Here is an 82,275-nt window from a genome sequence, read left to right as displayed (position 1 = left end):
CGGGTTGGTGGCCGGGGGTTGGGGGCGGCGTGGAGCCCGGGTGGGTTGAGGTGGGCGGTGGAGGGGCCGCCGGGGTGGGCGGTAGTGCCGGGTGGGTGGGGGCAGGTGCCGTAGGGGCTGCGGGCACTGGGTGAGCCGCCGGGGCGGGCGCCGGGGCTGTGCCGGGTGCCGGGTGGGCTGAAGGTGCCGAGTGGGCCGGGGGCGCTGAGTGAGCCGCCGGGGCGGGCGCCGGTGGTGTGCCGGGAGCCGGGTGGACTGAGGGTGCCGGGTGAGCCGTGGGCGCTGGGTGAGCCGCCGGGTCGGGCGCCGATGCCGAGCCAGGTGCCGAGTGGACTGAGGGTGCCGGGCTGGACCCTGATGCTGAGCTGGGTGCCGGGTGGGCGGTGAGCGGCGGAGTGCCTTGCACCGGGCTGCCGACCGGGCCCGGCCCTGCGGCAGTGCCGGGTGCTGGCTGGGAACTTGCCGGGCTAGCGCCCTGCGCCGGGCCGGAAGCGGGAGCAGGGCCGGGTGCCGCGGGGGAACCAAGCGAGCGGGAGCTGGGTGCCACCGGGGAACCGGCTGGGCCTTGCGCCGAGCTACCGGCCGGGCCGACCACTGCGGCAGGGCCCGGTGCCGTCTGGGCACCTGCCGGGCCTGTGCCCTGCCCCGGGCTGGAAGCCGGAGCAGGGGCGGCTGCCGCGGGAGAGCCGAGTGGACCGGAGCCGGGTGCCATCGGGGAACCGGCCGGGCCTTGCGTCGAGCTGGGCGCTGGTGCGGGGGTGGGGCTGAGGCCGTGCGCAGGAGCCGGGGGTGTGCCCTGCCCGGGTGCGGCACCCGGCACCGGACCGGTTCCGTGTGCCGGTGCGGGGGCCGGATCGATGCCGGGAGCTGCCAAACCGGCAGGCCCCCAGGGCGGCTGGGGCAGGTGGGAGCCGATCATCGGAGGCTGCCCCTCAGGTGAGACGGGCTGAGCTGCGTCACTCGAGTCACCGATCTGCCGAGCATCGGCGGCCTGCGGCCCAGCGGCCGACTGCACACCCGAGGCCGCCGGCGAATCGGCGGGCGGCTGCACGCCACCTGCGGCTGCCGTCGGCTGCTGGACATCGGGTGCCAACTTCGATTCGGCGGCCGACGGCTGCGAAGCCGCCTCGGCTACCTCCGGCTCGGCGGGCAGCTGCCTTCCCGGGGCCCCCGGCTGCGAAACGGCGGTACCGGATGCCTGCGATTCGGCGGCCACGTGCGCTCCCGAGGCCACGGCCGTCGCCGAAGCCGCATCGGGAACCGCCGGCGATTCGGCGGACGGCTGCACGCCAACTGCGGCTGCCGTCGGCTGTGGGAGGTCGGGAGCTTTTTGCGACTCGGCCGGCGGCTGCTCGATGCCCGGTGCGGACAGCGGCGCAGGCTCTGGCGGCGAAGCCGAATCTGAACCCGCCGCCGTTTCCGCGGACGGCTGCACGCCATCCGCGGCTGCGGCCGGCTGCGAGAGGTCGGAGCCTTTTTGCGACTCGACCGAGGGCTGTTCAGCACCCGGTGCGGATAGCGGCGCAGGCTCTGGCGGCAAAGCCGCATCGGGAGCCACCGGCGAATCGGCGGACGGCTGCACGCCACCCGCGGCTGCCGTCGGCCGCGGAAGGTCGGAGCCTTTTTGCGACTCGACCGAGGGCTGCTCAGCACTCGGTGCGGATAGCGGCGCAGGCTCCGGCGGCAAAGCCGCATCGGGAACCACCGGCGAATCGACAGGCGGCTGCCCGTCCATTGCGGCTGCCTGCGGCGAACGCGCTTCGGAAGCCGCCGGAGACTCGGCAGGCGGCTGCCCGTCGCCTGCGGTTGCCGTCGGCTGGGGGAAGTCGGGGGCCTTTTGCGGCTCGGCGGGAGGCTGCACGGCCGGCGGCTGGGGCTGCGGAATCGCCGATGACGCTTCCTGCGGCGCAGTGGGCGGGCTCGGCTGGAGATCTGGCTCGCTCAGATGGGCCGGCTTCTGCTCCGCTGCGGCGGGCTCAGCCGCCTCGTTTCGGGCTGCTTCGCCCGTCGCCTCTGCGGGCTCAGCCATCTCGCTTCGGGCCGCTTCGCTCGCCGCCGGCTCGGTGGGGGCCGTCTCAGTGCCAGGCTCGTGCGGCCTGGCCGCCGGGGGTTCGGCCGCCTCGGGGTGGGGGGTTTCCTCCGAAGCCGGTGCGGTCAATGCCGGGACTTCGTCCTCCGGCCGGTCCGTCTCCTGCGATGCCGGTGCGGCGTCTTGCGGCTGGTCCGCGCCCTGGGGCGATGCCGGTGCAGCGACATCGGACCGGCTCTGTTCCTGCAGCACCGGCTCGGCCGGGGCTTCCTGCGATACCGATCCATCCGGGGTCGGGGCCGAAGCAGCCGCCTCCGGCTGACTCGGTGCCGGCGCGGCCATCTCCGGCCGCACCTCGGGCACCGATTCCGCCGAAGACGAAGACGAAGGCGAAGGCGACGCAGCACCGCCCGGCTGGTCCGGCGCCGAGACAGCTGTCTCCCGTCGAGGCACCGGCGTGGAAGCGGCTTCCTCCCGCAGCGGCGACTCCACCGATACCGGCGCACCACCGGCCGGCCGGTTCACACCCCGCAGGTCCGACTCCACCACCTCACCCGCCGGCGAAGCGAACCCAGGCGGCTGAGCCGACCCCGGGCCAGGCGGCACCGGCGCCGCGTGCCGAGGTGGTGATGGTGCCTTCACCGGGCCCGGCAGGTCCGGCTCGGGCGTCGCCGACCACTCCGGCTCCGCCGCTCCCGGCGCCGGGTCGGGGCGCTGGGCACGGCCCACGTGCTGCTCCGATGGCGGCGGCTGAGGCACCGTCCGCCACACCGGGGCCGGGCCGATGTTCATGGGGGCCGGTGCCGCGGCCGGGCCGGTGGGCGAGGCCGCCGGGGGGGCTGGGCGGGCCGCCGGCTTCGGGATCGGGTCCAGGCAGGACACCAGGACCGACGTGTTCTCCGGGTCCGGTACCTTGCGGCCGCTGCGCTCGCGGTAGACCATCTCGCCGTCCGCGTCCATCTCCACCAGGTAGCCCGCCTCCGCGAGCTGTTCCTCGTCGAGGTCCGCCAGCTTCTCGTAGCGCGACGGCACCACCCGGTAAATCGGCCAGGCCAGGCCCGCGTTCTCCGCGTGGAACTGGGCCAGCAGCGCCGCCATCTGGTGCTGCCACGGCAGCGACATCCCCTCCGCCAGCGAGCGCGGCAGGACCACGTACCCCGCGTCCACGCCGGGGTACCCCTGGCTCAGCTGGTCGGCGAGCGGTGTGCTGGACGCGGGACGCGCGCTCTGCCGGGGCGGCTGAGGCGCGCCGAACAGCGCCGCCGGGTCCCGGGGCTCGCCCGCTGCGGGCTTGCCCCTCCTGCCGAATTTGCGTCCCACGTGCTCATCCTCTGCCAGTACGCGGCCACCTGCTCGTGGAAGCGCCGCGACGTCGGTCAATCGGCCGATTCTGTCCAGGCCCTCGCGACCCATGCTAAACGCCGGGGCGGACCGCCTGCGGCACGAGTTCGCGCTCGTCGAACGAGAAGGCCCGGGTGTGCACCGGGACGCCGGTCTGCTGCGCTTCGACGATCTTGTTGTCGCCCAGGTACATCATCACGTGGTGGATCGACGACGGATCGGACGGATCCGTGGCGAGGAACAGCAGGTCACCGGGCTGCGCGTCGCGCACCGGCAGGTACGCGCCGGCGTGGTACTGGTCGCGTGAGACGCGCGGCAGGATGATCCCCGCCGACTCGTACGCCCGGAGCATCAGGCCCGAACAGTCGTACGAATTCGGGCCCGTGGCGCCCCACACATACGGCTTCCCCTGCTCGCCCAGCGCGAAACTGATCGCCTGCCCGGCCGCCTGGCTGGGCGGCAGCAGCGCCCCCAGTCCGGTACCGCAGGCGACGACGTCGACGACCTCGCCGACCGTCTCCACCAGCGTCGCCGCCATCGGCTCCCACTTGTGGTAGCGGTCCGGGAAGCCCGAGCGCTCCACCGCCTGGGCCGCGTCGCCTGGGCGCTTGTTCTCCCAGTCCGGGACCGCGAGCAGCACGTCGTAGAACTTGTTGACCGCGTACGTCGGGTTGGTGACCTCGGCGATCGAGCCCCAGCCCATCGACGGCCGCATCTGGAAGATGCCCTGGGAGTCGCGGTCGCCGTAGGTGAGGTTGTGCAGCCCGGACTCGGTCATCCCGGCCTGGATCGCGACCTGCCACGCGCGCGGCGCCAGCGTTCGCTGCTTGCCGATCGAAATGATCAGCGCGACGATGCCGCGCTGCTCGTCGTCGAGTTTCGACGCGTCGACCGTGCCGCGGTCGCCCTGGCCCGGCTGCGTCGGCCCGACCGAGGCGTCGCAGCTCATCAGGTTGACGCCCCGGGCCTGCGCCTGCTGGTTGTCGACGACGACCTTCGCGGCGACCGCGGTCACGACCAGTGCGCCGATCGCGAGGAACACGACCAGCCCCAGCCAGAGCCCCAGGCGCCGCACGGTCAGCTCGCCTGGTCGTAGTCGGCGACCCGCCAGCCGGCGTTGGTGCTGACCACCGTGATGGCGAGCTTCGGCCCGTCGGTCGGGATGGTCAGCTGCACCGAGCTCGGGTACGACGTGCCGACGACCGGCTCACCGGTGACCTTCGTCGCCGGGATGTTCGCCGGGTCGACCGTCGCCATCTGCGGCAGGTACTCCTCGGTGGTGAACGGCTTCAGCTGCGCGAGCCACTGCTCGGAGGTGATGCCGGCCGGGTGCTTCACCCAGGCCGCGGCCCACTCCTTGGCGACGCGGATCGCGTCGCCGTTCGGCGCGGCCGGCGTCGGGGTGGCCAGCGGCGTGGACAGCCTTGTCGGCAGGTTCGACGTCGGGACCGGCGCCGCGACGCCCGGCTGGGTCGTCGTGACCGACGTGGTCGTCCCCGGGCCGCCCGGCGACGCCTTGGCCTGCGGTTTGCCGACCACCTTGGGCAGCACGATGCCGAGCGCGGTGACCAGGATGGCGAGGAAGACCAGCGTCCCCATCAGGTGGCGGGGCGAACGCAGCGGCCAGCCCCACAGGCGGCGGTAGACCGCGGCCCGGCCGCGGTTGGTGCGGATCGGCATCGGTCACCGCCCCATGGCTTGGTCGGTGTCCCGCGGTTCCTCGCGGACCTCGATGCCGCGCGACGGCCGGTAGAGCACGAAGACCGGCTTGCCCGCGACGACCTCGGGGTCCACGCGACGCGGCTGGGCGCGCACACCCGGCACCCGCGGGGCGTCCTGGGCCGGGAAGTCGCTGAACCCGGATTCGGGCGCGCGCAGGTCGGACGGCACGACGACGGGCTCGGGCTCGTCGCTCCAGCGCCGGTCGGCCACCGGCGAGGTGTCGACGCGCCGGCTCTCCTCCCGCGTCGTCGGACGGCCGCCCGGTCCGACGACGACGTACTCGCCGCCGTCGCCGTTGGCCGGGTTGTACTGGCCGAACACCGGAGCGCCGGGACGCCCGCCCGCGGGCAGCGCGCCCGCGGATCCGCCGCCTCCGACGGCCCCCGGCCACGCGCCGGACCACGCGGCGGCCGGGCGGGACGCGCCGGAGCCGTTGTCGAGGCGCTGGGCGTTGGCGAAGATCGTGGCTTCCGGCCGGAACCGGCCGCCACCGGCGGTGGCGCCGAGCGGACCGCGCTGCTCGCCGTCGACGACGTCGTCGGTGTCGCGGACGTTCTGCCAGAACTCGTCCTGCGGCGTCGGGCCGGTGCGGTTGCGCTTGAAGCGCGAGAAGATCCCGCCGCCCGGCGACGGCACGGCGGCGCCGACCATGCTGACCGACATCTCGACCATCTGCCACAGCCGCCGCACGGGCCGCCCGACCATGAACAGCAGCACGGTGATGAGCCCGGCGAGCACCATCTGCGTGAGCATGTTCAGCGAGTTGCCGGCGTCGAAGATGGCCTGCAGCAGCAGGGCGTGCACCCCGGCGAGCACGGAGAGCACGACGAGGTTGAAGGCGACGCCGCCGGCGACCTTGAGCACGCGGCGCAGGATCTCCGGGTGCAGCAGGGCGACGAGACCGATGAGCGGGGCGGTCAGCGCGAAGAGGCGGATGAGGACCTGGGCGAGCAGGACGCTCGCCTTGGCCAGGAGCTGGAAGAGCGAGTAGACGAGGGCCTGGCCCAGGGAGAGGAACCCGGCACCGGTGCGGCCGCCGGCCTCGCCGGTGAAGTAGCCGGTGGCGGGGCCGAGCTTGGTGGAGATGTCCTTGTAGGCGTTCTTCTTGCCGTCGATGACGGACTGGTTGCCGTCGTCGCCGTTGACCAGCTGGTTGCGGGTGAACGCCTGCGCGTCGAGCAGGGGCTTGCCGAACTGCTCGGCCTGCGGGGCCGACGGCGTGCCGAACTCCCCGCGCAACCAGTTGTTGTAGACGATCTGCGTGTGAAGCTGGGTCGGCAGGATGTCGCGGACGATCCGGTCGCCGCTCTCGTCGACGAACCCCGCCTGGATGTTCGTCGTGGTCTGGACGATCGCTTTGTCGATCGGGTCGAAGTACCGCAGCATCGCCAGTGACGACGCCGCCAGCCACACCCCGGCCAGTGCGTAGAGCGCCCGTTTGCTGACCGCGGCCAGGTCGCCGCGCCAGATGTTGCGGAACATCATGATCGACAGGATCAGGGCGACCAGGCCGAACAGCTGGGCGTAGATGTTGTTGTAGACCTTTTCGGCGCCGGACTTCACCGCGTTGTAGATCGGGTTCAGCAGGCCGCCCTCGAGCACCGTGTAGTGCAGCGAGTTGGTCGCGCCGACGATGTTCTTGCCCAGGTTGAACAGCTGGTTTCCACCCCAGGTGTCCAGAGTGGACCCCGGCGGGGTGAGGCTCACCGCCGAGCAGTTGGTCTCGAAGGTGTTCCAGACCATGCCCGCGTAGCCGTAGTCGATGTAGGCGCTGTTCGGCTCGCCGTGACCTTCCGGCGGGTCGATCGCGCCGACCATCCCGGCCCCCGGGCGCTCCGGGTTCGGTGCCTCGCCGCACGCCGCGGCGCTGGCCGCGGGGGCCGTGGCGATGGCCTGCAGGCCCAGGACCAGCATGACGGCGAACATGGTCGCCTTGCGGCTCGGCACCCGGCGGGCCGGCGGGCCCTCCTTGATGCGGCGCTTCACGGCGTGCCACCCGGCGGCCAGCGTCAGCAGCACCGCCAACGTCAGCAGGGTGTTCATGCCGCACCCCCCGCGGTCACGCGCGTCGCCGCGGCGGGGCGCGGCCCGGGCTGGTGGCCGGGGCCCACGCCCCGATCCGCGCGCACGCCTCGTTCCCGGGCCGCGTTCATGCGGCGTCCCGGCCGGTGCCGCCCTTTCCACCTGAGCGGGCGTGTTGCTGCTGCCCGTTGGACGGCTGGACGCCGCCCTCCACTTCGCCGGTCTCGGACGCCAAGGGGTCCGGGGCGCCCAGGAGGTTGTCGTCGGCCAGGCCGACCTCCAGTTCCGCCGCCAGCTCGAAGTCCTGTTCCAGGGAGATGTCGTCCTCCGGGGGCACCGCGATGTAGGGCTTCTTCTCCTCCGCCGGCAGCGCCAGCTCGTTGCCCGGACGTCGTGACGGCGCCGCGTCCTTCGAGCCCGGCGTCGTGTCCATGACCGCCCGCAGGTGGTCCAGGTGCGGCCCCGAGAAGTCGACGCGGATGCGCTCCACGCCGCCGGCACCGTCGCCGAAGATGAACTGGCGGGGTTCCACGTCCCGCTCCAGGCCGCTGCGCTGGGAGCCCGGACGGCGGCCGAGAGCCGCGACGACCTGCTCGTAGCCGACGCCGACCGGGACCTTCAGCAGCCTCAAGGCGTCGGCCTGGGCGTCGTCGTCGTCGAGGCGGCCGACGAAGACCGAGTCCAGCAGGGCCACGAAACCCTGGATCTTCAGGAAGTCCGCCGGAATCTGGGACGACAGCAGCACGCGGACGTTCCACTTGCGCGAGTCACGCGCGAAGCGGTTCATCAGCACGCGCCCGGTCGGGACCTCGGACAGGAAGAACGCCTCGTCGATCCAGACGCCCTTGCGCATCTCCTTCGGCTTCTCGTACACCGACCGCTGGGTCAGCCACGCCGCCAGGTTCAGCATCTCGACACCGAGGCTCTCCGCGTCCGTCCAGTACTCGCGGGGGACGCCGTCCTTCGGCAGGGTCAGCCCCGCCATCGTCAGGACCGTCAGGCGGTCGTCACGCGTCTCCGCGTACGGGTCCGCGTCCGTCTCCGGGATCAGCAGCGCCATCCGCTCGCGCATCTCGTCGAGGAAGTCCGCGACGACACCCGCGTGCTCGTGGTGTTCCGACGCATCCCGGCGCAAGGCATCGATTACCTGGCCCGGATCCGCGTCGAAGCGGCCGCCGACGGCCCGGACCGCGCGCAGCAGCACGATCCGCGTCTGGGCCATCCGCGACACCTCGTACGGCAGGACACCTTGCAGGACGTCCAGCACCAGACGCCGTCGCGTGGCGCCCGCGAGGGCCTTCTCACGGCGCCAGGAGCGCTCCGGGTCGTCCTCGTCCATGAAGTGCTCGATCAGCGGCTCGGCGACCACCCGGTACGGGTTCAGGATCCCTGGCTGGGCGTTGAGCAGGTTGATCGGGCGCGCGTACGGCCGCAGCTCCGGCAGGTCGCACAGCCGGGACAACGGCCCCGAGGGGTCGAGGATCGTCCAGTTCGCCCCCGCGCGCAGCGTCTTGTAGACGATGCCGCCGCCGAGGAACGACTTACCACCACCCAGGCCCGCCACCATGGCCGTCAGGCCGGAGCCGTCGCGGATCTCCTGGGCCATCCACGGGTCCCAGGCCACCGGGCGGCGGGTCGCCGTGCACGTCTCGCCGAGCAGGATGCCGCGGCGGTCGCCGACCTCCGCGGTCGCCGTCGGGACCGCCGAGGACGCCCAGACCACCGAGCCGCGGCGCATGTACGCCGCCGACGCCAGCGGCTCGCCCGGGATGAACTCCCGGGCCAGCGCGTACTGGGCCTCGGGGTGCTCGATGGCGATCTTCGGCTTGTACAGGTCGAGCAGCTGCTGGGCCAGGCGCAGCGCGTCGCGCTCGGTCGGGCCGGACACCGCCAGCCGCCACCAGGAGCGGACGCGGGTGGCCAGCGCGGTGAAGCCCGACGTCATCTCGTCGTCGATCTCCAGCACGCGGCCGGCCTGCCGGGACAGCGACTGCGGCGGCTCGAGTTCGTGCTCGTCGGTGTAGTGCTTGACCTGCGAACGGACCTTGTTCATCTGCCGTTGCAGCTCACCGGCGACCTCTTCGGGTCGCCGGACGTAGATGCGCGCGGACACTTCGACCGCGGCGGGCAGGCGGTCGGCGTGCTGGATCCACGGGTCGTCGACCTCGGGGATCTGCAGGCCGTGCATCTGCCCGACGGTCAGGATGGCCAGGTGCCGCGAGACGCCGGCGTTGGAGCCGGTGCGGCCGCGGACGGTCACCGTCGGCGCGTACGGCTCGGCGTAGAAGTCGGCGGCGTCGGTGAAGCTGGCCAGGTCCTCCGGCTCCCAGGCCGCACCGGGCACGGCGGGCATGTTCCGCGGCGCGGGCAGGCCCAGCGAGCAGGACCGGTGCATCAGCCAGGACATCTCCTCGGCGTGCACCGGGCGGCCTTCCAGCCCGGCGCTGCCGATGACCTGGTCGAGGTGCTCGACCTCGGAGTCCAGCGCGGTCAGCTCGGCGTCGACGGCCTCGGGCAGGATCTTGCGCAGCACCGGCGCGGCCCGCTCGACCGCGCGGTCGACCATCCGCCGGGTCTGCACCTGGACACCCAGGTAGACCTCTTTTTCGGCCATCGAGCGGCCCATCAGCTGCTGCTGCTCGCCGATCAGGTAGTCGTCGAAGGACAGCGCGCCCGGGACGTCGGCCGGGCGGCCGTGGGCGTTGTAGACGTGCGCCTCGGCCCACATCCGGATCGGGTACGGCCGGTTCGTCACGCGCAGGTGCAGCCAGCGGCCCTGCAGCTCGGCGTACTGGCCGGCGATGGCCGCGATGAGGTCGCGCCGCTGCGAGTCCGACCGGAACGACCAGCGCTGCGGCGCCAGCCGGTACCAGGCGTAGACCTCGACCCCGGTGCGGACCAGGTGCCCGTCGATGCTGCGCACCGCGATCGACGGGGTGTAGGCGGGAATCGCCTGCTCACCGGGCAGGCGCGCCTTGTTCCCCGAGCCGTTCCGCGACGCGCGGACCTGCTCGGGCGGTTGCCACGCGCCCGAGTGCGTGTCCCGACCCCGTTTACCTCGGCTACCGCCGCGACCGAACAACGACTACCTCCCGGCCCGAGCCGAGTTGCCCCGGCTCCGGCGCGCTCGTGGTGCTCCCTGGGTGAAAGCGGCGGCACCCGGCGGGCCACCGTGGTGCTGGTACTGCCGCCTCCGCTTGTGCTTCGGCAGCGGGCGCTCGGCCCGTACCCGGACGCGGCTGGCGCTGACCGCGCCCCCGGTGCCCGTGGTCACCTCTCTGGGGGTGTTCAGTTCGCGCCCGGCCATCGCGACCACGGTGCCCAGCGGGCGCTCGTGGCTGATCTTGGCCGTGAGCAGCCGGGTGATCACGATGGTGGCGACGAACGCCCACGCCGTCGAGAAGAACCCGAAGCTCCACCCCACCCAGCGTTCGACGCCGAGCACGACGAAGAACGTCGGGATGCCGATGAGCCACGCCACGTAGCGGGCTCTCCAGGGAAAAGTCGCTTTCGGCGGGCCGAGCCACACGGCGTCGACCCGGTAGACCTCGTCATCAGTCCTGATGCGCACGCCGTCCGCCTCAGCCCGTGAACAGGCCGGCGAGCCACTTGCCGACGTCCACACCCGCACCGCTGACCGCGAGGCCGATGATGGCGAGCGCGATGACCACGCCGGCGAGCCGCCGCATGACACCGGCGTTGTCGCCCTTGCCGCCGCCCAGCCACAGGAGCAGGAGTGCGACGGCCAGCAGCACCAGGGGGATGACGTTGTCGAGCAGCCACTGGCGCACGTTGCCCGTGCCCAGTTCGCCGGCGGCCAGCGTGTCGAGGGTGGTCAAGGTCATCATCGCGATACTCCCGGTGCGCGGTGGGGGCCGCGCGGTTCTGGCTCAGGCGGTGCTTCGAACAACATCATGGGGGCTACGAGGGGTAGTGGTCAAAGTGCGCTGCGTAGAGACCGGCTGGCTTGTCAACCGACGTGGTGCGGATGGGACGCGGAATCTGCACGCCCCCCATCATCGCGGCAAGGGCCCTCGGGTTGAACCCCGGCCACCCATACTTCTCAGTGTGCTGACGAACTCACCCCTATGCCCGGGATTTGCTCACTGTGGGTACTCGCGCTCTGGCCGTTGTGCGGCTTGGAACAGTGTTGCATGACACGAACGGCCGTGTCCCGCGAGTCCGTTCCGTGACAACATCCCGCCGGTCGGCGGCCATGTCGATCTTCACCGCGAGTGCTGTCCGTCACGGAGGGCCCGACACTTCACAACTCTTTCACTACATAGCGTGATCTTGACCCGATGGTCAGGCCGTCCGGCGGTGGAAGACACCCTCCGGGAAGGCGCCGGCTTCGACGATCCGGCGGCTGAGCCCGCGGCAGAGTTCTTCGAGCCGGGCGGAGCGCTCGGCCCCGAGGTGCAGCCACGGCCCCCGCGAGGCGGACTCGGTGGCGATCTCGACCGCGTCGCGGACGGCGGTACCCGCCTCGGTGAGCCCGCCCTCGGCGTCGAGGAGGCCACGCTCGGTGAGCGCGGCTTCGGCGGCCGCCCACTGCTCGTCGCTCCAGCCGCGGGTCAGCTTGGCGGCGTCGACGGCGAAGCCGCGGCCGGTGGCGACGTGGGTGATCAGCGCGTCCAGGCCGCTCAGGCCGTTGAGGACCAGCGCGGCGATGTGGCCGTCGCCGCGGTACTCGCGCAGCAGGGTGATCGCGTGCCAGAGGACGAGGTGCGGCTCGCCGGGCCAGGCGAGCCCCGCGTGCGCGGCGTGGAGAGGACGTCCTTCGCCGGTGCAGCCGTCACACGCGGCACGCGCGAGTTCGGCGGCTTCGGCGACTTCGTCGCTCTTGACGTGGTCGCCGAGCAGCCGGGTCAGCGCCTGGTCGACGCCCTCGAGCCGCGCGTCCAGGACCTGCTCCGGCGTCGCCAGGGTCCAGGCGCGCGGGATCACGCGGGCGACGACCTCGGGGTTGAAGTTGTAGAAGGTGGCCGCGACGACCTCGGGCCCGACGGCCCCCATGGCCGCGGACCGGCTCGCGAAGTAGGGCATCCGGCCCGGCCGGAGCCCGGTGCCGGTGAGCGCGGCATCGACTTCGGGCGCGAAGTAGGTGAAGGCGTGCAAGGAATCGAAAGCCGACTTGAACCGCGTCTCGTCACCCGCCATGCCGGTACCCTACTACCGGGTAACCACGCGGGGGAACCTCTCGCCACCACGCGTCGTGAGGGGTAAGGCGCGTGCTGCCCCGCCTTACCCCCGCACGAGCGCGGGAGGCGGACGAGCTGGCATGTAAGCCGGATCCTGTTCCCCGGTCGCCTTGCGGCTCGCGGGGCGGCGGCCATCCATCTCGGCCTGCCGTCGCCGGCAGGCTCCAGCGGCCTACCCGCAGGCTCGGACGGGCCGTCCTCGAACGCCTGCGCAGGAGCTCGCGCTCCCTCTTGGCCTTGCTCCGGGTGGGGTTTACCCAGCCGCCCCGGTCACCCGGGACGCTGGTGGTCTCTTACACCACCGTTTCACCCTTACCCCCGTCCGAAAACGGGGGCGGTCTGTTTTCTGTGGCACTTTCCCGCGGGTCACCCCGGGTTGCCGTTAGCAACCACCCTGCCCTGCGGAGTCCGGACTTTCCTCGAGCCGGTCACCCGGCTCGCGACCGCCCTGCCAGCTCGTCCGCAGGCTGGATCGTAGCTCAGTGACCGGCCGCGGCCCCGGTGTGGTGGCGGGGCCGGACCTCGGGCGGCGGCTCGGCGGGCACCGGGTGCTGGCGGGCCAGTTCGGCGGTCCAGTGCAGGACGGCGGCGGGGCTGTCGAGGCCGATCAGGCCGACGAGCCGGCCCTGGCGGACGAACCCGGTGATGGGCCGGGTGCCCGGGACGGGCGACTCCAGCAGGACGGTGTCGGTCGCCAGCGACGGGCGGCCGGCGACCTGGATGCGGACGCCGTGCTGCTCGGACCAGTAGCGCGGCACCGGCGTGTAGGCCGGCGAACCCTGCGGTCCGGCGAGGAGGTTCCCGGCCGCGGCCCGGCTCATCTCGACGGCGTTGAGCCAGTGCTCCTCCCGGCGCGGTGCGGGGTCGAAGCGGAGGTTGGGCCAGCGGGCGACGTCGCCGGCCGCGACGATCGTCGACGAGCCGACCACGTGGCAGGTCGCCGAGCAGACGACCCCGTCGTCGAGCGGGAGCTTGGCGCCGCGCAGCCAGGACACGGCCGGCACGCTGCCCACGGCGACGACGACGCAGGCGACGTCGAGGGCGCGGCCGTCGGCGAACTCCAGGCCGACGTGCGTCGGCGCGGGCCGCCAGCGGCGGATCGTGGTGCCGAGTTCGAGGTGGACGCCGCGGGCGGTGTGCAGGGCCGTGAGCCAGTCGCCGATGTCGGGCCCGAGGACGTCGGCCAGCAGGGCTCTGGCGCGTCCGAAGAGGACGACCTCGCGGTTCATCTCGCGCAGGCTGGACGCGACTTCGCAGCTGATGAAGCCGTCGCCGATGACGGCGACCGGGCCGGGGTTCGAGGCGAGGGCGCGCTGCAGCGCGATCGTGTCGGCCAGCGTCCGGACGACGACCACGCGGGGGTGGCCGTGCGGCGCGCCCGGCATCCGGCGCGGCTCGACGCCGGTGGCGATGATCAGGCCGTCGTAGTGGAGTTCCTCGTCGCGCAGGTGCACGACCTGCCGGTTCGGCGACAGCGCGGTGACGGGTGTGCCGAAGCGCCATTCGGCGTCGACTTCCAGCGGGTCGGCGAGCAGCGTGTCGGCCCGGCTGACCGCGCCGGTGAGCAGCTGCTTGGACAGCGCCGGCCGGTGGTAGGCGATGTCGGGCTCGGCGCCGAGGACGACGACTTCGCCGTCGAACCCGAGTTCGCGCAGCCGTTCGGCCGCGCGCAGGCCGGCCAGGCCGGCTCCGGCGATGACGATGCGTTCGCTCATCGGGTGGCTCCCAACAGGTGGATGGCTCTCATGGGGCAGGCGCGCGCGGCGGCCTGGACGTGCGGGACCAGCCGGGGCTCCGGGCGCTTCTCGTAGGCGAGCTGCCCGTCCGGGCCGAGCTGGAAGACCTGGGGCGCCTCGGACTGGCAGACCCCGTAGGCGTGACAGCGCCGGCTGTCGACGTCGACGCGCACGGTGGCCGGTTCCGGGTCCGCCGCGGCGGGCGGCGGCGTCACCAGCCCGGCGCGAGCGAGCACGGCCGCGGGCAGCACGCGCAGGACCGACAGCAGCACCGGCGGGACGAGCAGCGTGATGCCGGCGAGCCAGACGACGGCGAGGTGCCCGCCGGAGATGGCGCCGAGCCAGGCGTGCCCGGCGAGCAGGCCGATGGCGAGGTACCCGGCCTGGTGGAAGCGCAGCCAGCGCCCTTCGCGGGCGCCGCGGCGCAGCGCCGCGGTCACGGACACGGCGATGACGAGCTCGAGGCCGGCGACGCCCAGCGCGTGCCGTGGGGTGCCGTCGTAGAACGGCAGGAGCAGGTCGGCGACGCCGAAGGGGTCGTCCTCCAGGAAGAGGAAGGTCAGCCCGTGCAGGGTGCCCGTGGCGAGGGTGAACGCGGCGAGCACGACGTGCCCGGCGCGGATCGCGTCCTGGCCGCTGAACCGGCGGACCCAGCCGGTGGCGGCCAGGACGCCCCAGCACAGCGTCAGGCACATGCAGAGGTAGGTGAGGCGGCCGGACAGCGCGGCGGCCTCGGCGATCCCGGTGTCGTGCGGGGACACCGGGATCAGCGCGGCGGATGGGGACATGGGGCGGCTTACCTCCGGGGGCGCGGCGAGGAGGGCCTGCCGGGGGTTCCGAGCAGGCGGAGCAGGCCGAACGTGGCGACGGCGGCGAGGGCCACGAAACCGGCGCCGAGGGCGATGGCGCCACCGCCGAGGGTGTCGTCCTCGGTGGCGGATACGAGCAGGGACGTGGTCTCGGCGAGGCCGGTGCTCTCGAGGAGCGTCAGGTGCCCGAGGGAGGTGTCGACGGCCGTCTGGGCGAAGGCGCGGACGTCGTCGTCGCGGGTGCCCGCGCGGACGTCGGAAGCGAGCCCGAAGAGCGTGCCGTACTCGGCGCGGAGGCGGTTGACGTACGCGCGGTCGAACGCGTCGCCGGAGCCGGCGGCGATCTCGTCGGCCCAGGCCCGTTCCCGGCCGGTCGGCTCCCCCGGCAGGGTGACGGCGAGGCGGTCGGCGACCGCGCGCAGGGCGACGTCGAGGCGGGCCTGGTCGTCGGCGATGCGGACGGCGACGGCGCGCACGCGCCGGTTGGTGGCGCGGTCGGCGGCGAGCCTGCTCGACGGCACGGCCCACAGCGTGTGCTGCTTGAGCCGGGCCAGCAGGGTGCGGTCGGTCTGCTGCAGTTCCCCGGCCACCGCCGGCCCCGCGCAGCCCAGCACGAGCGCGGTGGCGGCGGCCAGCAACGCCACGAATCGGAGCGGCATCCCCGTTGTCCCTTCGCAAAGGAGTCCTCACCTCCTGTTACGGGGAGAAGGGTGATCCGGTTCTCGGCGTCACCTTTCAGTGACCTGTGACGTGCATCACAACAAGCATTCTGAACCGGTTCACCGCGGCGCCCGTCGGCACCGTGTCGAATTAGGCGGCGAAACTAATACATATGGCCTATTAAGTGGTTTTGCGCTACGCTCCGATGGCCCCACGGTCCGCCAGTCAGGTGAGGTTGCGAGCTTTATGGATGCACTGGGAAGACAAAGCCGCGGCCCCGTCGGTTACGCGCCGACCGCGACCGCGGCCGCCGCCGGCCCGGCCGCGGGAGACGACCTCGTGCCACTGCTCTACAAGGACTTCCGCGCCACCCTGTTTTCGCAGGTACTGGCCCTGACCAACCACGATCGACAGTGGACCGAAGACGTGGTGCAGGAGACCATGATCCGCGCCTGGCAGCACTCCGACACGCTCGAGCGCGAGCCCGGAATGCTGCGCGGATGGCTGCTCACGGTGGCCCGGCGGATCGTCATCGACGGCTGGAGGAATCGCCGCGTCCGCCCGCAGGAGGTCGCTCTGGAGATCCCGGAAAACGCCGAGTCCGCCGACCGGGCGGACAGCTCGTTAGCGGCGCTAACGATTACTCGGGCATTGCGAGAACTGGACGCGAAATATCAGTCGGTCATCTACGAGACGTATCTCGCTGGAAACACCGTCCGGCAGGCGGCGGAAATACTCGGAATTCCGGAGGGAACTGTCAAATCGCGGTTGTACACGGCGATGCGGCAATTGCGGAAGGCGCTCGGGGAAGTGACGATCCGATGAGGGGGCGGAAGGGCGACGCCGCGGCCTACGGGCTCGGTGTCCACGACGATCCCGAAGGGTTCGAGGCCCACCTGCTCGGCTGCGCCCGCTGCCGGGGCCGGGTCGCGGGGTTCACCCCGGTGACCGGCGCGCTGGCGGAGGCGGTGCGGCTCGGCTACCTGCCGCCGGGCGACGGCGGTGCGGCCCGGCGCCGGAAGCCGGCCGGGCCGTCGGCCGGCCCGCTCCTGCTGCTGGCGGTCGGCGTGGCCGCGATGGCCCTCTGCGCGCACCGGCCGTCCACCGGGAAGATCCGGTTCGCATCGGCTGCGTCCATCGTCTCCCCTGGTCAGGTCGTGGCCGGTACCGGCCGCGCTGCGCGGTCACTCCCGTGGTCGGCCGCTTTCCAGTAGTCTGCCCCAACCCAACATGAAAGTCCTTACGGTGGATACCGAAGTAAATCCCGAGCACCCCGCCGGCGGGGCTTCGGTACCGAAGCGTCCGGCCCCGCGGCTCCCCGGCCGCGAGCCCGAGCTCGGCCGCCTGACCGGTCTCTTCCCGGTCGTGCTGGGCGGCGCGGCCGCCAGCGCGGTGGTGGCGGGCGAGTTCGGCATGGGCAAGAGCGCCATCCTGCGGACGGCCGCGGCGCTGGCCGCGGACGCGGGTTTCACCGTCGCGACGGCCACCGGGTCACGGCTGGAGAGCCACCTCGCGGGCGGGCTCGTCCGCCAGCTCGCCGACGCCCTCGAGGAGCCGGGTGCGCCGCCGCGCCCGCCCGTCGCCGAGCTGTGCGGGACGGCAGGCGAGAGCGAAGCGCTCGACCTCTTCTTCCGGATCGTCCGCGACGCGACCGACCGGGGTCCGCTGTTCCTCGGCATCGACAACATCCACCTGGCCGACGCCTGGTCCATGCGGTGCCTGGCCTACCTCCGCAACCGCGTGCTCGACCGGCCGGTGCTGCTCGTCCTGACGTCCGTCGTCGGCTACCCCCAGCACCGCGAGGTCGCGCTGCTGGACATGGTGGGGAGCACGCCGGTCACGATCACGCTGAACGGCCTCGGCGACGCGGCCGCGGCGGAGGTCCTCGGCCTCGCCCCCGGGGAGCTGGCCTCCGCCTGCCGCGAGGCGACCGGCGGCAACCCGGTGCTGCTGCAGGCGATGCGGCCGCGGCTGCTGCCCGGCGCGGACCCGCACGAGCTCGGCTCGTCGCTGATCGGGCAGGTGCTCACCACGCGGGTGCAGGAGTTCCCGCACGCGCCGGCCATCCTGCACGCGGCGGCCATCCTCGGCGAGGACGCCGGCTTCGACCTGCTGGCCCGGCTGGCCGGCGTCGACGAGCTCGACGCGCTGCAGGCGATCGACACCATGGTCCGGCTGCACGTGCTGAGCAACAGCGAGCAGCCGGCCCTGACCTATTCGTTCGTCCGCAACTCCCTGCTCAAGGACATGCCGCAGACCACGCGCGCGGTCAACCACTCCCGGGCGGCGAAGCTGCTGACCGAGGCGGGCGCGCCGCCCGAGCGCGTGGCCGCGCACCTGCTGGAAGCGACGTCGATCCGGATCCCGTGGGCCGTGGACGTGCTGCGGCTGAGCGCGCGCGACGCGGTGTTCTCCGGACGGCCCGAGCTGGCCGCGCGGCACCTGCGGCGGGCGCTGGAGGAACGGCTGACGTCCGGGCGCCGGATGGCCGTACTGCTGCAGCTCGCGCACGCGGAGTTCCAGTTCGACCCGCCCGGCGCGGCGAAGCGGGTGCGGGAAGCCGTCGACACGGTCGGCAACCGCGAGACGGCCGCGTACATCGCCACCGCGATGCTGCTGTCGCTCTGCGGCGGCCAGGACGCCCGGCTCGGGATCAGCGCGGCCGGCCAGATCGCGGCGCGGCTCGACGCGGGCGGCCCGGACGCGGTGTGGCCGCTGCTGTGCATGACCTACCTCGCCGAGGCCGGCAGCCGGCTGGGCCCGCCCCCGGAGTTCCGCGACTTCGAGGAGCAGTGGGCACCGCTGACCGACCCGGCGGCCCAGCGGAGCCGCTCGGCGCTCCTGGCGCTGGACGCGGTCCGCAGCGGCGAGTCGGCGCAGGAGGCCGTCGGGCACTTCGCGGACGCGCTGAGTCAAGCCGGGGTTCCGGCCCGGGCCGGGGGCTCCGCCACCCGGAGCCCCCGAGGAGTGTCCGGCGACGACGGCGAGCTGTTCGAGCAGCACTACTTCTTCACGCTGGCCACCGCGGTGCTCTCGGACGAGCCGGCGCACATCGACCGGCTGTGCCGGGTCCTCGACGTCGAGCGGGAGCCGTGGGACGTGCACGTGCCGCACGGCGCGCTGCCGACCCTGGCCCGCGGGATCGCCCTGCAGGCCGGCGGCGACCTGCAGCGCGCGAGCGTCCACTTCGAATCGCTGCTGCGCCGCTTCGACGAGCGCGGCGCGACGACGACCTGCCCGGTCGGCGTGCTGTGCGCGGCGAAGCTCGTCGAGTGCTGGGTGGACCTGGGCCGCTTCGAGGCGGCGACGTCCCTGTTGGACCGGATGGACTTCGTCGCCAGCCAGGGCCTGTTCACGCACACGTACCTGCTGTACGCGCGCGGGCGCCTGCGCGTGGCGACGGGGTACACGCGGTTCGGGTTCGAGGACCTGCTGAGCTGCGGACGCCGGCTGGCCCACCACGGCATGCGGTTCCCGGGATTCGTCCCGTGGCGCGCGCACGCGGCGCGAGCGGCACTGGCCCTCGGCCAGACCGACGACGCGGCCCGGCTGGCCGAAGAGGACATCACCGCGGCGGCCCGCTGGGGCGCGGCCCGCCCGCTCGGCACGGCGCTGACGACCATGGGGTTGGTCCGCGAGGACGACGAGGCGGAACGCGCGCTGCAGAAGGCGATCACCACGCTGCGGTCGTCACCGTCGCGGTTGCAGCTGGCGACGGCGCTGACGGAGCTGGGCACGCTGCAGGCACGGCACGGTCAGTCCGAAAAGGCCATCGAGACGCTGCGGCAGGCGGTGGAGCTGAGCGAGCAGTGCGGAGCCCGCCCGCTGGCCCGGCGCGCGGCGGAGGAGCTGCGCTCGGCCCGCCGGGCACTGACGCCGGCGAAGGACAACGAGCACGGCTTGACCCGGCAGGAGAACCGCATCGCGGTGATGGCGGCACAGGGCCTGACGAACCGCGAGATCGCGACGGCCCTGCACCTGACGCGGCGGACGGTGGAGCTGCACCTGTCCGGGGCGTACCGGAAGCTGGGGATTCCCGGGCGGGCGGAGCTGGGTGGGGCGCTGGCGAAGTCCTCGCCTCGGGTGGACGGTCGCTGAGCCACTGCCGGGCCGGGGTGAAGTCCACTTCGGACGGAACGCCGGTCGATCGGCAACCAACCGCCGCAAAACCCCCACCCGCGCCCGGCATCCGCCCCGGCCGACCCTCGCCCGGTCGATCGGCGACCCACCCGCACGAAACCCCGCCGCCGCTCGGCATCCGCCCTGGCCGCGCGGGGGCGCCCCCCGTTTTCCACGCTACCCGGTGGCACCGACGAAAACGGGCCGCGGTTAGCGTGAACGCGTGAATCTCCTCGCGGGTGCGGCCAGCCTGCTGCTCTTGGCCGGTGTGCTCGTCTTCGCCATCGTCCGGCCGCGGGGGTGGCCCGAAGCCGTCGCCGCCGTGCCCGCTGCCGGGGTCGTGCTGCTTCTCGGTCTCGTTCCGCCCGCCGCGGCCGGGGAGCGGGCCGTCGAAATCCTGCCCACTCTGGGCTTTCTGGCCGCCATCCTGCTTTTGTCCTTTTTGGCCAGTGTCGACGGCGTCTTCGCCTGGCTCGGCAACCGGCTCGCCGAGGCGTGCCACGGCCGTCCGCGGCGGTTGCTGGTGCTCACCTTCGCCGCCGCGGCCGGGGTCACCGCGATCCTCAGCCTCGACGCCACCGTCGTGCTGCTCACCCCCGTGGTCCTCGCGACCGCGCGGAGCCTGGAACTGCCCGCCCGGCCGCACGTCTACGCCTGCGCGCACCTGGCGAACTCGGCGTCGACGCTGCTGCCCGTGTCGAACCTGACGAACCTGCTGGCGTTCGCCGCGTCCGGGCTGACCTTCGCCGGGTTCACCGCGCTGATGGCGTTGCCGTGGCTGGTCACGCTCGCCGTCGAGCTCGTGGTGTTCCTGCGTTTCTTCGCCGCCGACCTGCGGCCGCGCGAGACGCCCGAACCGCGCCGGCACCTCGAGACGCCGACGTTCGCCCTCGTCGTCCTCGGCCTCACGCTCGCCGGGTTCGCCGTCGGGCAGCTCGGGCACGTCGAGCCGGTCTGGATCGCCGCGCTGGCCGCGCTCGTCCTCGGCGTGCGCGCACTGGCGCGGGGGAAGATCCGGCCGTGGCAGCTGGTCACCGAGGCGGCGCCGCAGCTGTGCCTGTTCGTGCTGGGCCTGGCGGTCGTGGTCGAGGCCGTGTCGGAGCACCTGCTCGGCGGCCTGCTCCGCGACGTCCTGCCGGCGTCGACGGGCCTGGTCGACCTGCTGGTCGCGGCCGGGGTGGCGGCGCTGCTGGCCAACCTGGTCAACAACCTGCCTGCCACGCTCATCCTGCTGTCGGTGCTGGGCCCGCACCCGGCGCCGGGCGTGCTGCTGGCGGTGCTGCTCGGCGTCAACATCGGCCCGAACGCGAGCTACCTCGGCTCACTGGCGACGCTGCTGTGGCGCCGGACGCTCCCGGAGCCGCCCTCCCCCAGGACGTTCCACGCCCTGGGGGCGCTCACCACCCCGCTCAGCCTGGCCGCGGCGACCGTCGCGCTCTGGCTGAGCCTCGGCCTGGCCGCGTGATCGGGAGGACTTCAGGCTCAGCTGGGCATCCGGATCGTCTGGCCGGGGTGCATCGTCGGGCCGCAGTCGTCCAAGGGGCCGCCGAAGCGGTCCGCGGCCACCGCCGGGATCGTCGTCGCCGCGTAGTCCTGGGCCGCCTTCAGCTTCGCCGGGTCCGTCACCGCGTCGCGGCGGACCCAGTCGCCGTTGCGGAGGCCCTCGATCGGGGAGCTGTAGATCAGCAGGTAGTCGCGGTCGAGGCGGGGGTCGAGCGCGATGCCGTTGCCCGCCGCCCAGGGGCCCCACGAGTGGATGAACGTCGGCTTGACCGTGTCGAACACGTAGTCGCGCAGGCCCTGCAGGTCGTTGTCGTGCACCAGGTCGGCGATCGGCTTGTTCACCAGGCCGGCCATGTCGACCAGCTCGAGCCGGCTGGTCATCGACGAGCCGCCGAGGTCCGGCAGCAGCAGCGACGCCTTCTGCAGGCCGAGGATGTCGGCGTAGGTGTTGAAGCCGCGGCCGAAGCGGTCGGCCACCAGGCACGCCGTGATGTTCGGGTTCTTCGCGAACTTGTCGGCCGAGGCGGCGAACCCGACCGCCGACGGGACGAACGCACCCACCAGCACCACGACGATCCCGGCCCGCAGCAGCACCTGCCGGTGACGCAGCAGCTCACCGGCCGACAGCGTGCCCGCGATGACCGCCAGCGCCCAGATCGGGCTGGCGAACCGGTGCTGGTACATCCAGTCGGCGACCATCACGCCGTACGCGACGATCCCCAGCCCCAGCGGCACCAGCAGCGCGATCAGCGGACGCCGCCACGGCGCCTTGGCCAGTGCGAACACGATCACCAGCGCCAGCGCGATCACGCCGGCCCAGCCCGCGTAGCCGACCAGCTCGAACGGCCGCTTCACCGCGTCGAACCCGGGCAGGCCCTGCTGCTTGGCCACCGACGGGTTGGCCAGCAGCCGGCCGAACTCCGCGTGCCGCCAGACGACGTACGCGCCGAACGGCACGGCGAACGCCGCCACCGACAGCAGCGCGAGCCGGAAGCTCTTCCAGAACAGCCCGGACCGCAGCAGGAACAGCGCCGCGAGCGGGTACGCGCCCGCGTAGATCAGGCCTTCCGGGCGGGTCAGCGCGGCGAACGCCACCATCACCCCGGACCACAGCGCGACCTTCGGCGTCAGCAGGACGTCCCGCTTGACCGAGACGAACAGCGTCACGCCGAGGGTGACCACCGCGAACGCGAACAGCGAGTTCTCCAGGCCGGACACGACCCAGATGACGTACGACGGGATCGTCGCCAGCGTCAGGCCGGCGACCAGCGTCGCCAGCCACGCGAAGCGGCTGAAGATCTCCTTCGCGGCGAAGTGGCAGGCCGTCAGGACACCGCCGGTGAACAGCAGGCCGAGCGCCTTCGGGAACAGCACGTAGTCCGGGATGCCGAAGAGCACGCCGTGGTCGAACAGGCCGACGAGCTTGCCGAGGCCGAGCAGCACCATCCACGTCGGGTCGGAGAAGCCCTCGACCGGCGGGGCGCCCGGCTGCAGCACCGGGCCGAGGCCGTCGGCGAAGCTGCGGGCGTAGGAGAAGGTGATGGCGGCGTCGTCGACGATCCAGTGGCCGTAGCGGGTGGCGTGCACCGCGACGGCCGCGACGCCGGCGAGCACGGCCAGCACCGGCGCCAGGCGCGCGCCCCAGCCGCGGGCGGCCGTGGTGGTGGCCGGGTCCTCGGGGACGTCGCTGGGAGAGGTCTCGGTGAGTGCGCTAGCCGTCATGTCCTCGTCACTGTTCCGCCCGCAGGCTTCTGCCGGTGGGATACGCGCGAGCTGGCGCCCCCTGACTGGGTCGATCTTGCCGACCCGCCACCGCGGCGACGCGGTCGAGACACTGTAGCCAATACCCCATCCGGGGTCCGCCACGCGTCGGGCTTGAGCGTGATCCACCCCACATTTGCGCGGGTCAGGCCAGGTGCGAGGTGTCGTTGACGAGCCGGACCGAAGCGTTCCCGTCCGGGTAGAACTCGACGATCGACAGCGACGCCAGGTCCAGGTGCAGCCGGAACAGCAGCTGGGGCCCCGCGTCGAGGCCCATCCGGAGCAGGGTCTTGATCGGCGTCACGTGGCTGACCAGTACCAACGTCCGGCCGCCGTGCTCGGCGATCAGCTCGTCGCGGGCCTTGCGGACGCGCCGGTGGACGACGTCGAAGCTCTCCCCGCCGGGCGGCGGGACCGAGCTGTCGCCCAGCCACGAGGAGTGCAGCTCCGGGTCGCGGTCGGCCGCTTCGGCGAACGTCAGGCCCTCCCACTCGCCGAAGTCGGTCTCGATCAGGCCGGGATGGGTCTCGACGCGGCCGCCGAGCGCGTCGGCGACGGCCTGCGCGGTCTGCTTCGTGCGGGTGAGGGGCGAGGAGATGATCGGGACGGCCTCGCCGTCGACGACCAGGCCTTCGGTCGCGGCCAGCCGCTTCGCCGCCGCGGCGGCCTGCGTCCGGCCCAGCTCGGTGAGCGGGACGTCGCCGCGGCCGGAGTAGCGCCGGAGTGCGGACATCTCGGTCTGGCCGTGGCGGAGCAGGAGCAGCCGGGTCGGGGTGCCCTGCGCGCCCGTCCAGGCCACCGTCGCGCGGTCGGGCTTGCGGGTCGGCAGCTTCGGCTTGGCGGCCGCCGAGGCCGCGGTGCCGGGGCGGCCGGCGGCGGGCTTGCCGGTCGCGGCGTCCATGGCCTCGTTGGCCAGCCGGTCGGCGTGCGAGTTCTGCGCGCGCGGGATCCACTCGTACTTGACGCGGGAGAACCCGGAGGCCAGCTCCTTGGCCCGCTCGGCCAGCGGCTGCATGTCCGGGTGCTTGATCTTCCAGCGCCCGGACATCTGCTCCACCACGAGCTTCGAGTCCATCCGGACGTCCACAGTGGACGCCCCGAGCTCGGCGGCGGCGGCCAGGCCGGCGATCAGGCCGTTGTACTCGGCGACGTTGTTGGTGACCACGCCGAGGCTTTCCTTGCGCTCGGCGAGGACGTCGCCGTCGGCGTCCTTCACCACCGCGCCGTAACCGGCGGGGCCCGGGTTGCCGCGGGAGCCGCCGTCGGCCTCGACGACCACATGCGACGTCACAGACCCGACTCCAGGGTCCGGACCAGGATCGCGCCGCAGTTCTCGCACTGGATGACCTCGTCCTCCGGCGCGGCCTTGATCTCGTTGACCGTGTTGCGGTCCAGCTCCAGCTGGCAGGCGCCGCAGCGGCGGGCGCGCAGCAGCGCGGCCCCGATGCCCTTGTGCTCGCGGACCCGCTCGTACAGCTTGAGCAGCGGTTCCGGGAAGCGCGGCAACAGCTTCACCCGGTCTTCGTCGCGGCGGGCGCGGGTGGTGTCGAGGTCCTTGAACGCCTCGTCGCGGCGGGCGATCGCGGCGGCGACCTCGGCCTCGGCCTTGTCGACCTCGGCGCCGGTGCGCTGCGCGTCCAGGCCGAGGGCCTCGCGCTGCTCCATCAGCTCCAGCAGGTCGTCCTCCAGCGCGCGCTGGCGGCGTTCCAGCGACTGCAGTTCGTGCTCGATGTCGGTCATCTGCTTGGAGTTGACCGAACCGGACGCCAGGAGCTTGCGGTCGCGCTCCTCGCGGGCGCGCACCGACTCGATCTCCTTCTCCTGCCGGGCGATCTCGCGGTCGAGGTCGGAGGCGGCGGTCTCCACCGAGACGAGCGCGTCGCGGCGCTCGCGGACGGTCTTCTCCCCCGCGTCGATCTCGGCCAGCTCGGGCAGGGTGCGGCGGCGGTGTGCGGTGCGCGAGAGCTCGGCGTCCACCTTGGCGAGCTCGAGCAACTGGCGCTGCACGGCGGGTTCGGCCTTCACGGTGCTCCTCTTAGATCGATGTGCGCTCGGCGCGGACGTTCCACGGGTCGGTGCACCTCGTGGAGACGTGAACGTCGACGTTACCCGCAAACGCCTGCGCCACGAGCGCCGAGGCTTGCCCGCACCAGGGCCACTCGCTGGCCCAGTGGGTCAGCCCGACCAGCGCGGGCACCGGACCACGGCCCGCGAGGTGCTCGCCGGCGGGGTGATGCCGCAGGTCGGCGGTGACGAAGGCGTCGACGCCGGTCTCGGTGGCCCGCTTGAGGTAGGAGTCCCCGGCGCCACCGGACACCGCGACGGTGCGGATCAGGCGGTCCGGGTCGCCCGCCCCGAGCACACCGGGCACGGTCGCGGGCAGGGCGTCGGCGACGCGCTGGACGAACGCCGCGAACGGCTCGGGCTCCGGCAGTTCGCCGAGGCGGCCGATGCCGGTGACGCCGTCGGCCTTCGGCTCCAGCGGACCGGTCACGCGCAGCCCGATCGCCTGGGCGAGGGCGTCGGAGACACCGGGGTCGGCGGAGTCGGCGTTGGTGTGCGCGCAGTAGAGGGCGATGCCCGCGCGGATCATCCGGTGCACGAGCGAGCCCTTGGCGGTGTCGGCGGGCACGCCGTGCACGCCGCGCAGCAGCAGCGGGTGGTGCGCGACGATCAGCTGCGCGCCGAGCTCGACGGCCTCGTCGACGGTCTCGGCGACCGGGTCGACGCAGAACAGCACGCGGCGCACGGGCTCGGCGGGATCGCCGCAGACGAGGCCGACGGCGTCCCACGACTCGGCGAGCTCGGGCGGGTAAGCCCGCTCCAGCACGGAGAGGACTTCGGAAATGGCGGAGGGCGCGGACACGCGGTGATTTTCGCACGCACGTTCCGGGGTCCCGCGCCTTCGGTCCTGGCTCGTCACGGTGACGGCGGCCGGGTCACCGGCAGCCGGTGACTCCGGCGGGCCGGGGGCGCCCCGGCGGCACCAGGCCGCCGCGGGCGCCGGAACCGATCAGTTGCAGTTGCCGCAGCAGCCGCAGCCCTGGCCGGTGCACTTCGAGCAGCACCCGTGCATGATCGCTCTCCTTCCGGTTCGCGTCCTCGCCCGATCGACGCTAAGTGCGCGCCGCGGGCCGCGGATACCGCCGAGCGGGCGGGTGACGGGGTGAACCCGGTGGTTACGCTCGGGGCGTGACGCGCGCCGGACGGGCCGGCGGTACTCGCGGATCCCCGGCAGGGCCCGCCGCGTGTGCCGGCGGGCATCACCCGTGATCGTGCAGGCATCACGCGTGATCCGGCGGGCATCACCCGTGATCACCGGGGGCCGCCGGTGGGGCGGTGGTTACGCTCGGGGCGTGACGCACATCGTCTTCGTCTGCTCCGGCAACATCTGCCGCTCTCCGATGGCCGAGCTGGTGTTCCGGGCCAAGCTCGCCGACGCCGGTCTCGAGGACGCCGTCCGCGTCGGCAGTGCCGGCACCGGGGGGTGGCACGCCGGGGAGCCCGCCGACAAGCGCGCCCGGGCGACGCTGAAGGCACACGGCTACCCCACCGCGCACGTCGCCTCCGAAGTGTCGGACGAGGACCTCGCCGCCGATCTCCTGCTCGCCGCGGACGAGGGCCACCTCGAGTTCCTGCGCGCGCGGGTCGACGATCCGGCGAAGGTGCGGCTGCTGCGGTCGTTCGACCCCTCCGCGCCCGAGGGCGCCGAGGTCCCGGACCCCTACTACGGCGGCGACGAAGGCTTCGAAGACGTCCTCGGCATGATCGAGCGCGCGGTGCCCGGTTTGCTGGATTGGGTCCGTTCGCCGCGGTAGAGGTCACAGCCCGCGCGGGCCGGCCGGCGGCACGGGCTACCGTGGTGGGGTGCGGTTGCGGTTCCTGCTCCGGCCCGGGTGGCTGGCTCTGACGGTGGTGGTGTTCACCTTCGCCGTCTGCTGCTTCACGCTCCTTTCGCCGTGGCAGTTCAGCCGCAACGCCGAGCGCGAGCAGCAGAACGCCGCGCTGGAGACGTCGTTCACCGCCGCACCCGTGCCGCTGGCGCAGCTGCTGCCGCCGGGGAGCGTGCCCGGCCCGCACACCGAATGGCACCTCGTCTCGATCACCGGCCGGTACCTGCCGGACAAGGAGGTCATCGCGCGGCTGCGGACGGTCCAGGGTGAAGGCGCCTTCGAAGTCCTGACGCCGATGCGGACCACCGACGGCACGGTCGTGCTGATCGACCGCGGCTACGTCCGGCTGGACAGCAAGTCGGCCGCGCTGCCGTTCGCCCCGCCGCCGCCGGGGACCGTCTCGGTGACGGCCCGGGTGCGCGCGGACGAGACGGACCCGAAGAACCGCGACGCCTTCGCCGACGCCTCGACCGGCGGACGGCTGCAGAGCTACGTCGTCGACTCGCGGGTGGTGGCGCGCGCGGGCGGCCTCGACATCCGGCCGGGTTACTTCCAGCTCGACGTCGGCCAGCCCGGCGTGCTCGGCGCGCTGCCGCTGCCGCAGACCGACTCGGGACCGTTCCTGTCGTACGCGCTGCAGTGGATCGCCTTCGGCGCGATGGCGCTGCTCGGCTGGCTGTACTTCACGGTCCGCGAGCTGAAGCCCGGCGGGGCGCTGGACGGTTCGTCGGCGCCTCCGCGCCGGAAGTCCGTCGCGGAAATCCTCGCCGAAGACGAGGCCGAAGACGCGCTAGCCGAAAGTGGCCATCAGAAGTAGGCCGAAACTGGCCCTGTGACGAGGCCACTTGCCGTGGCGATACTCGGGGCATGTTGATCCACCCGTGGGACGCCGCCACCTCCGACGCGGAATGGCGCGCATGGCTGGCCGGGCACGACTTCGGCCAGCTGATCGCCGGCGGAACCGGCCGCGACCTGCCCGTGGTGACGCCGGCGCACTTCGCGTTCGACGGCGACCACACGATCGTCACGCACCTGGCCCGCCCGAACCCGATCTGGCCGCTGCTCGAGGAGCACCCGCGGGCCCTGCTGGCGGTGATCGGCGACTACACGTACGTCCGCGCGGACTGGAACGCGACCGGCGACCCGGCTCTCGGCGTCCCGACGTCGTACTACGCGACGGTGCAGCTCGAGGGGGACGTGCGGCTGGTCGACGAGCCGGCGGAGAAGGCGGCGCTGCTGGACAAGCAGCTGCGTCACTTCGAGCCGGACGGCGCCCGGGCACCGGTGAGCGCGGCCCAGGACGCGCCGGACCGGCGGTTGCTGCCGGGGATCCGCGGGATCGAGTTCACGATCACGGCGGTCCGGGCGAAGTTCAAGTTCGGCGGCAACCGGACGGCGGCGGACCGGGAGCGGATCGGCGCGCGGCTGGCCGAGCGGGGCGGCCCGCTGGACGAGGAGGCTCTGGCTCAGCTGCGGCGCCGCGGCTGAACCGTCTTGACTGAGTCAGTCAAGACACCCGCGCCGGCGGCCTCAGCCGCGGCGCCCGAACCCCGTCACCACGGCGACCACCACCGCCGTCGCCCCCGCGAGCCAGCCGACCACCCGCGACAGCTCCACCGCGCGCGTCACGTGTCCGGCGTCCGGGTTGCGCCCCACCCCCAGCACCGGCAGCTCCAGCACGCCGTGCGGGTACACCGTCCGCCCGCCGACCCGGATCTCCAGTGCTCCGGCGAACGCCGCCTCCACGCGGCCCGCGTTCGGGCTCGGGTGGGCGATCGTGTCCCGGCGCCAGGCCCGCCACGCCCCGCCCGCCGAACCGCCGACGACCGGGGCCGCCAGCACCGTCAACGCCGCCGCCACGCGGGTCGGCACCAGGTGGACCAGTTCGTCGGCCCGGTCCACCGCCCAGTGGCCGCGGCGGCCGACCCGGGATCGGCGCAGCAGGCTCACCGCCCGGGCGCCCAGCAAGCCCGGCACGCCCGCCAGCGCGCCCCACACCAAGGGCGCCACCACCGCGTCGGAGGTGTTCTCCGCCAGCGTCTCCACCGAGGCGCGGGACAGCGCGATCGCGCCCAGGCCGTCGGCCACGCGGGGGTCCAGTTCGGACAGGGTCGCCCTGGCCGGCTCGAAGCGGCACTCCTCCAGGTCGCGGGCCAGTTCGGTGCCCTGCTGGGCCAAGCCCGCCGCGCCGAGGACCGCCCACGTCGTCACCGCCGTCGCCGAGGCCTGGACCAGCGGGCGGCCACGGCCGGCGCGCTCCAGCAACGCCCCGCCCATGACGAGCGCGCCCGCGACCAGGACGCCCGAGCGGTGCGGGAGGCGGCGGAACGCCGTCACCGGGAGACGCCGGCGAGGGTCGCCGAGTGCGCCGTCGGCCGCCACGCCCAACACCAGTCCGATCGCGCGCGCCGCGCTCACCCGTGCCCCCCGGCGGAAGAAAGTCCAGTTCCGCCAGGAGGCTACTCGCCCTCGGGACCGCCCTCGGCCACCAGGGCGGCGATCTCGTCGCGGGCCTGGACGACGATGTCGCGCATCGCCCGCTCCGCCCGGTCCGCGTCCCCGGCGGCCACCGCCGCGGCCACCTCCCCGTGCAGCGCGACGGCCTCGGGCTGCGGCTCCGGCGGCATCAGGCCGTGCCCGGTCCGCCCGGTGAGCACCTCCGCGACGACCTCCGACAGCTGCCCGAACATCGGGTTCCGGGACGCGGTGAGCAGCAGGTCGTGGAAGGTGATGTCGAACTCGAGGAACGCCGGGAGGTCGCGCGCCCGGGCCGTCCGCGCCAGCCGCTCCGCGAGCGCGCCCAGGCGGCCGCGCTCCTCCGGCGTCGCGCGCAGGGCGGCGAACCGCGCCGCGCACGGCTCGATGGCCGAGCGCAGCTCGTTCAGCGTGGCGAGCGCCGCCGGACGGGCCGGGCCGTCGAGCTGCCAGCGGATCAGCCGCGGGTCGTAGTGGTTCCACTCCGCCGGCTCCCGGACGATCACCCCGACCCGGCGCTTGCTGCTGGTCAGCTGCATCGTCTCCAGCACGCGGACGACCTCGCGGGCCACGGTCCGGGAAGCGCCGAAGCGTTCTTGAAGGTCTTCCGAGCGCAGCACGGTGCCCGGGACCAGGGATCCGTTCGCGATCGCCGCTCCGAGGGCATCCAGGACCTGCTCGTGTCTCACCTGGTCAACCTAGCTGTCTGATTCGATTAAGTAGTACTTCATCTTGAATAAGTAGTACTTTTGAGTTTCACTCACCCGAGCACAACGAAGTGGGAGGTGCGGATGACCGTCATCGTGGTGATGGGGGTGTCAGGCTCCGGGAAGACGACGATCGGCACGGCGCTCGCCAACGCCCTCGGCGTCGAATACGCGGAAGCGGACACGTTCCACCCGAAGGCCAACATCGACAAGATGACCGCCGGCACACCGCTGACGGACGCAGACCGCGCGCCCTGGCTCGAGGCCATCGCCGGCTGGATCCGGGAGCACCAGGACAGCGGCGGCGTGGTGACGTCGTCCGCGCTGAAGCGCCGGTACCGCGACGTCCTGCGCGGCGGCGGCGACGTCTGGTTCGCCCACCTGCACGGCGACCGGGCGCAGCTGGCCGAGCGGATGCAGTCCCGCACCGGCCACTTCATGCCGGTGTCGCTGCTGGATTCGCAGCTCGCCGACCTCGAACCCCTGGAGCCGGACGAGGCCGGGGCCGTCTTCGACAACACCGGCGGCACGCCGGAAGAGATCACCGAAGCCGCGCTGGCCGCCTTCCGGGAGCACGCGTGAACGCCGTCCTCGCCGCCGGCTGGACCGGCCACTCCACCCGCCTGATCATCGCGACGGTCGTCGCGATCGCGGTGATCGTCGTGCTGATCACCAAGGTGAAGCTGCACCCGTTCCTGTCGCTGGTGCTCGGTTCGCTCACGCTCGGGCTGACCGCCGGGATGCCGGTCGACAAGCTCCTGAAGAGCTTCACGACCGGGGTCGGCAGCACGGTCGCGTCCGTCGGCATCCTCATCGCCCTCGGCGCGATGCTCGGCAAGCTGCTGGCCGACTCCGGCGGTGCCGACCAGATCGTCGACACCGTGCTCGGCAGGGCGCGCGGTGGCGCGCTCCCGTGGGCGATGGCGCTGGTCGCGGCCCTGATCGGGCTGCCGATGTTCTTCGAGATCGGGCTGGTCATGCTGATCCCGGTGGTGCTGCTCGCGGCCAAGCGCACCGGGAAACCGCTGATGTTGCTGGGCATTCCCGCGGTCGCCGGGCTTTCGGTGCTGCACGGCCTGGTCCCGCCGCACCCCGGCCCGCTCGCCGCGGCCGGCGCGCTGAACGCGAACGTCGGGGTCACGCTGGCGTTCGGCCTGCTCGTCGGTATCCCGACACTGGTCGTCGCGGGCCCGCTGTTCGGCAAGGTCGCGGCCCGGCTGGTGCCGGACGCCGCGCCGCCGGAGCGGCTCATTCCGGAACGCGCCGACACCGACAAGCCTCGCCCCAGCTTCGCCGCGACGCTCACGACGGTGCTGCTGCCGGTCGTGCTCATGCTGGCGAAAGCGCTCTCGGACATCCTGCTGGCCAAGGACAACCAGGCCCGCAAGATCCTGGACTTCGTCGGCGACCCGCTGATCGCGCTGCTCGCGGCCGTGCTGGTCGGCATGGTGCTGCTCGGCCGCCCGGCCGGGCTCGGCCGGGACAAGCTGTCCACCGTGGTCGGCGACTCGCTCGGCCCGATCGCGGGGATCATCCTGATCGTCGGCGCGGGCGGCGGCTTCAAGCAGACCCTGGTCGACGCCGGCGTCGGCGACGTCATCACCGGGTTGGCCAAGGACGCGAACCTGTCACCGCTGCTGCTCGGCTGGCTGGTCGCGGTGGCGATCCGGCTGGCGACGGGCTCGGCCACGGTCGCGACCGTCTCCGCGGCGGGCATCGTCGCGCCGCTGGCGGCGACCATGGACCCGTCGCAGAGCGCGCTGCTGGTGCTGGCGATCGGCGCGGGCTCGCTCTTCTTCTCCCACGTCAACGACGCCGGGTTCTGGCTGGTCAAGGAGTACTTCGGCCTCTCGGTCGGCCAGACGCTGAAGAGCTGGTCGGTCATGGAGACGCTCATCTCCGTGGTGGCGATCGCGCTGATCCTGCCGCTGTCGCTGATCGTTTAGCCGCGACCGAAGGCCGTCACCCACCGCGGGTGGCGGCCTTCTTCGCGCGTTGACATGTGACCTTTTGGTCACCTATTCTCGCTGACGTGCCCGACGACGACCTGGTGTTCAAGGCGCTGGCGGATCCGACCCGCCGGTTCCTGCTCGACCTGCTCTTCGAGCGTGACGGCCGCACGCTCACCGAGCTGGAGACCCAGGTGGCGATGACGCGCTTCGGCGTCATGAAGCACCTGAAGCTCCTCGAGGAAGCCGGGCTCGTCGTCGCGCGGAAGGAGGGCCGCGAGAAGCGGCACTTCCTCAACCCCGTCCCGATCCGCCAGATCCACGACCGGTGGATCGACAAGTACACCGAGCGCCGGGTGACCGCGCTCCTCGACCTCAAGACCGAGCTGGAAGGCGAAGAACCGTGACGAACACCGTGCAGGTCCACCGCGTCTACATCAAGGCCACCCCGGAGCGCGTCTGGGAGGCCATCACCCGGCCCGAGTGGACCCGGAAGTACGGCTACACCGGTCTCGCCGACTTCGACCTCGAGGTCGGCGGCAAGCACCGCACCCGCCCGACGCAGGAGTTCATCGACGCCGGGTTCACCGGGGACCTCGTCGAGGGCGAAGTGCTCGAGGTCGATCCGCCGCGCAAGCTCGTCGTCACCTGGAAGCTGCTGATGGGCCCCGAAGGGATGGGCGCCGAGCCCTACACCACGCTCACCTACGACATCGAGGCGACGAAGACCGCCGGCACCAGATTGACCGTGACCCACGACCTCACCGGCGCGCCGCTCACCGCCGAGATGGTCGGTGGCGTCCACGAGGACATCGACGCCGGCCCGGGCGAGAACGCCGGTGGTGGCTGGGCCTGGGTGCTCTCGGACCTCAAGTCCCTGCTGGAGACCGGCGAGGTCCTGGTGCCGTGAGGGGTCTGGCGGGGCCCGGCCCGCGCCGCTTCGGGACGGGCCCCACCAGAGTCTTCAGACGCGCTGGGTCGCCGCCTTGAGCGCCGCCTTCGCGGCCTCCGGCGCACCCAGCGTGTCCAGTCCGAACAGTGCCGCCCCCACCACCGGGTTGACGTCGACGACGCGGACCACCGCGCGCGGCGCCACCTTCAGGCACCGCTTTTCGATCTCCGCGATCACCGGCGCGCCGACGCCGGTCAGGACGCCGCCGCCGAGGACGATCTCCGGGGCGTCCCCGGTCAGGTCCAGCTCGCGGAGGATCACCGCCGCGAAGACGCTGACCTCCTCGACGAACCGCGTCACGATGTCCTGCGCGACCTCGTCCCCCGCCGCCGCGACCTCGAACAGCAGCGGGCAGAGGCCGTGGATCGACGCCGGGTCGATCTCCTCGAAGTGCAGGCCCTGCACCACGTCCAGCAGGGTCGGCTTCCCGAAGTACGCCGCCACCGCCGGCATCAGGGCGGTCCGCGGACCGCGGCCGTCCTCGGCGCGCACGGCCCACCACAGCGCCTCCTCGCCGAGCCGGTAGCCGCCGCCCCAGTCGCCGGAGATCTTGCCCAGCGCGGGAAAGCGGTGCACGCGGCCGTCGGGGCCGACACCGGCGCCGTTGATCCCGGCGCCGCAGACGACCGCGACACCGACCCCCGCGCTGCCCGCCCGCAGCAGCGCGAGGGTGTCGTTGCCGACGGTCAGGGTGTCGCTCCACCCGCGCGCGGACAGCGCCGCGTGCAGCGCCTCTTCCTCGCGCGGGAAGTCGAGCCCGGCGAGGTACGCGGAGGTGTGCACCGCGTCCGGCCGGGTCCCGAACTCCGGATACGCCTCCAGCACAAGACCTTCCAGCGCCGTGACGCAAGCCGCGACGCCGATGTTCTGCGGCGACGCGCCGGGGCCCCTCGACTTGCCCAGCACCACGCCGTCCTCCGAGACCACCAGGACCTCGGTCTTGCTGTTGCCGCCGTCGATCGCGATGACCGCGGGCTTCATCCGCGCGCCCACGGCAGGTACTCGCGGTTGATCTGCACGAGCGAATCGGCGAGCGTGTCGGCCTTCGTGTACTGGCCGACCAGCGGGTGCGCCAGCAGGGCGTCGGCGACACGGTCACGGCCGCCCTTCACCGCCGCCTCCAGCGCGAGGAACTCATACGCCGTCGTCGCCGCGATCAGGCCGGAGAAGTTCGGCTCGACCGGTGGCTGCGGAATCGGCGTGGCCCCGGACGAGTCCACAGTGGACCGCGCCTCGATGACGGCGTCGTCCGGCAGGAACGGGAAGGTACCGTCGTTGCGGACGTTCACCACGTGCTCCTCGGCCGGGCCGCCCGCGGTCAGCGCGTGCACCAGCTGCACCGCGGCCTCGGAGTAGTACGCCCCGCCGCGCTTCTCCAGCGACTCCGGCTTGGTCACCTGCTCCGGGTCGAGGTAGATCTTCAGCAGTTCTTCCTCGACGTCCGACACGACATCGGCGCGCGGCCGCTCGGTGCGCTGCTTGGTGACCTGCTCGTCGTGCGCGTAGAAGTACTTGAGGTAGTACGACGGCACGACGTTCAGCCGCCGCAGCCACTTCTCCGGCACGCTCACCTCGTTCGAGAGGTACCCGAGGTGCTCCTCCAGCAGTTCGGGGAGCCGGTCGACCCCGTCCACGAGCGCGCCGCGCTCCCAGCTCAAGTGGTTCAGCCCCGTGTGGACGAGCTTGACGTCGTCCGCGCCGACGCCGAGCAGGCGCCCGAACTGCCGCTGCAGGTTGATCGCGACGTTGCACAGCCCGACCGCGCGGTGTCCCTCGTTGAGCAGGGCGCGCGTGACGATGCCGACGGGGTTGGTGAAGTTGACGATCCACGTGTCGTCGCCGGCGATCTTGCGGACGCGCTCGGCGATGTCGAGCACCACCGGGACCGTGCGCAGCGCCTTCGCGAGGCCCCCCGCGCCGGTCGTCTCCTGGCCGACGCAGCCGCAGACGTGCGGGAACGTCTCGTCCGAGCGCCGCGCCCGCTGGCCGCCGACGCGCAGCTGGATCAGCACCGCGGAAGCGCCGTCGACGCCTTCTTCCAGCGACTGCGTCGTCCGGACCTGCGCGGGGTGACCGGCGTGCGACAGCAGGCGCCTGCTGAACCCGCCGACGGCCTCGACGCGGTAGGCGTCCGGGTCGACCAGCACGATCTCGTCGACGTCCAAAGTGGACCGGCGGCCGGCGATCCCGTCGATCAGCTCCGGCGTGTAGGTGGACCCGCCACCGACGACTGCCAGCTTCATCCCTTGACCCCCGTGAACGTGATGCCCTTGACGAACGACTTCTGCGCGAACACGAACAGCACGATCACCGGCGCCATGATCAGCGCGGTCGCCGCCATCGTCATGTTCCACTCGACGTGGTGCATCCCGCGGAAGGACGCGATGGCCAGCGACAGCGGCCAGTGGTCCTGGTTCTCACCGGTGTAGAGCAGCGGCCCGAAGTAGTCGTTCCAGGTGAACAGGAAGCAGAACATGGCGGTGGCCGCGATCCCGGGCTTGGCCATCGGGATGAGCACGCGGTACATCGCCTGGAACTCGTTGCAGCCGTCGATCTTCGCCGCTTCGAGGTAGTCCTTCGGAATCGTCAAGAAGAACTGCCGGAGCAGGAAGATCGAAAAGGCGTCGAAGAAGAAGTACGGCACGATCAGCGGGACCAGCGTGCCGGTGAGGCCCATCCGGACCCACAGGTCGTACAGCGGGACGACCGTCACCTGCGGCGGCAGCAGCATCGCCGCCACGGTCAGCATGAAGAACAGGTTCTGCCCGCGCCACCGCAGTTTCGCCAGCGCGTACGCCGCCGGGATCGCCGAAAGCAGCGCGCCCGCCGTCGCCAGCGCCGAATACAGCAGGCTGTTGCCGAAGTATTCGAGCAGCGGCGCCTTCTGGAACACCTCGACGAAGTTCTCGAAGTGCCATTCGGACGGCCACAGGCTCGCCGTCATCGCCTGGTCGCTCTTCATCACCGCGGTGAGGAAGACGAACAGCAGCGGCAGCATGAAGATCACGCCGAGCGCGATGCCGATCGCGTGGGTGGCGATGAAGCCCAGCCGCTTGTCCCAGGTGCGCTTGAACCTGGTCCTCGGCGGCACGCCCGCCGCTTTCTGCGGCGCTTCGGCCAGTGCGGTCATGCCCCCTCCTCCTGGTGCTGGGACTTCCGGAGCTGTCGCACGAGAATCCAGGTGAAGCCGGAGCTCACGATGAACAACAGGACGGCCATCGCCGCCGCGTAGCCCATGTTGAAGTAGCGGAAGCCCTGGACGTACAGCCAGATCGGGTAGGTCAGCGTCGAGTTTTGCGGCGCGCCGATGAGCTTCGAGTTGCCGGCGACGTCCGCGGTGCCCGCGCTGGCGGAGGCCGCCACGATCGCCTGGGTGAAGAACTGCAGCGCGTAGATGATCGAGTTGACCACGCCGAACAGCAGCACCGGTGAGATCGACGGCAGCGTCACGTGCCAGAACCGGCGGATCGGGCCGGCGCCGTCCAGCTCGGCCGCTTCGTACTGCTCGGTGGGGACGTCCAGCAGCGCGGCCAGGATGATGATCATCAGCTCGCCGGAGCCCCACAGCGCCAGCAGCGTCAGCGCGGGCTTCGACATGGCCGGGCTGTTGAACCAGAGGCCGCCGTCGATGCCGACCAGCCGCAGGAACCGGTTGACCGGGCCGAACTCCGGGTTGAACACGAAGACGAACGCCAGCGTGGCCGCCGCGGGCGGGGCCAGCGTCGGCAGGTAGCACAGCGTCCGGACCAGCCCGACGCCCGACTTGAGCCGCGAGATCACCGACGCGATGCCGAGGGAGAACACCACCCGGCAGACCGTCAGCACGACCACCAGCCAGAGCGTGTTGTACGCGGCCGTGCCGACCAGCGGCTCGGTGGTGAACATCCGGACGTAGTTGTCGAAGCCGATGAACTGCGGCGGGTTGATCAGGTCGTAGCGGGTGAAGGAGTAGTAGACCGTGGCGATCAGCGGGTAGCCGAAGAAGATGAGGAACCCGAGGAACGCCGGGGCCATGAAGAACAGGACGGTCCGGCGGCGCTTGGCCCGGCGGGCCCCCGCCCGCACCTTGACCGGTGCGGACGGGGAACCGTCGGTCTTGGCGACGAGCGTGGTCATCCGCCCGCGCCCTTCTGCTTCAGTTCGTCGTCGATCTGCGCGTCGACCTTCTTGAGCCCTTCGGTCAGGTCCGGCACCGAACCGGCCTGCCACTTCTCGGCGAAGTCGTTGACCGCCTTGAGGTGCGCGTCACCGATCGGGGTGGTCTGGTTGGCGACCAGCTTGCCGCTGTCGTAGATGTCGAGGAACGTCTTGAACTGCGGCTGCAGGTCCAGGCGCGGCGAGGTGAGCGACGCCTTGGTGCTGGGCACGTTCTTCAGGCCGTTGGCCATGTCCACCAGGGTGTCGGTGTCCAGGGTGACCTGCTTGATCAGCTCCCACGCGGCGCCCGGGTTCTTGGCGCCCTTGGGGATCGCGATGATCGTGCCGGTGGTGAAGCCGCCGCCGTAGTGGTCGGCCATGGTGTCGAGCACCGGCGCCGGCGCGGTGCCGTAGTTGACGTTCGGCGCCTGGTCCTTGAGGAACGCGGTGCGGAACTCGCCGTCGTAGATCATCGCCAGCTTGCCCTTGTGGAAGCCGTTGTCGGCGGAGTACTCGTCGCCGAGGCCGGCCTTGAACTGCTCGACCTTGTCGTGGCCGCCGAGGAAGTCGATCAGCTTCTTCTGGAACTCGAACATCGCCTTCCAGCCGGGGTTGGCGGCGAGGTCCGACTTGCCGTCCGGGCCGAGGAAGGGCGCGCCGAAGTTGGGCGCCCAGTACTGGGCCTGGTTGGCGTAGAACGGCATCGAGGGCAGGAAGCCGGCGACCTTGATCGAGCCGTCCGGGTTGAACTCGGTGAGCTTCTTGGCCGCCTCGAACAGCTCCGAGGTCGTCTTCGGCGGCGAGGTGATGCCCTTCGCCGCGAACAGGTCCTTGTTGTAGTAGAGCCCGTAGACGTCGGCGAGCATCGGCATCGCGCACCGCTTGCCCTGGTACTCGGTGTAGTTGCGGACCGCTTCCGGGATCTGGGTCAGGTCGATCTTGTCGCGGTCGATGTAGGGCTTGAGGTCCTGGAAGCTCCCGGTGGAGCACCAGGCACCGAGGTTGTCGGTGTAGAAGGAGATCGCGACGTCCGGTGGATTGCCGCCGCGGATCGACTGCGTCAGCTTGTCGTCGTCCTGGTTGCCCTCGTGCTTGATCTCGATGTTCGGGAACTTCGCCTTGAGCTTGTTCAGGCCCGCGGTGACCACGCCGTACTCGCGGTCGGTGAACTTGGAATACACGGTGAGCGTGAGCTTGTCGTCTTTGCCGGGCGCGGCGGCCGGGTCGCCGCCGCTCGGGGCGGCGGCGCCGGAACAGGCGCTGGTCAGCAGGACGGACGCCGCGGCGGCGGCCACCAGCAGTGCGCCACGGCGGGTCCGGGTGGTCGGGGGCATGGCCCTCCTCCTCATCGGTCGGGGCTGGTCGATCGGGGACGGGTGCTGTCGCCCTCGGGCCTGCGCGACCCGAGGAGCGTGGGGGTGACGACGCCGAAGACGTCCTCACGGGTGGTGGCGAGCGCCGACTGGAGCGCGCCCGCGCGAACGGCGTTGCCCTGCACGGAAGCGCAGCCGACGGGCGTGCGCGGCAGGACGAGTTCGTGCAGCTTCTCCTGGACGAGCGCGGCGAACTCCTCGCCGCCGGCCCGGCTGGTGTCGCCGCAGAGGAGCACGAGCTGCGGGTCGGCGACGGCGACGAGGTTGGCGACGCCACCGGCGACCCTTCTGGCGAGATCGTCGAGGAAGGGGTGGCCTTTCCCGGCTTTCTCCACGGCTTCCCACGCGGTTCCGGCTTCGATGCCGTGGGCGGCGGCGAGCCGGCAGATGGCGGGCGAGTCGACCAGGTTGCCGAACCGGGCGCCGGCTTCGGGCCAGACGTCACCGGTGTCCACCGTGGCCGGATCGGGCACGCGCATCCAGTCGATCTCCCCGCCCCCGCCGGTGGCCCCGCGCAGCAGCCGCCGCCCGATGACGACGGCGCCGCCGACGCCTTCGGACAGCCAGACCATGACGAAGTCGTCGACGTCCTGGGCCATCCCGACGGTCATCTCCTCGACGGCGACGAGGTTGACGTCGTTTTCGATGAGGACGTCGACGCCGAGTTCGTCGGACAGCTTCTGCGGGACGTCGAAGCCGAGCCAGCCGGGGATGTGCGGCGCGGAGGAGAGCAGGCCGGTCCGCGGATCGAACGCCCCCTGCGCGCCGATCACGACGTGGGCCAGGTCTTCACGCTGGATCCCGGCTTCTCCGGCGACCTTCTGGAGGGCTTCGCCGAAGGTCCCGACGACGTCGGCACCGGCGTGCACGGGCAGCGGCGTCCGGTACTCGGCGAGCACGACCCCGGCGACATCGGCGACGACGAAGTCGGCTTGATGCGGCGTGAGATCGACGGCGGCGACGAAGGCGAGGCTGCCGTTGGCCGCCCAGAGCTGCGCCCGCGGCCCGCGGCCCCCACCCCGCACACCGGCCTTGACGACGAGGGCGTCCTGTTCGAGCCGGGTGAGCAGCTGCGCGGTGGCGGGCTTGGACAACCCGATGGCGAGCTCGAGTTCGGCCCGCGTCAGAGGACCCTCCCGCAGGAGGACCTCGATGGCGGCGCGATCGTTGATCTCGCGCAGCATCCGCGGGCTACCGGCTCGCACTCGTTCCTCCGGGCTTAATTAGGATACTTTACAGACGGTTTCCGGGGACTGTAGTGAGCCGCGGCACAGCCGTCAACGGTCTCTTGAAACGGCGAGGTAACGCTTGGGGCGGCGCTGGGCCACCTGGTGGAAACACCGGTGAACGAGTGGCGCCGGTCCTCCCGGCCCGGTTATCGCGTTGCACCGGCGGGGACACTGGTCCTTGTGGATGTCGTGGCACAGCGGGTGCGGACCACCTGGACCAAGCGGTCCAGGGACGGTCCGGCGGCCACGGTGCGCAACGGCGGGCCGGCGGATTTCACGGGCAAGCCGAATCGCTCGGTGACGGAGCTCGGCGACCTGCGGTGAAGGCCGCGGATCGCGGCGGCGGTCGAGTCCCGGCGGCCGGTGCATCGACGCAACGCCCCCGGTTGCTTACGCAGGAGTCTCCCGTGCCGCGGGGATTTCACCGGCCGGTCGCAACCCGAACTGCTTCGCCAGCCACTCCTTCGCTGCGTCGGAGACATAGCCCTGAACGTCGTCGGTCAAGGGCTCGAGGGCGTGCTTCCGCACTTCTTCGTGCCTCTCCGGCGCCGGGCAGATGAAGAGCGCGATCATCCGGAGGTTTCGCAGCAATTCCTCGTTGGTCAGCACGCCGAAAATCGGCGAGTGCGCGATCAGGGCGGCGTTGAACGCCGCCCAGGCCTTGTCCACGACCAAGTTCACCACGAACTTGGTGAGCGCCGGTCGCTTGTCCCCCCGGCTCGACCGCCGGATCGTCTTGACGATGATGTTCTTCGCCCGATCGGGAATCTCGTCGAACGCCTTGCCGAACTTTTCCAGTACCCGCACGACTCCGATGAACAGGTCGCACCAGCCATGATCGGCCAACTGCAGCCGGATCCGCCGGATCTCCTCCGGAGTCCCCGGAAGTTCGGCGACGATGTCCTGCCAGATCTCCTCGGTCATCGCCCGCGCGAAGGCGTTCACCTGATCCAGCGCACCGGGCCGATCCGGGGCTGCCTCGGAGGACGGCTCGCGACCCGCGTCGGCCGGCGGCAGTTCATCCGCCGGCTCGCCGCGGACGTCGTTCCTCGCCGGAGACGGTCGACCTTTGCAGGGGCCGTCCGCGACAGTCTCCGTTCCCCGGCGCTGCCCGGGGAGAGCAACCCATCCGTCCCTCTCCCGCGCGAGCCACACGGTGCAGTCGACCCGAACGAGGTCCATGATCGTTTCGTCGGCTCGTTTCCCGAGCTTCGCCCCACGTTTCGCGGACCACCGCTCAGCCAGCTTCCCGAGGATCGAGCTCCGCCGCTCGACGCGAACCTGTTCCGGTTCGCGAGCGAGCCCGACCCAGCCTCCCCAGCCGTGTTGCGAACCCCCGCAATTGCCGCACCGGCAAACGTGGCCCTTGGCCTTCTCACAATTGCCCGGATGTTTACCGGTCGACGCCATCGGCTGGCTCCTCGTTCGACAACCCACCCGGATCGATCTTCCGAGCCGGTAGTCGACCGACATACCGCCACGCTGGTAGTCACCGAATTGCCGTCAGTAACGAGGTTTCGCCTCAGAAATCCCCGACACCACTTGCGTCGCAGGGATATCAAAGTGCGGCGGGCGATCGGGTGAAAGCGGGGGTGCCCCGACACGGCACACCCCCGCGGTCACTCCTCCGCGTCCGCCCAGGCCTTGAGCATCACGCGGGCGATGGACGAGTTCCCCGGCAGGATGATCTCCGCCGCGCCGTTCGCGATCGGGGTCGGGCGGGCCCCTTCGGCGTGAGAGCTGTTCTCGAACGCCGCGCGCACCTCGGCCCGCGACACCCACAGCGCCTCTTCGATCTCGCCGTCCGCCGGGACCAGGGGCAACGACCGGTCCGCCCGGGCCGTGAAGCCCAGCATGATCGACCGGGGGAACGGCCACGGCTGGCTGCCGAGGTACCGCACGTCGGACACCGACGCGCCCACCTCTTCGCGGATCTCGCGGACCACGCACGCCTCGAGCGACTCGCCCGCCTCGACGAAGCCGGCCAGCACCGAATACCGGCCCGCCGGCCAGATCGGCTGACGCGCCAGCAGGACGTGCGAGCCGTTCGTCCCCTCCCGCGAATGGACCAGGCAGATCACCGCCGGGTCCGTGCGGGGGTACTCCTCGCGGCCGTCGTTCGTGCACTTGCTCGCCCAGCCGAACTGGATCAGCTCCGTCGGGTGACCGCAGCGCGTGCAGAACTTCGCCTGGCGGCGCCAGTTCCGCAACGCCTGCGCCGTCGTGAACAGGCCCGCCGACGTGTCGTCCAGCAGGTCGCCGTACCCGCGCAGCTCGACCCAGATCTCGCCGTCCGCGCGGGGGACCTCCTCGACGAAACCCCAGCTGCCCGCCATCTTCACCGTGTCGGCCGAACCCGACGGCCCGCCTGGCAGCGACCAGTAGTCGACGCCCTGCCACTCGCCGAGGAACACCGCGTCCGCCGGGGGCGACGCGCCGAAGTCGATCGCCTTGCGGAACGCCAGCACCGACGAACCCTCGGCGACCGGGGTGCGCCCGGTGTCGTCCAGGAGGACGACCCGGGCGTCGGCCCAGCGCGACACCAGCCGCGCGGGGTTGGTGCGCAACTGTTCCTGACGGTCCACTGTGGACCGCGACAGCGTCGGCAGCGCACCGAGGGTGAACGGGACGGACATCAGGCCGGCTCGCCCACGACGACGTCGCCGAGCGCCAGGAGCTTGCGTTCCAGGACCGCCGCGTCGCCGACCACCACGCCCGTGAACCGCTTGGGCGCGAAGTACTTCAGCGCCGCTTCGGCCACCTCGTCGGCCGTCACCTCGGCCACCCGCGCCGGGTGCTCGTTCAGCCACTCCAGGCCCAGCCCGGTCGACGCCAGCGCCAGCACCTGACCCGCCAGCCCGGACTGCGACGACGTCGACGTCAGCAGCGAACCGATCGCGTACTGCCGCACCGACTCCAGCTCGTCGCCCGACGGCGGGACCTGGCCGAGGCGGCCGAGCTCGTAGCGGGTCTCCAGCAGCGCCGGGGCCGTCGCGTCGGTCGCGGTGTCCGCGTCGACGTTGACCACCGCGGTGCCGTCGGTGAACTCGAAACCGGAGTGCGCGGAGTACGTGTACCCCTTGTTCTCCCGGATGTTCTCGACCAGCCGCGACGAGAAGTACCCGCCGTAGGCCAGGTTCGCCAGCTGCAGCGCGGCGTACCCCGGGTCGGTGCGCGGGACGGCCTGCGCCGAGAGCCGGATCTGCGACTGCACCGCGCCCGCGCGCGGCACCAGCCGCACGCTCGGCCCGGTCAGGTCCGGCAGCGGCGGCAGCCGCACGGCGGAGCGGTCCGACGCCCAGCCGCCGAGCACCTTCTCCAGCTCGTCGATGACACCGTCGGCGTCGAGGTCGCCGACCAGCACCAGGACCGAACCCCGCGGCAACACCGACGCCCGGTGCAGCGCCCGCACCTGCTCCGGCGTCACGACGGCGACGTCCTCGGCCTTCGGGACCTCGCGGGTCGCCGGGTGGTCGCCGTAGCGGTGCTTCTGCAGCGCCTCCCGCGCGATCGTGCGCGGCTGCGTCCGCGAAACGGCGATCCGCTCGACCAGCCGCTCCTTCTCGCGGGCGATCTCCTCGTCGGCGTAGGTCGCCCCGGTGAGGACGTCGCCGAGGACGTCGAGGAACGTCGGCAGCTTGTCGGCCAGCGCGGACCCGGTGAACACCAGGCGTTCCGGGTCGACGCCGGCGCCGATGTCGCCGCCGATGAGCGCCAGCTCGGTGTCGATCTCGATGCGGTTGCGGCGGGCGGTGCCCGTCAGGATCGTTTCGGCGAGCACCTCGGCGGTCGCCGGGTGCAGGGCGTCTTCGCCCGCGAACGGGATCCAGAGGCGAGCCTCGACCATCGGCACGGTCGCCTTGCGCACGGCCAGCACGCGCAGGCCGTTGGCCAGCGTCGTGTCCACATGGGACAGGTCGGCGGCGGCCCGCTGCTCGCCGAGCGGCGGCAGCGGCCGCGGCCCCCGCTCGGTGCGGCCGATCTCGTCGGCGCTGCGGTGCGTTGCTGAAGTCACTGCTCGTTGTTCCCTTCCGAAGCGGGCTTGACCACCAGCACGGCGCGCGCGTCCGGGCGCAGCGCCTTCGCCGCCGCCGACACGGCTTCCGCGGTGACGGCGGACATCCGGTCCGCGAGCCGGTACACCAGCGACGCGTCGCCGTAGAGCAGCTCGAACGAGCCGAGGGCCAGGGTCCGGGACACCAGCCTGTCGTGCTCCGAGTGCAGGCTCGCCGTCCAGCGGGCGGTGACCTTGCGCAGCTCTTCCTCGCTCGGCGGGGTCTCGGCGAGCTTCTCCAGCTCGTCGTCGAGCGCGGCGAGCACGCGCTCGCGGGGCACCTCGTGCGGGTGGATGAGGGTGATGGTGAACGTGTCGGGGTCGCGGGCCTCGAACGGGCCGAACAGCCCGGCGCCGGCGCCGATGTCGACGACCAGGGGCTCGCGGTGCACCAGCCGCTGCTGCAGGCGGGAGCCGTCGCCGTCGGTGAGCACGCCGGCCAGCACGAGGTAGGCCAGGTAGGCGTCGACGTCGTTGATCGGGTCCGGCATCCGGTAGCCGATGCCCAGCGCGGGCAGCGGGGCGTGCGCGTCCTCGACCTCGCCGCGCAGCTCGGTGGTCGGCAGCGGCTCGGCGAACGACGGCCGCTGCGGCGCCGGCCGGTGCGGGACGTCGCCGAAGTGGTCCTCGATCAGCTTCTTGGCGTTGCCCACCTCGAAGTCGCCCGCCACGGTGAGGACGGCGTTCGCCGGCGAGTAGTAGGTGTCGAAGAACGCCGCGCAGTCTTCGACCGTGGCGCTCTCGAGGTCCTCGAAGCCGCCGTAGCCGTTGTGCGCGTTGGGGAACGTCGAGTAGAGCACCGGCGGCAGGGTGATCCACGGGAACCCGCCGTACGGCCGGTTCAGCACGTTGAGCCGGATCTCCTCCTTGACGACGTCGATCTGGTTCGCCAGGTTCTCCGCCGTCAGCTTGGGCGCGCGCATGCGGTCGGCTTCGAGGAACAGCGCGCGCTCGAGGGCGGCGCTCGGGAGCACCTCGAAGTAGTCGGTGTAGTCCGGGTGGGTGGACCCGTTGAAGGTCCCGCCGCTGGACTGCACGTGCCGGAAGTGCGCGAGTTTCTCCAGGCTCTCGGAGCCCTGGAACATCAGGTGCTCGAAGAGGTGGGCGAAACCGGTGCGCCCCTCCGGCTCGGAACGGAAACCCACGTCGTAGTGCACGCTGACGCCGACCACCGGCGCGGTCGCGTCGGGGGCGAGAACCACGCGCAGACCGTTGTCGAGGGTGTATCGGACGAGCTCGGGATCGGCCATGGCCCCACCCTACGACGGCCGGGCGGTCGCCTGCGTCCCGACTGGCTGCTGAGAAGGAGTGACCCGGGCGGCCTCGTCGAGGAGCCGGCCGCGGCGCGCGGCGGCGAACGTGCCCGCCAGCGCCGTCGCGAAGCATCCCGCCTGGTCAGGGGTGATGTCGCCGGCATGCCAGTAGACCGTCGGCGGGTGCTTGAGGCCGTCGAACGCGGCCACCCAGGACGCCAGTTCGCCCAGAGCGAGCGCGTAGGGCAGGCCGCGGGAGAAGACCAGCTCGCGTTGCGGCTTGTCCAGGTCCTTGGCCCGGGTGGCGACGACGCCGCGGAGCCGGTGCGCGACCTCGGCGCCCGCCCGCCGCCGCGCGGGCAAGGCGGCCGAAGCGGCGACGGCGGCGACCCCGGCCAGCGCGAGGACCACGCCGAGCTGGGCGTACCCGACGGTGAAGGCCAGCAGGACGGTGAGGAACCCGCCGTAGCAGGCGATCCGGACGCCGGCCCGGCGGAGCCGCCGCGTCGCGAACCAGCCGCGCCGGACGAGGTCGGCCGCCAGCTCGGCGCGGGGGACTTCGACGTGCCGCTGCCGCAGTTCGGCGAGCGTCACCGTCTCCTCCGGCAGGACGGCATCGAAGACCGCACGTTCGAAGGGCGACAGGTGCTCGTCGGCGGGGTTGCGGCGGGTCAGCCGGGTCCCGTCGTCGCTCACCCAGAGGTAGTTGCGGACGGCGAGGTCGAGCACGGTCGCGGCCAGGTCGAGCGGCCCGGCCCGGCCGCGCAGGAGGAGACCGGTGTGGCCGGGCAGCACGCCCTCGGGCGAGGCGAACCCGCCGCCGGGCACTTTCACGTGAAAGTGCCAACCTGGGGAGGGCACTTTCACGTGAAAGTGCCGTCGGCGGGCGAGGGCGACCCAGGTGCTGAGGGCCAGGAGAAGGGCGGCGAAGGCCGCCCAGGCCCAGCTGACGGGCGTGGTGAGCACGAACGCGCCGGCGATCGTCTTCGCCGGGACCAGGACCTCGTTGGCGGGCACGGTGCCCGCGGGCAGCTCGACGGTCGCCGTCATCCGCTGCCCCGCGGCGAGGTTCTGCTGGCTGAACCGGGTCAGCCCGGCGTGGTCGATCTGCGCGGCCGCGCAGGGGAGGTCGCCGACGAGGCAGTCGACGGCGGTGGGGATCTTCGGCGCCGCGAAGGAGGCGCGGAGGAACTTCAGGTCGGCGGTCCAGCCGCCGGCCAGCTCCCAGGTGACCCGATCGCCGGCCACCGCACCGTCCACTGTGTACCGGACGATCGACGTGCCGGAGGTGAGGTGGACGGTGAAGGCGTCGTCGGCCACGCTCGCCGTCCCGCGGCCTTCCAGGACGACGTCGCGGACGCCGTAGACGCGGTCGCGGTGGTGCGGCGCCGCCACCCGCAGCGCCACCCGGCGGTCCATCGTGCCGCCGTCGGGGACCGAGATGGCTTCGACGACCGAGAGCGAGCCGTCGCGCTGGACCTTGAGCTGGATCTCCGCGCTCTGCGGCACGGTGGGCAGGGGCGGCTGGTCCGCGGGGCCGGCGGCCAGTGCGAGCGCCAGGAGGGCCCCGGCGAGCACGGTCAGCGGGCCGCGGCGGCGGTGAGGACGCCGTCGAGCGCGGTCAGGAACGACGGGAAGCGCGCGCCGAAGCGGCGCAGGTCGGGTTCGGTCTCCATGCCGCCGTACCAGTACAGCCCGGCCGAGCCGTCGGCCGACGGGTTGAGCGCGGCGAAGGCGCCGAGCCAGCGTTCGGTGTCGCCCAAGACGACCGCGTACGGCAGCGAGCGGGAGAACACGAGTTCGCGGTCGGCGGGCGGGATGTCCTCGGGCCGAGCCGTGTGCAGGTAGTCGAGCAGGCCGCGGACCTGGCCGGCCAGGGCCCGGCCGCGGGCGGTGCGGGACGGCAGCAGCGCGGCCACCGCGACGACCGCCAGCCCGGCCAGCGCGACGGCGACGCCGAGCAGGGCGTACCCGGCGGTGAAGGTGAGCACCGCGGTGGCGACGAGCCCGAGCGTGAAGACGCCGGCGCCCAGCCAGGTCAGCCGGCCGCGGGCGGTGTCCGGGCGGCGGGAGAACCAGCGCTTGGTGACGACGTCGGCGTACATCGCGTCGCTGATCCGGCGCAGGTCGAGGCCGCCGCGGGCCCGCAGCTGCGACACGAGCACGGAGTCGGTGCCCGGCGGCAGGAGGGTTTCGCAGACCGCGCGCTCGAAGTCGTGGAGGTGCTCGTCCGGCGGGTTGCGGCGGGAGATCTGCCAGTCCGGTCCCGGCACTTCCGCCAGCCACAGGTAGTTGCGGACGGCGAGGTCGACGACGGTGGCGCTGATGTCGACGACGTCGACGGTCTCGTCGACGACCGTGCCGACCTGGCCGGGCAGCACCCCGTCGGGGCTGGCGAAGAAGACGCGGTCGCCGTCGCGCAGGAGGACCTCGACCGGCCCGACGGCGGTGCGCAGCGCGCCGGCGTCCTGCCTGCGGCGCCGCCACACGAAGACGGCGGCCACGACGAGGAAGGCGAGCAGGACGGCGAAGGCGATCCCGGTCGGCGGGGTGAGGGCGAAGGCGTTGGCGAACAGGCCGACGTCGGCGAACTTCGCGGTGGCCGGGACGGTGCCGGCGGGCAGGCCGACGAGGAGGTCGACGCGGTCGCCGGGTCGGACGTCGTTCTGTTCCAGGCGGACGACGCCGGCGTGGTCGAGCTCGGCGAGGGTGCAGCGCTGGTTCGAGCCGACGGGACCGGCGAAACAGTCCACAGGGGACAGTTGCGGCGCCGGGGCGATGAAGGACGCGGTGAGCTTGGCCAGCGGGGTGTCGAAGCCGCTCGCGACCTGCCAGCGGGCCTGCTGGCGGCCGTTCTGGTCGGCGACGGCGCCGTCGACGGTGTAGGTGACGCTGCCGGCGCCGCCGGTGAAGGTGAGGACGAGCTGGTCGCCGGTGAGCTCACCGGTGGCGGCGCCTTCGGTCTTGACGTCGCGGACGGCGAAGACGCGGTCCTGGTCGTCGCTCGCGGGGACCTTGAGCGGAACGCGCGAGACGAGCCGCTGCCCGCCGGGGACGGTGACGTGTTCGGTGACGGAGAGGGTGCCGTCCCGCAGGACTTTGAGGGCGACGTCGGCGGTGGTGCCCTCGGGGGGCCGGACGTCCTGCCCGGTGAGCAGCTGCGGTTTCTTGACCTGGTCGGCGGGCAGGTTCGGCAGCACGGGCCCGGCGGAAGGACCCTGCGCGGCAGCAGGACCGCCGGCGGCCAGCACGGCCGCGACGGCGATCGCGGCGGCGGTCCCCCATTTCATCGACACAGCACCACACCCTAGAGCACTCGATCTATGCTGACGCCCGGAACGGCGAGATCACCGCAGGTACGCCGCTTCCGACGGGGAAAACACACGGGGGGTTCCACTCGATGACGCACGGCCCGCAGGGTCCCGGCCCGCACGACCCGCGCCGGCGCCTGCCGCCCCCGGGAGCACGGCCGCTGCCGCCGCCGGCCGCGCGGCCCCTGCCGGGTCAGGGTGGGCCGCCGAGCCGGTTCGGCGCACCCGGGCAAGCCCCGCCGCCGGGCTCGCCGGGCCATCCCGGACCGCAGCCGGGGCAGCCGCAAATTCCTCGCGGCGTGCCCGAGCAAGCCCAGCCACCGGGTCACGCCGGACCGCAGCCGCAAACCCCTCACCGCACACCCGGGCAAACCCAGCCGCCGGGCCACACCGGACCGCAGCCGGGCCAAGGTGGGCCGCGTCCCTTCGGCATGCCACCGGCCGCCGGCCGGCCCGGGCCGCCGTTGCCGGGCGGGTCCTCTCCGCCGAGCGGGTCGTTCGGCCGGCCTCTTCCGCCGCCCGCGCGGGCTCCTCTGCCGCCGCCCGCCTTCATTCCCGGCTACGCCGGGCCGCCCTCCTTCGGGCCGCGGTTCGCGCCCGGCTACACCCCCTACGTCGCCAAGAAGTCGAACGCCGGCGTCATCGTCGCCGTGGCGATCTTCGCGATCGTGACCGTCGCCGGGGGGCTCGTCGCCGCCGTGGCGCTGTCCGGGAACCGCAAGCAGCACGTCGCCGAGGCCGGCTACTCCAGCACCTACCCCACCACCACCGCCGCCGGCGAGACCACCACCGAAGCGACCACCTCCTCGACCGAGCCCCGGGAAACGACCGCCACCCGCACCACCGAACGCCGGACACCGACGTCACCACCGCCGGCCGGGCCGCGGTCGGTCGTGGCCACCGGGAACAACCCGCTCTTCGGCGATCCGGACTACGGCCTGCAGAACGTCGCGTGCTCGCTGAGCCGCTGGGCGACCGACCAGAACAGCGTCACGCGCTTCTTCCAGTCCGGCATCGGCTGCCTCGACGCGATGTGGTCGCGCATGCTCGGCGCCGTCGACCTGCCGTTCCGGTCGCCGAAGCTTTCGGTGCCGCGGTCGCTGTCGGAATCGTCGACCCCGTGCGGCAGCGGCGGCACGACGACCGGCGTCACGCCGTTCTACTGCTCGGCGAACGACACGATCTACATGCCGATGGACCGCATCGAGATCGACGTGTGGGGCAACCACCCCGGGCCGTACCTGTCGATCCTGGCCCACGAGTACGGCCACCACGTGCAGAACCTGTCCGGCATCACGGAAGCGTTCGCCAACCAGCGCTACGACGCGGGCGCCGACTCGGCGGCCGGCCTGGAGCTGTCGCGGCGGCTGGAACTCGAGGCGCAGTGCTTTTCCGGCATGTTCCTCGGCTCGGCGTCGGTCTCCGGCGGCTCGGTCGACAAGAACGTCTACAACGAAGCCTGGAACGCCCAGGACCGCGGCGACGACTACGCCCGCAACGGCAAACGCGACCACGGCAGCGCCAAGCACAACACCAGCTGGTGGCAGCACGGCGCGACGAAGAACCGCAACCAGCAGTGCAACACCTGGCTTTCGCCGTCGGGCGACGTCTCGTAGCTCCGGTCAGCCCGGCGGCGTGAACGGGTTGTCGTCGGGCACCGGCGGGCCGGACGGCGGAGCCGGCGATGCGGCCCAGTGCGACGGCGCGGCGGGCGGCCCGCCCGTGACCACCGCCGGGTACCCCGGTTGATCCGGCGCCGGCGCCGAGGGCCGCGGCAGGTGGCCCCGCGCCGCCTCGACCTGCGCCACGTACGCCTGGAACGCCCGGGCGTGGTCGCGGTTGCGCCGCTCCGCCAGCACCGCCGCCAGGAACGCCCACGGCGGCACCCCGGGCGGCACCGGCGTGCCCAGCGCGTTCCCCATCTGCTGCGCGAGCCCCCAGCCGAGCGCGTGCGACGCCTCCGGCCGCAGCTCGCGGAACCGGGCGAGGAATTGCCGGCTCGCCAGCGCGAGGTCGTCCGGCAGGCGCGTCAGGTCGAGCTGCGCCGCCCAGCCCTCGAGGCCCGGCGGCATCCCGATCGCCGCGTACCCGGGGCCCTCCGGGACCCGCTCGCGGATCACCAGCGTCCCGGCCAGGAAGTCGCCGACGCGGCGGCCGTTCGACGAGCACAGCGACACGATCACCGCGACCGCGCCGAACAGCCCGAGCGCCCAGAAGTCGACGACGAAACCGGCGAGCCCGCGCACGAGCGCGTGCCGGAACCGGATCGGGCCGCCGTCGACGCGGACCACCCGCAGCCCCACCGCCATCTTGCCCAGCGAGCGGCCGCGCGTGAGCGTCTCGGACACCACCGGGTAGCCGACCATGATCAGCACCACGAACACCAGCAGCAGCGTCAGGAACAGCGACTCGTCGGCGAACGGCACCACGAGCGTGAGCAGCAGGACCGCCCCCAGCAGCAGCGCGAACTGCAGGAGCACGTCCAGCGCCATCGCCAGCGCGCGGCTGGCGAGCTTGGCCACGCGCAGGTCCAGGACGACCGCTTCGCCGGTGACCAGCTCCGATTCCTCGTGCACGTGGCCCAGCGTATCGACGGATAGGGTGGTCGGCGTGGATGTGGACGTGTTCGTCGCCGCGCACACGGCGGAGTGGAACCGGCTCGGCGAGCTGACCCGGCGCGGCGGCAAGCTGACCGGGCCGGAAGCCGACGAGCTGGTCACGCTCTACCAGCGGACCGCGACGCACCTGTCGATCGTGCGGTCGGTCGCGCCGGACCCGGCGCTGCTCGGCCGGCTGTCCGACCTGGTCGCCCGCGGCCGGTCGGCGGTGTCCGGGGCGCACAACCCGGCCTGGCGCGAGGTCGCCGTGTTCTTCACGCGCCGGTTCCCGGCCGCGGTCTACCTGTCGCGGCGCTGGTGGATCCCGGCCGCGCTGGTGTCGATCGCGGTGATGGCGGTGATCGCCGTCTGGGTCGCGCGCGACCCGGTCGTGCGCGCGTCGCTGGGGACGCCGGACGAGCTGCGCGAGCTGACCAAGCCGGGCGGCGACGCGGAAACCTACTATTCGACCGGCCCGGCGGCGTCCTTCGCGGCGCGGGTGTGGACGAACAACGCGTGGGTGTCGGCGACCTGCCTGTTCCTCGGGGTCGCTTTGGGCCTGCCGGTGATCGCCGCGCTCTGGCTGAACTCGCTCAACGCGGGGATGATCATCGGCGCGATGAGCGCGGCGGGCCGCGGCGACGTGATGATCGGTCTCCTGCTGCCGCACGGGCTGCTGGAGCTGACGGCGGTGTTCGTCGCCGCGGGCACGGGACTGAGGCTCGGCTGGACGGTGATCGACCCGGGCCGCCGCTCCCGCACGGCGGCGCTGGCCGAGCAGGGCCGGTCGGTGGTGGTGATGGCGCTGGGGCTGACGTGCGTGCTGCTCGTGTCGGGGGTCATCGAGGCGTTCGTGACGCCCTCGGGCTGGCCGACGTGGCTGCGGGTGGGCATCGGCGCGGTGGTGGAGCTCGCGTTCCTGGCCTACGTGTTCACGCTCGGCCGCCGCGCGGCGAAGGACGGCGAGGTCGGCGACCTCGACGCGCGCGACGCCGGGGACGCCCTGCCCGAGGCCGCCTGACTCAGAGCCGCCCGGCGGCTTTCAGGGCCAGGTAGCGGTCCGCCAGCGCCGGGGGCAGTTCCTCCGGGACCGCGTCCACCACGCTCACCCCGTGCCGGACCAGGCGCTCGGTCACGCGCTGGCGCTCGGCTGTGGTGCGGGCCGCCGAAGCCGCGTCGTAGACCGCTTCCGCGTCGCCGCGGGCCTTCAGCATCTCCGCCACCCTCGGGTCCGCCACCGACGCCACCACCAGCTCGTGCCGCCCGGTCAACGTGCTCAGCACCGGGAACAACCCCTCCTCCAGCGGTGCCGCGTCCAGCCCGGTCAGCAGGACGACCAGCGCCCGGCGCCGCGTCCGCCGGAGGACCTCCGCGACCATCCCCCGCGCGTCCGTCTCGACCAGGGACGGCTCGAGCGGGGCCATCGCGTTCACCAGCGACGTCAGCAACGACGCCCCCGACGACCCCTGCACCGCCGCGCGCAGGCGCCGGTCGTAGGCCAGCAGGTCGACGCGGTCGCCGGCGCGGGTGGCCAGCGCCGCCAGCAGCAACGCCGCGTCCATCGCCGCGTCGAGGCGGGGTGCGTCGCCCACGCGGCCCGCCGAAACCCGGCCCGTGTCGAGGACCAGCACCACGTGCCGGTCGCGCTCGGGGCGCCAGGTGCGGACCATGACGTCGGCCGCACGGGCCGTCGCGCGCCAGTCGATCGACCGGACGTCGTCGCCGATGACGTACTCGCGCAGCGAGTCGAACTCCGTGCCCTGGCCCCGGATCAGCACCGCGTTGCGGCCGTCGAGCTGCTGCAGCCGCGCCAGCCGCGACGGCAGGTGCTTGCGGCTGTGGAACGGCGGCAGCACGCGGACCGTCCACGGCACCGCGTGCGAACCCTGCCGGGCGGCCAGGCCCAGCGGCCCCACCGACCGGACCGTGACCCGCGCCGCCGTCCGGTCACCCCGCCGCGTCGGCCGCAGCGCCGTCACCAGTGCCCGCCGCTCCCCCGCCGGGACGCGCACGGCGTGGCGGTCGGACGCGCCCGCGCTCGGCGGCCACGCGTCGCGCAGCTGCCCGCGCACCGGCCGCCGTCCCGGGTTGGCCACCACGAGCGTCACCTCGCACGGCTCGCCGAGCCGGACCGACGTGTCACCCGAGCGCGAAAACCGCAGCGCCCGCACGCTTCCCGCCAGCACGAGATCGGCGACGACGAGCACCAGCAGCACCGCGCCGACCACCAGGATCCCGGTGGCCGACGGCAGGAGCAGCCCGACCACCAGCGCGCCGAACAGCGCCAGCAGCCCGAGCCTTCCGGTGACGGCCATGTCAGCGCGGCACGGGCACGGACGCGAGCACGCGGTCCACCACGCCGTCCGCGGTGACGCCCTCGAGCTCGGCCTCCGGCCGCACGTCCAGGCGGTGCCGCAGCGCGGGCCGGGCGAGCGCCTTGACGTCGTCGGGCGTCGCGTAGTCGCGTCCGGCGAGCCACGCCCAGGCCCGCGTCACCGCGAGCAGCGCCGTGGCCCCACGGGGGGAAACGCCGATCCGCACCGACGGCAGCGACCGCGTCGCCCGGCACAGGTCGACGACGTACCCGATCACCTCGGGCCCGATCGTCACCCGCGCCACGGCTTCGCGCGCCGCCGCGAGTTCCGGGGCACCGGCGACCGCCTTCAGCCCCGCCGCCGCGAGGTTGCGCGGGTCGAAGCCCTGCGCGTGCCGCCACAGGATGCCGATCTCGTCCTCGCGGGAGGGCGCCGGCATGGTCAGTTTGAGCAGGAACCGGTCCAGCTGCGCCTCCGGCAGCGGGTAGGTGCCCTCGTACTCCACCGGGTTCTGGGTGGCGATCACGATGAAGGGGTCCGGCAGCGGCCGCGACTTGCCGTCGATCGAGACCTGCCGCTCCTCCATCGCCTCCAGCAGTGACGACTGCGTCTTCGGCGGGGTCCGGTTGATTTCGTCGGCGAGCAGCAGGTTGGTGAACACCGGCCCCTCGCGGAAGGAGAATTCGCCGCTGTGCGCGTCGTAGACGATCGAGCCGGTGACGTCGCCGGGCATCAGGTCCGGGGTGAACTGGACGCGGGTGGTCTCCAGGTCCAGTGCCGCGGCCAGGGCCCGCACCAGCAGCGTTTTCGCCACGCCGGGGACGCCTTCGAGCAGCACGTGCCCCCGGCAGAGCAGGGCCAGGATCAGCCCGGTCACGGCGGCTTCGTTGCCGACGACGGCCTTGCCGACCTCGGCGCGCAGCGCGATCAGCGCGTCGCGGGCCCCGGTCGCGTTCTCGGTACCGCTGGTCAAGTTCGCCCTGCCTCTCGTTCCAGGTCGTCGAGTTCGCCGGCCAGCCGGACCAGCGCGGGGTCGTCCGGCACCGGCGGGCCGTAGAGGAGCGCGCCGACGTCGTTGGCCTGCCGTCCGGTCCGCGTGCTCACCGAGGCCACCAGCACCTGCGCGTCCGCGTCGCGCGGCAGCCCCAGCGCGGTGCGCAACCGGCCGCGCGCCGCCTCCCGCAGCGTCTCGCCCGCGTGGCCGGCCGCCTTCGCCCGCCGGTACAGCCGGGCGCGGCCCTCGGCCGTTTCGGCCGCGCGCACGACGATCGGCAGCGGCTCGGTGACCACCGGGCCGAGCCGGCGGGCCCGCCACAGCGCCAGCAGGGCGACGGCGACGAAGGCCTGCGCGGCGCCGTAGTACCAGCCGTCCGGGATCAGGTCGAAGATCGACCGGCGGGAGTCGTCCAGCGCCGGGTCCGACACCGACGGCAGGTACCAGACGAGCTTCGGGTGCGCGCCGAGCAGGCGCAGCGCCAGCGCCGCGTTGCCCTGGTCGGCGAGCCGCGCGTTGGTCAGCGGCGCCGGGGAACCGAGCAGCGTCGTCGTGCCGCCGCCGTCGGCGAGCTGCAGCAGCGTCCCGCCGCCGTCCCCGCCCGGGTAGCACGAACGCGCGCCGGGCGACGCGTAGCCGATTCCGCCGAGCGTGACCTCGCCCGCCGCGACGGCCGCGGCGACCGTGCACTGCGGCTTCAGCGTTTCGACGTCGTTGCGGCCGGCGGCGTGCACCAGCGGCAGCGAATCACGCAGCGTCGCCTGCCCCGGCGCCACCAGGACGACGTCGCCGGCGCGCTCCCGCAGCGCGTCGAACTGCTTCGCCGGGGCCAGATCGGGAGAGGTGACCAGCAGCGTCGTGTCTTCGCCCGCTTCGGCGGCCACTTCGGCGGCCGTGCGCGCGGTCCGGACGGCCACGCCCTGGTCCTTCAGCAGTTCCACCACGGCGTGCGCGCCGCCGGGTTCGAAGGAGCCGGGTTCGAGGGCGCCGTGGGCCTGTTCGCCGCGGCCGAGCAGGAGCACGGCGCCGGTGACGAAGATCAGCACGAGCAGGGCGAGCGGAACCCGGGCCCCGCGCCAGATCCGGCGCAGGTCGGGCGAGACCGCGGTGCTCATGCCGCCTCCGCGGGAGGAAGTACGTCGGCGGTGCTCACGCTCACGGGGCCGCCACGGCGACCGGTCGTTCACGGCGGCAGCGTTCGTCCAGCTCGGTCAGGGCCTGGTACGCCGCTTCGGTGCCTGCCCGGCCGCCGTAGTGGACGTCGTCGAAGAGCCGGGCCCCCTGCCGCAGCTGATCCGCGACGTTCGGCAGCAGCAGCCCGGCTTCGGCGGCCGCCTCGTCCGCGGTCCGGCCGGAGCGGGTGTCGAGCAGCGCGCGTTCCTCCAGCGCCCGCACGACGGCCCGGAAGCGGTCGCGGACGGCGTCGTCGAACCGGCCCGCGGCGGCGGCTTCCGCGGCCGAGCGGCGGTAGTCGGCGGCACTCTTGCGCTGCCCGCCGAAGACCAGGCGATCGGCCCGCGCCGAGCCGGCGATCTTGCCGGTGCGCAACCGGATCACCACGACGAGGACGACCAGCAGCACGACGATCAGCACCACGCCGAAGATCCCGCCGGGAACGTCCGAGGACAGGCTGTTGAGCAGCTTCTCCAGCTGCTCCGAAAGCCACTGGCCGATCTGCTCGAGGAACCCCGGCCGCGCCTCCCGGTACCTCGGGTCGGACAGCTCCTCCGCGGCCGCGCGGCGGGCGGCGTCCCGGTCGATGTCGACCGGGACGTCCACGGGCCGGAAGATCACCATGCCTGCGGCGGCTGCACCCCGGCGGCGCGGGCCAGCTCGATGTCCATGCCTTCGCGGCGCATCCGCTGGTCGAGGTAGACGATCACGGTGACCAGCGCGACGAACGGGATGGCGACGGTGCCGGCGATGATCTGCCCGGCCGCCGCCAGCAGCAGGTCACCGGTGCTCGGCACGGTCACCTTGCCCGGGGTGAACATCTGGCTGAACACGCCCGTGCCGACGGTGAACGGCAGCTGGATGATGTTCTCGAAGAACGACTCGATGATCCGGGCCAGCAGCAGCACCCCGAGCACCCGCCAGAACGCGCCGCCGACCAGCTTGACCGACCGCGCGAACGCCTCCCGGAACGTCCCGCGCTCCAGCACGAGCGCCGGGGCGGCCAGCGCCCAGAACACCCAGGCGAGCACGCCGGGGATGATGCAGAGCATGACGCCGATGGTGCTCAGCAGCGCGTAGACGAACGCCACGCCGAGCAGCGGCAGCAGCCGCGGCTGCACCTCGCGCCAGGCGATGCCGAAGGTGACCTCGCGGCCCAATGCGGCGCGGCCCATCACCGCGGCCATCAGGCCGGTGGTGACGGTCAGCAGGAACGTGGAGAGCAGCGTCGAGGAGATCAGCACGACGAAGAGGTCGCCGAACGTGCCGAACAGGGCGTTGCGGAGCTCCTCGTCGGTCGCCGCCGGGCCGAGCTCGACCGTCGTGGCGAAGCCCTTCAGGTCCGTCAGGAGGTACTTCTGCAGGACGAAGGTGAGCGCGGCGGTGATCACCGCCACCACCGCGCCGATGCCGAGCACCAGCAGCGCGTGCCGGCGGATCGCGGTGATCGCGCCGTCGAGGATGTCGCCGATGTTGAGCGGCCGCAGCGCGATCACGCCGGGCTTGCCGAGCCCGTGGGGGTTCCAGCGCGGCGGCTGGTACTGCTGCTGGTACTGGGGCTGCTGCTGACCGGTGAACGGCGGCAGCGCTCCCGGCTGGTGGGCGGGCGCGTGCTGCCAGCCCGGGGGCGGCGTCGGCGGGGCCGCCTGCGCGTCCGGCGCCTGCCAGCCCCGCGGCGGCGTCGCCGGTGACGCCCCGTGATCTTCGGGCCGCTTCGGCTCACCCGATCCGGGGGCGGAAGCCGAGGGCACGCCCTGGCTCGGAGTCGGCGTGTCGGCGCCCTCGCCGCCGGGCGCGCCACCGGTGTCTGTCATCGAAGCCCCTCGCCTGCAGTCCCTGCTTGACCACACTCTCTCAGAGCCGGTTGCACCCGGCCAGACCTGGGGTGACGTCGGTGTGCCGTGACGCGGTGCGCACGGACGGGTGCGAGACGGCCCGTTCCCCCGATATGCTGAATGGCGGGATCGGGTACCCCCGGTCCGTACCGAGACCCTTCGGGACTGCCCAGTGACGCAACCGCCCCCCGGCCAGGTACCGCCTCGCGGAACCGTCCAGCCGCCGCCGGTGCCGGATGCGCAACCGGATCTCCCGTGGCTGGGCCGCCCGCACACCGTGTCCGCACCGAAGCGCCGTTCACCGGCGGCGGTGATCGGCGTCTGCCTCGGCGCGGTGGCCGTGCTGGTGCTCGGGCTGGTCGCGATCGTCGCCCTCAACCGCGACGACACCCCGCTGGCGAACCCGAACCTCCGCGACGTCCCGTCGTCGCAGGACGTCCCCCCGCAGCAGCTGCCGCCCGGCGGCGCGGGTGCCCCGGCGTCGGCGTCGAACCCGGCGACCGAGTTCTCGACCCCCAGCCCCACCGGCCCGCAGAAGGTCCTCAAGCTGGCCGACCACCCGATCCTGCAGGACCCGAACGCCGGCCTGCAGAACCGCGTCTGCACGCTGCCGTCCTGGCAGAGCACGCAGGCGGGCGCGGAAGCGTTCTTCACCGCCGCCAGCAAGTGCCTCGACGCGGCGTGGGGCCCGTTCCTGACGGCCTACCGCCTGCCGTTCACGTCGCCGTCGCTGCACTTCCCGACCGGCGCGAGCTTCGAAACCGAGTGCGGCACCATCCAGGTCGGCATCGCGACGGCCGCGTACTACTGCGAAAACAACCTGTACGTCCCGTTCCGCGGGCTGCAGACCGACCAGTACGGCAACAACCCGGGTGTCTACCTGGCCCTGTTCGCCCACGAGTACGGCCACCACGTGCAGGAGGTCGCCGGGCTGATGGACGCGGCCTGGCAGAAGATCTACGAGGCCGGCCAGAACAGCCCGGCCGGGCTCGAGATGTCGCGGCGCAAGGAACTGCAGGCCCAGTGCTTCTCGGGGATGTTCCTCGGCGCGCACGTCGACCAGGGCGGCACGATCTCCCGCGACATGTACAACAAGGCCTGGAACGACCAGGAGACCCGCGGCGACAACACCTCCCGCAGCCACGACCACGGGACGAACGCGCACTACGCGTCCTGGTGGCGGGCGGGCGCGACGAGCAACCGGATCGCCGACTGCAACACCTTCGCGGCGCCGTCGTCCGAGGTCAGCTAGCGGTTCGGGGGCGCAGCGGGATGCTCAGCCAGAGGTAGGCGAACATCCCGCCGGAGAAGCACGCGAACACCAGCAGCGCCAAGCCGAGCGGGCGCCGGGCGTCCGACGCGCCCATCGACGTGTCCGCGAGGTGGACGGTGACCGGGCCCTGGTCCGGCAGCACGTCCGGCACCGCGACCTCGACGCGTTCGCCCTGGCCGTGCCCGCAGCCGTCGAGCGTGCCTTCGTGGGCCTTCCCGCCGACGCTGAACTTGACGGTTTCCCTCGTGTCCGCTCGGTCGCACGGCGCCGGCTTGGTGACCTCCGCCCGCACCGGAGCGCCCAGGACGTCGTTGTCGATACCGAGCAGCCCGGGGCCGGCCAGCCAGGCGAGCAGCACGACGAGCACACCCGCCGCGGCGGGGATCGCCACCGTGGGCCACCTGAGGGCGAGGGATCGCGGGGGCACCCGGTCATGGTTCCAGATCCCGCGGGCAAAACCCAGGTGCCCTGGTCAGCGCTCGATCTTCTCCGCCTGGGTCACCTTCTTGACGTACAGCAGCTTGTCGCCCGGTTCGATGGCGTCCGCCTGCGGGGCGTCGATGCGGTAGAGGACGCCGTCGCGGACCAGGCCGAGGACGAGGTCGCCCAGGTGCCGCGGCGACCCGCCCTCCTCCGACGGCTCGACCGGCCGCTCGGCGATCGCCAGGCCGGATTCGGGGGTCAGCAGGTCCTCCATGATGTCGACGACCAGCGGCGTCGACGTCGCCATGCCGAGCAGCCGCCCGGCCGTCTCGCTCGAGACGACGACCTGGTTGGCGCCCGACTGCTTGAGCAGGTGGACGTTCTCCGCCTCCCGCACCGACGCGACGATGTGCGCCTTGGGCGCCAGTTCGCGGGCGGTGAGCGTGACGAGCACCGCTGTGTCGTCGCGGTTCGGGGCGACCACGACCGCGCGCGCGTGCTGGACCGCGGCCACGCGCAGGACGTCCGCCCGGGTGGCCGAACCGTGCACGGCGACGAGGCCGAGCGCGCTCGCCGCGTCGAGGGCCTGCTGGTCGGTGTCGACGACGACGATCTGCTCCGGGGCGATGTTCTCGTCGCCGAGCAGCGCGTTGACGGCGGACCGGCCCTTGGTGCCGAACCCGACGACGACGGTGTGGTCGCGCACCTTCGTCCTCCACTTCTGGATCTTGAACGCCTGGCGGGATCGCTCGGTGAGCACCTCGAGGGTGGTCCCGACCAGGACGATGAGGAAGAGCACCCGCAGCGGGGTGATCACCAGGACGTTCACCAGCCGGGCGGACGACGTGGCGGGCGCGATGTCGCCGTAGCCGGTCGTCGACAGGGACACGGTGGCGTAGTAGAGGCTGTCCAGCAGGGACAGGCCGTCGCCGTTGGCGTCGCGGTAGCCGTCGCGGTCGAGGTAGACGATGACGACCGTGGCCAGCAGCGCGAGCGTCGCGCCGATGATCCGCTTGACGATCGAGCGGAGCGGGCTGACGGTCAGCTCCGGCATCCGCAGGATGCCGACGAGCTCGTGGTCGGGCCGATCGGTGAGACTGCCCAGCGGCAATCGTTTGAGGGCCTTCATGCTGGCTCGTGTCGAGCGTCACTCACGCCCGGAGGATAGCCGAACCGGACACCGCGCCGCCGCGTGGAACGATGACTTGATGGCAACCTCGCAACGGCCCGCGCACCTGTTGGCGGGCGCTTTGGGCTTCATGGGCGTCCTGCACTTCGCGGTGCCGAAGCCGTTCGACGGCCTGATCCCGCGGTCCCTCCCGGGGTCCCGCCGGGCCTGGACGTACGGTTCCGGCGTGGCCGAGCTGGCGGTCGCGGCCGCGGTGGCGACACCCCGCACCCGCCGTCTCGGCGGCCTCGCGGCGGCCCTGCTGTTCCTGGGCGTCTTCCCGGGCAACGTGAAAATGGCGATCGACGCCTCTTCGGCCCCGGCCCCGCAGCGCGCGATCGCCTGGGCCCGCCTCCCCCTCCAGTGGCCCCTGATCGCCTGGGCCCTGAAGGTCCGCGACAACGCGTAACCCGCGTGATCCGAGAGGCATCACCCGTGTCTGAGCGGGCATCACCCGTGTCTCCAGAGGCATCACGGCCGATGCCCGCCTGATCACGCGTGATGCCCCTCCAATCACGCGTGATGCCTCTCCGGTCACGGAAGATGCCCCGCGGGTCACGCCTCGGGAATGTCTCGGAGCAAGCTGCGGAGGGCTTCCGGGGCCAGGAGGTCGGCGGGGCGGATCGTGCGGTTCGCGCGGACGTAGTGGAAGGCCGCGCGGACCTGCTCCACCGGGACGTTCTTCAGTGCCGCCCAGGCCATCCGGTACGCCGCCAGCTGGACCGACAGGGCCGGGATGCGGGACTCCGGCGGGACCGAGCCGGTCTTCCAGTCGACCACCGTCCAGCCGCCGTCGGGGTCGGCGAAGACCGCGTCCATGCGGCCGCGCAGGGTGAGGCCTTCGACGTCGGCCGAGAACGTCACCTCCACCGCCACCGGGACCCGGGACGCCCACTCGCTCTTCTCGAACTCCGTCTGCAGTTCCTCGAAGTCCGCGTCGGGGGCCTCGCCGAAGTCGGCCGCACCCGGGAGGTCGTCGATCTCGATGAGCTGGTCGCCCGCGAACCGGCGTTCCAGCCAGCCGTGGAACTCCGTGCCGCGGCGGGCGAAGCTGTTGGGCTCCACCGGGAGCGGACGGCGCAGGTCGGCGGCGAGCCGGGCGGCGTCGTCGGCCAGGGCGACCAGCTGGCTCACCGAAAGCCGGGACGGCAGCGGGACCAGCTTGACGTGGTCGTCCTTGCGCGCCCACTCCTCCAGCAGGACGTCGGTGTCGGTCACCCAGCCGTCGGGATCGTCCTCTTCTTCCTCCTCCTCTTCGGAGGACGCGGCAGCCAGCGCCTCGGACACGAGTTCCACGCCGGTCTGCACGCCGGTGCGGCGATCGGCCAGCGGGTCGACCGGCCAGCGCGCCGCCCGCGAATCCGACACCAGCGGGTTCTCGTCGTCCTCAGTGGGCTCCGGCGCCCACTCGGCGAGCTGCCCGACGCCGGTCTCGCGCAGGACGCCGGCGATCTCGGTGAGGAACTCCGACGGCCCCTTGGCCCGGCTGCTGCTTTCGTTCCACCAGTGCCCGGAGACGATCAGCGCGTGCTCGGACCGGGTCAGCGCGACGTAGCAGAGCCGCCGTTCCTCCGACTGTTCCCGCTCGACGAACCCGGCTTCGTGCAGTTCCAGCCCTTCTTGGACTTCCTTGCGGTCGTAGCCCTCGGCGATACGCAGCTCCGGCAGGTCCTCGGCGTCACCGCGCAACGCGGCCGGCAGCGACGTCGCCGTCCGCAGCCACGACGACGACCGCCGCCGTCCGGGGAACACCTCGTGCACCAGGTGCGGCACGGCGACGACCTCCCACTCGAGGCCCTTCGCCGAGTGCACGGTCAGCACCTGCACCCGGTCCGGCACGACCTCGACCTCGCCCGGGGTGAGCCCGTCTTCGGCGTGCGCGGCGGTGTTCAGGTAGTCCACAAAGGACAGCAGGGTGGCCGTCGGCGCCGTCTCGGCGTAGTCGGTGACGACTTCGGCGAACGCGTCCAGGTGCGCCCGCCCCGCGGAGCCCGGCCGGGCCAGTGATTCGACGTCCAGCAGCATCGTGCGTTCGACGTCGGCGACGAGCTCCGGCAGCGACTGGTCGAGCCGCCGCCGCAGCGCGGCCAGCTCCCAGCCGATCCGCCGGATGCGCTGGTAGCCCTCTCCGGAGTACCGCGCCGGGTCACCCGGCTCGTCGATCGCGTCGATCAGCCCGGCCTGCTCGACGCGCTCGACGACCAGCTCCGGCGTGTCCGGCTTCTCCGGGCTGGAGAGCTCGCCGGCCCGCCGCCAGAGCGCGGCGACGTCGGCGGCCGACAGCCGCCAGCGGGCGCCGGTCAGCAGCCGGGCCGCCGCGCTGCCGGACAGCGGGTCCGCGAGCACCTTCAGCGTCGACACGAGGTCCGCGACCTCGGGCTCGTCCAGCAGCCCGCCGAGCCCGACGACCTCGACCGGCAGCCCGCGCGCCCGCAGTTCGGCGGCGATCGGGGCCATGTCGGCGCGGCGCCGCACCAGCACCGCGGCGGTCGGCGGCTTGCCGGTCTGTTCCTGGTGGGCGTACCAGCGCCGGGCGAGGGCGTCGGCGACCCACGCGCGCTCGGCGCGGATGTCCGGCATCAGCGCGCACGCGATGTCCGCGGCGCCGGCGCCTTCGCGCGCCCGCAGCCGTTCGACGCCGAGGCCGCGCGCGCGCAGCGGTTCGGCGATCGCGTTCGCGAGCTCCAGGATTTCCGGGGGGTTGCGGAAACTGGTCAATAGCCCGAATTCGTGCGCGGGGACGAGCCGTTCGCCGTCGAAGCGCGGGAAGTCCGTGGTGAACCGGGGCAGGTTGGCCGCGCTGGCCCCGCGCCAGCCGTAGATGGCCTGCGCGGGGTCGCCGACGGCGGTGACCGGCATCGGCGGGTTCTCGACGCCGCCGAACAGCGCCCGCAGCAGCACGCGCTGGGCGTGCCCGGTGTCCTGGTACTCGTCGAGCAGCACGGCGCCGTAGCGCTCGCGCTCGCCGCGCACGACCGACGGGTACCCCCCGGCGAGCTGGGCGGCCAGCGACATCTGGTCGGCGAAGTCGAGCGCGCCTTCGTTGCGCTTGCGGCGGTGGTAGTCCTCGACGAGCGGCAGCAGCGCGAGCCGGAAGTGTTGCGCGGCCATGATTTCGGTGAGCTTCTGCGGCAGCGCGGCCCGCTGGCCCTTGGCGCGCGGCGCGTTCTCGATGACGCGGCACAGCCACGTCGTGTACTCGGCGAGCTGCTCGGTGGAGACGAGGTGCTCGCCGAGCTCCCCGGCCAGGGCGAGCACGTCCGCGGTGACGGTCGGCGGGACGCGGTCGGTGTCGAGTTCGTTGTCCCAGGTGGACACCACGCGGTGCGCGATCTGCCACGACGAGGTTTCGGAGAGGAGCCGGACACCGGGCTGGACCGGCAGGCGCAGGCCGTGTTCGGAGAGCAGCCGCCCGGCGTAGGCGTGGTAGGTGAGGACGGTGGGTTCGCCGGCGACGACGGTGGACCGCAGGCCGCCGGTCGGGTCGAGCCGGTCGAGCAGCCCGGACCCGGCGAGGCGGCGCAGCCGCGCCCGGACGCGTTCGCCGAGCTGGCGCGCGGCCTTGCGGGTGAAGGTGAGGCCGAGGACCCGATCGGGGCTGACGATGCCGTTGGCGACGAGCCAGACCACGCGCGCGGCCATGGTCTCGGTCTTCCCGGCCCCGGCCCCGGCGACCACGAGCGACGGTTCGACGGGCGCGGCGATGACGGTGGCCTGCTCGGGCGTCGGCCGGTGCAGCCCGAGCGCGTCGGCGAGTTCGGCGGGCTCGACCGGGTTGGCGATGAGCAGCGGGCTCACGCGCACCCCCCGCGGGCACTTTCCCGTAAAGGTGCCCCTCGACGACGGCCCAAAGCGCCACTTTCACGTGAAAGTGGCGCTTTGTCGCGCAAAGCGGCACTTTCACGTGAAAGTGGCGGTCGGGCGGGGGCGGTCACGGGCCCGGCACCTGACGGCCCTCGGGGCGCAGCGGGCAGCAGCCGCGCGCCGGGCAGCGGTCGCAGTCCGGGTTCTCCTGGGCCTGGTAGTCCGGCCCCGCCGCGGAGGCCGCCGCCTTCTGGACCAGCTCCAGCCACTGCTTGCCGGCCACTTCGTCCATCGGCGGCTGCGACCGCTCCGTCGACCCCGTCTTGTTGTTGGCCTTCGCGACGTACACCAGCCGCGCGCCGCCCGCCTCGGTCCGGCCCTCGATCGCGCCCAGCAGCACCGCCAGCTGGTACGCCGCCAGCTGCGGGTGCGCCTCGGCCTCCGCGCCGGACACCGGGACCTTGCCCGTCTTGATGTCGACGATCACCGGGCGGCCCTCCGAATCCAGCTCCACCCGGTCGACCCGGCCGCGCAGCAGCACCCGGACCTCGTCCGCGCTCCCCACCGGCAGCTCGACTTCGATGTCCTGCTCGACCCCGGCTTCCTTGAGCTCCGCCCGGCTCCGCTCCAGCCACGTCGTGAAGTTGCGCAGCATCTGCTCGACCCGGCGCCGCTCGCGCCGCGAGAACCACGGCGCCCCCGCGTCGACGCGCACCCACGCCTCGTCCAGCGCCGCCTGCAGCTCGGCGTCGGTCTTCCCGGACGCCACCGCCTGGGCGAGCCCGTGCACCAGCGTCCCGGTCACCGCCGCCAGCTGGGCCGGGTCGCTGCCGCCGTGGCGCTCGATCATCCAGCGCAGCGGGCACTTCGCCAGGATTTCCACTGTGGACGGTGAGATCCGGATCAGGTCGCCGGGCGGGTGCACCGGCTCGTCGCTGGACGCCGGCAGCAGGCCGTACCACGTCGACGGGTGCGCGCCCGGGACCTTCGCGTCGGCCAGCCGGGCCAGCTGTTTCGCCGCACGCCGGCGGCGCGCCGGGTCGGCCTTGTCGTCGCAGACGACCTCGCGCAGCTCCCCCACCAGCTCGGCGAGCACCAGCGAGCGGCCCGGCGGCTTCATCCGCGAGTCCAGGCCGCCGTCGTCGGCGCCGTTCTCCTCCAGGTCGTCGAGGAACCGGGACGGCTGCTCGTCCTCCCCCGACACCGCCGTGACCAGCAGCGTCTGCTTCGCCCGGCTCATCGCGAGGTAGAACAGGCGCCGCTCCTCGGCGAGGATCGGCGCGGTCTGGGAGACGGCGTCGTCGTCGACCCCGGCCATCAGGTCCTTGAGCCGCTCGACCCCCAGCACGGACCCCCGCAGCCGCAGATCCGGCCACGCGCCCTCCTGGACGCCGGCGACGGCGACGACCGTCCATTCGCGACCGGCGGCGGCGTGCGCGGTGAGCAGCGAAACGCCGTCGGACGGGACGGCCGCCGGCGCCAGCGTGTCCCCCGCGATGCGTTGCGCGCCGAGGTAATCCGCGAAGGAAGCGACACTGGCGCGCGGCAGCCGGTCGACGTACCGGCCCGCGGCGTCGAACAGCGCGACGACGGCGTCGAGGTCTCGGTCGGCCTGCGCGCCCAGCGACCCGCCGCGCTCGACCTGCTTCAGCAGCTTGTCCTGCAGTCCGCTTTCCCGCCACAGCTGCCACAGCACCTGCTCGACACCCTCGCCGCGCGCCACGGCCTGGTGCGTGACGCGCAGCAGCCCGCCGACGCGCCGCACCGGCTCGGCCTCGGCGTCGGCCAGCCCGGCGAGGATGTCCCCGCCGCGCAACGCTTCCACGAGCAGCTCGTCGCTCGACCGCTCCCCGCCGCCGGCCAGTTCGAGCCGGCGCAGACCGCGCCGCAACCGCCGCAGCGCCAGGGGATCGGCGCCGCCGAGCGACGACGAAAGCAGCATTTCCGCGAGGTCGACGTCGAGGAGGTCGGGCGAGGGCGCGAGCTTCAGCACGGCCAGCAGCGGCCGCACCGCGGGCTGCTTGGCCAGCGGCAGTTCTTCGGTCGCCGACCCGATCGGGACGCCGGCCGCGCGCAAAGCCCGTTGCAGGACGAGGAAAGTCCGTGCGGGTGACCGGACGAGCACCGCGATCTCCGACCACGGCACGCCGTCGACGAGGTGCGCGCGGCGCAGCTGGTCGGCGATCCAGCTCGCTTCGGCGGCGGGCGTCGGCATCACGCGGACCCGAACGTTCCCGCCGGAGGCCCCCTGGGGCGGCACGATCTTGCGGTGCGGCGACGCGCCCGGCAGCGTCGCGCCGATCTTCGCCACCGCCAGCCGGACGGCCGGGGACAGCCGGTGCGCCGTGGTGAGCGTGACCGTCCGGCTGCCGTCCGGGTCGGCGTCGGCGAACAGGCTCGCGTCGGCGCCACGGAAGGAGAACACGTTCTGGTCGGGGTCGCCGGCCACCACGAACTCGGCCGCGGTGTGCCCGATCATCCGGACCAGGCTGGTCTGCAGCGGGTCGAGGTGGTGGGCGTCGTCGACGAACAGGTGCCGGACGCGGGTGCGCTCGCGTTCGCGCAGCTCGTCGTCGTCCTCGAGGGCGAGCAGCGCCGAGGTGACCAGCTCGGCGGCGTCGAGCGCGGGCGCGCTCGCCACGCCGAGCGCGTTGCCGCCCGCGCCCTGCAGCTGGGTGACTTCCTCGTACTGCGCCCAGAACTGCCCGGCGGCGATCCACTCCTCGCGGCCGCGGCGGCGGCCCAGCTCGGTGAGGTCCTCGGGGCCGAGCCCGCGCTCGGCCGCGCGCATCAGCAGGTCACGCAGCTCCTCGGCGAACCCGGGGACCACCAGGGCGGGCCGCAGCTGCTCGGGCCAGTACTCGGCCTCCTCGTCGAGGTCACCGGCCAGGAGTTCGCGGACGACGACGTCCTGCTCGGCGCCGGCGAGCAGCCGCGGCGGCGGGAGCTCCTCGGCCATCGCCTCCAGCCGCAGCAGCGAATAGGCGTAGGAATGCACGGTGCGCACGAGCGGCTCGCGGACGGTCCGGGGCAGCGGCCGCGCCAGGTCGGGATCGGCGGTGAGCCGTCGGGTGATGTCGGCGCGCAGGGCGTCGGCGGACCGGCGGGACGTGGTGAGCACCAGCACGCTCTCCGGGTCGGCGCCCTCGGCGATGCGGCGGGTGGCGGCCGAGGCCAGCAGCGCCGTCTTGCCGGTGCCCGGGCCGCCGAGCACGCGGAGGAACCCACCGGGTGCGGAGAGCACGCGCCGGGCGCCTTCGTCCCAGGTGAACGAGGGTGTGGCGGTGATCGGCGTGCGCACCAGCCGCGCGTCCGCCTGCGCCGTTCGCCTCCCGTTCACCCCGCGATGGAACCACGCCGGGTCCCCCAGGTGGTGCACCGGCACGGCTTAGCGGCGGTGCGGTCGGCGAAGGCGCCCGCCGGTGCGGTGGACGGTGGCGGAAACTGTCGGACCCCTGCGGCACAGTAGAGCCATGGACGACGTTCTGCACGAGCGCGTGCGGGAGATCATCGAGTCGGTGCCGGCCGGCTCGGTGGCCACGTACGGCGACATCGCGGCCCTGGCGGGGGCGCCGTCGCCGCGGATGGTCGGCGCCATCCTGGCCGAGGACGGGCACGACCTGCCGTGGCACCGGATCCTGCGCGCGAACGGCACCCCGGCTCCGCACCTGGTCCACGACCAGCTGGAACGCCTGCGCGCGGAGGGTGTCCTGGCCGACGGCCAGCGGATCGACCTGCGGAAGTACCGGTGGAAACCGGAGGGAGAGGAGGACCACGGACCGGAAGGACTGTTCTGAACCCGCTTCATTAGGTTAGCCTCGCCTAATGACGACAACCGAGGTGGCGCGACCGGCGCTGACGTACCACCGGGCGCGGGTGACCGCCGTCCGGCCGGTGACGCCGCACATGGTGCGCGTGACGTTCGCCGCGGAGAGTTTCCGCGACGTGCCGGCCGGAGCGCCCGACCAGTACGTCAAGGTGTTCTTCCCGCTGCCGGGCCAGGCGGCGCCGGTGCTGCCGGAGACCGGCTCCGACGTCATGTCCTGGTACCGCGCATACCTGGCGATGCCGGACGACGTCCGCCCGCCGATGCGCACGTACACCGTGCGGGCCCACCGGCCGGAGGGGGCGGAGATCGACGTCGAGTTCGTGCTGCACGGCGATTCGGGGCCGGCCTCGGCGTGGGCGTCGCGGGCGAAGCCGGGCGACCGGGTGACGTTCACCGGGCCGTACGGGCTGTACGCGCTGCCCGAGAGCTGCGACTGGCAGCTCCTGGTGGGCGACGAGACGGCGCTGCCGGCGATCGGCGCGATCGTCGAGCGGCTGCCGGCGGGCGCGCGGGCCTCGGTGTTCGTCGAGCTGGCGGACCGCGCGGAGCGGCAGACGTTCGAGACGCGCGGAGCGGTGGAGATCCACTGGGTGGTGCGCGGTTCGCGGCCGCTGGGCGAGGCGTTGCTGGCGGCGCTGCGCGGAGCGGTGTTCCCGGGCGGGACGCCGTACGCGTGGGTGTCCGGCGAGGCCGGCGTGGTGAAGTCGGTGCGGCGCCACCTGGTGCGCGAGCGCGAGGTGGGTAAGCGGCTGATCTGCTTCACGGGGTACTGGCGGCAAGGGATCAGCGAGGAAGCGGCGGGCCGGGAGGCGGTCCGGGCGGCCGAGGCGGGCGAACTCCCGGCCGACGAGGACTGACGTCCACGGCGGCAGGCGAGACGCCGGTCGGGCAGGGGACCGATGCCGGCCGGGCTACTCCCTGCCGGGCAACTCCTTGCCGAGCCTCGTGACCAGCAGCTTCACCAGCGCGCCCAGGCGCTGGCGGTCCGGCTGCAGCGTCTCGATGCCCGCCGCCTCCAGCGGGGCGGCCGTCACCGGGCCGACGCACGCGCACACCAGCGGGCCGCGCAGGGCGGCGAGCAGCTGCGGGTAGCGCCCGGAGGTGCGGGCCAGCGTCAGGAAGTTCGCCGCGGCCGGGGCACTCGTGAACGCGAGGGCGGCCAGCTCGCCCGCCACGATCGCGTCGATCAGGTCGTACACCGGCGTAACGTCCGGCGGCGAGGTCCACCGGTACGGCTGCACCTCCGTCAGCCAGGCCCCGGCTTCGACCAGCGGCGCGGTGTACTCCGGCAGCGGCGTTCCGTGCAGCTGGACCGCCGTCCGCTGCCCGAGCACGCCCGCCGCGGCGACGGCCTCGAACAGCTCGGCGTTCGACTCCGACGCGGCCGAGAACGTCTCCCGCAGGCCGGCGCCCCGGACCGCGCCGACCGCCTTCGGCCCGCGGGCGTAGATCCGCGACTGCCGCAGGTGGTCCACAAGCTGCTGCCGCAGGCCCCAGCCCTCCGCCGCGTCGAGCCAGCCGCGGAAGCCCGCGCCCGTCGTGACGACCGTGATGTCGACCGGCGACATCACCAGCCTCAGCGTGGCGTCCTTCAGCTCGGGATCGGCGTCCAGGGGCACGATGGTGATCGTCGGCGCGTGCCGGACCTCGGCGCCGTAGCGTTCGAGCGCGCCGATGAATTCGCCGGCGCGCCGCTCGGCCGTGACCCCGATCGCGATACCGCTCAGCTCACCCATAGAACGCGCCCATCTCCTCGATCGCTGCGGCCAGCTCCGCCCGCAGGTCCGGCGGGGCCAGGACCTCCAGGTGCGGCCCGAAGCGCAGCAGCTCGCCGATGGCCGGTTCGCCCGGCTCCACCGGCAGCTCCACGGTGAGCCAGCCGTCCGCGTCGGGCTCGTTCCGGCACTCCCGCAACGCGCGGGCGCCGACAGAACCTGCGTAGAACGGTACGAGAGCCTGTGCCCGCGGCGAAAGCCGCACCACCGCGACGCGCGGGTACATCCGGCGTTCGAACTGCTCGGACCACTCCTGCCAGTACCGGGCGAGGTCGAACCCGGCCGGGCGCTCGAACACCTCGCCGAGGTCGGTCAGCTCCAGCACCCGCGAGATCCGGTAGGTCCGGTCGGTGCCGTCGCAGCGGCCCGCGAGGTACCAGTTGCCCGCCTTGAGGATCAGCCCCAGCGGCTCCAGTTCCCGCTCGACGACCCGCTGGCCCCACCGTTCGTAGCGGATCCGGATCCGGTGCGACGACCAGACGGCGTCGGCGATCGCCGACAGCGTCGGCAGGCTTTCGATGCCCCGGTGCCAGCCGGGGACGTCCAGGTAGAAGCGCTCGGCGACGCGGCCGGCGCGGTCACGCAGCTCGGCCGGCAGCGCGGCGTACAGCTTGAGCTGCGCCGCCGCCAGCACCGTGCCCAGCCCCAGCTCGGCCGCGGCCACGGGCAGCCCGGCCAGCGACAGCGACTGGGCCTCTTCTTCGGTCATCCCGGTGAGCCGGGTGCGGTAGCCGTCGACCAGCCGGTAGCCGCCGGTCCGGCCGCGGTCGGCGTACACGGGGACGCCGGACGCCGAGAGCGCGTCGATGTCCCGGTAGACCGTGCGCACCGAGACCTCGAGCTCCTCGGCCAGCTCCTCGGCCGTCATCCGGCCGCGGTTCTGCAGCAGCAGGAGGACGGACAGGAGGCGGCTGGCGCGCATGGGTTCCAGTTTGACAGAAATACCTGACACAAGCTGACAGGTATGCCCGGCAGGGTGGTCCCCATGAACGCATTCACGACGAAGAACTGGGAAGAAAAGATCGTCAGCGGCACCGAGGGCGGCCCCCGGGTCGCGTACGCCCACGCCACGATGGCGTACAGCGGGGTCCTCGAGGGCGAGTCGATCTGCGACCTTCTGCTGTACTACGCGGGCGAAGGCTACGACAGCGGCGACACGACGTCGCCGAGCTTCGAGCGCTTCGAGGGTAAGGTCGAGGGTCGCGAAGGGACGTTCATCATCCGTCACGAGTACACGTTCGACGCCAAGGGCATCGCCTCGACGTTCACCGTCGTGCCCGGCTCGGGCACCGGCGAACTGGCCGGGCTCACCGGCAGCGGCACCGCCGGGGGCGCGATCGGCGAGGACAAGGTGGGCTACACCTTCGAGTACGCGTTCTAGGAGCCGCACGTGGACCGCCGTCAGGTACTCGCCTACCGCATCGCCGAGCACGGCCTGCACCGCTCGGCGAAGGACGTCGCCGACCTCGCCGTCGTCCGGGCCGGGCTGCAGGACAGCATGCGCGACACCGCGTTGCTGGCCCTCGCCGCCCGGCTCGACGCCCGGGTGTCCTTCGAGGACGACGAGCGGCTCGTCCTGGCCTGGACGTTGCGCGGCGCGCCGCACTACCACCTCCGCACCGACCTGCCCGAGGCGCTCCGGGCGCTGATCCCGCTCGACGACGCCGACGCGCTGGCGCGGATGCTGTGGCAGCGCAAGGAAGTGGCGGCGACCGGGCTGGCCGCGTCCGAGGTGGTGTTCACCGCGGCCGCGGCCCTGCGCGAGATCGTGACGGCACCGATGACGAAGGGCGCTGTGTCGACGGCGGTCACCCGGCGCGTGCCACCGGCGTTCGCCCGCTGGTGCCGCGGCTGCAACGCGACGCACATCCACGAGCAGCTGATGCGCGTCGCGGCCCCGCTCGGCGGCGTCCGCCTGGTGACGGGGGCGTCCCCGGCGACGCTGGCCCCGCTGGAGGGCCGCGGCCGCCTGCGGAAGACCCCGGACCCGGCCGCGGCGACGGCGGTGATCGAGCGGTACCTGCGGCTCAACGGCCCGGCCTCCCCGGGCGAGGCGGCGGAGTTCGCGGGCACGGCCCGCGCGGTGGTCGACCGGACGTGGCCGGCGGACCTGGTTTCCGTGCAGGTGGAGGGCAAGACCCGCTACCTGCCGGCCGACCGGCTGCCGGCGCTGGAGAGCCCGCCGGAGCCGGACGTGGTGCGGCTGCTGCCCCCGCTGGACCCGTTCATCCAGGCGCGCGACAAGGCATTGCTGGTCCCGGACCCACTGCGGCGCAAGGAGGTCTGGAAGATGCTGGGCAACCCGGGCGTCCTGCTCGCGGACGGCGACATCGCGGGCACGTGGCGCACCAAGGCCGGCGGCACGAAGCTGACGGTGACGTTGACGGCCTTCGACCCGCTGCGCCCGGCGGTCCGCGAGCAGGCGGAAGCCGAGGCGGCCCGGGTGGCGGAGGCGCGGGGCTTCGAGAAGCACACGGTCACCTGGGTGGACTGACCGGGCGCCACCCGCTGGGGCGGCTGGCCCGGCCCAACGCCCGCTGAGGCGGCTGGCCGCGCATGCGGCTGACCCGGCCCGCGGGGCGCCCGCTGAGGTGGCTGGCGCGCATGCGGCTGACCCGACGCCCGCTGGAGCGGCTGGCTACACATGCGGCTGACCCCGCCCGCGGGGGCGCCCCCCGTTTTCCACGCTACCGGAAGGCACCGACAGTTTCGGGTGCCCCAACGCACCCAAACCGGCCTTCGACGCACCCCACGCACCGAAGGCCACCCTGGGGCGCTCCCGGGCCGACCTCACAGGCTGCGGGCGTCGATGTCGCCGTAGGACGTGGTCGCCTTGATGGCCAAGCCCGCCTGGCCCTCATTCTTCAAGGCGTTGTGGATCCGGCCGTAAGTCGTCCCCGCGTCGAGGGACGCCGAAACACCGGGAGTCGCGCCGATCGTGATGTTGCCGGCCTGGGTGCTCAGGACCAGGCTGCCGCTCGTCGCCTCGGCGATGCGGATGTCGCCCTTGCCGGTGGTGATCTCCGCCGGGCCCGTCAGGCGGCCGACCGAGACGTCGCCCGCGTGGGCCGTCAGGTGCAGGCTCGCGGCCTCGTCGAAGACCACCTCGCCGTGCGCGCCTTCGACCGTGACCTCGCCGAGCCGGCCGACGCCCCGCAGTTCCACGCTCGCCGCCTTGACCGAGACGCCGGAGCCGGCGGGCAGCGAAACGGTCACGTCGACGGCGCCCGACGGGCCGAAGTACTGGTTCGTGGCCGGGAGCGAAATCCGCAGCACGCCGTCGTCGAACGACACCGCCGCCTGCGAAGCGGCCTTCACGTCGCGGCTCCTCGCCGGGTCGGCGGGGAGGACCTGAACGACGGTGTCCTCCCGGAGAGCGGCGACGAACCGGACGCGCCCGGCGGGGATCTCGAGAACGGTGGCGATCGGGGCGGGGGTGGTGAACTTCGGCATCGGATTCTCCTTGGTGGCTCGGTGGGTAAGACCACCTTCGCCGGGCCCGCTGACACCGGAAGGCCACCGCGCTGACACGGCCGCTGACACGCCGCTCAGGCGTCGACAGCCAGCCGGTACCCGCGCTTCACCACCGTCTGGACCACCTTCCCGCCGCCCAGCGACGTCCGGAGCCGCCCGATCGCCGTCTCCACCGCGTGCTCCTCGCCGCCCCCCGGCAACGCCGCGATCAGCTCCCGCCTCGACACCACCCGTCCCGGCGACGCCGCCAGGGCCCGCAACAGCGCCATCGGGGCCGGTGCCACTTCCCGCCACTCGCCGTCCACGATGGCCGCCTGGCCGCGCAGCTCGATCGAGTGGCCGCCCGCCCGCAGGCGCGGGGAGCGGGCCACCAGGGTCTCCGCCACCGTCCGGGCCAGCGCGCCGATCCGCGCGCGGTGCGGCTGGACCGTCGGCACCCCCAAAGCAGCCAACGGTCCAGCCGTTATGGGTCCGACGCACGCCGCCACCACCGGGCCGGACAGCGCCGTGACGAGGCCCGGCAGCCGGCCCGTGCGCCGGGCCAGCGCGATGAGCGACGCCGCCGCCGGGGCGCTGGTGAACGGGAGCGCGTGGATCGAGCCGTCGAGGACGCCGTCCAGCAGCCGGTCCACCGGGCCCGGGTCGACCGGGCCGACCCAGCGGTACACCGGGATCTCGATGACCTCGGCGCCGGCCGCGCGCAGCGTGTCCACGAAGTACGGCAGCGGCTCCCCGTGCAGCTGCACCGCGATCCGCAGCCCGTCGACCCCCGACGAAAGCAGGTGCTGCAGCAGTTCCGCGTTGCTTTCCGAAGCCGGCGAATACGACTCCGACAGCCCGGCCGCCCGCAACGCGCCGGTCACCTTCGGCCCCCGCGCCAGCAGCGAAGCGGCGGAAAGGCGGGAAAGCAGGGAATCCCCCAGCCCCCAGCCCTCGGCCGCCTCCAGCCAGCCGCGGAAGCCGATGCCCGTCGTCGCGACGACGGCGTCCACCGGCGCGGACAGCAGAGACGTGGTCGCCGCGTGCAGCTCGGTGTCGTCCGTGAGCGGCACGATCCGGATCGCCGGGCCGTACCGGACGCTCGCCCCCTTGCGCACCAGCAGCGCGCCGAGCTCGTCAGCCCGGCGCGCCGCGGTGATGCCGATCACGAAACCGGCGAGTGGGAGCACATCGCTCACGGGCTCTCCACTTCGACGACGCCTTCCCGCACGCGCACCTCGTACACCGGCACCGAAACGCCGTCGGCGTCCAGGCACTTCCCGCTGTCGAGGGCGAACCGCTCCTTGTACACCGGCGAAGCCACCACCGGCACGCCGTCCGCGTCGCCGACGATGCCCCGCGAGAGCACCGCCGCGCCGCTGCACGGGTCCCAGTTGGACAGGGCGTACAGCCGGTCGCCGGGCAGCCGGAAGATCGCCACCTGCACGCCGCCGTCGAGCAGCGCCGCCACCCCGGCGTACTCGGGCACCGCGCCGGCGGCGCAGACCGCCGTCCAGGTTCGTTCGATCGACGTGGTCATCGCCGCACCTCCGGAACTCCCAGCATGACGGGCACTTTTTGCTGCCGCTCCTCGCGGAACGAGATCGCCGGGTCGGGCGCGCCCGGCGCGTTGACGAAGGAGGTGAAGCGGGCCAGCTTCTCCGGGTCCTCCAGGACGCCCTTCCACTCGTCGGCGTAGTTGTCGACGTGCTTGGCCATCGCCGCGTCGAGGTCTTCGCAGATGCCGAGGGAGTCGTCGACGATCACCGCGCGCAGGTGGTCGAGGCCGCCCTCCATCTCCTCGATCCACGGCGCGGTCCGCTGCAGCCGGTCGGCGGTGCGCACGTAGAACATGAGGAACCGGTCGATGGTCCGGATCAGCGTCTCGGTGTCCACATCGGACACCAGCAGGTCGGCGTGCCGCGGGGTGGTGCCGCCGTTGCCGCCGACGTAGAGGTTCCAGCCGTTCTCCGTGGCGATGATGCCGAAGTCCTTGCTCCGCGCCTCGGCGCACTCCCGGGCACACCCGGACACCGCCGACTTGAGCTTGTGCGGCGAGCGCAGGCCGCGGTAGCGCAGCTCCAGCTCGATCGCCAGCCCGACGCTGTCCTGGACGCCGTAGCGGCACCACGTCGACCCGACGCACGACTTGACCGTCCGCAGCGCCTTGCCGTAGGCGTGCCCGGACTCGAACCCGGCGTCGACCAGCCGCCGCCAGATCAGCGGCAGCTGGTCCACGGTCGCCCCGAACAGGTCGATCCGCTGTCCGCCGGTGATCTTGGTGTACAGCCCGAAGTCGCGCGCCACCTCGCCGATGACGATCAGCTTGTCCGGCGTGATCTCGCCGCCGGGGATCCGCGGCACCACCGAGTACGTGCCGTTGCGCTGCAGGTTCGCCAGGTACCGGTCGTTGGTGTCCTGCAGGGTCATCTGCTCGCCGCCGAGCACGTGCCCGTTGCCGAGGGTGGCCAGGATGGACGCCACCGCCGGCTTGCAGATCGCGCAGCCGCTGCCGGTGCCGTAGCGGCCGATCAGCTCGCTGAACGTCGTGATCCGGGTGGCCTGGACGATCTCGAACAGCTCCGCGCGCGACTGCGGGAAGTGCTCGCAGAGGGCCTTCGACTGCTCGACACCGGCCGCGGTGAGCAGCCTGCCCAGCAGCGGGACGCACGAGCCGCAGGCGGTGCCCGCCCGGGTGCACGCCTTCAGCTTGCCGACGCTGTCGCAGCCGTCCTCGTGGATGGCCTTGGTGATCGCGCCCTTGGTGACCGCGTTGCACGAGCAGATCTGCGCCGCGTCGGGCAGCGCGTCGACGCCGACCGCGGCGCCGCCGCCCGCCGGGGCGAGGATCGCGCCCGGCTCGGCCGGCAGCGGACGCCCGACCAGCGCGCGCAGGGTGTTGTACTCGGTGGCGTCGCCGACGAGCACACCGCCGAGCAGCGTCTTGCCGTCGTCGGTGACCACGAGCTTCTTGTACGTCCCGGCGACGGCGTCGTTGACGGCGACTTCCAGAGCGCCCTCGGTCGTCGCGTGGGCGTCACCGAAGGAAGCGACGTCGACGCCCATCAGCTTCAGCTTCGTGGACGTGTCCGGCTCCGGGAACGTCCCCGAGCCGCCGGTGAGCTGCGCGGCGACGATCTCCGCCATCGCGTAGCCGGGCGCCACGATGCCGTACACCTTGCCCTCGACCGCGGCGCATTCGCCGATCGCGTAGATCGACGGGTCGCTGGTGCGACAAGAAGCATCGGTCAAGACGCCGCCGCGCGGGCCCAGCTCCAGGCCGGACTGCCGGGCGAGGTCGTCGCGCGGCCGGATGCCGGCGGAGAACACGACCAGGTCGACGTCGAGTTCGGTGCCGTTGCCCAGCTTGGCCAGCAGGCGCGAGCCGTCGGCCTCGATGGACGCGGTGGAGGTCCCGGTGTGGACGGTGACGCCCAGTGCCGTGATCATCCGGCGGAGCATCGAGCCGCCGCCTTCGTCGACCTGCAGGGGCATCAGCCGCGGCGCCATCTCGACGACGTGCGGCGACAGGCCCATGTCCCGCAGCGCCTTCGCGGCCTCCAGGCCGAGCAGGCCACCGCCGATGACGACGGCCGAGCGCCGGCCGCGGCCCGGCTTGTCGACGGCCGCGGCGCGGATCGCGTCGAGGTCCTCGATGGTCCGGTAGACGAAGCAGCCGTCCAGGTCGTGCCCGGGCACCGGCGGCACGAACGGCCGCGAGCCGGTGGCCAGCACCAGGGCGTCGTAGGAAACCGAAGCGCCGGACGCCGTGGTGACGGTCTTCGCGTCCCGGTCCACCGAGACGACCAGCTCACCGAGCCGGAGGTCGACGTGCGGGTCGTCCGCGTAGTCCGAGCCGGGCAGGGCCAGCGCAGCCGGGTCCCAGGTGTCCACATAGGACGTCAACGCCACCCGGTCGTACGCCGGGCGCAGCTCCTCGGCCAGGACGACGACGTGCCAGGCTCCCTGTGGGTCTTCCGCGCGCACCGCCTCCACGAGCCGGTGGGCGACCATGCCGTGTCCGGCGACGACCAAGGTGGGCATGTCAGACCTCCGCTCCCGCGAGCGCCAGACCGCGCTCAGTCGTGGGCTGTTCGGCGGGCTTCCGCAGGTAAACCGCCCAGGTGAGGGCGAAGCAGAGCCCGTAGAAGATCAGGAATCCGATGAAGGCGGGCACGCCGCTCTTGGTGTCGGCGAACGACTGCCGGAACGCCAGGTTGATGAACAGGCCGCCCTCGGCGCCGATCGCGCCGGCCAGGCCGATCAGCGCGCCGGACAGGCGCCGCGCCTTGAGCAGCTCGGCCGTTTCCTCGCCGCCGTTCGCGATGGCGACCTTCGCCTTGGCGCGGAAGATGGCCGGGATCATTTTGTACGTCGAGCCGTTGCCGATGCCGGTGAGCACGAACAGCACGATGAAGGCGATCGTGAACAGCGTCAGTGACTTCGACGTCGAGGCGAGGATCAGCACCACCGTGGCCAGCGCCATCCCGGTGAAGGTGGCGAAGGTGACCTTGCCGCCGCCGATGCGGTCGGCCAGCCAGCCGCCGGTGGGGCGGGAGAACGAGCCGAGCAGCGGGCCGAGGAACGTCACCGCCGCCGCCTGCAGCGGGGTGCGGCCGAACTGGTTCTGCAGCACCAGGCCGAAGGCGAAGCTGTAGCCGATGAACGAACCGAAGGTGCCGACGTAGAGGAACGACATCACCCAGGTGTGCGGGTCCTTGACGACCTCGCGCATCGCCTTGGTGTCGCCCTTCATGGTGGCAAGGTTGTCCATGAAGAAGTACGCGCAGACCGAGGCGACGACGATCAGCGGCAGGTAGATGAACAGCACCAGCCGCGGCATCGTCGCGCCCGCCGTGCCGATCACCAGGAGCCCGACCAGCTGGATCGCCGCGACGCCGAGGTTGCCGCCGCCGGCGTTGAGGCCCAGCGCCCAGCCCTTGTGCTTCTCGGGGTAGAAGGCGTTGATGTTGGTCATCGACGACGCGAAGTTGCCGCCGCCGACACCGCCGAGGGCGGCGACCAGCAGGAACGTGCCGAGCGACGTACCGGGGTGCAGGACGATCGCGGCCAGCGTGGTCGGGATCAGCAGCAGCACGGCCGACACGACCGTCCAGTTGCGGCCGCCGAACTTCGCCACGGCGAAGGTGTAGGGCAGCCGCATCAGCCCGCCGATCAGCGTCGGCGTCGAGACGAGGAGGAACTTGTCGGCGGCGGAGAAGCCGTAGTCCTTGCCCATGAACAGGACGATGACCGACCACAGGGTCCAGATCGAGAAGCCGATGTGCTCGGCGAAGACGGAGAACCAGAGGTTGCGGCGGGCGACCTTCTTGCCCGTGGACTCCCAGAACTGTTCGTTCTCGGGTTCCCAGTGTTCGATCCAGTGCTTTCCTTCGTGGGCCACGGCGTGCTCCTTAGTGCGGCGGTTCGTGGTGGTCATTGCGCGGCGAGCCAGTTCGCGATGCCGCCGACGGTGTCCGCGCACCCGCCGCATCCCGTGGTCGCTCGCGTGGCCCGCGCCAGTGCGGGAGTGTCGGTGGCCCCGGCCTTCCAGGCTTCGATCAGCCGGCCCTTGGTGACGTTGTTGCAGCGGCAGATCACCGCGGCCGCGGGCAGGTCGGCGGGGCTGGCCGCGGGGGTGCTGCCGCTGGGCAGCGCGCGGCCGAGCAGGACGGCGAGCCGGTCGTCCGGCAGCAGCGTCCCGCGGTCGTGGAACTGGGTGATGGTGGCGGCCGCGTCGGGCAGGCCGAGCAGGATCGCCCCGGTGACGCGGTTTTCGCGGACGACGAGCTTGCCGTACCGGCCGCCCGTCGGGTCGTTGAAGGTCAGCACCTCGGCGCCGCCGTCGGACGCTTCGAGCTGCGTTTCGCCCAGCGCGGCCAGGTCGATGCCGCGGGCTTTCAGCCGGGTCACGGCGGTCGTGCCGCGGTAGCGGGCGGCCGCGTTCGTGCCGGTCAGGACGTCGGCCAGGACCGACGCCTGTTCCCAAGCGGGCTGGATCAGCCCGGCCGGGGCGCCGGGGTGGCGGGCGCAGTCGCCGAGAGCGTGGATGCGGCCGTCGCTGGTCCGCAGGGTGTCGTCGACCAGGATCCCCATGTCGACGTCGAGGCCGGCTTCGACGGCCAGGCGCGTCTCGGCGCGGACGCCGGCGGCGACCACGACGAGGTCGGCCGGGACGAGGCTGCCGTCGTCGAGCTTGAGGCCGTCGCCCGGCAGGTAGCGGGCGGCGGTGGCGCCGAACTTGAACGTCACGCCCATGTCGGTGAGCTGCCGGGCCAGCACGTGGCCGGCGGCCGGGTCGAGCTGGCGCTCCATGACGTGGCCCAGCGGGTGCACGACGGTTACCTGGTTCCCGCGCCCGGCCAGGCCGCGGGCGGCTTCGAGGCCGAGCAGGCCGCCGCCGAGCACCGCGACCGGCGCGCCGAAGCGGGCGGCGTCGAGGATCTTGGCGCAGTCGTCGAGGCTGCGGAAGGCGACCACACCCGGCCCGGCTTCGAGACCTTCGACCGGCGGGATCCACGGGTTGGCGCCGGTGGCGAGCACCAGGGCGTCGTAGTCGACGGAGGAGCCGTCGGCCAGCTCGACGCAGCGCTTCTCGCGGTCGATGCGTTCGACGTCGACGCCGAGCCTCAGGTCGATGTTGTGCCGCTGCGCCCATTCGTCGTCGTGCAGGCGAACGCTCTCGGCACTCATCCCGCCCGCGACGACGGCGGACAGCAGCACCCGGTTGTAGGCCGCGTGCTTCTCGGCGCCGAGCACGGTCAGCCGCACCCGCTCGGCGATGGGGTCGCGACGGCGGATCTCGTCGGCGAGGCGGGCTCCGGCCATCCCATAACCGACGATGACGACTTCACGGGGGCTCATGCGACACCATCCACAGTAGACAGGGACACGGCACACACCTTGAACTCCGGCATCCGGGAGACCGGGTCGAGCGCCGGGTTGGTGAACAGGTTGGCGCGCTGCTCACCCGGGAAGTGGAACGGGAGGAAGACCAGGTCGGGCTTGAGCGACTGGACGAACCGCACCTTCGCGACGGTCTCGCCGCGTCGGGACCGGATCCTCGCGGGGTCGCCCTCTTCGAGGCCGGCGCGCTTGGCGGTGTCCGGGTGGACCTCGACGAAGACCTCCGGGACGACGTCGTTGAGCTCGCCGATCAGCCGCGTCTGCGCGCCCGACTGGTAGTGCTGCAGGACGCGACCGGTGGTGGCCTGCAGGGGAAACTCCTCGTCGGGCAACTCGGCCGGGCCGGTGTGCTCGACCGGCACGAACCGCGCGCGGCCGTCCGGGTGGGCGAAGGTGTCGAGGAACATCCGCGGCGTGCCCGGGTGGTCGTCTTCGGGGACCGGCCAGTGCAGGGCCTCGCCCGCGCGCAGCCGGTCGTAGCTGACGCCGGAGTAGTCGGCGATCCCGCCCTTGGACGCGATCCGCAGCTCCTCGAACACCGTCTCGGCGTCGGCCGGGAACCGGTCTTCCGGCTGTCCCAGGCGTCGCGCGAGCCCGTGGAGGACGTCGAGGTCGGACCGGACACCCGGTGGCGGCGTCAAGGCCTTGCGGCGCAGCAGGATCCGGCCTTCGAGGTTGGTGAGCGTGCCGTCCTCTTCGGCCCACTGGGTGACCGGCAGGACGACGTCGGCGAGCGCCGCGGTCTCCGACAGCACGAAGTCGGCGACGACCAGGAAGTCCAGTTCGGCCAGCCGATCCTGCACCCGCTGCGAGCGCGGAGCCGAGACGACCACGTTGCTGCCGAACACCATCAGCGCCTTCGGGCCGTTCTCCTGGCCGAGCGCTTCGAGCAGTTCGGTGGCCGAGCGGCCGGGGCCGGGCAGGCTTTCGGCGTCGACCCCCCACACGCCGGCGACGTACTCGCGCGCGGCCGGGTCGTCGAGCTTGCGGTAGCCGGGCAGCTGGTCGGCCTTCTGGCCGTGCTCGCGCCCGCCCTGGCCGTTGCCCTGGCCGGTGAGGCAGCCGTAACCGGAACCCTTGCGGCCGGGCAGGCCGAGGCTGAGCGCGAGGTTGATCCAGGCACCGACGGTCGCGGTGCCGGTGGCGTGCTGCTCGGTGCCGCGGGCGGTGAGGACGTAGGCGTTGCGGGCGGCGGCGAGCTTTTCGGCGGCGAGGCGCATGTCGGCGGCCGAGACACCGGTGACGCGCTCGGCGCGTTCCGGCCACCAGCTCGCGGCGATCCGCCACATCTCCGCGAACCCGCTGGTGCGGTCGTCCACATAGGACTGGTCGAGGTGCCCGCCTTCGACGACGGCGTGCAGGATGCCCAGCGCCAGCGCGAGATCGGTGCCGGGAGCGGGCGCGAGGTGCAGGCTGGCCAGCTCGGCGGTCGGGGTGCGCCGCGGGTCGACGACGATGAGGTCGGTGCCGCGCAGGTGCTGGGTGAACGGCGGCATCGTCTCGGCCGGGTTCGCCCCGGCGAGCAGCACGACGTCGGCGTTCTTGAGATCCGTGACGGGGAACGGCATCCCGCGGTCGGCCCCGAAGGCCTTGATCCCGGCGGCGGCGGCCGAGGACATGCAGAACCGGCCGTTGTAGTCGATCTGCGAGGTGCCGAGCGCGACGCGGGCGAACTTGCCGAGCAGGTAGGCCTTTTCGTTGGTCAGCCCGCCGCCGCCGAAGATCGCGACACCGTCCCGGCCGTGTTCGTCCTGGATCGCCTGGAGCTTGCGGGCGACGTGGTCGAGGGCGAAGTCCCAGCTGACCGGCTCGAGCGCGCCGTTGACGCGCAGCATCGGGGTGGTCAGCCGCTTCGGGCTCGTGAGGAGGCTGCCGGAGGTCCAGCCCTTCTGGCACAGGCCGCCGGCGTTGACCGGGAAGTCCCGCGGCGTCACACGGGCGCCGTCGAGGCTCATCCCGCACTGCAGCGCGCAGTACGGGCAGTGGGTGTCGACCTGCGGCATCGGGCACCTCCTCGGCGTTTCGGGCTTGCCCTGACGCTAAGGAGGCCTTGTTAACCGGATTCGACCGAATGTTTCAGGCAGTTGACATTGCGGCGGTGTTTCCGCCGCCCGCTCGGTGAGATCGGCGTCCACGGACCGGGAGTCAGGAGGTCAGCGACGCTTAGCCGGTGTGTCCCGCGATCTTGCGACCTCGGTCACAAGACCCCAGCCACGCGTGATGCCCCTCCGATCACGCGTGTCGCCCCTTCAATCACGCGTGTCGCCCCTCCGATCACGCGTGTCGTCCCTCAAAGGACGCCGGACACCTCACGTGCGGCCGCGCGCAAGCCGTCCAGGGAGGCCGGCGTCGACCTGGGGTTCAGTGCGTTGGACGCCAGCCGGAACAGCACCGCGCGCAGCAGCAGCTGCGGCCACTCCGGCAGGTGGGCCCAGCGTTCGAGCAGGTCCCGGCCCGCGCCGCCCCACGCCAGCGCATCCACCGCGACGATCGC

Annotated in this window: 69 protein-coding genes and 1 other RNA gene (1 of these 70 running past the window's edge); 20 read left to right on the top strand and 50 right to left on the bottom strand. The window is 72.7% G+C overall.

Annotation, left to right across the window (positions count from 1 at the left end; all coding sequences use genetic code 11):
- Nucleotides 1-3,443: 3,443 nt before the first annotated feature.
- From DV20_RS25660 to DV20_RS25615, 11 genes are all read right to left on the bottom strand, one after another.
- On the bottom strand, nt 3,444-4,424 hold the full coding sequence (locus DV20_RS25660; RefSeq protein WP_456356075.1) for a C40 family peptidase: 981 nt from the start codon (nt 4,422-4,424) through the stop codon (nt 3,444-3,446).
- A 23-nt stretch (nt 4,425-4,447) separates the two neighbouring features.
- Nucleotides 4,448-5,050, bottom strand: a complete 603-nt coding sequence (locus DV20_RS25655) for a hypothetical protein (RefSeq protein ID WP_043784478.1) — start codon at nt 5,048-5,050, stop codon at nt 4,448-4,450.
- Nucleotides 5,051-5,053: 3 nt separating this feature from the next.
- Entirely contained in the window at nt 5,054-7,135 is a 2,082-nt protein-coding gene (locus tag DV20_RS25650) for a hypothetical protein (RefSeq protein WP_043784476.1), read from the bottom strand.
- 106 nt (nt 7,136-7,241) lie between these two features.
- A complete protein-coding gene (locus DV20_RS25645; protein ID WP_043784474.1) occupies nt 7,242-10,196 on the bottom strand; it encodes an ATP-binding protein in 2,955 nt (984 codons plus the stop codon).
- 3 nt (nt 10,197-10,199) lie between these two features.
- Entirely contained in the window at nt 10,200-10,685 is a 486-nt protein-coding gene (locus DV20_RS25640; protein WP_043784472.1) for a hypothetical protein, read from the bottom strand.
- Between the two features lie 10 nt (nt 10,686-10,695).
- Complete coding sequence (locus tag DV20_RS25635; RefSeq protein WP_084093659.1) at nt 10,696-10,962, bottom strand: hypothetical protein; 267 nt, start codon at nt 10,960-10,962, stop codon at nt 10,696-10,698.
- A 457-nt stretch (nt 10,963-11,419) separates the two neighbouring features.
- Entirely contained in the window at nt 11,420-12,274 is an 855-nt protein-coding gene (locus DV20_RS25630; RefSeq protein ID WP_043784470.1) for an SCO6745 family protein, read from the bottom strand.
- Nucleotides 12,275-12,382: 108 nt separating this feature from the next.
- Nucleotides 12,383-12,774, bottom strand: an RNA gene (gene rnpB, locus DV20_RS43170) — RNase P RNA component class A.
- Nucleotides 12,775-12,794: 20 nt separating this feature from the next.
- Nucleotides 12,795-14,030 (bottom strand): NAD(P)/FAD-dependent oxidoreductase, encoded by a 1,236-nt coding sequence (locus tag DV20_RS25625; RefSeq protein ID WP_043784468.1) that lies wholly within the window; start codon nt 14,028-14,030, stop codon nt 12,795-12,797.
- Complete coding sequence (locus DV20_RS25620) at nt 14,027-14,839, bottom strand: ferredoxin (protein ID WP_043784466.1); 813 nt, start codon at nt 14,837-14,839, stop codon at nt 14,027-14,029. Before DV20_RS25620 ends, DV20_RS25625 begins: the two co-directional genes overlap by 4 nt.
- A gap of 8 nt (nt 14,840-14,847) precedes the next feature.
- Entirely contained in the window at nt 14,848-15,519 is a 672-nt protein-coding gene (locus DV20_RS25615; protein ID WP_043784463.1) for a DUF4142 domain-containing protein, read from the bottom strand.
- A gap of 247 nt (nt 15,520-15,766) precedes the next feature.
- On the opposite strand from DV20_RS25615, the gene DV20_RS25610 reads away from it, so the two are divergent.
- The 4 genes from DV20_RS25610 (at nt 15,767) to DV20_RS25595 (ending at nt 21,104) form a co-directional block, all read left to right on the top strand.
- Nucleotides 15,767-16,345, top strand: a complete 579-nt coding sequence (locus tag DV20_RS25610; RefSeq protein ID WP_043784460.1) for a sigma-70 family RNA polymerase sigma factor — start codon at nt 15,767-15,769, stop codon at nt 16,343-16,345.
- Nucleotides 16,342-16,734 (top strand): hypothetical protein, encoded by a 393-nt coding sequence (locus tag DV20_RS25605; protein ID WP_043784458.1) that lies wholly within the window; start codon nt 16,342-16,344, stop codon nt 16,732-16,734. The genes DV20_RS25610 and DV20_RS25605 overlap by 4 nt, the downstream gene beginning before the upstream one ends.
- A 31-nt stretch (nt 16,735-16,765) precedes the next feature.
- A complete protein-coding gene (locus DV20_RS25600; protein WP_043784457.1) occupies nt 16,766-19,618 on the top strand; it encodes a helix-turn-helix transcriptional regulator in 2,853 nt (950 codons plus the stop codon).
- A 244-nt stretch (nt 19,619-19,862) separates the two neighbouring features.
- Nucleotides 19,863-21,104, top strand: coding sequence for an SLC13 family permease (locus DV20_RS25595; RefSeq protein WP_043784455.1), 1,242 nt, complete (start codon nt 19,863-19,865; stop codon nt 21,102-21,104).
- Nucleotides 21,105-21,121: 17 nt separating this feature from the next.
- Here the strand turns inward: DV20_RS25595 and DV20_RS25590 are convergent, their stop codons facing one another.
- The 5 genes from DV20_RS25590 to DV20_RS47035 all read right to left on the bottom strand — a co-directional run bounded on the left by DV20_RS25590 (nt 21,122) and on the right by DV20_RS47035 (nt 25,971).
- Nucleotides 21,122-22,864 (bottom strand): hypothetical protein, encoded by a 1,743-nt coding sequence (locus DV20_RS25590; protein WP_043784453.1) that lies wholly within the window; start codon nt 22,862-22,864, stop codon nt 21,122-21,124.
- A gap of 184 nt (nt 22,865-23,048) precedes the next feature.
- Nucleotides 23,049-24,194, bottom strand: a complete 1,146-nt coding sequence (locus tag DV20_RS25585) for a bifunctional RNase H/acid phosphatase (RefSeq protein ID WP_235190950.1) — start codon at nt 24,192-24,194, stop codon at nt 23,049-23,051.
- Entirely contained in the window at nt 24,191-24,928 is a 738-nt protein-coding gene (locus DV20_RS25580) for a zinc ribbon domain-containing protein (RefSeq protein ID WP_043784449.1), read from the bottom strand. Before DV20_RS25580 ends, DV20_RS25585 begins: the two co-directional genes overlap by 4 nt.
- 10 nt (nt 24,929-24,938) lie before the next feature.
- Nucleotides 24,939-25,769 (bottom strand): Nif3-like dinuclear metal center hexameric protein, encoded by an 831-nt coding sequence (locus tag DV20_RS25575; protein WP_043784448.1) that lies wholly within the window; start codon nt 25,767-25,769, stop codon nt 24,939-24,941.
- Nucleotides 25,770-25,842: 73 nt separating this feature from the next.
- Nucleotides 25,843-25,971, bottom strand: a complete 129-nt coding sequence (locus DV20_RS47035; RefSeq protein WP_268747440.1) for a hypothetical protein — start codon at nt 25,969-25,971, stop codon at nt 25,843-25,845.
- Nucleotides 25,972-26,259: 288 nt separating this feature from the next.
- On the opposite strand from DV20_RS47035, the gene DV20_RS25570 reads away from it, so the two are divergent.
- From DV20_RS25570 to DV20_RS25560, 3 genes are read left to right on the top strand one after another with little or no spacing between them, the layout of a single operon-like run.
- Entirely contained in the window at nt 26,260-26,721 is a 462-nt protein-coding gene (locus DV20_RS25570) for a low molecular weight protein-tyrosine-phosphatase (RefSeq protein ID WP_043784446.1), read from the top strand.
- Between the two features lie 49 nt (nt 26,722-26,770).
- Complete coding sequence (locus DV20_RS25565) at nt 26,771-27,613, top strand: SURF1 family cytochrome oxidase biogenesis protein (RefSeq protein WP_043784444.1); 843 nt, start codon at nt 26,771-26,773, stop codon at nt 27,611-27,613.
- Between the two features lie 50 nt (nt 27,614-27,663).
- Nucleotides 27,664-28,284: an FMN-binding negative transcriptional regulator gene (locus tag DV20_RS25560; RefSeq protein ID WP_043784442.1), complete on the top strand. Its 621-nt coding sequence runs from the start codon at nt 27,664-27,666 to the stop codon at nt 28,282-28,284.
- Between the two features lie 42 nt (nt 28,285-28,326).
- Here DV20_RS25560 and DV20_RS25555 read toward each other — a convergent pair whose 3' ends face one another.
- On the bottom strand, nt 28,327-29,214 hold the full coding sequence (locus DV20_RS25555) for a cobalamin biosynthesis protein CobD/CbiB (protein WP_043784440.1): 888 nt from the start codon (nt 29,212-29,214) through the stop codon (nt 28,327-28,329).
- Nucleotides 29,215-29,255: 41 nt separating this feature from the next.
- Nucleotides 29,256-29,960: a FadR/GntR family transcriptional regulator gene (locus DV20_RS25550; RefSeq protein ID WP_043784438.1), complete on the bottom strand. Its 705-nt coding sequence runs from the start codon at nt 29,958-29,960 to the stop codon at nt 29,256-29,258.
- Nucleotides 29,961-30,062: 102 nt separating this feature from the next.
- Here DV20_RS25550 and DV20_RS25545 point away from each other — a divergent pair, with 102 nt between their 5' ends.
- The 4 genes from DV20_RS25545 to DV20_RS25530 all read left to right on the top strand — a co-directional run bounded on the left by DV20_RS25545 (nt 30,063) and on the right by DV20_RS25530 (nt 32,837).
- Nucleotides 30,063-30,560, top strand: a complete 498-nt coding sequence (locus DV20_RS25545) for a gluconokinase (protein ID WP_043784435.1) — start codon at nt 30,063-30,065, stop codon at nt 30,558-30,560.
- Nucleotides 30,557-31,924, top strand: coding sequence for a GntT/GntP/DsdX family permease (locus DV20_RS25540; protein ID WP_043784433.1), 1,368 nt, complete (start codon nt 30,557-30,559; stop codon nt 31,922-31,924). Before DV20_RS25545 ends, DV20_RS25540 begins: the two co-directional genes overlap by 4 nt.
- An 86-nt stretch (nt 31,925-32,010) precedes the next feature.
- On the top strand, nt 32,011-32,334 hold the full coding sequence (locus tag DV20_RS25535) for an ArsR/SmtB family transcription factor (protein ID WP_043784431.1): 324 nt from the start codon (nt 32,011-32,013) through the stop codon (nt 32,332-32,334).
- Nucleotides 32,331-32,837: an SRPBCC domain-containing protein gene (locus tag DV20_RS25530; protein WP_043784429.1), complete on the top strand. Its 507-nt coding sequence runs from the start codon at nt 32,331-32,333 to the stop codon at nt 32,835-32,837. Before DV20_RS25535 ends, DV20_RS25530 begins: the two co-directional genes overlap by 4 nt.
- A 54-nt stretch (nt 32,838-32,891) precedes the next feature.
- Here DV20_RS25530 and DV20_RS25525 read toward each other — a convergent pair whose 3' ends face one another.
- The 6 genes from DV20_RS25525 to DV20_RS25500 are packed head-to-tail and all read right to left on the bottom strand — an operon-like array spanning nt 32,892 to nt 39,573.
- Entirely contained in the window at nt 32,892-33,860 is a 969-nt protein-coding gene (locus DV20_RS25525; protein WP_043784510.1) for an N-acetylglucosamine kinase, read from the bottom strand.
- Nucleotides 33,857-35,122 carry a 6-phospho-beta-glucosidase gene (locus DV20_RS25520; RefSeq protein ID WP_043784427.1) on the bottom strand — a complete coding sequence of 422 codons (1,266 nt, stop codon included), beginning with the start codon at nt 35,120-35,122 and terminating at the stop codon, nt 33,857-33,859. The genes DV20_RS25525 and DV20_RS25520 overlap by 4 nt, the downstream gene beginning before the upstream one ends.
- On the bottom strand, nt 35,119-36,009 hold the full coding sequence (locus DV20_RS25515; RefSeq protein WP_043784425.1) for a carbohydrate ABC transporter permease: 891 nt from the start codon (nt 36,007-36,009) through the stop codon (nt 35,119-35,121). The genes DV20_RS25520 and DV20_RS25515 overlap by 4 nt, the downstream gene beginning before the upstream one ends.
- The gene (locus DV20_RS25510) at nt 36,006-36,995 is read right to left on the bottom strand and encodes a carbohydrate ABC transporter permease (protein WP_051736116.1); all 990 of its coding nucleotides are present in this window, start codon (nt 36,993-36,995) and stop codon (nt 36,006-36,008) included. Before DV20_RS25510 ends, DV20_RS25515 begins: the two co-directional genes overlap by 4 nt.
- Nucleotides 36,992-38,350, bottom strand: a complete 1,359-nt coding sequence (locus tag DV20_RS25505) for an extracellular solute-binding protein (RefSeq protein ID WP_043784423.1) — start codon at nt 38,348-38,350, stop codon at nt 36,992-36,994. Before DV20_RS25505 ends, DV20_RS25510 begins: the two co-directional genes overlap by 4 nt.
- Before the next feature lie 11 nt (nt 38,351-38,361).
- Nucleotides 38,362-39,573, bottom strand: coding sequence for an ROK family transcriptional regulator (locus DV20_RS25500; RefSeq protein ID WP_043784421.1), 1,212 nt, complete (start codon nt 39,571-39,573; stop codon nt 38,362-38,364).
- A gap of 225 nt (nt 39,574-39,798) precedes the next feature.
- Between DV20_RS25500 and DV20_RS45605 the strand changes: the two genes are divergently transcribed.
- Entirely contained in the window at nt 39,799-39,942 is a 144-nt protein-coding gene (locus DV20_RS45605) for a hypothetical protein (RefSeq protein WP_160169754.1), read from the top strand.
- 66 nt (nt 39,943-40,008) lie between these two features.
- On the opposite strand, the gene DV20_RS45050 is transcribed toward DV20_RS45605, so the two are convergent.
- The 6 genes from DV20_RS45050 to DV20_RS25470 all read right to left on the bottom strand — a co-directional run bounded on the left by DV20_RS45050 (nt 40,009) and on the right by DV20_RS25470 (nt 48,215).
- Nucleotides 40,009-41,028 carry a hypothetical protein gene (locus DV20_RS45050; RefSeq protein WP_152603755.1) on the bottom strand — a complete coding sequence of 340 codons (1,020 nt, stop codon included), beginning with the start codon at nt 41,026-41,028 and terminating at the stop codon, nt 40,009-40,011.
- 209 nt (nt 41,029-41,237) lie between these two features.
- Nucleotides 41,238-42,254 carry an NAD(+) diphosphatase gene (nudC, locus tag DV20_RS25490; protein WP_043784416.1) on the bottom strand — a complete coding sequence of 339 codons (1,017 nt, stop codon included), beginning with the start codon at nt 42,252-42,254 and terminating at the stop codon, nt 41,238-41,240.
- Entirely contained in the window at nt 42,254-43,633 is a 1,380-nt protein-coding gene (locus tag DV20_RS25485; RefSeq protein ID WP_043784413.1) for a M16 family metallopeptidase, read from the bottom strand. The genes nudC and DV20_RS25485 overlap by 1 nt, the downstream gene beginning before the upstream one ends.
- A complete protein-coding gene (locus DV20_RS25480; protein WP_043784411.1) occupies nt 43,630-44,922 on the bottom strand; it encodes a M16 family metallopeptidase in 1,293 nt (430 codons plus the stop codon). The genes DV20_RS25485 and DV20_RS25480 overlap by 4 nt, the downstream gene beginning before the upstream one ends.
- Before the next feature lie 9 nt (nt 44,923-44,931).
- Complete coding sequence (locus tag DV20_RS25475; RefSeq protein ID WP_043784409.1) at nt 44,932-46,503, bottom strand: DUF2207 family protein; 1,572 nt, start codon at nt 46,501-46,503, stop codon at nt 44,932-44,934.
- Between the two features lie 2 nt (nt 46,504-46,505).
- Nucleotides 46,506-48,215, bottom strand: coding sequence for a DUF2207 domain-containing protein (locus DV20_RS25470; RefSeq protein WP_043784504.1), 1,710 nt, complete (start codon nt 48,213-48,215; stop codon nt 46,506-46,508).
- 452 nt (nt 48,216-48,667) lie between these two features.
- Between DV20_RS25470 and DV20_RS25465 the strand changes: the two genes are divergently transcribed.
- A complete protein-coding gene (locus DV20_RS25465) occupies nt 48,668-49,852 on the top strand; it encodes a neutral zinc metallopeptidase (protein ID WP_235190951.1) in 1,185 nt (394 codons plus the stop codon).
- A gap of 6 nt (nt 49,853-49,858) precedes the next feature.
- On the opposite strand, the gene DV20_RS25460 is transcribed toward DV20_RS25465, so the two are convergent.
- A complete protein-coding gene (locus tag DV20_RS25460; RefSeq protein ID WP_043784408.1) occupies nt 49,859-50,812 on the bottom strand; it encodes an RDD family protein in 954 nt (317 codons plus the stop codon).
- A gap of 34 nt (nt 50,813-50,846) precedes the next feature.
- On the opposite strand from DV20_RS25460, the gene DV20_RS25455 reads away from it, so the two are divergent.
- Complete coding sequence (locus tag DV20_RS25455) at nt 50,847-51,854, top strand: stage II sporulation protein M (protein WP_043784500.1); 1,008 nt, start codon at nt 50,847-50,849, stop codon at nt 51,852-51,854.
- Between the two features lies 1 nt (nt 51,855).
- On the opposite strand, the gene DV20_RS25450 is transcribed toward DV20_RS25455, so the two are convergent.
- The 5 genes from DV20_RS25450 to DV20_RS25430 are packed head-to-tail and all read right to left on the bottom strand — an operon-like array spanning nt 51,856 to nt 57,129.
- Nucleotides 51,856-53,148 carry a DUF58 domain-containing protein gene (locus DV20_RS25450; RefSeq protein ID WP_043784407.1) on the bottom strand — a complete coding sequence of 431 codons (1,293 nt, stop codon included), beginning with the start codon at nt 53,146-53,148 and terminating at the stop codon, nt 51,856-51,858.
- Nucleotide 53,149: 1 nt separating this feature from the next.
- A complete protein-coding gene (locus DV20_RS25445; protein WP_043784406.1) occupies nt 53,150-54,121 on the bottom strand; it encodes an AAA family ATPase in 972 nt (323 codons plus the stop codon).
- On the bottom strand, nt 54,118-55,257 hold the full coding sequence (locus DV20_RS25440) for a DUF4350 domain-containing protein (RefSeq protein WP_043784405.1): 1,140 nt from the start codon (nt 55,255-55,257) through the stop codon (nt 54,118-54,120). The genes DV20_RS25445 and DV20_RS25440 overlap by 4 nt, the downstream gene beginning before the upstream one ends.
- A gap of 40 nt (nt 55,258-55,297) precedes the next feature.
- Nucleotides 55,298-55,939, bottom strand: coding sequence for a DUF4129 domain-containing protein (locus DV20_RS25435; RefSeq protein WP_043784404.1), 642 nt, complete (start codon nt 55,937-55,939; stop codon nt 55,298-55,300).
- Complete coding sequence (locus DV20_RS25430) at nt 55,933-57,129, bottom strand: membrane protein (protein WP_043784403.1); 1,197 nt, start codon at nt 57,127-57,129, stop codon at nt 55,933-55,935. The genes DV20_RS25435 and DV20_RS25430 overlap by 7 nt, the downstream gene beginning before the upstream one ends.
- A gap of 250 nt (nt 57,130-57,379) precedes the next feature.
- On the opposite strand from DV20_RS25430, the gene DV20_RS25425 reads away from it, so the two are divergent.
- Nucleotides 57,380-58,402: a neutral zinc metallopeptidase gene (locus DV20_RS25425; protein WP_043784401.1), complete on the top strand. Its 1,023-nt coding sequence runs from the start codon at nt 57,380-57,382 to the stop codon at nt 58,400-58,402.
- Here the strand turns inward: DV20_RS25425 and DV20_RS25420 are convergent.
- Nucleotides 58,395-58,814, bottom strand: coding sequence for a hypothetical protein (locus DV20_RS25420; RefSeq protein WP_043784399.1), 420 nt, complete (start codon nt 58,812-58,814; stop codon nt 58,395-58,397). The genes DV20_RS25425 and DV20_RS25420 overlap by 8 nt on opposite strands.
- An 81-nt stretch (nt 58,815-58,895) precedes the next feature.
- Nucleotides 58,896-59,975 (bottom strand): potassium channel family protein, encoded by a 1,080-nt coding sequence (locus DV20_RS25415; RefSeq protein WP_043784398.1) that lies wholly within the window; start codon nt 59,973-59,975, stop codon nt 58,896-58,898.
- A 79-nt stretch (nt 59,976-60,054) separates the two neighbouring features.
- On the opposite strand from DV20_RS25415, the gene DV20_RS25410 reads away from it, so the two are divergent.
- Nucleotides 60,055-60,423, top strand: a complete 369-nt coding sequence (locus DV20_RS25410; RefSeq protein ID WP_043784396.1) for a DoxX family protein — start codon at nt 60,055-60,057, stop codon at nt 60,421-60,423.
- 146 nt (nt 60,424-60,569) lie between these two features.
- Here the strand turns inward: DV20_RS25410 and DV20_RS25405 are convergent, their stop codons facing one another.
- Together DV20_RS25405 and DV20_RS25400 are read right to left on the bottom strand one after the other, a co-directional pair.
- Nucleotides 60,570-63,812, bottom strand: a complete 3,243-nt coding sequence (locus DV20_RS25405) for an ATP-dependent helicase (RefSeq protein ID WP_043784497.1) — start codon at nt 63,810-63,812, stop codon at nt 60,570-60,572.
- 133 nt (nt 63,813-63,945) lie between these two features.
- Complete coding sequence (locus DV20_RS25400; RefSeq protein WP_043784394.1) at nt 63,946-67,119, bottom strand: ATP-dependent helicase; 3,174 nt, start codon at nt 67,117-67,119, stop codon at nt 63,946-63,948.
- A gap of 172 nt (nt 67,120-67,291) precedes the next feature.
- Here DV20_RS25400 and DV20_RS25395 point away from each other — a divergent pair, with 172 nt between their 5' ends.
- On the top strand, nt 67,292-67,615 hold the full coding sequence (locus DV20_RS25395) for an MGMT family protein (RefSeq protein ID WP_043784392.1): 324 nt from the start codon (nt 67,292-67,294) through the stop codon (nt 67,613-67,615).
- A 28-nt stretch (nt 67,616-67,643) separates the two neighbouring features.
- Complete coding sequence (locus DV20_RS25390; RefSeq protein WP_043784391.1) at nt 67,644-68,504, top strand: siderophore-interacting protein; 861 nt, start codon at nt 67,644-67,646, stop codon at nt 68,502-68,504.
- 54 nt (nt 68,505-68,558) lie between these two features.
- On the opposite strand, the gene DV20_RS25385 is transcribed toward DV20_RS25390, so the two are convergent.
- Together DV20_RS25385 and DV20_RS25380 are read right to left on the bottom strand one after the other, a co-directional pair.
- The gene (locus tag DV20_RS25385; protein ID WP_043784389.1) at nt 68,559-69,383 is read right to left on the bottom strand and encodes a uroporphyrinogen-III synthase; all 825 of its coding nucleotides are present in this window, start codon (nt 69,381-69,383) and stop codon (nt 68,559-68,561) included.
- The gene (locus DV20_RS25380; protein ID WP_043784387.1) at nt 69,376-70,344 is read right to left on the bottom strand and encodes a helix-turn-helix transcriptional regulator; all 969 of its coding nucleotides are present in this window, start codon (nt 70,342-70,344) and stop codon (nt 69,376-69,378) included. Before DV20_RS25380 ends, DV20_RS25385 begins: the two co-directional genes overlap by 8 nt.
- Before the next feature lie 63 nt (nt 70,345-70,407).
- On the opposite strand from DV20_RS25380, the gene DV20_RS25375 reads away from it, so the two are divergent.
- Nucleotides 70,408-70,803 carry a DUF3224 domain-containing protein gene (locus DV20_RS25375; protein WP_043784386.1) on the top strand — a complete coding sequence of 132 codons (396 nt, stop codon included), beginning with the start codon at nt 70,408-70,410 and terminating at the stop codon, nt 70,801-70,803.
- 9 nt (nt 70,804-70,812) lie between these two features.
- Nucleotides 70,813-71,916, top strand: coding sequence for a DNA glycosylase AlkZ-like family protein (locus DV20_RS25370; protein ID WP_043784384.1), 1,104 nt, complete (start codon nt 70,813-70,815; stop codon nt 71,914-71,916).
- Nucleotides 71,917-72,212: 296 nt separating this feature from the next.
- On the opposite strand, the gene DV20_RS25365 is transcribed toward DV20_RS25370, so the two are convergent.
- The 8 genes from DV20_RS25365 to DV20_RS25330 form a co-directional block, all read right to left on the bottom strand.
- Nucleotides 72,213-72,875 (bottom strand): DUF4097 family beta strand repeat-containing protein, encoded by a 663-nt coding sequence (locus tag DV20_RS25365; RefSeq protein WP_043784382.1) that lies wholly within the window; start codon nt 72,873-72,875, stop codon nt 72,213-72,215.
- A gap of 95 nt (nt 72,876-72,970) precedes the next feature.
- Nucleotides 72,971-74,074: a uroporphyrinogen-III synthase gene (locus tag DV20_RS25360; RefSeq protein ID WP_043784381.1), complete on the bottom strand. Its 1,104-nt coding sequence runs from the start codon at nt 74,072-74,074 to the stop codon at nt 72,971-72,973.
- Complete coding sequence (gene nirD, locus DV20_RS25355; RefSeq protein ID WP_043784380.1) at nt 74,071-74,415, bottom strand: nitrite reductase small subunit NirD; 345 nt, start codon at nt 74,413-74,415, stop codon at nt 74,071-74,073. The genes DV20_RS25360 and nirD overlap by 4 nt, the downstream gene beginning before the upstream one ends.
- A complete protein-coding gene (gene nirB, locus DV20_RS25350) occupies nt 74,412-76,919 on the bottom strand; it encodes a nitrite reductase large subunit NirB (RefSeq protein ID WP_043784379.1) in 2,508 nt (835 codons plus the stop codon). Before nirB ends, nirD begins: the two co-directional genes overlap by 4 nt.
- Before the next feature lies 1 nt (nt 76,920).
- Nucleotides 76,921-78,315: a nitrate/nitrite transporter gene (locus tag DV20_RS25345; RefSeq protein ID WP_051736114.1), complete on the bottom strand. Its 1,395-nt coding sequence runs from the start codon at nt 78,313-78,315 to the stop codon at nt 76,921-76,923.
- On the bottom strand, nt 78,312-79,739 hold the full coding sequence (locus DV20_RS25340) for an FAD-dependent oxidoreductase (RefSeq protein ID WP_043784378.1): 1,428 nt from the start codon (nt 79,737-79,739) through the stop codon (nt 78,312-78,314). Before DV20_RS25340 ends, DV20_RS25345 begins: the two co-directional genes overlap by 4 nt.
- Nucleotides 79,736-81,784 carry a molybdopterin oxidoreductase family protein gene (locus DV20_RS25335; RefSeq protein ID WP_043784376.1) on the bottom strand — a complete coding sequence of 683 codons (2,049 nt, stop codon included), beginning with the start codon at nt 81,782-81,784 and terminating at the stop codon, nt 79,736-79,738. Before DV20_RS25335 ends, DV20_RS25340 begins: the two co-directional genes overlap by 4 nt.
- Nucleotides 81,785-82,071: 287 nt before the next feature.
- Nucleotides 82,072-82,275, bottom strand: partial view of a TIGR02569 family protein gene (locus tag DV20_RS25330; protein ID WP_043784375.1) — the 3' end only. 594 nt of this gene lie beyond the right edge of the window; only the last 204 of its 798 coding nucleotides appear in the window; the start codon falls outside the window, past its right edge; it ends in the stop codon at nt 82,072-82,074.

It is taken from the genome of Amycolatopsis rifamycinica (assembly GCF_000695625.1).
Classification (GTDB): Bacteria; Actinomycetota; Actinomycetes; order Mycobacteriales; family Pseudonocardiaceae; genus Amycolatopsis; species Amycolatopsis rifamycinica.
This window is presented reverse-complemented; position numbering and strand designations above follow the sequence as displayed.

Bases quoted from the DNA above. Each gene is read 5' to 3' on its own strand.
- DV20_RS25655 (WP_043784478.1), bottom strand. From the start codon at position 5,050: ATGCCGATCCGCACCAACCGCGGCCGGGCCGCGGTCTACCGCCGCCTG.
- DV20_RS25650 (WP_043784476.1), bottom strand. From the start codon at position 7,135: ATGAACACCCTGCTGACGTTGGCGGTGCTGCTGACGCTGGCCGCCGGG.
- DV20_RS25635 (WP_084093659.1), bottom strand. From the start codon at position 10,962: ATGATGACCTTGACCACCCTCGACACGCTGGCCGCCGGCGAACTGGGC.
- DV20_RS25630 (WP_043784470.1), bottom strand. From the start codon at position 12,274: ATGGCGGGTGACGAGACGCGGTTCAAGTCGGCTTTCGATTCCTTGCAC.
- DV20_RS25625 (WP_043784468.1), bottom strand. From the start codon at position 14,030: ATGAGCGAACGCATCGTCATCGCCGGAGCCGGCCTGGCCGGCCTGCGC.
- DV20_RS25620 (WP_043784466.1), bottom strand. From the start codon at position 14,839: ATGTCCCCATCCGCCGCGCTGATCCCGGTGTCCCCGCACGACACCGGG.
- DV20_RS25615 (WP_043784463.1), bottom strand. From the start codon at position 15,519: ATGCCGCTCCGATTCGTGGCGTTGCTGGCCGCCGCCACCGCGCTCGTG.
- DV20_RS25610 (WP_043784460.1), top strand. From the start codon at position 15,767: ATGGATGCACTGGGAAGACAAAGCCGCGGCCCCGTCGGTTACGCGCCG.
- DV20_RS25605 (WP_043784458.1), top strand. From the start codon at position 16,342: ATGAGGGGGCGGAAGGGCGACGCCGCGGCCTACGGGCTCGGTGTCCAC.
- DV20_RS25590 (WP_043784453.1), bottom strand. From the start codon at position 22,864: ATGACGGCTAGCGCACTCACCGAGACCTCTCCCAGCGACGTCCCCGAG.
- DV20_RS25560 (WP_043784442.1), top strand. From the start codon at position 27,664: ATGTTGATCCACCCGTGGGACGCCGCCACCTCCGACGCGGAATGGCGC.
- DV20_RS25545 (WP_043784435.1), top strand. From the start codon at position 30,063: ATGACCGTCATCGTGGTGATGGGGGTGTCAGGCTCCGGGAAGACGACG.
- DV20_RS25525 (WP_043784510.1), bottom strand. From the start codon at position 33,860: ATGAAGCCCGCGGTCATCGCGATCGACGGCGGCAACAGCAAGACCGAG.
- DV20_RS25520 (WP_043784427.1), bottom strand. From the start codon at position 35,122: ATGAAGCTGGCAGTCGTCGGTGGCGGGTCCACCTACACGCCGGAGCTG.
- DV20_RS25515 (WP_043784425.1), bottom strand. From the start codon at position 36,009: ATGACCGCACTGGCCGAAGCGCCGCAGAAAGCGGCGGGCGTGCCGCCG.
- DV20_RS25510 (WP_051736116.1), bottom strand. From the start codon at position 36,995: ATGACCACGCTCGTCGCCAAGACCGACGGTTCCCCGTCCGCACCGGTC.
- DV20_RS25505 (WP_043784423.1), bottom strand. From the start codon at position 38,350: ATGCCCCCGACCACCCGGACCCGCCGTGGCGCACTGCTGGTGGCCGCC.
- DV20_RS25500 (WP_043784421.1), bottom strand. From the start codon at position 39,573: ATGCTGCGCGAGATCAACGATCGCGCCGCCATCGAGGTCCTCCTGCGG.
- DV20_RS45050 (WP_152603755.1), bottom strand. From the start codon at position 41,028: ATGGCGTCGACCGGTAAACATCCGGGCAATTGTGAGAAGGCCAAGGGC.
- nudC (WP_043784416.1), bottom strand. From the start codon at position 42,254: ATGTCCGTCCCGTTCACCCTCGGTGCGCTGCCGACGCTGTCGCGGTCC.
- DV20_RS25480 (WP_043784411.1), bottom strand. From the start codon at position 44,922: ATGGCCGATCCCGAGCTCGTCCGATACACCCTCGACAACGGTCTGCGC.
- DV20_RS25470 (WP_043784504.1), bottom strand. From the start codon at position 48,215: ATGAAATGGGGGACCGCCGCCGCGATCGCCGTCGCGGCCGTGCTGGCC.
- DV20_RS25465 (WP_235190951.1), top strand. From the start codon at position 48,668: ATGCCACCGGCCGCCGGCCGGCCCGGGCCGCCGTTGCCGGGCGGGTCC.
- DV20_RS25450 (WP_043784407.1), bottom strand. From the start codon at position 53,148: ATGGCCGTCACCGGAAGGCTCGGGCTGCTGGCGCTGTTCGGCGCGCTG.
- DV20_RS25440 (WP_043784405.1), bottom strand. From the start codon at position 55,257: ATGAGCACCGCGGTCTCGCCCGACCTGCGCCGGATCTGGCGCGGGGCC.
- DV20_RS25435 (WP_043784404.1), bottom strand. From the start codon at position 55,939: ATGGTGATCTTCCGGCCCGTGGACGTCCCGGTCGACATCGACCGGGAC.
- DV20_RS25430 (WP_043784403.1), bottom strand. From the start codon at position 57,129: ATGACAGACACCGGTGGCGCGCCCGGCGGCGAGGGCGCCGACACGCCG.
- DV20_RS25415 (WP_043784398.1), bottom strand. From the start codon at position 59,975: ATGAAGGCCCTCAAACGATTGCCGCTGGGCAGTCTCACCGATCGGCCC.
- DV20_RS25410 (WP_043784396.1), top strand. From the start codon at position 60,055: ATGGCAACCTCGCAACGGCCCGCGCACCTGTTGGCGGGCGCTTTGGGC.
- DV20_RS25395 (WP_043784392.1), top strand. From the start codon at position 67,292: ATGGACGACGTTCTGCACGAGCGCGTGCGGGAGATCATCGAGTCGGTG.
- DV20_RS25390 (WP_043784391.1), top strand. From the start codon at position 67,644: ATGACGACAACCGAGGTGGCGCGACCGGCGCTGACGTACCACCGGGCG.
- DV20_RS25385 (WP_043784389.1), bottom strand. From the start codon at position 69,383: ATGGGTGAGCTGAGCGGTATCGCGATCGGGGTCACGGCCGAGCGGCGC.
- DV20_RS25380 (WP_043784387.1), bottom strand. From the start codon at position 70,344: ATGCGCGCCAGCCGCCTCCTGTCCGTCCTCCTGCTGCTGCAGAACCGC.
- DV20_RS25375 (WP_043784386.1), top strand. From the start codon at position 70,408: ATGAACGCATTCACGACGAAGAACTGGGAAGAAAAGATCGTCAGCGGC.
- DV20_RS25365 (WP_043784382.1), bottom strand. From the start codon at position 72,875: ATGCCGAAGTTCACCACCCCCGCCCCGATCGCCACCGTTCTCGAGATC.
- nirD (WP_043784380.1), bottom strand. From the start codon at position 74,415: ATGACCACGTCGATCGAACGAACCTGGACGGCGGTCTGCGCCGCCGGC.
- nirB (WP_043784379.1), bottom strand. From the start codon at position 76,919: ATGCCCACCTTGGTCGTCGCCGGACACGGCATGGTCGCCCACCGGCTC.
- DV20_RS25345 (WP_051736114.1), bottom strand. From the start codon at position 78,315: ATGACCACCACGAACCGCCGCACTAAGGAGCACGCCGTGGCCCACGAA.
- DV20_RS25340 (WP_043784378.1), bottom strand. From the start codon at position 79,739: ATGAGCCCCCGTGAAGTCGTCATCGTCGGTTATGGGATGGCCGGAGCC.
- DV20_RS25335 (WP_043784376.1), bottom strand. From the start codon at position 81,784: ATGCCGCAGGTCGACACCCACTGCCCGTACTGCGCGCTGCAGTGCGGG.